The organism is Flavobacterium sp. 90, from assembly GCF_004339525.1.
GTDB lineage: Bacteria > Bacteroidota > Bacteroidia > Flavobacteriales > Flavobacteriaceae > Flavobacterium.
In genome coordinates, this window is sequence record NZ_SMGE01000001.1 from 6458815 (window position 1) to 6574157 (window position 115343).

Here is a 115343-nt window from a genome sequence, read left to right on the forward strand (position 1 = left end):
ATTAAAAAATCTTGAAATCGGATACACATTAGACCCTAAGATAATTGGCGACAGATATTTAAGATTATATATCTCCGGTCAAAACCTATTGACTTTTACAAAATATACAGGTTTAGATCCGGAATCAACCTCTTTAATAGATCAGGGAACTTACCCACAATCTACTTCAATACTAATGGGTTTAAAATTTAAAATCTAATCAACTAACCATGAAAAACATATATATAACAGCGATTATGATTTCGCTACTAACATTCACAAGTTGTCAGGATGAACTAACGACAGATCCTGTAGGCGGACAGACTTTTGAACAGGCAAATTCTAAACCAACATTAAAATCTATAGAAACATCTGTAACTTCATCTTACGATATGTTATCCAATAAGTTAAATCAATTGGCAAATTGGGACTGGAATGCAGGTTTAGTATTTCAAAATGATATTATAATAGAAGATATTGCATCTGATGATATGGAAAAAAAATGGTCTCCTGATGGAGATCAGCCATGGATGGATGAAATCAATAATTTTACTTTTACTTCTACAAACGGAGGTCCAAACGGATTATGGAAATACAATTATGAAGGCATAATAAGAACAAACATAGCTTTAGGTTTTCTATTAAACCCGGATATTGAATCTATTACAGGAATAACTACGGAAAGAAAAAATCAATTACTAGGTGAAACTTATTTTTTACGTTCTTATTATTATTTTTCACTGGTAACAAATTTTGGTGATGTTCCTTTAATTCTGTCTTCAATAAAAACATATCAGGAAGCTTTTGACAAAGCCGTAAGAGCTCCTAAAGAAGAAATATGGAAACAAATTAAAACCGACTTGGAAACGGCAAAAACATTGCTGCCAAACTCAAAATATTCATCGGATAAAGAACCTTGGAGAGTTTCAAAAGGAGCTGTTATTGCACTTCTTGCAAAAACTGCTTTGTACAACAAAGATTGGGCAAGTGTAATATCATCAGTATCAGAATTGCAAACAACTGGTTTTTATAATTTAGATACCAATTATTTTGATAACTTTAGTATGAACACTGAATATACAGATGACGAAGTTATTTTTTCTTACAACCACGTTAAACAAGCTGATCCAAGACGAGGAAATGGAATTTGTGCACCTCTTGGATGGGGATTTTTTGCACCAAGTACTGATTTTTTAGCATCATTTGAACCAAATGATCCAAGAAAATTATATACCGTAAATGTCCCGGAACAATGGGTTAATAAACTTTTAGGAACTACAAATGGAGGAAATAAAGGCGATGATGATGCACCAAACAATAAAGTATTGATTCGTTATGCCGACGTTTTACTTTGGAAAGCAGAAGCACTTAATGAAACGGACAATTATTCAGAGGCAATTAGCCTTATAAATCAAGTTAGAACTAGAGCCAGAAATACAGTAACAACCGTTACGATTAAAAGTCAAGATCCTAACTTTCCAGACGATCCGACCAAAATAATTTCGGTTACTTCTGTTGGACCACCACCTCCTGCCGGAACATTGCCGGACAGACCAATTTCTGGAGATAAAGCTGTTGTAAAAGGATGGTTAATCTCTGAAAGAAGAGCCGAACTTGGTTTTGAAAGCCATAGAATGGGCGATCTTAAAAGATGGGGAATTGCGAAACAAGTAATGACTGCTCATGGAAAAAATTTCCAGGACAAACATATGCTATATCCAATTCCGCAATCAGAAATAGATGCTTCTGCGGGGCTTTTAACTCAAAACCCCGGATATTAATTTTTAAAATATCAGTCCTAACAGGTTTTAAAAACCTGTTAGGTTTCGATTCATAATAATATAGAACTAAAAATCATGAAAGATATAGCAAAACGTTTTACAGAAAATCCGTTATTATCACCTAAAGATATTCCTGCAAGCCGAGAAGGATTAGAAATCACCTGTTTATTGAATCCGGGTGTATTTCAATACCAAAACAAAACCTGGTTAGTCGTGCGTGTAGCAGAAAGACCTAAACAGAAAGATGATGTTATTTCTTTTCCGATATTAACAGAAACGGGGGAAATTACTATTATCGAAATTCCGAATAATGATCCTGATTTAATTGCAACAGATGCAAGAGTAATTAATTATAAAGGAAATGATTATTTAACTACGCTATCACATTTACGTTTATTATGCAGCGAAAATGGGCGTGATTTTTACGAACCTGAAAATTATCCATCTCTAGTTGGTGAAGGCATTTTAGAAACATTCGGGATTGAAGATTGCCGAGTTGCCTTAATCGAGGGAACGTATTATTTGACCTTTACTTCAGTATCTGATAATGGCGTTGGTGTAGGTTTACGTACTACAACAGATTGGAAAAACTTCCAAAAACACGGTATGATATTACCAGCCCATAATAAAGATTGCGCCCTTTTTGAAGAAAAAATAAACGGTTTATTCTATGCTTTACACCGCCCGAGTAGTGTAGATATAGGTGGAAATTATATCTGGATTGCTTCGTCTCCGGATGGTATTCATTGGGGAAATCATCATTGTATTCTTAAAACACGAAAAGGACTTTGGGACAGTAAAAGAATTGGCGCCGGAGCTGCTCCTATAAAAACAGCTAAAGGTTGGTTAGAAATTTATCATGGTGCCAATGAAAATCATCAATATTGTTTAGGAGCATTTTTAATGGATTTAAACGATCCTACAAAAGTAATCGCAAGAACCGAAGAACCAATTATGATCCCTACAACAAGTTATGAACTAAGCGGATTTTTTGGAAACGTAGTATTTACAAATGGTCATATTATTGAACCTGATGGAGATACTGTTACAATTTATTATGGCGCTTCTGACGAATTTGTATGCGGAGCACAATTTTCGATCAAAGAGATTCTTTTACTTCTAAAAACCAACTAATGTTTAAAAAACTTATATCAGAAATTGACCATTTTAAAAGCCAAACCCATAATTTTCGCATACTAATTTTCACAAATCTGGTCTATGCACTGGTATTACCTGTAATCGATATTTTTGTTGCCGCTTATATTATGAGGAATTCAAATGATACCTCAAAAGTTGTCATTTATCAATTAGCAATTTATACCGGAATTCCGCTTACCTTTTTGTTAAATGGATTCTTATTGAAACATTTAAACATCAAAAAATTATATTCAATTGGAATGATGCTTAGTGGTGTTTCGATGATTATCATGATGTCTTTAAAAACACTTGACCTTACCGGAATTGGTATCGCAGGTATTACTATGGGGCTTTCATTTGGTTTGTATTGGGCAAATAGAGATTATCTTGCTTTGGCAATTACAAACGATGAAAACCGAAATTATTATTACGGTTTAGAAACCTTTATTTATACCATAATCGCTATTGCTATTCCTGCAACAATTGGCTGGTTTATACAGTCAAAAACAGGCGAAGATCAAAAACATGAAGCCTACGTGATTATTACCGGAATAGTTTTTCTGATTACTATCGCCGCTTCAATAGTTTGTTACAGAGGTAAATTTGAAAATCCGACACAAAAAAAGTACATCTTTTTCAAATTTCATCCCTTATGGTATAAACTATTGTCGCTTGCTACATTCAAAGGTTTAGCCCAAGGATTTCTGGTTACGGCTCCTGCAATGCTTATTTTTAAAATATTAGGCGAAGAAGGCGATTTAGGAAAAGCACAATCTATAGGTGCCGTACTTGCTGCCATTATTATTTATTTTATCGGACGTTTTTCAAAACCCTCAGATCGAATCAAAATTTTTTCTGCAGGACTAATTCTATTTGCTCTAGGAGCTTGCATAAACGGATTATTCTTTGATAAAACCGGCGTAATACTCTTTTTATTACTACTGCTAATCGCAAAACCTTTGATGGATTTAGCCTACTTCCCTATTCAACTTAAAGTAATTGATATTGTTTCCCGAATCGAAAAAAGAGGCGAGTTTACATACATCCTAAATCATGAAGCTGGTTTATATGTTGGAAGACTTTTTGGAGCCGGAACTTTCCTGACTTTATACTATGCAGTTTCAGAAGATTTTGCTTTAAGATACGCCATAGGAATCATCGCGCTATTACAATTGTGCTCGATTTTTATCAGCAAAAAAATCATAAAACAAGGACTGAAACTTTCTCCGGAAATTGAAACAAACAAAAAAGTACTAGATAAAGTAGCAGTAGATCTGCTTTAAAATAAAAACATAATATGAATACATTTATAAAAATTATTGTCTGTTGTTTGTTTACTTTAAGCCTTACAGCTCAGGTAAAACAACAAAAAATTCCTCGTGTAGATCAAATGCCCAATCTGCCACAGCCTTTAAAAATAATTGATTATAAAAAACTGGCTTTAGATTTTGATAAAACCGTTTATGATTTTAATGCCAAAGGTAAATTTTGGCCAATGGTTTGGATGGATGAAACTCAAAAAAACTTCCCGCAAAAAGTTGTAGGATTATATACGGCTGTTGCCGATGTAAGACAAGGACCTGACAAAAACAACGGAATGTTTCATGAAGCGCTTGCAACAATGGGAGCAACTTTAGGAGCAACATTAGTTGGAATCGATAAAAACCAGCCCAACCTAAACTATGTTGGAATGCTTAAAAACTATTTCAATAAAGAAACCAACTGGAATATTATGATGAATAATACCTGTCCGGAAGTTGCACTTTTGGGTGGTGGTTACGGTCGTGACTGGTGGTATGATGTATATCCGAATCTTTTATTTTTTGCCGTTTATGATAAGTATCCTAACGAACCCGGATTTACCGAAATAGCAAGAACTATTGCAGATAAGTTTTATGAAGCCGATGTAATTCTAAATGGCAATTATGACTATTCGTATTTTGATTATAATAAAATGACGCCAATGACAAATCATATTTGTACACAACCTGACGCAGCTGCCGGGCATGCATGGGTTTTGTATATGGCGTATAAAAAGTTTGGTGATGCTAAATATTTAAAAGGAGCAAAAAGTGCTTTGGCAGCTTTAGAATCACAATCAAAAAATCCAACTTATGAGGTTTTAATGCCTTTTGGAGCTTATTTAGCCGCCAGAATTAATGCAGAAGAAGGCACAAAATACGACACAAACAAAATGCTCGACTGGACATTTGACGGAACACCAATTTGTCGTGAAGGTTGGGGAGCTTTAGTTGGAAACTGGAACGGATTTGATATTTCAGGTACTTTTGGGAGTACTGTAGATCATGGCGGTTACGGTTTTCTTATGAATACTTATGATGCAGCCTGGCCATTGGTACCAATGGTTAGATACGATCAATCGCATGCAACCGCAATTGGAAAATGGATGCTAAATGCAGCAAATGCATCACGCCTTTTTTACCCGCAATACATGCCAAAAGAACATCAGACTATTCCTGAACTTGCCGAAGTTACTAAAGGAGTAATTGGTTACGAAGGTATTATCAAGCAATCAAGTTATAAAGAATATGAAAATTTAAAGGGTCCGGTGGCACAAGGTGACGGTCCCCTTTGGGTATTGGGCAAAAATCCTAAAGAATCTCAATTTAGCGTTTACGGAAGTGGTCATGTTGGTATATTTGGAAGCATTATTAAAGCAACAAATGTTACAGGAATATTACAACTTGATTTATTAGCAACAGACTTTTTTAGTGATAAAGCTTACCCTTCATACTTATACTACAATCCATATACAGCAAGTAAAACAGTTACTATAAAAACTGAAAAAGGCAAAAAAGTCGATTTTTATAATACTGTTTCAGGAAGTTTTATTGCTCGAAATGTTACTTCGTCTGCTAAAATAAAAATTGATCCATTAAGCTCAGCTGTAATTGTTTGTGTTCCGTCAAGCGGAAAAATAACATATGAAGGTGAAAAAATGCTGGTTGATGGAATAGTTGTGGATTACAAATCGCAACAAAAAAAATAAAATCAACTTGCTGGATTTAGTATTAATATCCTAACAGGTTTTTAAAACCTGTTAGGTATTTTGCTCATTTAGAAATACAATTATCTATTTCAAAACAATGTATTTACTTTTTTCACGAATTACACAACGAGTTTATAGTCTCAAATTTTATGAAATATAACCTTTTCAATTGTACTTTCTTTTTTTTGCTAATGTTAAATATAAACACAATTAGCGCTCAAAAAAAAGCAGACCAAAAATGGTGGAAGGAAGCTGTTTTTTATCAAATCTATATGCCAAGTTATGCCGATAGTAATGGCGACGGATATGGTGATTTTAAAGGAATGACACAAAAACTGGATTATTTACAAAATCTGGGTATAAAAGGTATTTGGCTTACTCCTTTTCTCAAATCTCCAAAAGTGGATAATGGTTATGATGTTGCTGATTATTATGAAGTTGATCCTACTTACGGAAATAAAGCAGATTTTGATACTTTCATGAATGAAGCACACAAACGAGACATTAAAGTTATTATAGATATGGTTTTTAATCATACATCTACAGATAGTAAATGGTTTCAGGAATCCAGAAAATCAAAAGACAATCCGTATCGTGATTATTATATCTGGAAAGATGAACCAAACAATTGGGAATCTTTTTTTGGAGGAACGGCATGGGAAAAAGACACTTTAACCAATCAATATTACTATCATAAATTTGATAAAAGAATGGCTGATCTTAATTGGTCAAATGCAAAAGTAGTTACTGAAATCCAGAATGTTTTGCGTTTTTGGCTGGATGCCGGTGTTGATGGTTTCCGATTAGATGTAATTAACTTTTTGACCACAAACGGAATCACACAAGATAATCCGATGAAAGACGGAAAACAAGATCACATCAACGATATTGATCAGAAAGGTGTAAAAGATGCGATGAAAATTATAAAATCTACCGTTAGCGAATATGACAATCGTTTTATTGTAGGCGAAATAGGAAGTGACAAAATCGAAGTTTTAAAGCAATATCAATCGCAGGATTTGTTAGATGTCGTTTTTAATTTCAACTTTGGAAGTATTAAAGAATTTTCTACACAATGCATTTTTGATGAATTGCAAAGTATGGAGAAAAATATGAGCAATTATCCCACTTTATTTTTTGGAAGTCACGATATGCCAAGAATGATTGATCGATTAGCAAACGGAAATATTGAGAAAGCAACAGCATTAACCGCCTTGATACTTACTGCAAAAGGAGTTCCGTTTATTTATTATGGTGAAGAGATTGGGATGCATAATATTACTGCCCAAAACATTGACGAAATGGTCGATATTCAAGGAAGAACACATTATAAACTGGCGGTCGAAAATGGCAAAAATGATAAAGAAGCACTTCTGGAAGGCAATGAACATAATCGCGATAAATCACGTAGTCCAATGCAATGGAATGCAAATACTTTTGCCGGATTTTCAAAAGGAAAAACCTGGATTAAGATTAATTCCGATTATAAAAAAACAAATGTTGCCGTTTTAGAAACTCAAAAGAATTCTATTCTTAACAACTATAAAAAACTCATAGCTTTAAGAAATGAGGAAAAAGTTTTGCAATATGGAACTTATGAAAACCTTGAATCTTCAAAAGATCAAATTTCATTTACAAGATCTTTCGAAGGTGAAAAAATTACTGTTATAATTAACTTTGGTTTAAAAAAGGAAGTACATATACCAAAGAATGCCAAGGTTTTAATGGGGAATAAACTTCTAAAATCAAACAGCTTTATTGTTTATAAAAATTAAATTCTCTTTTTATAAGACTTTCAAAATCTTATAAAAAGAGAACTATTAAAACAAAAACCTGTTAGGTTAACTATTTCACGTCATAAATAAATGATTCCGAAGGCGCTATTTCAACGATGACAGTTCCTTCTCCATTCTTTACAACCAAAACATTTTTCTTATTCAAATACAATTGATCTGTAAGTACGTATTCACCATCTTTTAAATTCCATTTTAGAATAACATCAGATGGAATTTTCAAATTAAAGGCACTTGTTTTTTCAGAAGAAAAATTAGCAACAATTACTAGTTTTTGGCTTTCAGACCAACGAACATAAGAATAAATTGATTCGTCGTAACCTTGATTATTCTCACGGTTTACAGATTGAATCTCTTGAAAATCTCCCATTAAAGCTGAACTATTAATCGAAAAATTCAGCAATCTTTTGTAAAAATCTCGAAGATTTTTTTCTGAATCTGATAATTTTCCTCAGTCAAATTTTCCTTCATTCATCCAACGCTGATGATTTGGAACTCCAATATAATCGAAAATAGAAGTTCTCGAATGCGTTCCAAAACCTGCATCTTCGTTCCCCGCCTCACCTACTTCCTGTCCAAAATAAACCATTGTTGGCGAAGTACTAATTGTCGTAGAAACTATCATTAATGGTTTTCCTCTTTCCGGAGTTCCTGCAAACTCAGGACTTGCTAAACGCTGTTCATCGTGATTGTCTAAAAAATGAAGCATATGATGTTCAATATCAGACATTCTTTTTTGAATATCTGATAATCCATCAGGATTCGATTTTCCGCGAATAACATCTTTTAGTTTATCATACGTTTCAACTTTATCATACAAATAATCCATTTTTCCTAAACGGATATAATTGCGATATTCATTCGGATTATAAACTTCTGCTAATAAAAATGCATTTGGATTTTTCATTTTGATCGCCGAATTCATATAACTCCAAAATTCATACGGAACCATTTCGGCCATATCATATCGGAAGCCATCGACACCTTTTGCCGTCCAGTACAAAGCAATCGATTTAAACTTTTTCCAGGAATCCGGAACGTCTTTATCCTGCCAAAAAGCAAAATGTTCCTGATAAGACTTTTGATCAAATCCAGCAGGAAGTTCCGGAAAATCTTTGGAACCATCAGGACGAATTCCGTAATTTACTTTTACGGTTTCGTACCAATCATTCTGATCTGGTTTTACTTTTCGCGAACCATTTCCAGTCCATTTTGCGGGATTTTCATCAAAATAACCATCAATCATTGGATTTTTTTCTCCGTTTAACGGAATATCTCCATCCGGAATTTCAAAATGAACCTTCGGAATATAATAGAAATTATTATTTCTATCGTATTCAACATTTACATTATCATCGGCACCAAAATCTTTTACACCTTCGGGATTATTTTTTCCTTCATATTTACGAGCAATATGATTCGGTACAATATCAATAATTAATTTTAAACCTGCTTTATGAGTTCTGGCAATAAGAGCTTCAAATTCCTGCAATCTGTTCGCAGGGTTTACAGCCAAATCAGGATTCACATTATAATAATCTTTTACTGCATATGGCGAACCTGCACGGCCTTTTACAACCTCAGGATCATCATTTGAAATTCCGTAAGCGGTATAATCATGAACCAAAGCGTGATGTGGAACTCCGGTATACCAAATATAAGTAACGCCTAAATCTTTAATTTCATGAAGTGCTTTATCTGTAAAATCATTAAACTTTCCTACACCATTTTCTTCAATTGTTCCCCAAGGTTTGTTGGTTGTATTTTTATTTCCAAACAAACGGGTAAAAACTTGGTAAACTACAATTTTCTTCTCGGCAGGAACATCTTCTTTGATAGCATTCATTTTTATATCTTTTGTTTTGCATGATGAAAACAGCATTGTTACAGCCATTCCTGCAACTACAATTCTTTTATTTATCATATCTTTTAATAATCTGAACTTTTGGTCTAGTTAGTAAATCTGGTATTTTAAACCATTTTCTAAATTTAAACTAAATTTTAAAATTGAAATGAACCCAACTCTTATTTGTTCTGATTTCATTTAAAAAGAGGCAACTACAACGAGAGAGTACTGTATTTTGTTGATAATTTAAAATAAGGTTCATGGGGACAAAGGTTTTTTGAAATGAATTAAAGATTTAAAAATCTAAAAGAACCATAATAACCGCATAAGTATATTTTTGTGCCATTAGGCACTAAATATTGGTAGTAAATGAATTCAGGATTGATTTTACGTGCCGTAGGTACGTGACATTTATCAATTTGTTGCGTACCTAACGGCACGCTTGGGTAATCATTGAAATTATTACTACCAATATTTAATGCCTAACGGCACAATTCAAGCTACAATTTAAACTCCTACGTGTCCTCTATCTACAAACCTTTATCTCTTTGAATCTTTGACTTTGAACCTGCAACGCTATGTTAGACGCACTACTGTGCGTCTCTACGATATAAATTACGAATAAAATTCATTTACAAAAAACGCAAACAAAGCTTTGGACCTTTGCTACTCTGAACCTTTGAACCTAATAAAAAAACCTTTGCGCCTAAAAAGAAACATTTAAATTAATCCTAATAACATTATAAGGTTGTAACCTTTTTCATAAATTTGACAAAAATTTAATCAATTGAAGAAATCACTCTTTTTCATATCCTATTGTTTGCTTTTGTTAAGCGTACAATCCATTTTTGCACAAGCGCCAAAAAAAATTATCGTTGAAAACGCTGATCTTTCTGAAGTTAATGAAGTTTTAATACCTGGAGCATTATTATTAAGTGGGAATGTAAAAATTGACCATGATGGTGTTATACTGACTTGTAATAAAGCCTATTTCTTTCAAAAAGAGAACTACATCAAAGCTTTTGGAAACGTGCAATTAGTGCAAGGTGATACTTTGTTTCTAAATAGTAAATATGCAGAATATAGTGGGAATCTAAAAAAAGCTTTCGCAACCGGTGATGCCGTTATGAGTTCGCCTGATGCAACTTTGCAAACCGATACGATTAATTTTGACCGAAATGTTCAGCAGGTTTTTTACAATACAAAAGGTACAATTGTCAACAAAGACAATACTTTAGTAAGTAAATCAGGTAGATATTATGTTGCAGAAAAGAAATTTCAGTTCTTAACAGAAGTTACCATAACAAACCCTAAATATGTAATAAAATCTAATCATTTAGATTATTACAGCAATTCAGGTCACACCTATCTATTTGGACCATCGACGATTACCAGCAAAACCAATTATATTTACACGGAAAAAGGCTTTTATGATACCAAGAAAAATCTCGCCCACTTTTTACGGAGATCTTATATAAAATATGACGACAGACTTATAGAAGGCGATAGTTTATATTATAATCGGAATATTGAATTTGCATCGGCAACGCGAAATGTAAAAATTACAGATTCTATAAATCGCGGAATTGTAAAAGGTCATTATGCCGAGATTTATAAACTAAAAGATTCCATGTTTGTAACCAAAAGAGCGGTTGCAATTAACCTTGTCGAAAATGACTCCGTTTATATTCACGGAAAAAAATTAATGGTAACCGGCAAAGAAGGAGAACGCATTATTAGAGCTTTTAACAATGTTCGTTTTTTCAAAATCGACATGAGCGGAAAATGTGATTCATTGCATTCAGATACTAAAATTGCCTTGACAAAACTAATTGGAAACCCAATTATATGGAACGGCGAAAATCAAATTACCGGTGAAGTTATTCATTTAATTGGTGACCAGAATACCCGAAAATTAGATTCTATGAAAGTACTCAACAACACCTTTCTCGTCTCCAAGGACACACTCGGAACCGGTTATAATCAGGTCAAGGGAATCAATTTATTTGGAAAATTTAAAGACGGAAAACTCCATGATGTAGATGTTATTAAAAACACCGAAGTCATTTATTTCATGCGAAATGATCAGCATGAACTTATAGGAATCAATAAAAATGTAAGTAGTAAAATCAATCTGCTTCTGGAGAATAATGCCGTAGAAACCATTAGCTTTTTTAATAAAGTCGATGGCGATATTTACCCTGAAGCCGATTTGCCAGAAAATGCCAGAAAATTAAGAGGTTTGGTCTGGCGTGGCGATGAACGAATAAAGTCTAAAGATGATATTTTTACCGCAGAAGACAATGAACTCAATGACAAATTAATACAAGAAGGAAAAGACGAAGAAGCGAAGAACAAAGACGTTCCGATGAAAATCAGGAAAGAAACTTTAGATTACGACAAAAAGAAACCAGCTGTAAAAGCAGCAGCAAAACCTTCGGCTAAAGCCAAAACTAAAGCAGTAAAATAATTCTCAGTTTTTAGTATTCAGTCGCAGTTTTCAGTTTACAAAGCCTTGTGATCTTTGCATTTTAATAATGTAAACTTGATTGCAGCTTTGCAAACTTTGCGTAAATCTTTGCGATCTTTGCGGTTAAATTCAGCCTCAATATCAGTTTACAGCAACTTGAAACAAAAAACTCAGAACCTCAGATGCTTAGTAACTTAGAACCTTAAAAAAGAAATGAATCCAGATTTTATAAAATACCAGGCGCAAACCTCTCCTTATCCTTTAGGAATGGAGGTTTCGCACGCCATTGGTTCTTACATTTACGACACCAACGATAAAAAATATTTAGATTTCGTAGCCGGAGTTTCGGCTTGTACACTTGGACATCAACACCCAAGAGTCAATCAAGCCATAAAAGATCAGTTAGACAAATATTCGCACGTAATGGTTTATGGTGAATATTCGCAAAGTCCTGCTGTACAATATTGCAAATTACTAGCTTCGCTCCTACCGGAATCTTTAAATAAAACCTATTTAGTAAATTCAGGTACAGAAGCAATTGAAGGCGCATTAAAATTAGCAAAACGAACAACAGGTCGTAGTCAGCTTATTTCATGCCACAACGCTTATCACGGCAACACAATGGGTTCTATGAGCGTTATGGGATTTGAAGAACGCAAACAAGCCTTTCGTCCTTTGCTTCCGGATGTTGATTTTATCACATTCAATAATGAAGCCGATTTAGAAAAAATAACCACCAGAACAGCCGCAATACTTTTAGAAACTATTCAGGGAGGTGCAGGATTTATTCAGCCTCACGATAATTTTTTACAAAAAGTTCGTAAACGTTGCGACGAAGTTGGAGCGATGATGATTGTTGACGAAATTCAGCCTGGATTTGGTAGAACCGGAAAACTTTTTGGCTTCCAAAACTACGATGTCATTCCGGATATCGTCGTTATGGGAAAAGGAATGGGTGGCGGAATGCCGGTTGGCGCTTTTACAGCTTCGGCAGAAAAAATGGATCTTTTAACCGAAAATCCTAAACTGGGACACATTACGACTTTTGGTGGTCATCCTGTCATTGCGTCAGCATGTCTGGCTACTTTGCAGGAATTAACTGAAACAAACCTTATGACAGAAGCTTTAGAAAAGGAAAATCTCTTTAGATCGCTTTTGGTACATCCTTTGATAAAGGAAGTTAGAGGAAAAGGATTAATGCTCGCAGCAATGACTGAGACAGCCGAAATAACCAACGAAGTTATTTTGAACTGTCAGGACAAAGGTCTCATTTTATTCTGGTTACTATTCGAAGGATGCGCCATTAGAATAACACCACCATTAACCATTTCTGAAGAAGAAATAAAAGAAGGTTGTACCATAATCCTAAGTGTTATGGATGAAATCGTAAAAAAAGGGCTAAAAGCATAATTTGGAGCTATTTCCTGCTATCCGCTTTATTTTTTATCCGCCGCGGCGGAACAAAAGGATATCGCTTCTATCAGGGCTAAGACTCTCGGTTAAAAATAAAATATAATAATAACTAGTAATCTCTTTTTAAAATAAGAAGATTATGACTAAAAACAGAATAGGAATTCTGTCCATATTGTTAATTAAATTGTTCAAAACAATTAATTTCCTTTCCCCACAACAATAATATGGTTGCCTAAATTTATAACAGGCTAATTTCAAATAAACAAAGTATGCAATTAAGCAACGAAGAAGAAGATTATAACCTATCCCTATCCAAATTTGAGTCCATGTTAAAAACTAACAAAGTACTCTTTTTTGATTCTGAAGAATTTGAAGAAATCATTCTTCATTATTTAGATATAGGTAAGGCTAATTTAGCAAAAAAGGCCTTGAAACTTGCATTAGACCAACACCCAAAATCTACGGGCTTAAAATTAGTACAAGTAGAAATGTTGGTTTACGACGACAAACTGGAAATCGCCGAAAAACTCCTGAATGAGTTATATGCAATCGAACCTAACAACGAGGAAATTTACATCCAAAAAGCTAATATTTGTTCTAAAAGAGATCAACACGAAAAAGCGGTAGAATTGCTTAAAATTGCCTTGCAATATACAGACGACTACGCTGATGTGTACAACTTGATTGGAATGGAATATCTGTTTATGGATAACCTTGAGATGGCAAAAGACAGTTTTATCAAATGTCTTGAAGAAGATTTAGAAGATCAGTCTGCCTTGTATAATGTGGTTTATTGTTTTGAATTTTTAGATCAAAATCAGGAAGCCATTTTATATCTTAACGATTATATCAATAAAAACCCATATAGCGAAATCGCCTGGCACCAGCTTGGACGTTTGCATTATGGGGTAAAAGAATACGAAAATGCTATTCGTGCTTTTGATTATGCAACACTTATTGACGATGAGTTTTTGGGCGCTTTCATGGAAAAAGCAAAAGCCTATGAACGTCTTAAAAAATACAGTGAAGCAATCGAAAGCTACAACAGAACTATCGAGTTAGACGATGCAACTTCTTATGCGTTATTGCGTATTGGAAAATGCTATGAAAAACTAGGTAATTCAGCGAAAGCGTTACAATATTACAACCAAACTGTGCATGAAGATCCGCTTTTAGACAAAGGCTGGATTGCAATTACAGACTTTTATGTTCGTCAAAAAAACTTTCAAAAAGCATTGTTTTTTGTGAATAAAGCTTTAGCAATCGATAATCAAAATCGTTTGTACTGGAAACGTTATGCGACGATCAATAAACAAATGAACTTTTTTGAAGAAGCTGAATTTGGATACAGAAAAGCAGTAGAATTTGGAGATTATGCTCTTGACACTTGGTTATTTTGGGTAGATATACTTCAATTTTTAGGTGAATTCGAAAGCGCAATTCAAACCTTATTACAAGCTTCAGAATATTTTCCGGAAGAAAACGAAATCGAATATCGTTTGGCGGGATTGTATTTTATGATTCAGGACAACACAAAAGCAAAATTTCATTTAAGTAATGGTTTGCGTCTAAACTTCGAAAATTATATCTTAATCGAAGATTTATTTCCGGTAGTTTGGTCAAAAAAAATGGTTAAAAATTATATTGAAAAACATAGAAAAGAATAATGATTGATATTTTAAGAAGACGTTTTGGCTTGTTGGGCCGTAATATTAGTTACTCATTTTCAAAAGGATATTTTACAGAAAAATTCAGTGAAGAAGTTTTTGCTGGCAACAGCTACGAAAATTTCGATATTTCAGAAATTAATTATTTCACTGAATTAGTAAAAAACAATCCCGATTTAAAAGGATTAAATGTTACAATTCCATACAAAGAACAAGTTATTCCGTTCTTGCATAAACTATCAAAAAAAGCTGCCTTAATTGGTGCTGTAAATACCATTAAATTCACCAAAAACGGAGAATTAAAAGGCTACAATACCGATTATTATGGTTTCAAGAAATCATTAAAACCATTATTAGAGCCGCATCACAAAAAAGCACTGATTCTGGGAACTGGAGGCGCATCAAAAGGTGTAGCTTTTGCTCTCGATGAATTAGATATTCCGTATACTTTTGTATCGAGAGAATCAAAAGAAAATATCATTGATTACAGCTTAATCAACGCCACTACTTTTGACAATTTTCAGATTATAATTAATTGTACACCAGTAGGAACAAGTCCAAATATTGAAGCTTGTCCTGATCTTCCGTATGAGTTTTTCACAGAGAAACACATTGCTTATGATTTAATCTATAATCCCGAAGAAACTCAGTTTTTAAAAAATGCTAAAGAAAAAGGTGCTACAATAAAGAATGGTTATGATATGCTAATTTTTCAGGCAGAAAAAGCATGGAAAATCTGGAATAAATAAAAACAGAACTACAAATAAAACGGTAAAGTTATTTTTGTAACTTAGTCTATTCATTAATAGATGGTTATGAGAAAAATTCTACCGTTTTTTTTACTACTTTTTCCATTTTACAATTCAATTCTGGCTCAGGATACTATTAGTGAGCAGAAAAAAAACATTTATGAAGAAGCACGTTATCATTATTTTCTAAAAACGATATTACTTTTTAATGAGTATTTAGACACTGATACAGGCTCCTTCAATACCACACAACTTCGATTCTTGCACCCTATTGCAAATAACGCGTGGAACCTGCGAGTTGATTTACCATTAGTTTCTACAAACACCTCTTCTATAAACAAAACCGGTATTGGCGATATTGGAGTTGGTATTAGTTATATACCGTATCTAAAATACAATGGCGAAGGAATAGCTTTTCGCGCCAGAGTAATCTCAAACTCCGCTGTCGATCCTGCCCTTGGATCAGGAAAATGGGTGTTTGCTCCAGCTGTTTTTTACGGAAAATATATAAAGAAAGATCATCTCTTATGGATTGTTTCTTTAGAAAATCAAATGAGTTTTGCTGGTTCCGACAACAGAAACGATGTAAATCTAACTGCATTTGAGAACTACTTTATGTTTATATTGGGAAAAAACTGGATTGCAGCTGATGTCGCCTTTCGATACAACAACACCAATAAAGGTTATCCAAATAATGCTTTTGTAGAATTTGGAAGAAGAATTACCAAAAACGATATGGCTTATGTTCATCCGAGTGTTGCTTTTGGAGGACATAAAACCTATAACTATGGTATCGAAGTTGGAATGCTTATTTTATTCTGAATCGTTTCTGATAATAGAAAACGGAACTAAATACAACTTTTGAGAACTCTGAGATTTTAAAAGAAAACAAATCATTTTAGATTAAAATATAGACTTGCCACTAATTTTCTTAAAAGTGTATAAATTACCCATTTAATTAAACTTCAAAAAAAATAGTAAAAAAACAGATATCACATTACTAAATTACTTCATTAAATAGGAATTTCATCGTAAAATCATGTATAAACAAACGATTTATTTTGTATTTAGAAACTCCTTTACTATCTTTCGCTCTGTTTAAAATAAAAACCTTATACATTTAAAATGTTAGAAGAAAAGAATGATAACCTGCAAGAAGCAGACGGAAAATTAGAAATCGAAATTAACGATTCTACACAAGATAATGCAATTGAAACTACTGGTTCTGAAACAGCAACTGAAAACACAATTTCTGATGAAGAAGTTGTAGTAGAAAACACTGTTGAAACTGAAGTAACAGAAACAGAACATCAAACTGCATTAGATGCTATAACAAATTCGAACGCCGAAGAAAGTGAAGATGAAACGCTAAAAGAGCGCCATGATATTCCTATGCAGGATTACAACACTTTCTCTCTTGACGCACTTGTTGATGAATTGAAAAAATTGATCAACGACGATAAAGTGATGTCTGTAAAAGAGCATATCGAAGAGATTAAGAAAGCATTTTTACTACAATACAACCATCTTATAGAGGAGAAAAAAGAAGAATTCAACGCTTCTAAAGAAGATCCTAACGAAGAATTCGAATATCATTCTCCATTAAAATCTAAGTTTGACGAATATTATAATGTTTTCAGAGAGAAAAGAAATGCTCATTTTAAACATTTACAAACAAACCTTAAATCTAATTTAGACAATCGACTTGCAATAGTTGAGGAACTAAAAGAACTTATAAATCCGCAGGAAAACATCAAAGACACGCTTAAACATTTTAATGATTTAAGAGAAAGATGGAAAAATGCCGGAGCAATTCCAAAAGACAAATACAATCACGTTTGGAATAACTACCATTTTCACGTAGAGAATTTTTACGATTATCTGCATTTAGATCGTGAAGCAAGAGATTTAGATTTCAAATACAATCTGGAACAAAAGCAAAAAATCATTGCTCGCGTTGAAGAATTAGTAAACGAAACTGATATTAGCAAAGCTTTCCGTGAATTACAAGACTTACACAGAATTTGGAAAGAAGATATTGGTCCGGTTTCAAAAGAACACCGTGATAGTATCTGGAATAAATTCAGTGAATTGACTAAAAAAATTCATGACAAAAGAGAAATTTTATTCGAAAGCCAAAGAGCAAACGAACAAAATAATCTTGAAGTTAAGAAAGAAATCATTGGAAAAATTGAGGTTTTAGGAACTGAAAAAGTAAATTCTCACTCACAATGGTTAGTACAAATTCAGAAAGTAGAAGCACTTAGAAATGAGTTTTTTGCCGCCGGAAAAGTACCATCAGAAGTAAATGAAGAAACTTGGGCTGCTTTTAAAACTGCCGTTAGAAACTTTAATTCTTTTAAAAATTCGTTTTACAAAGACATTAAAAAGGATCAAAACGACAATTTAAATAAAAAAATGGCTCTTGTTGCAAAAGCAAAAGAACTGCAAGAAAGTACAGATTTTGGTGCTACAACTCCTGTAATGAAACAAATTCAGGAAGAGTGGAAACAAATTGGTCACGTTCCGAAAAAATATTCAGATAAAATCTGGAAAGAATTTAAAGATGCTTGTAATCATTATTTTGATAAATTAAAAGAGCACAAATCAGAAGAAAACGTTGATGAAGTTGCTGCTTTTGACAATAAAAAAGCTTACTTAGATATCCTAAGAGCTTACCAACTTACCGGTGATCACAAAACGGATCTTGATGCTATAAAAGCACATATCGAAATCTGGAAAGGTTACGGAAAAGTTCCTTTTGCAAGACGTCATATCGAAGGAAAATTCAATAAAATTCTTGATGCCCTTTTTGAAAAATTAAGTTTGAGTAAAAAAGAAACTGAAATGATGCGTTTTGCCAACAGAATTGATTCTTTATCTGACAGCAATGATACACGTAAATTAGACAACGAGAAGATATTCTTAATGCGTAAAATTGAAGAAGTTCAAAATGAAATCTTCCAATTAGAGAATAATATTCAGTTTTTCACAAACACGAAAAATGCTAAGAAAGAAAACTCAATTGTTCTTGAAGTTCGTAAAAACATCGCTATCCACAAAGAAAGCCTTGAAGTTTGGAAAGACAAATTAAAACAATTACGAAATTTAGGTCAGGAATAAGACGCTAAGTTTCTACAATAATTAAAAAAGGTGTAATGATATTTTCGTTACGCCTTTTTTGTTGGGGTCATTTTACCGCAAAGATGCAAAGGTTTTCGCAAAGTTCACAAAGCTAATTCAACACAACGCTTTGGGAACTTTGCGTTTACTAAGCGCAATCTTAAATAGAAAAACCTTTGCATCTTTGCGGTAAAATTTTATCCCATTTTTAAGATTGCCGACAATTCAACAACACAAAACTTTGCGAACTTTGCGTTTACTAAGCGTAATCCTGAACAGAAAACTTTGCGCCTTTGCGGTAAAATTCATCCCAACATTTACTTCATTTCAACCCCAAACTTAACACTCTAATTAAATTTCATAAAACTATTCTTTAAAATATTGATTATATTTGAGAATCAAAAGATTATAAACCTAAATTAATATAAAATGAAATTTACAAGAAAAGCAAATGCCAACTGGAAAGGAACCGGTATGGAAGGAACAGGAACTATCAGTACACAAAGTACAACATTAGATAATGCGCAATTGTCATTTAAGACAAGATTTGCAGACGGAGTAGGAACAAATCCCGAAGAACTTGTTGCAGCAGCACATTCTGGCTGTTTTACAATGCAATTAAGCTTTTTGCTAAACGAAGGAGGTTTTACTGCAGATGATTTAAATACAGAAGCGACAGTAACTTTTGAGGATGGAACAATAACATTAATCCATTTAGATTTAAAAGGAAAAGTTTCTGGAATTTCTGCCGAAGAATTTGAAAAGACAGCTGCAAAAGCAAAAGAAATCTGTCCGATTTCAAAACTTTTAAATACAACAATTACTCTATCAGCTGCTTTAGTTTAGTCAATACAGTAATCTATAAACAAAAAAATATCCCGCTTTTGACGGGATATTTTTTTATTCAAAAAGAATTAAAATTCTTAGTTCATTGTAGCTTTTAATGCTTTTGCTTCAGCAGTCATTTCTAAAGCTTTATAAACTCCTAATAATGTTTTAGAAACATCTTCATTTTTAGGATCTAATTCGTTTGCTTTTTTAAGGTAAGGAATAACTCCTCTAAAAACATTTTCTCTTTGTGCTTTTAACACATCGTAACGCTTCATATCTTTTGCAGAAGTACCCAATTTATTCATTTCATCAATGATTGGTTTCTCAGCCTCTAATTTTAATGCTGCAAGATTAAGATAAGCATTAGTATAGTTTGGATTGATTTCAATAGCCTTCAAGTAATATTTTTCAGCATCAGCGCTATTTTTTGCATTACCACTGATTACACCTAAATTAAAAACAAGATCAGCATTGTTTGGTTCTTTTTCCAAAGCCTGAGTAACTAATGTCTTGTAAGTATCATAGTCTTTAGTTTCAAGATATAAGTTAGCTTCAGAAAGAATCAAAGAAGAATCATCAGGATTTGCTTTTCTTGCATCAGCGATAGCTTTTTTAGCGTCTTCAGTACGTCCTTTTTGAACTAAGATCAAAGCTAAATTTTTGTAGATCTCACCTCTTTTAGAAGGAATAACTTCTGTTTTTGGTTTTTCGTGAGTTCCCAATTTTAAAGCTAAATCTCTTTCTTTTGCAGTATTAAAACCATCTTCATTACCTGAAGCTTTATTTACAGCTGTATAAGAAGTACCTTTTCCAGAATAATTCAATTTTTTCAATTCTTCATACATTGGCAAAGCGCTATCATAATCCTGAGCGTTTACTGCTGTTGAAGCTGCGTAATACAAGTTGATTGTATCTTTTTTGTCTAACAAATAAGCATCATACAATTTTTGAGCACCTTCTTTAACTTTTTTAGCTTGTGTATCTGCAATAGCTGAGTTAATAAGCTTTCCTTTAATTTCAGTAATTGAAGCAGCAGCCTGAACTGAATACTTTTGTTTACCTGAAGTTTTCTCAATCTCAATTAACTTTTTATAGCTTTCAGCCGCAAGAGATAAATTTGCGCCTTCTTCAACTTTTTTATTAGCTAAATCCAAATAAGCATTTCCTTGTACAAAATAGTATTGCGCTTGTTCAACGTCTTTGGCATTCACTACCAAGTTTTCAGCGTCTTTCAATATTGTAATTGCTCCTTGAGCATCGCCGCCTTTTAACGCTTTTTCAGCACTCTTAATTTGATCTTTCTGAGCAAAAGTAGCTACAGAAATCAATAATGCTGATGCTAGTATTACATACTTACTTTTCATAATATTCAATTTGTGTATTTAATTTTAATTATTCCTGGGTTAAATTTATTATTCTTCAGATTCCTCTTCTTCAGAGTCGTCTTCATCTTCTGTTTCTTCTTCAGAATCGTCATCATCGTCATCTTCTACGGTTCCGTCGTCTTCAAGAACTTCTAAATCCGGCTTAACTCTTTCGATAGCAGATTCAATAACATTTCCATCTTCATCAAGAACAACTTCTGCAACATCATCTTTCATAACTTTTGTTACAGCAGCGATAGAATCTTTACCTTTTAAGTTAATCAATCGAACTCCTTGTGTTGCACGACCCATTACACGTAAATCTTCGATAGCCATTCTAATTGTTAATCCTGATTTGTTGATAATCATTAAATCATCAGCATCAGTTACATTACTAATAGAAATTAATTTTCCGGTTTTCTCCGTGATATTAAGTGTTTTTACACCTTTACCTCCACGGTTTGTAATTCTGTAAACATCTTCTCCATCGTCATCAACTAATTTAGTACGTTTACCGTATCCGTTTTCAGTTACAACCAAAATCTGCGTATCATTTACATTCTCTTTATCAACTGTAACCATACCAATCACTTCATCAGTATCGTCTTTTAAGGTAATTCCACGAACTCCAGAAGCTGTTCTTCCCATCGGACGTGTTTTGGTTTCCTCAAAACGAACTAATTTACCAGACTTAACTGCTAAGATAATTTGGCTTTCTCCGTTTGTTAATTTTGCTTCAAGTAACTCATCACCTTCTTTAATTGTAATTGCAGCAACACCATTTACCCTTGGTTTAGAATATTTCTCTAAAGAAGTTTTCTTAACCTGACCTTGTTTTGTTACCATTACAAGATTATGACTATTGATATAATCTTTGTCTTTTAAATCTTGTGTACAAATGAAAGCTTTTACTTTATCATCGCTTTCAATATTTACTAAATTCTGAATTGCTCTACCTTTTGCAGTTTTGCTTCCTTCCGGAATTTCGTAAACACGCATCCAGAAACATTTTCCTTTTTGCGTAAAGAACATCATATATTGGTGATTGGTCGCAACGAACATATGCTCAAGGAAATCCTGATCTCTTGTTCCTGCGCTTTTTTGTCCTACTCCACCTCTATTTTGAGTTTTATACTCTGTTAAGTTAGTACGTTTGATGTAACCTGCGTGAGAAATTGTAATAACTACATTTTCATCAGCAATTAAATCTTCGATACTTACATCTCCACCAGAATATTCGATTGTAGAACGACGTTCATCTCCGTATTTCTCGCGGATTTCTTCAAGTTCTTCTTTAATTAAGTTTGTTCTTAAATCTACATCTGCCAATAATGCTTTCAAATGCTCGATTAACTTCATTAATTCATCATATTCAGCTCTTAACTTGTCTTGTTCCAGACCTGTTAACTGACGCAAACGCATTTCAACAATTGCACGTGCCTGAATATCTGACAGATTAAATCTTTCGATTAATTTCTCACGAGCTTCTTCAGTGTTTTTAGAACCTCTGATGATCGCAATTACTTCATCAATATTATCAGAAGCAATAATTAAACCTTCTAAAATGTGAGCTCTTTCTTCAGCTTTACGCAATTCAAAACGAGTTCTGCGAACTACTACATCATGACGGTGCTCGATAAAATAGTGAATCATATCTTTTAGATTCAACATTTGTGGGCGACCTTTTACTAATGCAATATTGTTTACACTAAAAGAAGATTGTAATGATGTAAACTTATATAAGGTATTCAAAACTACGTTTGGCGTAGCATCGCGTTTCAGGATATAAACGATACGCATACCGTTTCTATCAGATTCGTCACGAATATTGGCAATACCTTCAATTTTTTTATCGTTAACTAAATCAGCCGTACGTTTGATCATTTCGGCTTTATTAACCTGATATGGAATCTCAGTAACGATGATACATTCTCTTCCGTCAACTTCTTCAAAACCAACTTTAGCACGCATTACAATACGTCCTCTACCGGTTTTAAAAGCTTCTCGAACACCTTCATAACCATATATTACACCACCGGTTGGAAAATCCGGAGCTTTAATATGTGTCATTAATTCGTCAACTTCAATATCATTATTATCAAGATAAGCTAATGTACCGTTGATAACTTCAGTTAAATTGTGTGGAGGCATATTTGTCGCCATACCAACTGCAATACCTGTTGCTCCGTTTACTAATAAAGTAGGAACTCTTGTAGGCATTACTTTTGGCTCATATAATGTATCGTCAAAGTTCAATTGAAAGTCAACTGTTTCTTTTTCGATATCTGCCATAATATCTTCAGAGATTTTACGCATTCTGGCCTCAGTATAACGCATTGCTGCAGGACTGTCACCATCGACAGAACCAAAGTTACCCTGACCGTCCACTAATAAATATCGCATACTCCACTCCTGAGCCATACGCACCATTGCATCATAAACAGAGGTATCTCCGTGTGGGTGATACTTACCCAGAACCTCCCCTACGATTCTCGCAGACTTTTTGTGGGCAGATCTTGATGTTACTCCTAAATCATACATTCCGTAAAGAACTCTTCGATGCACTGGTTTCAAGCCATCTCTAACATCAGGAAGCGCTCTCGATACGATTACTGACATCGAATAATCAATGTAAGCTGATTTCATTTCATCTTCTATGTTAATAGGAATTAACTTTTCTCCTTCAGACATAAGTTGTTATGTTTAAATAATTATATTAGTTTCAAAGCGTGCCAAGATACGTTTTTTTGGAATTTTTTCAGCTATTTACTTACACTAATTTCAATGATTTATTAACAACTTTATTTTAGCTTTTAGTTAATAAATTAAGCGTCTTTTAACGCTTTTATTGCTATTTTTTTTGTCTCTTAGCTGTCAGGAGATCTGAAGGGTACGGTTTTTGTTTTTCAAACTGTAATTCACTAAATTTACAATACCAATTATATATTATGGATGATAATTTTTCACCAAGAGTAAAAGATGTTATTACATACAGTAAAGAAGAAGCCCTTCGTTTAGGACACGACTTTATTGGTACTGAACATCTAATGCTAGGCATTTTAAGGGATGGAAACGGAAAAGCTATTCATATACTTAATAACCTAGCAGTCGATTTAGACCATTTACGCAGGAAGGTAGAAATACTGAGTCCAGCCAACCAGAGCGTTGAAGTAAATGCCGAAAAGAAAAACCTTCATCTTACCCGACAGGCAGAAAGAGCCCTGAAGACCACTTTTCTTGAAGCTAAAGTATTTCAAAGCTCGTCGATTAGCACAGCTCATTTGCTTCTATGCATCTTACGAAACGAAAACGATCCAACAACCAAGCTGTTGAATAAACTAAAAATAGATTATGACATAGCTAAAGAACAATATTTAAATATGACTCCAAACGAAGAAGAATTCTTAGAAAACTTGCCAAGAAACGAATCGTATAATGACGATTCAGGACAAGATGACAGTCTTAAAGAAAGTAGTTTTAATAATCCCGCCAATAAGTCAAACAAAAAATCTAAAACTCCGGTGTTAGATAATTTTGGGAGAGATTTAACAGAAATGGCTGAGGAAGGAAAACTAGATCCGGTTGTAGGACGCGAAAAAGAAATTGAACGTGTTTCGCAAATCTTAAGCCGTAGAAAAAAGAACAACCCACTTCTTATTGGAGAACCTGGAGTTGGTAAATCTGCTATTGCAGAAGGACTGGCGCTACGTATTATCCAAAAGAAAGTATCTCGTATTCTTTTCCACAAACGTGTAGTAACTCTTGATCTTGCCAGCTTAGTTGCCGGAACAAAATACAGAGGACAGTTTGAAGAAAGAATGAAAGCCGTAATGAACGAGCTTGAGAAAAATGATGATATTATCCTTTTCATTGACGAAATTCATACTATCGTAGGCGCTGGTGGAGCAACAGGATCTCTTGATGCTTCAAACATGTTCAAACCTGCTTTAGCAAGAGGAGAAATTCAATGTATTGGCGCTACTACTCTTGATGAGTACAGACAATATATTGAGAAAGACGGAGCTCTTGAAAGACGTTTCCAAAAAGTAATTGTTGAACCAACTTCTGTTGAAGAAACGATTGCGATTTTGAACAATGTAAAAGACAAATACGAAGATCACCACAATGTAACTTATACTCAGGAAGCAATTGAAGCTTGTGTAAAATTAACAAACAGATATATGTCTGAGCGTTTCTTACCAGACAAAGCTATTGATGCTCTTGACGAAGCCGGATCTCGCGTACATATTACTAACATTGATGTTCCTAAACAAATTTTGGATTTAGAACGTCAGTTAGAAGAAGTTCGTGAAAACAAAAATATGGTTGTTAAAAAACAAAAATATGAAGAAGCAGCCAAACTTCGTGATGATGAAAAACGTATAGAAAAAGACCTTGCCGTTGCACAAGAACAATGGGAAGAAGATTCTAAAAACAACAGAATTGAAGTTACAGAAGATAATGTAGCCGATGTTGTTTCTATGATGACTGGAATTCCTGTAAACAGAATTGCACAAACAGAAAGTAATAAACTGGCGAAATTACCTGAATTAATTCAGAATAAAGTAATTGGTCAAAACGAAGCTGTTCTTAAAATTGCACGTTCTATTCAACGCAACAGAGCCGGACTTAAAGATCCAAACAAACCAATTGGTTCGTTTATTTTCTTAGGTCAGACTGGGGTTGGTAAAACACAATTAGCAAAAGTTCTTGCAAAAGAATTATTCGATTCAGAAGATGCGTTAGTTCGTATTGATATGAGTGAATACATGGAAAAATTTGCAATTTCTCGTTTAGTTGGAGCGCCTCCGGGATATGTTGGTTACGAAGAAGGTGGACAATTGACTGAAAAAGTTCGCAGAAAACCTTATTGTGTTGTTCTTTTAGACGAGATCGAAAAAGCGCATCCGGATGTATTCAATATGATGCTTCAGGTTCTTGATGATGGATATTTGACAGATAGTTTAGGTCGTAAAATTGACTTTAAAAACACTATCATTATCATGACTTCTAACGTTGGAGCACGTCAGTTAAAAGATTTTGGACAAGGTGTAGGATTCGGAACTGCAGCAAAAGTGGCTCAAGCCGATGATAACTCAAAAAGCATTATCGAAAATGCATTGAAAAAAACTTTCGCACCAGAATTCTTAAACAGAATTGATGACGTAATCGTTTTCAACGCTTTAGAAAAAGGTGACATTGATTTAATTATCGATATCGAACTTGCAAAACTTTATTCTCGTATTGCTGAATTAGGCTACAAGCTAAATCTTACTGACAAAGCAAAAGCATTTATTGCAGAAAAAGGCTTTGACAGACAATTTGGAGCAAGACCTCTAAAAAGAGCGATTCAGAAATATGTTGAAGATTTGTTAGCAGAAGAAATCATAACTTCAAAAATACATTCAGGTGACGAAATCTTAATGGATTTAAAAGATGATTCTCAAGAACTTTCAGTAGAAATCCACAAAGCTGAAGAACCAACAAATCAATAAGATAGTTAAGTTTTATAACAGAAATAACAAACCCGTTACGTTTTCATAACATAACGGGTATTTTTTTTAGATAATTTACTATCTTTAGTAAAAGCAAATAGCTATTTTTGGCTATTAAATTCTATAATAAAAAATAACGTATGCTTCAAAACAAAGTCATTTTAGGTAGCGAAGAATGGTGCTCATTTCCAGAACTAGGAATTCCAACGATCAAAGCTCGTGTGGACTCTGGTGCCAAAACTTCGGCAATGCACGCCATCAACATAGCTCCTTTTATTAAAAATGATACCAATTGGGTAAAATTTGATATTAATCCTATTCAGAATAACATCAAAACCATTATTCATTGTGAAGCTCCGCTGGTTGATAAACGAATTGTAAAAAGCTCAAGCGGATTCAGAGAACATCGTTACGTAATTCAGACACACATTAAACTTGGCGATATCAAATGGCCAATAGAAATGACATTGACCAATAGAGATTCAATGGGTTTCCGTATGCTTTTAGGTCGTGAAGCCATGAGTGGACGCGTTTTGGTTGATCCAGAAGAGAAATATTTATTAGGACAACCAACTCCTGAATCTTTAAAGGAATTATACCAAAATTCAGAAAAAGCGACTTCCGGATTGCGAATTGGTCTTCTTGCCAGTAATCCTGAATTATATAGCAATAAAAGAATCATGGAAGCGGGCGAAATGCGCGGTCATGAAATGCATTTCCTTAATATCAAGGAATGCTATATGAAATTGGATGCAAAGACACCAGAAATTCATTATCGAGGCGGAAAAATACTAAATCAATTCGACGCCATTATTCCAAGAATTCGACCAAGCATTACTTTTTATGGTTGTGCTTTAACGCGTCAGTTTGAAGCTTTGAAGGTTTTCGTTTTAAATTCGGCTACAGCCATAACGCAATCACGAGATAAATTATATTCGCTTCAATTGCTTTTGAATAGCGGAATTGACATTCCGACAACTGGTTTTGCCAATTCTCCTTTGGATACTGACAATTTGATTAAAATGGTTGGAGGTTCGCCTTTAATCGTAAAATTATTAGAAGGAACACAAGGAAAAGGTGTCGTTCTTGCAGAAACTAAAAAAGCAGCAGAAAGTGTTATCAACGCTTTCAAAAGCTTAAATGCAAATATCTTAGTTCAGGAATTTATTAAAGAAGCCAACGGAAAAGACATTCGTTGTTTTGTAATCGATGGAAAAGTCGTTGCAGCAATTCAGCGTGAAGCAATGCCTGGCGAATTTAGAGCTAATATTCACCTTGGCGGAACTGCTTCTGTAATCAAAGTTACTCCTGAAGAAAAAAAGATCGCGATTAAAGCCGCAAAAGCAATGGACTTAAAAGTAGCCGGCGTCGACATTATTCGTTCTTCAAAAGGACCATTATTACTTGAAGTAAACTCTTCTCCAGGTCTTGAAGGAATCGAAGGCGCAACAAACAAAGATATTGCCGGCGAAATGATTAGAGCGATTGAAAAAAACTTTAAGCTGATATAAAGCAGCACAAACATTAAAGTAAAAAATTTAAATGAAGAAAATTTCGATCTTTCTAATGCTACTTCTAGTGAGCTGCAATAAAAATAATTGCACTACTAATGAAAAAATTAGAAAAATTGAAACTGATAAAATAATAGAAACTTTTTTCGAGGATAAATATTTTAAAAACAATAAAGATGCTTACGCAGTTTGTATAGATTTTAAAAAACTCAAAATTAACACAGAGAGCATATATGCAGAACCAACAAAAAAAGTACAAATTATAAAGCTTCCACCTCGTTCACCAAGAATTCTTCAAAACACTGAAGTTTATATTGAAAGGCTTTTGAATGCAAATTTAAAGGGCAAAAAAATATTTAAATCTAAAGATTCGATAAACTTTGTAGAACAAAACAATTGCTTTTTTAAATATACCATTCCTAAAAAAATAGTAGGAAAGATAAAAACAATACCGGTATCAAAAATAGAAAACGCTACAGATTATATGATATTCTCAATTCCTATTTTTTCTGAAGACAACAAAAAAGCCTATATGGAAATTGATTGTTATTCAAAAGAATTACCATATGGAGAATCAGTATACTTAGAAAAAAAAGATAATATTTGGAAAGTAATCGATACTAAAACTATCTGGGTCAAATGTCAAGGCTAAAATAGCAATATCCATTAATCGACAAAGCTTTGTCAAAGTTTAAAACTTTGACAAAGCTTTTTTATTTAACTTTAATAAAAATAAAAAAAATATGCTTTACTCCTATTTAGACATTATTTTAAGAAGTCTTGCTGTCTATTTTTTCATGACAATTGCTTTGCGAATTTTTGGAAAAAAAGAACTTTCGCAACTAAATACTGCCGATATTATTCTGATATTATTAATTAGTAATTCCGTTCAAAATGCAATGGTTGGTCCGGACACAAGTCTTACAGGAGGATTAATTGCGGCTTTAGCTTTATTTGTAATTAATTTTATTATCAAAAAGCTAACACACAAATACAAAGTGATAAACAATTTACTTTTAGACAAACCTGAGATTTTAATCCATGACGGAAAGCTGGACTTTACAGCATTAAGCAAATTAGACATCTCACACGAAGAACTAAAAGAAGCAATGCGAGAACACGGAATCGAATATTTTGGCGATGTAAAGCTTGCTATGCTAGAAATTGACGGTACAATAAGCATTATTTCTGAAGATAAAAAGAATCTGAAACAAACGCATTACAAACGAAAACACAATCGCAAGAATTTACAGAAACAATCTTAAAATAAAAATTCCAATCTTTTTAAATTCCAAATTCCAACCCTGAACGTTGCCATTGGAATTTGGAATTTCAAACAAAAAAGCTGGTTTCAAATTGAAACCAGCTTTTTTTATACATACCGATATCGGATTTTATAAAATACAACGTTTGCAAAGCTAAATCAACACAAAGCTTTGCGAACTTTGTGTTTTTAAACATACTATTAGATAAAAATCTTAGCGTGCTTTGCGTTTAAAATGATTAATCTACATAAAATATTTCATGTTTCTTCACAAGTTTTTTCCCTTTAATCCCTTGGAATTTGGAACTTCAAAAAGATTGGAATTTCAAACAAAAAAGCTGATTTCAAATTGAAACCAGCTTTTTTTTATGTTGACAAAATGCGATTTTAAATCTCACATTTCACAATAATCATTTTATTAAATAAATACACTTAAGATAAAATAAACCAATCCTGCCAATAAAGCCGAAATAGGAATAGTCAAGATCCAAGCCCAAATTAAACTTACGGTTACTCCCCAACGAACTGCAGATACACGTTTTGTTAATCCAACTCCGATGATAGAACCAGTAATTGTATGTGTTGTACTTACCGGAATTTTTAAGTGCTCAGTAAAGTAAAGTGTCAAAGCTCCGGCAGTTTCAGCAGCTACACCTTCAAACGAAGTTACTTTTGTGATTTTTGAACCCATTGTTTTCACAATTTTCCAACCACCACTTAAAGTTCCTGCAGCAATAGCAGAATAACATGCTAATGGAATCCAACCTGGCATTATTCCTTTTACACCTAAATCATCATTTGGCAAAACAACATCTAACCAAGAATCCATATGAACACCTGGATTAGTATGAATATATACCGCTACAGCAGCAGCAATAATACCCATTACTTTTTGAGAATCATTTCCTCCGTGTCCTAAACTAAAGGCTGCAGAAGATAATAATTGCATTTTCTTTAAAGCAGCATCTGCCTGATGAAGATTTAAACTACTGAATATTAAGCAAAAAGCACTTACCGTTAAGATAATAAAAGCAACTAAAAACCATTTAATATTGTGCGGATCAAAAGCAACACTCCAAAAATGAGATTCAAATCTAGGCTTTTCAATATCAGCGTAAGGAACCATTAAACTACTAACAACCCAAACGGTAGCAATCATTAAAGCTACTGTAAATATTTTAGGTCCAATAATTTTACGAGAAGCATTTAACAACCAAATCGAAATTAAATAAGAAGCAAGTGCTCCCAATAATGGTGCTAAAACAATGAAAGCAATAATGATAATAACTCCTGAAGGCATTCCTCCATCTTTTCCGGCTTTATACCAGCTTACGATTTCGTACCAATAATGAGTAACTCCATCTTCGCCAACGTAACCAGAAAAACCATGTACAGCGATTGCGTGAGCAACTGCAGCTCCTGCAAAACCTCCAATTAATGTATGCGATGAACTTGAAGGTATTCCCAACCACCAAGTCAATAAATTCCAACAAATTGCTGCGATAACCCCAGCCAGAATAACAACAAGGTTAATCTCCATAGTGTGCGCTGTTTTTGCAACAGTATCCGCAACACCAAATCCGAAAACCCAATAGGCCAAAAAGTTAAAAAATGCTGCCCAAAGAACGGCCTGAAAAGGCGTTAATACCTTTGTAGCAACAACGGTAGCTATAGCATTTGCCGCATCATGAAAACCATTGATGTAATCAAAAATTAAAGCTAATACTATAATAATTATAAGTAGCGTCATAAAATTATAACTTCAGAATGAAATAAATTGAATTAAGAATGTTTTACAGAAATAGATTCCAGTATGTTCGCAACACTCTTACATTTGTCTGTTGCTGATTCTAAAACAGATAACACTTCTTTATATTTAATAATATTTTTAGCGTCTGTTTCGTTTTCAAAAATTTCAAAAACTGCTTTGTTATAAACGTTATCAGACTTGTTTTCAAGTTTATTAATTCTTGCACAAGCTTCTTTAATAACATTCATGTTTTTTAAATTGCTCAACTCTTTTACTGCACTGTCAATGTTTTGACAAGCTTCAAGGTTGATTTCTGTCATCTTTCTGATAGATTTTGTAATCTTATCAACCTGATACAATCTCATTCTGCTTGCTGCACCGTGAAGGTAATCTGCAACGTTATCAATTGAAGTAATTAATGTATGAATATCTTCTCTATCAAATGGAGTAATGAAGTTTCTGCTCAATTCAAGATTGGTCTGACGTGTAATGTCTTCTCCTTTTTGCTCTAACTCATCAATCTTTTGAAAAAGAACTTCTCTTTCTTTCAATGGAAGGTTTACAGCTTCGTGTAAGTTAGAAGCTAATTCAATTAAATTGCTTGAAGCCTCTTCAAAAAGTGGAAAGAATTTCTTGTCTTTCGGAACTAAAAATTGGAAAATACTGTTTATTGACATTTTTTTATTTTTGATAGTGCAAAATTACTTCAATATTATTTTGTCATGTTAAGCCATTGTTAACAAATCGTTTTCAATTTGGAAACTATTCAGGAATGCAACGGTTTTTTCAATATCATAATGTAAGATTCTATCCTCCTTTACCAAAGGCACAACCTCTCTGTAACTACTCAAAAACATTTCGATAAAATCACTTGATTTCAAAGGTTCTCTGTAAGCAATTGCCTGCGAAGCATTCATTAATTCGATTGCCAAAATACGCTCTAAATTATCCATAACACGCAAAGCTTTTGTAGCTCCATTCGCTCCCATACTTACGTGATCTTCTTGTCCGTTGCTTGAAACAATACTATCAATACTTGACGGAGTTGCCAATTGTTTGTTTTGACTCGCAATACTTGCCGCAGTATATTGCGGAATCATAAATCCTGAATTCAAGCCCGGATTGTCAACCAAAAATGCCGGAAGATTACGCAAACCTGAAATTAATTGATAGGTTCTTCTTTCAGAAATACTTCCTAATTCTGCCAAAGCAATTGCCATAAAATCTAAAGCTAAAGCCAAAGGCTGACCGTGGAAATTTCCACCAGAGATAATTTGATCTGATTCAATAAATATATTTGGATTATCTGTAACCGAATTAATTTCGGTCTTGAATACTTTTCGAACATAATCAATCGCATCTTTTGAAGCTCCGTGAACCTGAGGAATACAACGGAAAGAATATGGATCCTGAACGTGTTTTTTCTCCTGAGCAATGATTTCGCTTCCTTCAAGAAACTCATTGACGCGTTGTGCAGTAACGATTTGCCCTTTGTGAGGACGAATAAAATGAATCAATTCGTTAAAAGGTTCGATTCTTCCATCAAAACCTTCTAAAGAGATTGTTCCGATTAAATCTGCTAAATAAGAATATTTATAAGCCTTCAATAAAATGTGAGCTCCGTAAGCACTCATAAACTGAGTTCCGTTTAATAAAGCCAAACCTTCTTTGGATTGTAAAACGATTGGTTCCCATTTAAAACGCTTTAGAACTTCAGCAGAAGCTACTTTTTTACCTTCAAAAAGCACTTCTCCTTCTCCTAATAATGGCAAAGATAAATGTGCCAATGGCGCTAAATCTCCCGAAGCTCCAAGTGAACCCTGAGTATAAATTATAGGCAGAATATCATTATTATAGAAATCAACCAAACGTTGTAATGTTTGCAATTGAATCCCTGAATGACCGTAGCTCAAAGATTGAATTTTAAGCAACAACATCATTTTTACAATCTCAGCCGGAACTTCTTCTCCAGTTCCACATGCGTGAGATTTTACCAGGTTTTCCTGAAGTTGTGACAAGTTTTCATTCGAAATTTTCACACTATAAAGTGACCCAAAACCAGTATTTATACCATAAATAGGTTCAGAATGTGATGCCATTTTTTTATCTAAATAATCGCGGCATTTTTGCACATTTACTTTAGCTTCTTCTGATAATTCAAGTGTTTTTTGATTAACAATAATTTCTTGTAAAGCTTCTAAACCTAAAGTTTCAGTACTTATATAATGGATTTCATTCATGATGTTTATAATTTTAGACCCCAAAATTCAACAAATCAATATTAAAAAGCAACATTTGTTCATAATAATTAAAATTAGACGAATACAATTTCTTCGCTTTTATCTATTTGACAATACTAATCACACAAAATCAACTCCTTATTTAGGCTTAGGAATTTAAACTATCAGAATTTTGCATCAAAAGGATAAAAAATTTAATTCCTAGTTACCATATAGATTAAATTACATTTATTTTGCAATGTTTTTATTAAAAATCAAGCTATTAACTCTTGTCAATCTCAGCAAAAACAAGCCTAATTATACGAATCCATCAATTTATCATATTTTATCTTAACAAAAGCTCAATATTAATTTGATGAGATTTGAATTATTAAAATATTCGTAAAAAGACAATTAGAGTTTTTCGCTTTTATAAAAAACTGTACTTTTGAAAAATCAAAATGAAAAGTAACAGCGCAAAATATCAATCTACAATGACAACTCAAACTAGAGTTGCAATTGCTGCTACAATTATTTCTACTACAACAACTACTACCCCTTAGGGGTATACATTTTACATATAATCCAGGTTATCTATACTTTTCTCTTGAAAGAAGAAAGGCAATGGGTACATAAAAAACATTTACAACGAAAAAAAATAGTCGCAGTTTTTAGTTTCAGTTCACAGTTGATAACCATTCAACCTTTGTTACTCAAAATCTTTGCACCTTATTAAAAAACATCAAAATGAAAGTATTAAAATTTGGCGGAACTTCGGTTGCCAATGCACAAAATATAAAGCTAGTTCTCGAAATAATAAAACAAAATTCTCAACACGATAAAGTCGCAATTGTTGTTTCTGCTTTAAGCAAAGTCACAGATTTACTACAATTAGCGGCATCAAAAGCGGCTGCAAACGACGAAACTTTTAGAGATATCGTTCTTGAAATTGAGAAAAAACATCTTGATACCTTAAAAGAATTAATTCCGGTAAGCGAGCAAAGCAGTTTGTTAAGCCACGTAAAAAGAATCATCAATCATTTAGAAACTTTATTGGATGGTTGTTTCTTATTAGGCGAATTATCTCCAAGAACTGCCGACACTATTCTGAGTTTTGGAGAATTGTTATCGTCTTACATAATCGCTCAGGCATATCAGCAAATTGAGAAAAATGTAGTTTACAAAGACAGCCGCGAATTAATCAAAACTGACAGCAACTTTAGTAAAGCAGCTGTGAATTTTGAAATTTCAAACAAATTAATTCAGGAATATTTTGGTGGAAATCATTCACAAATAAATATTTTGCCTGGTTTTATCTCGCAAACTCTTGACGGAATTACTACAACTTTAGGTCGTGGAGGTTCTGATTATACTGCCGCAATTATTGCCGGAGCACTGAATGCATCGCAACTTGAAATTTGGACTGATGTAAACGGAATGTTTACTGCAAACCCAAAAATCGTAAAACAAGCGCAACCAATTGCAACAATCTCTTATCAGGAAGCGATGGAATTGTCTCATTTTGGTGCAAAAGTTTTATATCCGCCAACAATTCAGCCAGTTTTAAGAAAAAATATTCCAATTTTAATCAAAAATACTTTTGAGCCGGAAGCTGTTGGAACTTTAATTTCGAATCAGATTTCATCAAAAGATACAGTTGTAAAAGGAATCAGTCATATCGATCATATTTCGCTTGTAACACTTGAAGGTCCGGGAATGATTGGAGTTTCGGGTTCGTCAAAACGTTTATTCGAAGTATTATCTCAGGAAAAAATCAACGTAATATTTATTACTCAAGCTTCTTCTGAGCATTCGATTTGTATCGGAATTTTAAATTCGGATGCTGAAAATGCCGAAGCTGCAATTAACAAAGCGTTTGACGTTGAGATTTTACAAAACAAAATCGATCCTGCAATTGTAGAAAAAGATCTTTGCATTATTGCTTTGGTTGGTGAAAACATGAAAAATCACCAAGGTTTAAGCGGAAGAATGTTCAGCACTTTAGGAAAAAACAACGTAAATATCCGTGCCATTGCACAAGGTGCTTCTGAGCGTAATATCTCTACTGTAATCAACGAAAGAGACGTTAAGAAAGCACTGAATACTTTGCACGAAAACTTCTTTGAAGAAAACACAAAACAGCTGAATCTATTTGTAATGGGAGTTGGAAATGTGGGTGAAAAATTCATCGAACAAATTCACAATCAAAGAAAGTTCTTAAAAGAAAATCTAAAGATTAATGTTCGCGTAATTGCATTATCAAACTCAAGAAAAATGCTTTTTGACGAAGACGGAATTTCTTTAAAAGACTGGCAGGCAACTTTAGACAAAGGAGAAGAAGCTATTCCAACAGAATTCATCGCACGTGCCAGAGAATTGAATTTACGTAACAGTATTTTCGTTGATATTACAGCAAATGCAAGCGTTTCTGAAATGTATGAGAAGTTCTTAAAAGAAAGTATTGCCGTTGTAACTTGTAATAAAATTGCTTGTTCGTCTGCTTATGACAATTATAAAAAATTAAAAAGTTTATCTCGTCAATATAATGCACCATTCTTGTTTGAAACGAATGTTGGTGCGGGATTACCAATTATTGATACCGTAAAAAACTTAATTGCTTCTGGCGATAAAGTGCATAAAATTCAGGCGGTTTTATCTGGAAGTTTAAACTTCATTTTCAACAATTTCGATAAGAATAATTCTTTTCACGATGTTGTAAAAGAAGCCGGAGTTCAGGGATTCACAGAACCAGATCCAAAAATTGACTTAAGCGGAATCGACGTTGCGCGTAAAATTCTGATTCTTATTCGCGAAAGCGGTTATGAAATGGATATTGACGCCATCGCAAACGAATCATTCCTGCCTGCAGATTGTTTGGCAACAGCAAACAACGAAGACTTTTTTGCATCGTTAATTAAACATGCTGATCATTTCGGAAAAATCTACGAAGAAGCTTTAGCCAAAGATTCACGTTTGAAATATGTAGCACAATTCGAAAACGGAAAAGCAAGCGTTGGTCTTCAATTCATTCCAAAAGATCATCCTTTTTACAATCTGGAAGGAAAAGACAATATCGTACTTTTCTACACAGATCGTTACGTTGATCAGCCTTTATTGATAAAAGGTGCCGGAGCCGGAGCAGCAGTTACAGCGTCCGGGATTTTTGCTGACGTAATTCGAATAGGTAATGTATAAAGGTGCTAAGGTTCTAAGTTGCTAAGGTTCTGAGTTTTTTTTCAAAACCTAATCTTAGCCTCTTAGAATCTCCGAACCTTAGAAAATAAAAAATCATGTGGTAAAAATTTGCTAAGCAAAAACCTTAGAACCTTAGCAACTTAGAACCTCAGAACCTTAACAAAATGACACAAATAAAACTATTTTGTCCCGCTACAATTGCAAATCTCTCCTGCGGATTTGACGTACTTGGACTTTGCTTAGACAATGCGGGCGATGAAATGATTGTTCGAAAAGTAGATCAAAAAGGAATTCGAATCACAAAAATTGTGGGTGCCGATTTACCTTTAGAAACCGAGAAAAATGTTTCGGGAGTTGCGGCTCTTGCAATGCTTGAAGCTTACGAAAGAGATTTTGAAGCAATAACTTTCGGATTCGAAATCGAAATCTACAAACATATCAAAGCCGGAAGCGGAATTGGAAGCAGCGCTGCAAGTTCTGCCGGAGCCGTTTTTGGAATTAATGAATTATTAGGAAAACCATATTCTCGCAAAGATTTGGTTCAATTTGCTATGCAAGGCGAGAAATTAGCCAGCGGAAACGCTCACGCTGACAACGTTGCTCCTGCCCTTTTGGGAGGTTTTACTTTGGTAAGAAGTTATGCTCCGCTTGATATTATCCGAATTGATAGTCCGGAAGAATTGTTTGCAACCGTGGTTCATCCGCAAATTGAATTGAAAACTTCGGATGCGCGTTCGGTATTAAAACAAAATGTTTCCCTGAAAAGTGCCATTATGCAATGGGGAAATGTGGGCGGATTAATCGCAGGTTTATACACCAAAGATTACGATTTGATTGGAAGATCGCTTCATGATGAAATCGTTGAACCTTTAAGAAGTGTTTTGATTCCGGGTTTTGATCAAATCAAACAAACGGCATTAGAAAACGGCGCTTTAGGTTCGGGAATCTCAGGTTCTGGTCCGTCGATTTTTGCTTTAAGCAGAGGAAAAAATACCGCAAACCAAATCGCAAAAGCCATGAGCGAGGTTTACGAAAACATGAATTTGCCGTATGAAATTCACGTTTCGAAAATTAATCCGGATGGTGTTAGGATATTGTAAGCTGGAGAGAATTAAAAATTAAAAATTTAGAATTAAAAATTGTTTCTGTCGTTTGTCAGACTGAGCGATTCCGAGGCTTCGGGAGAAGTCCCGCAAAGTATAGCAATAAAGTTTGTCATTTCGAGGAACGAGAAATCTTCACGAGAAGCTCAACAAAGTATAGACACAAAATGTAACCATACAGTTTGTCATTTCGATCCCGAAGCTTCGGGAGAGAAATCTTCACGAGAAGCTCGACAAAGATTGGCGATTTAGTTTGCGGAGTTACTTGCGAAGATTTCTCCTCCGTCGAAATGACAAAAAATGCGCTTAATTAACTAGTAAAATATAAAACAATATTTAAATCACCACAAAGCTTTGCGAACTCTACGTTTTCAAAAGAAACAATTTCCTTGCGCTCTTTGCGGTTAAATAATAACAACCATTGGAATTTAGAATTTTAAAATTTTGGAATTTATGTTTCAGAAATCTAAAATCTAAAGTCTAAAATCTAAAATAAACCATGAAATACTATAGTTTAAACCATAATGCCCCAAAAGTTTCTTTTCAGGAAGCTGTAATACAAGGATTAGCGAGTGATAAAGGATTATATTTCCCCGAAAACATCACCGCTTTAGATCCGTCATTTTTTGATAAAATCGAAAGTTTAAGCCACGAAGAAATCGCTTTTGAAGTGATCAAACAATTTGTAGGCGATGAAATTCCTGCAGAAAAACTAAAAGAAATTATTGCCGATACTTTAGTTTTTGATTTTCCGGTTGTGAAAGTTGAAGAAGGCATTTATTCCTTAGAATTATTTCACGGACCAACAATGGCTTTCAAAGATGTTGGAGCGCGATTTATGTCACGTTGTCTTGGCTATTTCAATAAAGACAAAAAAGACAGTAAAAACACCGTTTTGGTAGCAACTTCGGGAGATACCGGCGGCGCTGTTGCAAGCGGATTTCTGGGTGTTGACGGCGTTGATGTTGTGATTTTATATCCGTCAGGAAAAGTAAGCGATATTCAGGAAAAACAATTGACGACTTTAGGGCAAAATATTAAAGCTCTTGAAGTTGATGGCGTTTTTGATGATTGTCAGGATATGGTAAAAAAAGCGTTTTTGGATGAAACTTTGGCGCATAAAAACCTAACCTCAGCAAACTCTATAAATATTGCACGTTGGCTGCCACAAATGTTCTATTTTTTCTTTGCTTACAAAGCTTTGAAAAGCCAAAACAAACCGTTGGTTTTCTCTTGTCCAAGTGGGAATTTCGGGAATATATGTGCCGGAATTATGGCAAAGAAATTAGGTTTACCAATCGAACATTTTGTAGCTTCTACAAACGTAAATGATACTGTACCAAGATTCTTAGAAAGCGGAAAATACGATCCAAAACCTTCTAAAGCTACAATTTCTAACGCAATGGACGTTGGAAACCCAAGTAACTTTATTAGAATTCAGGAATTATATAATAATGATTTAAAAGCTTTCGAAAAAGACTTTTCTTCTTATAGTTATACTGATGAAGAAACGCTTGTTGCCTTAAAAAACATCTACAAAGTCGACGGTTATATTGCAGAACCACACGGCGCAGTTGGATATTTAGGTTTAAAGAAAGAATTGCAAAAACATGAAAACGCAATTGGTGTTTTCTTAGAAACGGCACATCCTATCAAGTTTCTTGACGTTGTTGAACCTGCTTTAGGAATTACACTTCCGATTCCAGAACAAATTAAAAGTGTTATTAATGAGGAGAAAGTGAGTGTGAAGATTGGGACTTATGAGGAATTGAAAGATTTCTTGGGGTAAACTATTTTTATTAAACAATATTATTAAAACGGCTGAAATTAATTTCAGCCATTTTTTTTTAATGCATTCCAATAAAATTATTTTAAGTTAGCAATAAAAAATATCAAGTACGGAAATCCGTAAAAATTGGCAAGAAAAAATACATATATTTGAAAAGCAAGAAAACAAAATAAACCTTTCTTTTTCTAAATTAATTTAGATACAATTTTTTGTTTCCTCTGCAAATCAGTTATTGAAAAATCAACTTTAAATTATAATATATGGCAAGTGTTAATAGTCCAAATGGTGCAAATACGACGAATGGCAACCCTGATCAGTGTCCTTATTGTCATAACAAAATAACCCCTGTAAATATTTACAGTTTTCACAATCCAAAAACTCGTTTATTGGATGTATTGCAAAAATGTCCAAATGAACAATGCTCGCTGACTTTTATTGCATATTACTCACATATTGGAGGTGCTTCTTTTGTTTATACTGGAAAAACCACACAGGGAAGTTTGATAGGAAAAGTCTTTTCACAAACCATTATTGATATTTCCCTTGCTTTTAATATCATTTATAATCAAGCTTTTACTGCTGAACAACAAGGTTTAGATGAAATATGTGGTGTTGGTTATCGTAAAGCTTTAGAATTTCTAATTAAGGAATATGCAATTAAAAATAACCCCGAAAAGAAAGATGCAATTGAAAAGAAACTCCTTGGTTCTTGTATTGCAGAACATGTCGACGACACAAGAATCAAAGCAGTTGCAAAAAGAGCTGTTTGGTTAGGAAATGATGAAACACATTATATAAAAAAATGGGAAGGAAAAAATCTTGAAGATTTGAAAAAACTAATTGAATTAACTGTTCATTGGATTGAAATGGAAGTATTATCCAAAAGCTTTGAAGAAGAAATGCCTGAATAATCATTCGGATTTGTTAGCTTAATGCAAAGCTTTTGTTTTCAAAAATTCAAATAATAGTCTTAATTAATTAGTACTAGAACATTGACATTAATACAAACATCTTATTTAAAATGAAACAATTAGAATTCTCACATATTTTTGTAATAGAGAGCTTACGTCCAGAAGACGAACTTACAGGCACAAGATTATTTAATCGTGCAATATATCCTGGAATGGTAGATAAGAATTTGGAGTCTAATTGTGATCATATAAATGTGATTTCTAAACAAGATTTTTTTAATGCATTATTGAACATAAAACATAAAATTATCTCAGAAAACATTTCTCCAATAATACATTTAGAAATGCACGGCAGTAAAAATGGACTACAGCTTACAAGTCATGAAAGAATAACTTGGGAAGAATTACAACCAATATTGATTGATTTAAACATATTATGTAAAAACAATTTATTTTTGACTATGGCAACATGTTTTGGTGGATATATTTATAATGCAATATCCCCAAGGCTTCAATCTCCATTTTGGGGCTTTGTTGGGCCTTTTGAAGAAGTTGATGAAGATGAAGTTTTAGCAGACTTTACAAATTTTTACTTTGAATTACTAAATTCTTTAGACTTGAATGCAGCTGAAATAGCTTTACATCGACAAAATGCTCCAAATGCTTCAAAATTCAAATTCCAAAATATTGAATTTGTTTTTAAAAAGGTATACGAAAACTACGAGTTAAAGCACTTAACTCCTGAACGCATTAAAGAGAGACTTCAACAAATAGAGGAAGAATTTAGAAAAGCAGGAGAATATCCTGATTGGACATCAGAGAGAATACATACAGTTGCAAGAAATATTATCGTAGACCAAAATGACAAAATTAAAGAAAACTTAATGACAAAATTCTTTATGCGGGACATCTATCCAGAGCTAAGGAACTAATTAAAATCCCTTTCACCCGCTAACGCGAGCATAGGAATTATGCTATGTAACTTCCATCTTCAGCAATGTTAAGCGAATCAGCTAACACATGGATAAAAGAATCTTTATCATTTTGACTTTCAAACTTACAATTTATTGCTAAACCAAAATATCCATCTTCTATTTCAAAATCAATTTTAGGGCTAAATCCTTTTATAAATTCAGCAACTTTTTTTGTTGCGCTATTTGAACTAGATTGAAAAGCATATTCTATCATGACGTAATTTTTTTGTTAATACATATAACAAAAATAGTAATTATTTATTAAATGAAAATTATTAATAATTTTTAACTATCAAAAAAAAAAAGAAGCTTAAAAATTTTGAAAACTTGAAAAACGTAGATAAATAAGTGAATAGCCATAACATAACAGCCCCTGTTAGCGTGAGTGTCCCGCTCATGAACACAAAGTTGAACATAAATAAAAAAAAGAGACCTCATCAAAGGTCTCTTCTCATTTTAATATATATTCAAAAAACATTATTTCCCGTTCAATAACTTCTCCAAATACTCAACTTTATCTTTTTCAGCTTGCACCAAACGTTCGTAAAGTTCTACAACTTTATCTAAAGGATTAAAAGTGCAATTAAAATTACCTGTCGTAGTCGAAAGCGTACCATTATCTTGAATGGTATTTCCAATAATATTAAAAACCGCTTCTTCCGAAAAGCTCTTAATTGCTTCAGCAGAAACTCCAAGAACTTTTGCTATCTCAATTAATCTTTGTTCGTCTACAGTTTCACTGTTTTCAATAGCCGAAATCGTCTGCTGACTTATTCCTAAAGCCTGCGCCAGAGCTTCCTGTTTCATATCTTTAAGCTCTCTGATACGGCTTATATTTCTGCCGATATGTTTTGGTTTTATTGCTGTACTCATAATTCAAAGATATTTAAAATTCTTAGACGAAAATAAGTTTAAGTAAAAAACAAACTGTTTTTGTAAGATACGCTTTTCATAATTTATATAAATTGACAAATTCGGCTTTAGCCAAAAAATACCAAAGATTCGGCTAAAATTATTTCCTAATGTAATTCTGTTTCTTCAGCTAAAGCTCAATGTCATTAAGTTAAGCTTTAAAGAGTAAATTTATTACAAATTAAATCCGTTTTTATCCGCGTTTTTACGGAGTAAATCTGTTTTATCCGCGTCAAAATTAGCCGCTGATTTTACCGATTCGCTAAAGCGAAAACGCTGATAAAAACGGATTTTTCTATATTTTTTTAACCAAATTACTACAAATTAAGACAGATAATATTCCTTAAATATTATTGCATCTTTTACGGCTTCCCGTAAAAAAATAATGGAAATAAAATCGACATTTGTCTACAATAAATCAAGGTTGAGAATTACTCAGAAATCAAAATAAACCAAAATCCAAAAACTACAAATGAAGAAAATTATTCTAAAAACACTTCTCGCTTTTACTGCGCTATTATTTGTTAATTGCCAAAGTAACGACGATTCTACTAAAACAGAAGCGATTGATCCGAGATTGCCAAATCAGGAAGTTTTTAAACCAGCGATACAATTAGTTCCAAAAAAACAAACTGCAAAAAGTACTGGAAAATTAGCTCCGACAACTAAACATCTTGTTAAAATGTATAGTTTTAGATTGGCAAAAGATCAGGCAGGAAATGAAACTCAAACTAACATTACTGATAATCGTTATACATATGATTCAAAAGGTCGCTTGAATTCAGTTGATAGATATAAAAATAACGAATTATATAAAAACATCACAAAATTTAATTTTAATGATGCAAATCAGGTTACAAGCACTTATTATGCTGATATTGTAGCAGAAATTAATAGCGGAGGTTTTATTTCGAAAGTGACTTCTCCTGACGGAACTGTAACTGATATTTTCTATGATGAAATTGGACGTGATATCAAAGAAGTTGCAAACGGAACTTATATTCAGGAAATTGAAACATTGGAAGATAACGGTGAAATCACTTATACTGAAGTTGAAAATCCGTTAACGGCAACTTACATCTATACTTATGAAGGGAATAAAGTATACGTTAATATCGTTCAGACTGAAAAGAATTTTGGAACTCTAAAACCGGGAACTACAACTAGCGAATATGAGTATAAAGACAAGATCACAAACATAACTTATGAGCTTACAGTAGATTATACTAAAGCGGGAATTTATTCTAGTGAACCAATCTTTAGATGTTATATTTATGATTGGATGCATATTATCGATTGGAAAATCAAAGCGGTATCTAATGGTGAAACTGAATATGAGCAAAGATACGATTACGAATATGTTTATGACGCCGATGGTTATCTAACCGAATCAAAACGTACAACAACTAATATCGCTAATCCGCTTGCTCCTCCATATGTATTAAAAACTTTATATACATACGAATAACAAATCATGCAAAAAGCTACAAACTCAAAACTTGTAGCTTTTTGTATATTTCAATTTATTATGTTTGACTAGTCCTTTTGAAAAAAACTAAGCATGATTTTTTACATTTTTGTTGCACTTTTATCATTAATTCTTATTTTTCTTCTTTGCAATAAAAGAATCCAATCTTCAATTGAATATGTAAAAAAACAAAGAGCAATTGAATTTAAAAAAAGAACCAATTTAGATTTATATACATTAACGAGATTATCAGCTCCTGCTCCATTTAATTGGGGTTTAGAAACATTCTTATTCAAAAGAAATGTTTTTTATTTTGATAATGATAATCTCTATATTACAAAATCAAATGATCCTGTGACTAAATATCCACTTTCAATAATTACGGAAGTAAGAAGAACTAATGTTATGATCAATGATAGAAGAGTTTGGAAAATAATCATCAATAATTCTGGGAAACAAATTATTTATAAGATAAGAAGTTATCGCAATTTTGGTGTTTTTTTAGAGAAAATAAAAGAAAATCCAAATGCAAGTGTAGATGATCAATACATTTGGGGAATATTTGAATAAGAATTAATTTTTAAGTAAATTATGAAAACAACCTCGATACTAATTCTATTCCTTTTTATAATTATCTCTTGCGCGCCAAAAGATACACCAACTTGTCACTATAAAATTAAAATAAAGAATAATACCAATAAAATACTTTTTATAGGTAAGCCATCAGATAATTCTATTTCTATTTTGGATATTAGAGAACATCCTATCGAAGAATCAGTAAAAGCATTTGCAGGTAATAATGGAAATGAAATAGGATCAATTCATTTTATAGGAAGCGGCAAACCAATGTGCGTTGAAAATATTCTTAGCAAAAAAGACACAATGCGCATTTTTTTATGTGATTCGGTTGCAATTGCTAATAAAAAATGGAATGAAGTCAGAGAGAAACATCTTGTGGCTAAAAGTTATAAAATCACTTTAGAAGAATTGCAAAAAACTAATTTTACAATAGAATATAATGGCAAATAATTACCAGAACTAAAAACATATATTTACCAAAAAATGAAACACAAGTTCCCTTTTCTTCCTATTACCTTACTCCTATTTTTTGTATCAAATCAAACTATTTTTGCTCAAAAAGATAATTATAGCGCCAAAATAGACAGTTTGATTAAAACAAGTTCGGTTCGACCTTTTAACGGAGCTATTCTGGTATCTCAAAAAGAAAAAATCAAATATTCTAAAGCTTACGGTTATTCAGATTTCACAAAGAAAACACCTTTGAAACTAGATGATCCTTTTGTCATTTTATCAAATAGCAAGCAAATTACCGCTGTTTTAATTCTTCAGGAAGTCGAAAAAGGGAAAATAGTTTTAATTACTCCTATAAAGAAATATTTACCAAACTTAAAACAACCCTGGACAAGTACTGTAACTGTCGAAAATTTGTTAAATCATACTTCGGGGATTGCTGATCTTGACAAACCAACGATTTTTCCTGCCGGAACTCAATTTAAATACTCTGATTTAAATTATATTTTATTGGCACAAATTATAGAAAGGGTAACTAACAAAACTTACGAAAATGTTGTAACCGAATTGTTCAAAAAGAACAATATGAGAGATAGTTTTTTTCCGAATGACTCTAACAAAGATGAAGTTGTAAACGGTCGCCAATTTTCAAAAGACAATACAACCAAAGAAATAAAAGGTGTTATTGTTCCCCGAGAAAGAATTCCTGCTGCAGGACTTGTCAGCACGGTTGAAGATTTAGCTATTTGGAACAATTTATTGCATAATGCCAAACTTTTGAACGTAGGAACTTATGGCAGAATGACTTCTTATACGATCACAAATCAACATTCGGTTTTTGGCGATAAAGAAATTGGTTATGGATATGGAATCCGAATAAACGATGAATCAAAAATCAAAGAATTTGGTCATACCGGAATTGTGCCCGACCAAGGATTTACATCGGTAAATTTATATTATCCAAAAACTCAAACAAGCATCATTATTCTGGAAAACCAAGCTTTTGACAATTTAGATATCTCTTATTATTTTGAATCCGAAATAAGAAAGATTGTATTGAATAGTGGATTGTTGGATTAAAATTAATTTGTTGAAGAACATCAAACAATGAACAGAAAATACAATTTTGAAAAATTTGAATTAGTTAAAAGTTTACTGAGAATTGCATCAAAGTTTTTAATTTTAATTCTCTCGTTTGCCATAATTATTACTCTATTTGCCGGCGCGATGGAAAGTTTCTTTATAAATTATTTCATCGTTTTTTTATCGCTTTTCATTTTGTTTTTATCCGGTTTAACTTTATTAGTTATTTCGTTTTGTTATAAATTAAAGAAAGAAAAAGTCTTCTATAATATTAAAAAAGAGCTAATTCTTTTTCTGATATCACTTGCAAGTCTGCTGATTTTAAGCGCAATTATAAATTTTAAAATGTAAATTAATATTTTCTTTTTATTACAAAATCAAATTAGCTTTTTGTAAGCATAATCATTATGTTTGGTAACGTAAAAACTACTTATGAAGAGACGAAATTTTATTAAATCAACATTGCTTTTTGTTACTTCTGTACAAATGTTTCCTAATACGATATTGAGCTTTGCAACAGAAGTTCATAGTAATTTCAAATACATTTACACCAATTCTAAGCTTAAAAATCAGTTCTTTTTGTTTTTGAAAAACGTCTTTAATTTATATCCGGAAACTGAATTCCATAAATTAATTTACGACAATACCATTTCAAAAACTACAGATAAAGAAATTTATATTGCAACACAATCAAAACTAGACGACATTACGCCTATTTTGTCAGGTCTTCGGTATCAACTTCCGGCTTTGATGCATCAAAAAAATGAAATGTCTGTAGAAACCGTTGCTTTACTTGGCGAAGGAACTTCTTATAATGGTTATCTAGAAATTGGTTCTTCGGGCAGATATCTGGATTATCTTGAAGAAAGTATTTCCATTAAAGGAAAAAGATATTATGCTGATGGTCGAAAACCAAAATATTCTTTTACCGAAATGGTCGAGCGCGGTCAAATTGCCGTTGGAGCAGAATATATTCAGTTTACTAATTACGAAACTAAATTTGCAGATCATGTACCCAAAAATAGTTTAGATCTTGTCACGGTATATATAGGTTTTCATCATTGTCCAATAGATTTACGCACGCAATACATTTCGTCTATCAGAGATACAATGCGAGTTGGCGGAAAACTTATTTTAAGAGATCATAATTGCGATACCGAAGATCAAAAAGTCTTAGTCGCACTTGCGCATGATGTTTTTAATCTGGGTGTAAATGAAACTTGGGAATACAATGCCAAAGAGGTCAGAAACTTTTATTCGTTAGACTTTATTTGTGATTTTGTAGAAAAAATTGGATTCAAATTCACTAAAAAAACATTGTATCAAAAAGGAGATCCTACCAAAAATGCTTTGATGGTTTTCACAAAAATCTAATTATTTTTCTACACATTTTTATGAAGAAAATCTATCGCTTTATTCTATTTATAGTTACTTATTTGCTAAAAATAATAAAACTGATTTGGTCAGGAATTAAAAGCGCTATTCGGTTTATTAATAGAAAAAAGCGCAGAGCAATTCCGTTTTATGGTTTTCTATTATTTGTTTTATACATTTTCTTACTGATACAATTTTCAGGAGATTCAAAATTCAATACCGTTATTGAGGATAAAACGCTGAATGATATTACCCAAATAAATCCAATTCAGGCTAATAAAATTATAAGACCAAAAACGGAAAATGAAATTATCGATGCTATAAAAAATACAACAGGACCAATTTCTATAGGCGGAGGAAAATACAGTATGGGCGGACAAACTGCTTTTGAAAACAGTTTGCATATCGATATGAGATCTTTCAATAAAATTGTAAAGATTGATACAACCAAAAAGCAAATTACGGTTCAAGCAGGAATTCGCTGGAGAGACATTCAAAAAGTAATCGATCCGTTGAATTTATCGATAAAAATAATGCAAACCTACTCTAATTTTACCGTTGGCGGCGCTATATCAGTGAATTGCCACGGAAGATATATTGGTCATGGTCCAATTATTTCATCGGTTTTAGAATTAAAAATAATTACTGCAAAAGGTGATATTATAATTGCCAATCGAGAAGTAAATCAAGAGGTTTTTAATGCTGCAATTGGCGGTTATGGCGGAATTGGTGTTATTGCCGAAGCTACTTTGCAATTGGTTGATAATGAAAAAGTAGAACGTTTTCATCAAGTAATGGATATTGAAGATTATAAAGCCTATTTCGATAAAAACATTCGGAATAATACCAATGTTGTTTTTCAAAATGGTAATTTATATCCGCCGAAATACGATAAAATAATGAGTATTTCCTGGGAAAAAACTACAAAACCATTAACAGATACAGAACGATTAATACCCGAAGATGAAAATTATTTACTGGAATCAAGAGTTTCGGGAATGGTTTCCTGGGGAAATTCAGGAAAATGGATTCGGGAATATACGATTGATCCATTGTTTTATTTTCCGGAAATAGTACGATGGAGAAATAAGGAAGCTAGTTATGATGTTAAGGAATTGGAACCTGCTTCTCGCGAAAAGGAAACATATGTTTTGCAAGAATATTTTATTCCGGTTGAAAACATAAAATCATTTATCCCGAAAATGAGTGCCATTTTTCAAAATAATAAGGTAAATGTCATCAATGTTTCCCTAAGACATGCTTTGCCGGATCATGAAAGTTATCTTTCGTGGGCAAACAAAGAGGTTTTTGCCTTTGTAATTTATTATAAGCAAGGAACAAATCAGGAAGCAAAAGACGAAGTAAAGAAATGGACTCTTGAAATGACTGACGCAATTTTGAGCGAAAACGGAACCTGGTACCTTCCTTATCAGCCTCATGCAACTATTGAACAGTTTCAAAAAGGATATCCAAATAGTGCTAAATATTTCGAAATAAAAAACAAACTCGATCCGGATCAACGCTTTACAAATAAATTACTGGACAAATATAATCCTTATGCCAAAAACAATTTGTCGGTCGAAAAAAAGAAAATAAAAGATTATTTCCGAGCCGAAGAACAAACAATTCTCACGGTTCCGGAATGGTATTTAGTTTATAACCCGAAAGAATATGCTGATTATCTAAAAAGCGGTAAAAACCCGTCTGATTTTCCATTCTATAAATCAATTGATGAATATTGGAAACTTTATGATCGTTCGCTGAAATTAACTTCAAAAGCATATCCAGAAAACAGTGAATACAAAACAATGTTGCAAGTCATTGGCGCAAGTATGACAATGGAATATGGCGCAAAAATTATCTATGAAAATACAACGGGACGTTTCTTTTCGTTATTTGCCGAAAAACAAATATCAAAACAAGAACAAACAATAATTGAAGCTCAAAGCGCTTACAGTGATTTTATATATCAAACTGCTTGGTATGAATTTAATTTTCTTGATTGGATTAAAAAAGTGTGGAATGTCTCTGATAATTCGAATTGCAGTACTTTAAGAAAATGGGAAAGAACATTACTTTTTACATTTGAGTTTTCGTTTAAAGCTTTTTATTCGCAACTTATTCAATGGGCTGCGCAATCAACATACGAAACGCCTTCGAATCTTATCTATTTAATAGTTTCAAATACTGACGCCATTAAAGAAAATAAAGACTTGAAAATCATTAAAAAAGGAAACGATAAAATGATTATTGCCGTGACGCGATGGGGAGCTTTTACAACTGAAATGATTAAACTTTCGAATCAGGATGTGAAAATTTATGAAATTTCCGGAAATGATGAAATTGCAGTTTCTACAATAATGGACAATTCGAAAAATATAAATCTCGCAAATACAAAATTATTGTATCAATCAGGAATTGTTACAGATGACAAACTAAAAAGAAATGTTTATTTTTTGCCTGTCGATAAATTATTGCCTTTTATAAAAAAAGCCAAAAACGAAAGCGTTACGATCGAACACGTTTATGATTATTAAAATAATTTAAAACTATAGAGAAATTTTTTCTGATAATATTGATCATTCAAATGCTATGTTATGGATTGGTTGATCATTTTAAAATCAAATATGGTCGTCTCATAATTCTATCAATATTTCTATTACTTTTTTTAATTGTCTTTCCTATTTATTTTCGGGTTGATGATGAACCTAAAGATTCTTTATATTGCTTTTATAATGCATTTGCTTACTTTGAAATTTATTGGAATATTGGAATAACTGTTGTTTTGTTGACTCATTTTACTTATTGTTATTTACTTAATCGAAAAGCAAGAAAATAATTAAACCATTTTGGCTAAAGCCATTCCGCAAATAGTATATTTAACTCCTCCAGCTAAAGCAGGAGGCAATTCAAACTTCAAAATTATAACTATAGAACTATGCTAAAAAAAATCATTTTCTTGTCACTAATCATCTTGACATCTTGTCGGGATAATGAAACTACTCAAAGAAATTCTGAGGAACCAAAAGCATTCGAAGAAAAAAGTATTGATATCGGAAGATTTAGAAAAGGTAATGATTTAGTCGAAGATTTATATCAGGAACTTGTAGACAAATCTCCAGAATTGACATCTTTAGAAAATGAGTTAAGTCAGTTAAATAAGAGAGATACAGTAAACATTTTTTATAATTATAATCAAAAATCTAATGATTACTACAGAGACGCAAAAAACCAAATAAATAATATAACGGATAGCGTAATGAAACAGAAGATTTTAAATTTAATTACGAAAAGTAACGATAAATATGTCTCTCAAAAAGCTGATCTGAAAAATTTAATGAATACTATCAATGAAAAACGAAACGAGATAAATAATTATCATAGTGCTTTGAAAATTATTCTAACGATTCCGCTTATTGAGCAATATCAAAAGCAACATTTACCAAATAAAGCTCCTTATGAAAAAGTAATTAAAAAAGAAGACCTATTATTTGAAAAAATAAAAAACATTACTCCAAAATATTAATTGGAAAGAAATATTATTACCATGATTACAAAAGCAACATTACAAGACATTCCGGCATTAAACCTATTAATCAACTCCGCTTACAGAGGTGAAACTTCTAAAAAAGGCTGGACTACAGAAGCCAATTTATTGGAAGGAAAAAGAACAAACGAAGAAGAATTGACAGAAACGATTCTGGATCCTAAAAATACTATTCTAAAATACACCGAAAATAATCAGATTATTGGGTCGGTTTTATTGGTAGAGAAAGAACATCAATTGTATTTGGGAATGCTAACTGTTTCTCCTGAATTACAAAATAGCGGAATTGGCAAAAAAATGTTGGCTGAAGCCGAAAATCATGCTAAATCTTTAGGATTGTCAAGTATTATTATGACCGTAATTTCGGTTCGCGAGGAACTTATTGCGTGGTACAAACGTCACGGTTATGTTGATACTGGTAAAAGGGAAGCTTTTCCTGAAAGTGAAATTCATGTTACGATTTCTGAAAAACCTTTGGAGTTTATTTATTTTGAAAAGAAAATTTAAGCGTTTAGAAAGCAATCCGTTTTACTTTTGATTTCTTATTAAAAATAAAAAAATGAACATAAACCTTTTCCCTAAAAAAGATTGTAAAGCTTCTATTTGGAGTGGCGGATTGACATATGAATATATGATATATCCGAAAACAGCAAACTATGCCGATAGAGATTTTGTATTCAGAATAAGCAGCGCTACAATAGAGGAAGTACCTTCTAAGTTTACCAAATTTAAAGGCTTTTACCGATATTTGGTTATGCTTGATAACTCCTTACATATTGAAATTAACAAAGAAAAAAAGATATATGAGAAATATGAAATCATGGAATTTAATTCGGATGATGAAGTAACTTCTTATACAAAAGGCATTGATTTTAATTGGATGGTTTCTGAAAAAATACGCCATCACAAATTGAAAATAACGAATATAAATCAAAATTATAATGCTGAAATAATAGTTCTATTTTCTTTAGATACAACAACTATTACAGTTAATGAGAAACAATACGATCTGGAACCTTATGATTTATTAGTCATTGAAAACCCAGAAAAAGAAAATGTAATGCTCCATTTTTCTACTGAATGTCTCACTGGAATATTAGATTTTTAATTAGATTAGACACGAGACTATCTAAAATATTTAATAAATGAAAAGAAATACAATTTTAGGTTTTGTACTATTTATTCTTTTTTCCTGTACCAATCACAAGAACGAAATTAAAAATGTCACACCAAATAAAGTGACTAAATCTGAACATAAAAAAACTACTGAACCTGAAAACATTTCGAAACTGGTTAAATCAGAAATAGAACCTTATGATTTTGATACAATTTTAAAAAATGGTTATCATTTATCTTATCGTGTTTACAAAGACAATGTTGAAGGTGATTCTTTGCAAAGTTTAACTTTGGTCAAAGGAAATCGTGACATTAAAACACTTAGCGAAACCAGCTATCCAATGCTTCATAAAAACCTTGGACATATTGCAGCTGATTTTGGAGATTCCTTTCTTTTTGTACAATCGTATGGTTCCGGAAATCCTGATGAAATGCAATTAATAAAAAAAGAAAATGGTATATCGCTAAAAGAAGGAGTTATAGTTGATTTAAAAGAAGATCAAAAAGTGCTGCTCTATATTGAAAACCTTCATGAGGCAAATGAAGAACTTAGATTATTAGATCTAAAAAACAATACTGAAAAACTTATTACAGATTTTAATAATTTGTCATGCACGAATGCTGGAGGCTTACGAAATTGTGTAAAAATTGATACTGTAACACAAAAGGAAATAGTTATAAAAACAGATTCTGAAGAAGATCATATTTTAAAAAGATACACTCGTTAATCGAATTAACATTTTGCCACGAAAGCAAAAAGCGCGCAAGTTTTTTTAATCTCACAAAGTCGTAGAGTCGCAAAGAAAAATAAAACTTTGCGTCTTCGCGACTTTGCGAGATTTTTTAATCATAGCCAAGACGCACTGCTGTGCGCCTCTACAGAAAAACCTTTGTCGCTTTGTACCTCAGCACCTTTTCCACTCAGCACCTTTTCCACTCAGCACCTTTTCCACTCAGCACCTTTTCTTAATCTTTGACAAAAACTCATGTGAAACACCTAAATAAGATGATAAATTCCTGTTATTGATCTTATCGGCTTTTTGCGAATATCTCTCGATAAACTCCAAATATCTCTGTTTCGAAGTTTTGTTTAATACATCCAAAAGCCGCTGCTGAATGGCAATGTTAGCTCTTTCGACCATAAGAATATGAAACTGAATTAGCTTTGGCACTTGTTCAAACAAGAGCACTTTATTGGCTTTGCTTATCACTAAAATCTCGCTGTCTTCAATTGCCTTGATGTTGTAGGTTGTAGGCTTTTGATGATAGAAACTTTCGAGATCGCACATCCATTCATTTTCGAAAGAGAAAAAAATAACACTTTCGTTTCCATTATCATTCAAAATGTAGGTTTTGAATGATCCTTTCAAAATAAATCCTTCATATGAACTATTTGAATCCTGAATCTGCAGGAACTCATTCTTTTTGAGCTTTATAAACTCCGTTTTCTCAACTACTAGTTTCCATTCTTCGTCAGTTAGTGGTATTTTACGTTCAATATTTAATCTTAGGGCTTTGTACATGTTTTTTATTTTATTCTTACTCAGGGGCGTAAGTAGGTGAATGAATCAAAAATAATGTAATCGATTGCGCAAAAATATAATATTTTGTAATGTAATTGGTGTTAAAAATACAATTAATAGTAAAATATTTTCAAAACATTGAACTTGTTCAACTTTTTTAATACTATTTATAAGCAGATTTGCACTGTTAATAATTTATACCCAAACTTAATATTATGAAATCCAAATCTACAATTTCAGTGTTTTTATTGACACTAATTTTCGGTTTTACAGCTTGTAACACTGAAGAAATTGCAACTCCTGAAAACAATCAGAACGCAATTATCGAAACTTCAACAACTCCTCAAAGCGGCTTAACTGCAAAAGTTGGGAACTGCGCTCAGGTTCCAGGTTGGGCATCTCAAAACGGGAGTACAACCGGTGGTGGAACTTCACCAGAAACCGTCGTAAACACTTACGCACTACTTAAATCGGCTATAGAAAATAGTGCCGTAAAAGTGATTAAAGTAACTGGTACAATTACCGTTACAACAAGATTATCATTACAAGATCAAAGCGGAAAAACCATTTATGGAGCAAGTGGAGCAAAACTTGTTTCGACAAACCAGACTAAAGATGGTTCCGGTATTATCAACATCAAAAGATGTACGAATTTAATCATCAGAAATTTAATTTTTGAAGGTCCTGGTGCTTATGATACTGATGGTTGGGACAATGCAATTCTTGACGATTGCCAAAACGTATGGGTTGATCACTGCGAATTTAGAGACGGTGTTGACGGAAACTTTGACATCAAAAACAAATCAGATTATGTGACGGTTTCTTATTGTAAATTCGGTTATTTGAAAGCGCCAAAAGCTGGAGGTCCAGGAGGTTCAGACGATCACAGATATTCAAACTTAATTGGTTCAAGCGACGGAGCAACTGCCGATCGTGGAAAATTGAGAATTACTTTTGCTCGTTGCTGGTGGGCTCAAGGCTGTAAAGAAAGAATGCCAAGAGTTCGTTTTGGAAAAGTACATTTAATCAACAATTATTTTAATAGTACTGTAAGTAATAAATGTATCGCAGCTGGTTTTGAAGCTAGTCTTCGTGTAGAAAACAATGTATTTGAGGGTGTGAAAACTCCAATAGATTTAATGACTGGTTATACTGCCGTTACCGCAGTTGGAAACTCATTTGTAAATACTACAGGAAATACCGCAGGAAGCAACACTGCTTTTACTCCACCCTATTCTATCGTAACGCTTGCTGCTTCTGCTGTTAAAGCTGATGTTACTGGTGGAGCCGGTGCAACATTTACAGGTAATACCTGCGGATCGTTTTAATAAAAATTGAGTTAGTTTTTTTTTTATTTAAACCATATAAGTTATTTAAGTTAATTTAAGTCTTGTGACTTATGATTTCTTGAATTACTTATATGGTTATTTTTAATCTCGCAAAGTCGCGGAGTCGCCAAGAAAAATAAAACTTTGCGACTCCGCGACTTTGCGAAATTTTTAAATTGTTAGGTTAGACGCACTGCTGTGCGCCTCTACGGAAAAACTTTGTCCCTTTGCACCTTCCTTAAAGCTGTCCGCCTCTACAGAAAAACCTTAGAACCTTTGTAACTTAGAACCTCAGAACCTTCCTCTAAAGCACTAATTCTTCAAACAATCTCTGAATCGTTTTTTCTAAATCCTGAGACAATCCTGAATGTGGTCTTGAAGTCTGAATTGCTGAACTTCTAATCGCTGTTAACCAACGGAAACGTTCCGGAATTTCCATTGCTCCAATTGGACCGCCATCTTTAGCTCCGTTTGCGATTTTTTCTAATGCGGTTATATTGCAATGCAATTGCTCGATATCAAAATCGTTTGATAATGCTTCGATTTTTGTATCGTTTATGTGGTGTAATACTTTTATAAATTTAGCTTTTTTGCAAAATAAAATGATTCCGATATTTAGGAATTCTTCGCGCTCCACTCTTGGTACTACGCGAATTACGGCATACTCATATAAGTGACTATCTTGCATTTTGGGCTTGATTTACAAAGATTTCTGAATTGTTTAATCTCGTTTGTAGAAACTGTAAGTATACGTTTCGCAAAGCTTCGGGTGTTTCATCAGTGTCTTCCCATTGCAGCCATTCTTCCGGAATTGTATTTACAATATCTACCAGAATTTCTGGTGTTAATAGCGCTTTATATTCGGCGTCAACTTCTTTTAAAAGTGAAGCTTGTGGCAATAAAACGTGGTCTTTTATCAATGCAAACGGACTCTTGGCGTGTTGTTCCCAATTGTTCCAGGAATGATGAAAATACAAACACGCGCCATGATCAATCAGCCATAATTCTTTGTGCCAAATCAACATATTGGTGTTTCTAAACGTACGGTCTACATTGGTAATATAAGCGTCAAGCCAAACAATTTGCGATGCTAATTTGGCATCAACTGTCGTTACAACGGGATCGAATGTAATGGCGCCCGACAAAAAATGAAGTGCCAGATTTAATCCCTGACTTCCTTGTAGTAAATCCTGAATTTCTTCGTCGCCTTCGCTTCTTCCAAAGGCTTCGTCAAGATGAGCAAAAACCAATTCCGGCAATTGCAATTTTAAAGCTTTGGCAATTTGTCCCCCAACTAATTCGGCGATTAGGGCTTTTACGCCGTGACCGGCTCCTTTGAATTTCAGGACGTATTTAAAATCGTCATCGGCTTCTGCCAAAGCGGGTAAAGAACCGCCTTCGCGTAATGGCGTGATGTAACGGGTGACATTTACCGTTCTTAGATCGAAATTGTTTTTCATAAGCAGTATTTACTGGAATACAAACTTACTAATTTAGATTGTTAGATTTTTAGACTAGCTTAGACTTCTTAGATTTTTGTTTGTTTAGCTGTCATGCAGATAGCTGGGAGCAAAGTTTATGTTGTGGGAGGATTGTAACAAAGTACGCGGATAAAACGGATTCGCTAAAGCGAAGACGCAGATTGACGCGGATTTTTTTATTATTTGTGTGTTTTTTATTTCGCCAAAATGACAAAAACTTTGCGACCCTTTGCGTATCCCTTTGCGAACTTTGCGGTTAAATTACGCCCCAACAAAACTTGAAACTCAAGAAACTTTTTCTAATTCTAAAAAAGCTTTTCCAAGATTCTCAATAATATCTGAGGCTATAAACGATTGATACCCTGTTTGTGGTAAAGCAATATCTGCGGTTAGTCCGTGGAGAAAGACGCCTAGTTTTGCGGCATATTTGGGTTCATAGCCTTGAGCCAGAAAACTTGTGATGATTCCGGTTAGGGTGTCGCCGCTTCCTGCGGTTGCGAGTGCAGCGTTTCCCGTCGTGTTTTCGTAGATTTCATTTCTAATTATAATGTATGTTGGCGCGCCTTTCATCACGATTATGACTTTGTATTTTTCTGAAAAGGCAATTGTTTTTTGAAACTTTTCTGAATCTGAATTCCACTTTCCTATTAGGCGTTCGAGTTCTTTTGGATGTGGTGTCAGAATTGTGTTTTCGGGAACTAATTCGAGCCAGGATAGGTTTTGGGATAATATATTCAAGGCATCAGCATCGAGAACTAATGGTGTATTGTTGATTCTTAAAAATTCGAATAGTGCTTTTTGTGTGCCTAACTCCTGCCCTATTCCGGGACCGATTCCGATTGCTTGTGGCGTTAACGGAAGATGAATATTAGTGATAAAATTGGCGTTTTCATCGGTTACAACCATGACTTCGGGGATTGAAATTTGAAGGATTTGATAACCACATTTTGGTGTAAAAGTCGTTACGAGTCCGCAGCCTGATTTTAAGCAGGATTTTGAGGCTAAAACGGCTGCTCCAATTTTGCCGTAGCTTCCGGCAATAATCACAGCGTGTCCCTGAATTCCTTTGTGTGTTAGAGGATTTACGGGTTTATAGTATTTTAGAATATCTTCTTTTGTGATTAGAAACGGATCTTTCATTGGATTTTATATCTATTGTATTGATGATTTTTGGGATTGATGTTATTTATGACGCGGATGAAACGGATTTACTTCGTAAAGACGCGGATAAAAACTGATTTTTAAATAACGGATTCTTTTATATTTTGTGTTCTGATTGCTGTTTTTATGACGCGGATGAAACGGATTTACTTTGTAAAGACACGGATGAAAACGTATTTTTTAATTATTGGAATCTTTTATGTTTTGTGTTCAGATTGCTGTTTTTGTGACGCGGATGAAACGGATTTACTTCGTAAAGACGCGGATGAAAACGTATTTTTTAATTATTGGAATCTTTTATGTTTTGTGTTCAGATTGCTGTTTTTGTGACGCGGATGAAACGGATTTACTTCGTAAAGACGCGGATAAAAACTGATTTTTAATTAATGATTTTCTTTGTTTTGTGTTGATTTTAATACTCAATTTAGGTTCTTAAAGTTACGTAAAAAATAAAGATCAAAATGGTTCTCGTTATCCTAGAGTTTTAGCCCTGATAGTAGCGGCATCCTTTTTGTTTTTTCTTTAAAAACAAAAAGATATAGCGAATAGCAGGAAATAGCTCCTAATCTTTACGAAATTTATAATTTAGAGTGCATCATTTTGATATTTTTTGAATAAATTTGCGACACAATTTTTTAAAACAACACAATGAAAAACACTGCGCTTACGCACATACACGAGGGTTTGGGAGCGAAAATGCTACCTTTTGCCGGTTACAATATGCCTATTACATACGAAGGGGTAAATGCTGAACATGAAACGGTTCGAAACAGTGTGGGGGTCTTTGACGTTTCGCATATGGGAGAATTTTTGTTGACTGGACCAAATGCTTTGGCTTTGATTCAGAAGGTGACTTCAAATGATGCATCGACTTTAACGATTGGAAGAGCGCAATATTCTTGCTTGCCTAACAATGAAGGCGGAATCGTGGATGATTTGATTGTGTATAAAATGAAAGAGGAACAGTATTTACTGGTTGTAAATGCTTCGAATATCGATAAAGACTGGAACTGGATTTCTTCGCACAATGATTTGGGTGTTGACATGAAAAACCTTTCGGATGATTATTCGTTATTGGCAATTCAAGGACCAAAAGCTGTTGAGGCAATGCAGGCTTTATCGTCTATCGATTTGGCTGCAATACCTTATTATCATTTTGAAGTTGGTGATTTTGCAGGAATCGAACATGTAATCATCTCGGCTACAGGATATACTGGTTCTGGAGGTTTTGAGATTTATTGCAAAAACAGTGAGGCTGAACAAGTTTGGAATAAGGTTTTTGAAGCTGGTGCTGCTTTCGGAATTAAACCTATTGGTTTGGCTGCGCGTGATACTTTGCGTCTTGAAATGGGTTTCTGTTTGTACGGAAATGATATTAATGATACTACTTCTCCGCTTGAAGCAGGATTGGGATGGATTACTAAATTCACCAAAGACTTTACCAATTCTGAGAGTTTGAAAAAACAAAAAGAAGCTGGTGTTACTAAAAAATTAGTTGCTTTTGAAATGCAGGAACGTGCGGTACCAAGACACGATTATGAAATTGTTGATGCTTCTGGTGAAGTAATTGGTATTGTAACTTCTGGAACTATGTCACCTTCTATGAATAAAGGGATTGGTTTAGGATATGTTACGGTAAATAATAGTGCTGTTGACAGTGATATCTTTATCAGAATTAGAAAAAATGATGTTGCTGCAAAAGTGGTTAAATTGCCTTTTTACAAAAAATAGTTTTTAACTCTATATAGTTTAAGAATGCGTTACTCAAAAAGTAACGCATTTTTTTTTGCCACGACCCGAGCGATAGCGAACAGGCGAAGCAATTCATGAATTATTGTTTTTCATCAACTTACAATAATTCGTGAATTCTTGGCTTTTTATCTGGTTTTATATTTTAAAAACTTAATTTGAATGTGTTAAAATAAATTGCTTTGCTGTAAGAAATTTTAGAAAATAATATAACCTTTTCTGAAAAATTAAATGTAACTTTAGTCTAAACGATAGATTTTCTATTTATGAAAAAAATTTGGCTGGTATTTTTATTGACTACTACTGTTCTATTTAGTCAAAATAGCGCTGAAACGTGCGAATTGGTAAACAAAATAAATGCGCTTATTCAGGCAGAACATATTAGACCAAAACCTGTGGACGATAGTTTGTCTATTTATGTTTTTGATAATCTAATCAATGGTTTAGATCCTTCAAGAAACATTTTTTACAAGACTGAATACGACGAAATGGCGGATAAATACCGACTGAATTTGGACGATTTAATCTTAAGTGACGATTGTAGTTTTCTGGCTGATATTACAGATAAATATAAAACCGGTCTTTTGAGAACGAAAGCTGTTTTAGAAAAAATTCAAGCTGGCCCAATTGATTATTCTAAGAAAGATACAATTCGATTTTATAAAAAATCATTTCCGTTTTATCTCAAAAAAGAAGATTTAGAGAAGGTTTGGCTTAAAAAACTTCGTTATCAAATTTTGGATGAAATCTCGGAAACGAGTGAAAATCTGGATTCGATTAAAGCCAATTTTAAATCAATTGAACTTACTGCCAGAAAAATGATTCTGACAAATGAAATCTGCAGAATTAATACGCTTCTGGAAACTAAACTGAAACAAGAAGAGAATTTCTACAATTTTTTCTGTACTTATTTTGATCCGCATACGGCTTATTTTAGTGATGATTCTAAAACGAGTTTTGTAGCATCATTGTCTAAAGAGCATTTGTCACTGGGAATGACGGTGAATCTAAACGAGAAAAATGAAATTATTGTTGAAGAAATCGATCCAAATGGTCCCGCTTATAAAACGGGACAAATAAAAAAAGGTGATCAGATTGTTTCGATTTCGAATCAAAAAGAGATGTTACAGGTTTCCTGTGCTTCATTAGAATCTATTTCGACGATGATTTTGTCTGAATCGAATAAAAGTATCACGCTTACGCTAAAGCGAAATTCAGGTAAAAGCTTTGATGTTTACATTGAAAAGCAAGTGATGAAAGACGAAGAAAATTCGGTTTTTAGTTTTATTGTTGGAAAGGAAAGCAAAATTGGATACATTAAGATTCCGAGTTTTTATGCCGACTTAGACGGAACCAGCCGAAAAGGTTGTGCCGATGATGTTGCGCGCGAAGTAATAAAACTTGAAAGAGATAATATAAAAGGTCTTGTAATTGATTTGATCGATAACGGCGGCGGATCTATGGAAGAAGCTATAAAAATGGCGGGAATGTTTGTCGATTATGGTCCGCTATCGATTGTTATTGATAATAAGCATGAGAAATCTGTAATCAACGATCCGTATAAAGGATTAATTTATAAAGGTCCAATTGTGGTTTTAGTGAATAGCAATACTGCATCTGCAAGTGAGTTTTTCTCATCGATATTGCAAGATTATAATCGGGCATTATTGTTAGGAAGTAACACTTTGGGAAAAGCTACAATGCAGACTATTCTTTCGCTTGACGAAAGTAAAAATACTGACTTTTTAAAAATTACAATCAACAAATTCTATAGAGTTACAGGCAAAAGTCATCAATATATTGGAGTCAAACCTGATGTTGTTCTTCCGGAATTCTACGAAGGAGTCTATCAAAAAGAAAGTGATTTTCCAACCGCAATTAAAAATGATAGTATTCAGCCATTTTTAAAATTTAGACCTTATGTAAAAAGAAGCCTTATCGATAAACTGGCTAAAAATAGTACAGCAAGATTGGCGGATAATTACTTTTTTAATAACATAAAAAAAATCAATCTAAAAATTGATCAATTGGTAAATACTCCTAAAGCAGAAATTCCGATGACATTAGATGCGGTTTTTCAGCAGAAGAAAAGCGTAAATTCTCTTTGGACAGAAATCAACACTTTTAATGACGAAAATAATCCGTTGGATGTTTACAACTCAACTGTAAATCAATTTTTATTAGGCGCTTATCCTACCGAAAAAACTATAAATCAATATCAAATTGATAATCTGAAAACAAATCCGTATTTGAATGAAGCTGTAAATGTTATTAATGAATTTAATGCGATGAAGTAGATTTTAGATTTTAGATTTTTTCAAAGTCTTCGTCTTTGAAAAAATATTTCTGACAAATCGCTTTGCGAGCTTCTTAATCAAATTAATCATTATCAAGAGAGAAAAACTACGCAAAAAGCCTCGCGAGCTTTGGGTAAAACTTTGCGAACTTTGCGGTTAAACTATTCCTAACAACATAATTTAAAAAAGAATAGAATTGATTTTGGAAAAATAAGGAATAACCGTATTTTTGCATCACAAAATAAAAAATTAGTAATGGGAAGAGCGTTCGAATTTAGAAAAGGAAGAAAAATGAAACGTTGGTCAGCAATGGCTAAAACATTTACCAGAATTGGTAAAGATATCGTTATGGCTGTTAAGGAAGGCGGTCCTAACCCAGATGCCAATTCTAGATTAAGAGCTGTAATACAAAATGCAAAAGCCGCTAACATGCCTAAGGACAATGTGGAGCGCGCTATAAAAAATGCAAGTAATAAAGATACTGCCAATTATAAAGAAATTTTGTTTGAAGGATATGCTCCTCACGGAATTGCAATTTTAATTGAAACTGCATCTGACAACAATAATAGAACTGTAGCAAACATTCGCAGTTACTTCAACAAATGTAACGGTACAATGGGAACGCAAGGTTCTGTTGAGTTTATGTTTGATCATACTTGTAATTTCAGAATTGCAAAAGGGAATCTTGATCCTGAAGAATTAGAACTTGAACTAATTGATTTTGGTGCCGAAGAAGTTTTTGAAGACGAAGACGGAATCTTAATCTATGCTCCTTTTGGAAGTTTTGGTGCTTTGCAAAAAGAATTAGAAAACAGAGGTCTTGAAATTTTATCTTCTGGTTTTGAACGTATTCCTCAAATCACAAAAGAACTTACTGAAGCTCAGATCGCTGACGTTGAAAAACTAATCGAAAAAATTGAAGAAGATGATGACGTTATGAACGTTTATCACACAATGAAAGAAGAATAATATTCTCTTTTTTATAAACTAAAAAAAACTCCAGAGCAATCTGGAGTTTTTTTTTACAAAAATGTGGAAACCCGTAAGGAATACACTTTTTAATTTTTTAGATTTGGCAAAAAATTAACATTTACATTTTTTAAGTTTTAGAAGTCAATAGTACGACTAAATTCTATTCATAGAAGAGATTGATTTTCAAGCTATTTACAAATTGACTTGTTATAAAAAGTTCTTTTCTTATTAAAAATAATACGCATTTATTACAAGTACCTCAAACCCAAAAACCTACTATAAAATTGAAAAAAATTACTTTTAAGTTTCCTTCTTTCATATTAAGTTTAGTTTTATTTCTTTTAAGTTTTAATAGTTTCGCTTCTGCAGCAGATACTATAAATAATCCTAAAAAACCATTATCCTTAAAAAATAGTATTGCTCCAAATACTATTATTCCTTCGGTAAATTCATTTATTTATAAGCAAGATTCTGAAAGCGAGTTTACAGATGCTTACATAAAAAAGAATTACCCTGTATCACAGGATATCAATAAGAATTTAGAATTGGCATTGTCTACATTTGAGACTATTGCAAAAAATGGTAACCTTACTGACGTTCTCGAGCCAAAGAAACTATCGATGCTGCCTCTTGGTATTTCGAAAACTGTTGGAGGCATTCAATACATACTGGGAATCAGCAATGCCAAATTTACACCAACATATACTGAATTAACTGCGTTTGTAAAAATTGTACTACCGCAAATTGATTCATTAGGAAATAGAAAACAACTTTTTTTTGGAGCTAACAACATTAAACTATCTCATAAGGGAGGTTTAGTTGGTCCTACCAATTTGGTTCTGTTAGGTGATGTTCCTCTTAATATTTTAGGACAAAAAACATTATTAGTTTTAAAAGGTGGCATGGATATGGCCACCGGAGAAGTTAAAAACAAAACTTATGTAACCATTGATTGTAATGGTTTTAAAGAATTAGGTATTGAGGCAGATGTATTGTTCTCCAGAACAATGCTTGAACCTGTTGATGCATCATACAATGTCATTGGCGGTAATAGTCGAGTCACAGCTAGTTTTAAAGCTGTTATTGGCAATTGGAATGATCTTTTAGTAGACATTAATTTACCTACTTTTCAATTAACAAAGCATCCTGGTTATTGTTTTGAACTAAACAATGCAGTCATTGACATGAGTGACACACGAAACTCATCCAATGTTGTATGGCCAAAAGATTATGAAAAAGATTATTTAGTTCCCGGAAACGAAAAACTATGGAGAGGATTTTATGTTCAATCCTTAAAGTTGGTTTTACCTTCGCAATTTAAAAAGAAGGGCACTAATGATCGAATTACATTTCAGGCAACTAATTTGTTAATTGACAGAATGGGGGTTTCCGGAACTTTCACCGGAGATAATATCTTAAATATTGGACAAGGAAGTGCTTCCGGATGGCAATTTTCTGTTGATCATATCGAACTGGGTTTTAGAGCTAACTCGCTTGTTTCTGCCGGATTTAACGGAGGAATTGTATTGCCGGTTTCGAGTGGTCAATGTGCCGAAGGAGGCAGAGGAGAACTTGGGTACAAAGCCATTTTTAATACTATTGATAATGAATATCTATTAAAAGCTGAAATTAAGAATGATATCTGCTTTCAGGCTTTCAAAGGAAATGCTACTTTAGAAAAAAACTCTTATGTTGAGTTAAAAGTAAAAGAAGGTAAGTTTTTACCAAAAGCAGTTTTATACGGAACTTTATCACTTAGTGCCAGTAACAAACCTGTAACAGCTGCTGATGCAGTAGCCGGGGAGAAATATGTAACGGTCTATGATGATAAAGGGAATGTCATAGTTCCAACAAAGAAAGAAACGATAGCATTTAAAGGTATTATTTTTCAAAATTTAACCTTACAAACTGTAGTTCCTTACATAACAGCGGACTATTTTGGGTATAAAAATAATCCTGAAAAAGACGCAACGGTTAGTAATTTCCCTGTAACAATTAATGAAATTGCTTTAACCGCAGATACAGAGTCTGCCAGTTTAAAAGTTGATCTAGCCATTAATTTAATGGAAAATCAATTTAACGGTCAGACAAAATTCTATGTAATTGGAAAATTTGCACCGGAAGAAGGAATTCAAAAATGGAAATTCGAGCGTCTTAAATTTGAAGAAATAAAACTTGCTGCCGATCTGGGTGGTGTCAAATTTAAAGGAAGTATTACCATATTAGACAATGATCCAATTTATGGAAATGGTTTCAAAGGAATGCTTGGTGCTGATTTTACCGGAGGTATTTCTGTTGAAGCAAATGCCATTTTTGGTTCTACAAGCTTTAGATACTGGTATGTCGATGCAATGGTCGACAACTTAAATATTCCAGCTGGAGCTATTACCTTTAAAGGTTTTGGGGGCGGTGCTTATTACAAAATGAAAAAGGACGGATTTAGCAATAGCTTTGTCGCGTCCGGATCTAACTATGTACCTGATGTAGATTCTGGTCTTGGTGTTAAAGCCATGCTTAAATTTGCTGGAACTGCAACTGCCGACGCTTTTTGGGGTGGTGCAGGATTTGAAATTGCGTTCAATACACACGGTGGTATAAACAGAATTAGTATCTATGGAGAAGGTCACGTAATGCAGACTTTTGAAATCCCTGGTGCTTCAGAATTAACCGATGCTTTAAAGGCTGTGACTGAAAATGAGTCGTTAATGTCGAAAGTTGCATTGGAAGCTTTAAAAACTTCAAATCTATCAAAAGCTGCAGAAGATTTATATCCAACCGATGTTAAACAGCGAATGGGAATTAATGCTTTTGCTGCAATTGAGTATGACTTTAGATCTAAAACGCTACATGGAACATTTGATTTGTACATAGATACTCCAGGAGGTTTTATCAAAGGTCGTGCGTCTGGTAATAGAGCGGGTTGGGCTGTACTGCATTTTGCGCCTGATAAATGGTATATAAGAATGGGTACACCAACAGATCGTTTAGGAATAAAACTAGCAATTGGCTCTTTTGAAGTCGAAGCTGGAGGTTACTTTATGATTGGAGATGATATTCCTGGCAGTCCTCCTCCTCCGGATATTGTTGCTCAAATATTAGGAGTTAGCGCTGAGTCTCTTAATTACATGAGAGATGAAAACAAAGTTGCTTCAGGTAAAGGTTTTGCTTTTGGATCTGATTTTAGCTTAAAAACAGGAGACTTAACTTTCTTAATCTTTTACGCAAATTTCCAATGCGGATTTGGATTTGACATCATGGTAAAAGATTATGGTGAGGCTCAATGCAAAGGTTCTGGACAAATTGGTCTAAATGGCTGGTATGCCAATGGACAGTCTTATGCTTATCTGCAAGGAGAACTTGGTATCAAGATTAAATTATTCATGATTAAAAAGAAAATATCGATTATAAAAGGTGGTGGAGCTGTTCTTTTACAGGCCAAATTACCTAATCCTGTCTGGATTCGGGGATACTTAGGAGGGTATTTTAGTTTATTAGGTGGTGCTGTTAAAGGAAGTTTTAGATTTAAATTAGAATTTGGAAAACAATGCGAATTCGTTAATGACGCTCCATTAGGCGGATTAAAAACAATAGCAGACATTACTCCTGCCGAAGGTGCAAAAGATGTTAGTGTATTTGCTGTTCCGCAGGTTGGATTTAATTTGCCAATTGAAAAAAGTTTTACATTGGAAGAAGATTCCGGTGTCAAAACATACAAGCTAAAACTAGAAGAATACACTATTAAAAAAGACGGTGTGGTTATTCCCGGAGATATTACATGGAATCAAACAAAAGATTTATTAAGCTTTACTCCTTTTGAAGTATTGCCGCAAAATTCGAATCTTACATCGACTGTAAAAATAAGCTTTCAGGAATATGTAAATGGAACTTGGAAAACCATTTATGATAATGGACAAATAGCAACCGAAACTGAAGTGAGAAATTTCACGTCAGGACTTGCACCAAATTATATTCCGGTAACCAATATTGCTTACTGCTATCCTGTAATAGATCAAAAATATGTTTATCAAAATGAATCAAAACAAGCTTATGTGGTATTGAAGCAAGGGCAGACTTATTTGTTTGAATTAAAAGAAGGACAATCGCAAAAGGCATTTTATAAAACGAGTACAAACTCAAATAGCACAGCTATTACTTATAACACTTCACTTAAAAAAGTAAGCATCGATTTACCTGTTTTACAAACATCTAAACCGTATAATATTTCATTGATGACACTTGAAACGAAAAATGATGCCAACACTAATTTAAAAGAAGGTTATACAAAACAAACATTAGATCAAGAAACAAGTGTTGACGTAAAAGACAATAAACTGGGAGAAGTTATTACTGGCGGACAGGGAGTGGAATTATTACAGTATAATTTCAACACTAGCCAGTACAATAGTTTCTCAGAAAAAATGGCAGCAAAAAAACCAAAACAAACTTTGGTAGAAATTATTTACTCTGATGTTCATGCTTTACAATCATTGAATAGTTCAACTGAGCCTTTTGATGAAATCGAAATTATTGGTAGCGCAAAAACATTAAATATTCCTTTAATAAATGCTGAGGCAATATTAGATGATAGTTATTATAAGAATGAGATTTTTCCATTAGTTTATAATGGATATCCATTAGAAGCCGATTTACAATTTGACAGAAATACAGCAATTCTTGGTGTTCCTCCAACAAAAGGAGTAGAAACACTGGCTTGGTATCAGGATTATATAATTAATAATCCAACAAGCTATATGCTTAAAGAGTATCTGCCATATCGATATAATCTTCCATATTACTATAAAACAGATTTTGTTAATCTGCGATACAAAGTTGTAAACAAGTATTTAAATACTCTAAATCAGCAAATGGTTAATAAATATGATTATATCATAAATGGTAGGTTCCCATACATTAAACAAGGTCAATATAACATAAAACTGAATTACACTCTTCCAGGAGGACAATTAGGAAGCAGTTCTATATTCACATTCAATAAATCAATTTAATAATGAAGTTCAAATTTTTCTTTATCCTTTTTTTAATTTTTACATTTTCCGGAATTGCTCAAAACAAGTCTAAGGAGAATAACAACGTAGAAAAAAAGAACGAAATTCAGGTAATAGCAAGAGTTCAAAAAGACCGCATATTACTGCGTTGGGCAGTAAACACTCCTATAGCCTGGAAGAAACTAAATAAATACGGTTATTTAATTGAAAGATTCACTGTTACAAGAGACAATAAAACATTAACAAAACCGGAGCGTGTAGTTTTAGAAGCAGCGTACAAACCACAACCAGTTGAAACATGGGAAAAATTAATTGATGAAAATGATAATGCTGCAATTATTGCTCAGGCAATTTTTGGAGAAAGTTTCAGCGTAACAGGAGCTGATAATTTAGAATCGATTGTTAACCTTTCTGAAGAGGCTGAACAGCGATTTACTTTTGCATTATTTACAGCAGATAAAGATTTTGAAATTGCCAAAAAAGCAGGTTTAGGTTTTGAAGATAAAAATGTAAAAGATAACGAAAAATATGCTTACCGAATCTCTTCAAATGTTCCTGAACAGGAATTAAGCATCGTTTATGGAGGTGTTTTTGTAAGTTTAAAAGAATATGAGCCTTTACCTAAACCAATGGATCTTAGCGCTCATTTTACTGATAACAGCACCATGTTAAGCTGGAATTTTAAAATACTAGCTCATATTTACGGAAGCTATTACGTTGAACGTTCTACAGATAAGGTCAATTATAAAAGAATTACAGACAAACCGTATACCAGTTTAAGTCAGGAAAACACGAATAATAATAGAATTTTTTATGTTGATTCTATTGCAAACAATACTTCTTACAGTTATCGTATTCAAGGTCTGTCTCCGTTTGGCGAATTAGGTCCATATTCTGAAGTTGTTTCAGGAAAAGGAAAATCTCTTTTAAAATTTGTTCCTCATTTAACGGTAAAGGATTTCAAAGATGATTCGACTGTTACATTAACCTGGGAATTTCCAGAAGAAGGCAATAGTGAAATTTCTGGCTTTGAATTGAATCGTTCTGATTATGACGATGACAAATATACCAAAGTAGTCAAAAATATTCCTGCAAAGGATCGTTCAGTTACTTACACCAAATTAACTGCAACGAATTATTTTACAATAACAGCAGTCGGCAAAAATGGAAATAGCAGAACCTCCTTCCCTATGCTGGTGCAACCTGTTGATTCTATTCCTCCTGCAAAACCTATTGGTTTAAAAGCAACTATTGATACTTTAGGAGTTGTAAAATTATCCTGGACACCAAATAAAGAAAAAGATCTTTTAGGATATCGTATTTATAAAGGAAATACAGCTGAAGAAGAATTTAGTCAATTAACGGTTAGTCCGCATGAAAAAAACACTTATGAAGATAAGGTTATTCTTAAAAATTTAAATAGCAAGGTTTATTATAGAATCATTGCGGTCGATTACCGTTATAATATGTCTCCTTTCTCTGAAACATTAATTGTCAAAAAACCTGATGTTGTACCTCCTGCTTCTCCTGTTTTTACAAAATATGAAATTAAAGACGGCGCCGTATTTTTAGAATGGGCCAACAGTCAAAGCGAAGATGTAAAATCACATCAGCTTTACCGAAAAGAAGATGGCCAGGAGAAATGGGAATTAATATGGGACGTTTTAGATAAATCTGAGACTTACCAAGATAAAAAAACGATAGAAGGATCAACTTACAGGTACGCCATTTTTGCTAAAGACGAAAGCGGATTAGTTTCTATTCCTACACCAGAAATTGCATTGTTTGTTCCAAAATATACAGTAAAACCAGCTGTAAAAGGCTTTTATGCACAAGCCAATACTACTACAAAAAGTATTGATTTGTCCTGGAGTTACGACGAAACCGGTGTAGATAGCTTTGAAATTTATAAAGCAACCAATACGGAACCAATTCAATTGATTCAAATGGTAAAAGCTGAAACCAGAAAACTATCCGACCCGACCCTTACTATTAATACAACATATAAATACGGAATACGAGCTTTATTTAAAGACGGAAGAATCTCTAAAATGGATTTTTACACGGTTAAATTTTAACTAAAACAAAGAAATAAAAACCCCAATAAAAACAAGATCAAATACCTACGATGACTGCTTTAAAAAGATATAAAACACTACTATTACTTCTGCTTATAATTTTTTTTACAAAAAGTTATAGTCAGACTTATAAGTATAAAGTAAAGTGGGATTTAAAGCGATCAATGGGTTCAAGTGAACTGTTTTTCTATCTAAACACAGGAGATTCCTATCCATATAATGGAACTTATGCAAATGCAGCTACTAATTCATCTGGAAATTTTGTATACATTCTCAATAACTCTGATGCATCACCATTAGATGGAGTAGTCGTTTCTAATTCGCCTCTGCGTTTAACCCAAGCTCTTAAAGAGCCTTCAGGAAGTTTTACACAAAGAAGCGGCGTTTATGTTACTGCTCCGGAATCCGGATATTGGCAAAATACTTTTGGTTCTCCTCTTGGCGGTAATATGGTAACGAACAATTCTCCTTTCGAATTTTATTATTTATACACGTTAGCACAATTAAATAATTACAATGCATTAAAAACAGATTTAGAGTCTTGTAAGCCTTTTATTTTTTCGGCATCGATGGTTGGTGAGGGAGGAAATATAACCTGTGCTATTGAATATTTTCATAGTAACAGCGGAGGCTGGAAAGAATTATTACCATATCAAAGAAGATATGGTGATGCAATATCAATTCAATTTTCGCAAATTCCAAATTTACAATTAGATCAGAATTTTCAATTGCGAGTTCGATATTCCAGAACAGGAGCTAAAGCAGCGGATTATTCAGATATTTTAACTTATAAATTCATTCCCTGCCCTCCTGCTATTCTTGGCGAACCAGCAAAAGACAAGCCTTCTTGTTTTAGTGGAAATGACGGAAAAGCTACTTTTACATTCGATCGTGATATAGCTTCAAATGAATACTTTTTAGTAAATCTTATTAAAGTTGAGAACGGAAACAATATCAATCTTCCAGATAAAAAAATAGTTCAGGCTGATTTTACAGATCGCAAAATTACTTTTGACTCTTTACCTGCAGGAAGTTATTTTCTGCACTATCAAACATTCCTGAATAATGGTTCAACACCAACTGCTGATAAACTTAGTGACCTTTTTCTAATCGAAAATCCTGATGCTTTGAGCTTTAGTATTTTGGAAACACAACCAAATTGCCCGGGTGAAATAGGGAAAATACAAATAAAAGCAACTGGCGGAAAATCTCCATATTATTATACTATCGATTCAGGATCTGAAGTTGAATTCGAATCTACAACAAATTTTATAGACATTTCTGGAGGAACCCATAATATTAAAGTTAGAGACACCAATAATTGTATTGATTTACAAGCTAATGACACTATATGAAAATAAGTAATTTTTAAAGTTACTGATGTTAGTAACCGTATCGATAAAAAACACAAACAAATAAAAGAGGAAGATAAAATTACTTAGCGTATCGTAAATAATGAATCAAAATTCAATAAAATATTTTATACCAAAAATCTTAGTTTTTATAACGTTGTTTTTGTGTGCAATTAATACTGCTCAAGCACAATCAAAATTATATATAATGAGTTATGGCGGCCCATTTTCGGCCTCTGACTGTAATTGCACCTATTTTTCTTTCAGGGTAGAATCTAATGGCGTGCCGATAAGTCCTATTAGTGTGGTGCAGGGTTTTTTAATTTACGATAAAAGACCAACTTTTTATGATATTGTACTATTTAGGCCAGATTCAGAATTGTGCAGTGGTTATTGTCATGACGGAATTAATGAACATTATGGAGGTAATATAAATGCTGACTGTACCGCTACTTTATACGATGCAATAGGTTTAATCAGTAATTATGTCTTAACTGATCCGGGTGCCGATAATAGCTTCTGTGACAAAATAAACTTAAAAGCTACAGGATGTACAACTCCTGAAAAGTTTTATTGGGAGTATAGAATCGAAGGCGGTACTTTTCAGCCAACCAATGTAAGTACGACTTTTAATGAGACATTTCAATTTAATAAATCAGCTTATTTACCGGAAACATACATTGGAAATATAGATTTTAGAGTTCTTATAGATTCAGATGCAGCAGTAACAGGAGAAGAAGTTTATTCGAATATTACTTCTTATAATGTAATTCCTTGTCCTCCATTTTTAACAACGAATCCAGTTGACTCCAAAACCAGCTGTATTTATAAAAATGATGGAAAAGTTACTTTATCATTTAATAGAACTTTAGTAAATAACGAACGCTTTGTATTTAATTTTTATAACAAGGACAACGCGCTTCTGCCAACTCCTGCTTATACTATTGATTCAACAAATAAGATATATACATTTTTAGATTTCGCTCAGGGAGATTATTATATAAAATATCAAACATTTATAGGAGCTCAGCAAACAAGTACAAATGCATTGCCTAATCCTACATTCAATATTTCTTCTGAAACAGCTTTAAGCTTTGAAATTATTGATGTACAACCGCAATGTAATAATGGACAAGGGAAAATAAAATTAATCGCATCCGGAGGATCAACACCATATTATTACACTATCGATTCAGGTCCCGAAGTTCAATTTACATCACCAACCGACGAAATAGATGTTTCTGCCGGTCAGCACTCCATAAAAGTAAGAGATGCGAAATCTTGTATTGATATAACTGGAATACAATAGCTTATGAAGAAACTTTACTTTACTTTTTTTATTATTTTGTTTGTGACCAGCAAAGTTTGCTCGCAAACTTATATAATGCGCACAAATACTGGCGACTCTGGTGGCTATAGGCTTTCATATTTTCCAAATGGAAATTATTTTTACCAATACTGGATCAAAGCCAACGGAAATTTACTTAATCCTATAAAAGCAGCAGGAGAATATTTAATTTTTGATCAAAAACCTACTACCTATCATTTTTCTGCTTATAGACCAGAATCATATTCCTGCAGTGGTCCCTGTGGTGAAGAATGGAGTTCTGGATTAGAAGTAAATAATTTTAATGTTAATTGTTACAATGCATCAGGAGGAGCCACTGGTTATGGTCCTGTTGAAATTGTTCCGGAATTTAGCATCATTAGCAATCAAGTATTAGCATTTCCAAATGGAGAAACTGGTTTCTGCGATAAAGTAAATTTACAAACCACAGGCTGCACAGGTACACAACGTTTTTATTGGGAGTATAGAATCGAAGGCGGTACTTTTCAGCCAACCAATGTAAGTACGGCTTTTAATGAGACATTTCAATTTAATAAATTAACTTATTTACCAGAAACATACATTGGAAATATAGATTTTAGAGTTCTTATAGATTCAGATGCAACAGTAACAGGAGAAGAAGTTTATTCGAATATTATTTATTATAATATAATTCCTTGTCCTCCATTTTTAACAACGACTCCAGTTGAATCCAAAACTACTTGTATTTATAAAAATGATGGAAAAGTTACTTTATCATTTGATAGAAAGTTAGTAGATAACGAAAGCTTTTTATTTAGTTTTTATACCAAAGACAACGTGCTTCTGCCAACTCCTGCTTATACTATTGATTCAACAAATAAGATATATACATTTTTAGATTTATCTCAGGGGGATTATTATATAAAATATCAAACATTTATTGGAGCTCAGCAAACAAGTATAAACGCATTGCCTAATCCTACATTCAATATTTCTTCTGAAACAGCTTTAAGTTTTGAAATTATTGAAGTACAGCCTAGCTGTAATAATAAACCAGGTACAATACAAATAAAAGCTTCAGGCGGAACCAGTCCATATTATTATTCTATAAACTCAGGCACCGAGGTAGAATTTACATCTATTACAAATGAAATTTCTGCTCCGGCAGGAGATTATTATATAAAAGTTACAGATAAAAAAAGCTGCATAGATACCAGCGGAATAGATATACAGATATGAAATTAACATCCTTACTCTATACAATCAACTCTTTATTCAGTTATCAAACGTTTATTAAAGATTCAAATTCAGAAGCCTTATTCACTTCCGCAATAAGTTTGGATGCAATAAATGGAGACCATTTAATTAAAGTTAGAGATAAAAACAACTGTATTGATACAAATGCAAACGATTAAAAATATGAAGAAAATTATACTTTTTTGTTTACTACTTACGTCCTTAATTAGTTATTCTCAAACTGGGATTAAGAAAGTAACTATTAAAAATCCGAATGCAATTGTCATTAATGGTACACCTGTAGATGCTTCAGGAAAAGGTCTGTCAAATGGTTCAATTACAATATCATCAATAACGGGTGGAATTACCAGTGGTGCTGGGCCCTATACTTATGCTTGGACAAAAGTTGAGGATGGTAATTTCTCTGCTTCAACACGTGATATAACCGGATTAACAGCCGGAAATTATGTTATTACTGTCACTGAAGATGGCAAATGTACTCAAACCCAACAGTTCCCTGTTGGAGAACCCTTAGAAAAATTAACCGTAAGCAATACCAAAGTCGTAAATAATATATGTTTTGGGGGAACTAGTACGTTAACAGCTACCGCCGCTGGCGGAACTTTAGCAACTAATGGAGTATATTCATACACCTGGACAATAACTTATGATGATGGTACTACAGAAACTAAATATGGAAATGTTGTAACCGGTAAAGCAGGTCAATATCAATTAACGGTATCTGATAATGCATCTCCAACAAACTACGAATATGCTACTATTCCTGTAGTTCATAACTCGAAAATAAACGTTACCGCTACCGTAACAGATGTAAACTGTTTAAATGGTGATGATGGTAAAATTACATTTGCAATTTCAGGAGGAACACCTCAATCAAGTGGTGATCCCTATTCTATTATTGTAACTGATGATAGTAACCCAAGAAATGTAATAGCTGATCCTACAAAATTAAAAAAGGGTGCCTATTATTATGCAGTTGCAGATGCTCTTGGGTGCCAGTTTGCAACTAATCCTACCTATTTTTATGTAGATAGTCCAACAACAAAAGTATCCGTTGATCCTGTTATAGTTCAAACTCAACCAACAAATTCTACTGCAGCTGATGGAAAAATTAAAATAAAAGGAATTGGAGGAACTCCCAACTATACTTATACTTGGTATAAAGGTATTACATTAATAAATCCTGATCCTGATAACGATGGCGAAGCTGTAGGTCTTGATAATGGAACTTATCATGTGGTTGTTACAGATAGTAAAGGCTGCTTCGCAACAAGTGATGACATGGTACTTGATGCCTTGACAGTAAAAATAGAAAACTACACAGACATAAAATGTTACAATGAAGCAACTGGAACAATAACAGCTAAAGCTTCGGGTGGTAAAGGTTCTGGATATAATTATGCCTGGTTTAAAATGGATGGTTCTAATGAAACGCCATTAGGAATAGCAACTCCTGAAATTAATACCCTTGTACTAGGGACTTATAGAGTAAAAGTCTGGGATGGTGTCAATCCTACTGTATTTATTGATCAGGAGCTTATACAACCAAATGCGCCAATAGACGTGAGTTATACCACAAAAGACCCAAGTTGTTTTGGCGGCAATAATGGTACAGCAACCCTTACCGTTTCCGGAGGAACTGTAGGAAGTGACTACACCTATTCATGGAGTAATGGAAGTACAACAAAAGACCAAAATAATCTGATTGCCGGAACTTATACTGTAACTATAAAAGATGATAATCTATGCTCAAAAACTATCAACGACATTATAATTGGTCAGCCTGGAGCTATAATTATTCCACAACCTGACATAATAAATGTCGCTGTTTTTGGACAAAATACAGGATCTATTACTCTGAACCCAATCACCGGAGGAACTCCTGATAACGGAACTTATTCATATAATTGGACATACGATAAAGACAATTTATTCCTTAAAAATACAAAGGACATTTCCGGACTTAAAGCTGGTAAATATACATTAGTAGTAACTGACAATAAATCATGTACTGCAACCAAAGTATACGATGTTACAGAGAATCCAGAATTATTAGTAACATTGGCAAAAACCAAATTCATAAAATGTAACGGCGACAACAATGGCGAAATAACTGCCACTGTATTAGGCGGTGTTTCTAATTACACATATGAATGGTATAAAAATGATATCATAATTAATGGTGCTGTTTTAAATTTTATCGAAAACATAGGAGTTGGTGAGTATTCTGTAAAAGTAAAAGATGCCGTTGGAGCAATTAAAGAATCTGCTAAAGTTGATTTAGGCCAGCCAAACCAACTAATAGTTTCGGTAAAAGATAAAACCAATGTATTATGTTATGGTAATGCAACAGGCGCGATTAACATAGACATTACAGGAGGATCTACTCCATACACTTACCAATGGAAAAAAGACAATATTGATTATGCTACCACAAAAGATCTTGTAGACCTTACAATAGGTACATATAATGTTGTCGTTACAGATGCTTTAGGGCATGAATGTACTGCAACTCTTGCTCAGCCGGTAGAAATTACACAACCTGCTGCACCATTACAAATTACAAGTCCTGGCCCAATTAACTTAACTGGTTTTGAGACTAATAACGGAAGCATAGCTGTAACAGTCTCTGGAGGAAAACCTAATTATACTTATGAATGGCGTAAAGATAATATTGCCACGGTGATTGCATCAACTCCATCAATAGACAATTTAAGCGCTGCCATTTATCATTTAATTGTAAAAGACGATAATGGTTGTACGCTTCCGCAAATTGATTATGAAGTAACACAACCTGCTAAATTAGAAGTGCTGAGTTTAACTCAAACTCCAAATACAAATATTGCTTGTAACGGTGATTTATCCGGAGAATATAGTATGGTAGTTACAGGAGGTGTAAAAGAATATACATTTGAATGGCTAAATACTACAACGGGAATCAAATATACTTCTGTTGAAAATATTACAACGACCTCAACGACTTCAAAAGCATCAAATTTGGGAGCAGGAAGTTACGTTGTTTCCGTAAAAGATGTAAATAGTAATATTCTCTATGGCACTAATACTTTTACCATTTCACAACCTGATATATTAGCATTTACCTACACAGTAGAAGATGTTTCTTGTTATGGCGGAAATAATGGTAAAATAACTTTAAATATCACGGGCGGAACTAAAAATGCAGACCTTACAAAACCTTATAGTATTATTTCAAGTGGTGTAATTAACAACCAGGACGGAACAATTTCAGGTCTAACAAAAGGTACATATAAAGTGAGAGTAATTGATGCTAATGGCTGTCAGGCTCCTGAGCAGTCTATTGAAATTAAGGAACCTCTAATTTCGCTACATATTGCAAGTGAAACCATCACTCCTACTACAGGTTTTGGTCTCTCAACAGGAAAAGTCGTTATCACTGCTGCAGGAGGAACTACAGGATATACTTATTTGTGGAAAAATAGTTTAGGAATTACTGTTGGAACAAATAATCCAACTTTAGATAATGTTCCTGCCGATACTTATACACTATTAATAACTGATGCGAAAGGATGTACAACAGGAAATACTTATAAGTTAGAACAACCAACAGAACCAGCATTAACAGAAACCCATTTGCAGGCAAAATGTAATGGATTATTTGGTTCGTTACAAGCCACTGCAACTGGAGGTGCTTCTTACAATCAAATTCAATCAGACAGAACTTATACTTATAAATTGCGAAATAAGGCTACAGGGAATACGATAACAATTACCAAAAATATCGGAGATTTTTCAAACATAGCCGATGGAGATTATACACTGACTGCAACAGATATTGGAGGAATTGATTCAAATAGTATCGATGTAACATTTCAACAGCCAACACCAGTTGTGGTTAGTCTGGATTCAAAATTAAATGTAAGCTGCTATGGAGGTCAGGATGGTGTAATTGCCATTAATGTTGTGGGAGGAACACCTTTCATAACAAACGGTGCTCCAGTTTATACTTATATATGGAAAAAGAAAAACACAGTAACTAATCTTTACGAGAATTTTACTCCATCGTCATTAACCGAGTTAACAGAAGGAACATATGCAGTTGAAGTTCGCGATGCAAATTACAATACAAATGATGCCAGCCATTGTGTAGGAACTCTAAATGATATTGTAATAACACAACCAGCAGATTTTGGATTTGAGATTGATAAAATCACTTATAAAAACCCTACTGCCGCAAGCGGAAATGATGGTGCTCTGCATTTTGAAATTAAAGGAGGAAAAACAAATTACGAATACAAAATTTATACTAAAAATGCTCTTGGAGTAGAAACTGTTCTAAAAACAATTTCAAATACTTCTTCAAAAATGGTAGATTTTACAGACCTTATCAAAGACCATTATTACGTTTCTGTTCAGGATGACACAGGTTGTATCAAATATACTGATTTTGATTTTACTGATAATCCGCTAATCGTAAGCATCAGTCAATCTCAAGTTATCAGCTGTTTTGATGCCAATAACGGGATCTTAAAAGCAACTGTAGGAGGAGGTTTTGGTATTAAAACAATTTCGTGGTATAGAAATAATGTTTTATTGCCAAACGAACACAATCCCGAATTATTAAATGTAAAAATTGGAAACTATTATGCCGTTGTAAAAGATTCTAAAGCAATCGAAGTTACCACTGCTCCACTTACAATTATACAACCAAATCTTGTAACTTTTACTACTACTCAGGAACCTGTAAAATGTTTAGGCGACAATAATGGAACAATTACAATTAATGCTGCTGGAGGAAATGGAACTTTTAGATATCGCTACTTTAGCAACGGAACATTGATTAAAGATTGGGGCAATTTCACCAATACAGCATCAACAATTGTTTCTGGTTTAGCTGCTGGCGAATATACCCTTCAGGTACAAGACACCCAACAATGTACTAGTACAGATGCTGTGCTAAAAATCACATCTCCAACTGCTTTAACAATCAATAATATTATAGCTATTCCTGCGACCGGAAAAAATTTAAGCAACGGATCTATCGCTATAACGGCTCAAGGTGCAAATGGAACATATACATACAATTGGTTCAAGGCTGCTGGTACAGCTATTAACCAAACAACGGATAAAGCAACAAATTTAGCTGCCGGAAAATATTATGTTATTGTTACAGACGCAAAAGGCTGTAATCTAACATCTCCCCTAATAGAAGTAACCGAGCCGCCTTTGCTGCAAACTTCTATAAGCATTCAAAATATTGTTTTATGTAATGGTGACAAAAACGGAAGTTTAAATCCAACGACAATTGGAGGATTCTTAAAACCGGGAGAGAATTATACTTATCAATGGTATGAAAATGGAAATCCGAAAGTATTAGCAACAACAACTATTTTGAGCGGTATCGGAAAAGGATCTTATTACGTAATAGCAAAAGATTCAAACGGAAATCAGGCAACAAGCCAAACTCTAATTGTAACCGAGCCAAACGTTCTTGATAATGTATTAACAGCAGACTATACACGTTGTGGTGATTTTAATGACTGGACAATCAACGCAACGCCTTCAGGAGGAACGCAGCCTTACAGTTATTCTTGGAATACAGGTGCAAAAACTGCAAGCATCCAAAATGCAACTCCTGGAAATTATACTGTTGTCGTTACAGATGGTCACGGCTGTAGTGTTAGAAAAGCAATTACGTTAACAGCTCCGGCTCATTTAGATGCAGCAGAAAAAATAAAAATACCAACTTGTTACGAAGGTTCTGATGCCACTATTGTTGTAACTCCTATTGCTGGAACTGCACCTTATAAATATTTATGGAACACTGGCGAGACAACAAACATCTTAAGTAATGCATCAGCAGGAGAATATTCAGTAGAAATTACTGATTCGAGAGGTTGTATCATTTTAAGAAATTATACGATTATAGATCCTCCCAAAGATGTTATTAATTTAGGTGAAGACGTGACCTTGTGTTTTGATCAGACTTTGACTATCAATGCAACTATCAACGATGATAAAGCCACTTATTTCTGGACATCTGATAAAGGATTTACAAGCAATAAAGCTACGATTACGGTTTCTGAACCTGCAAATTATACTGTTGTAGTTACAAATAAATTAGGCTGTACGGCAACAGATACTATCAAAATTTCAAGGCAGGAAACTGCAATTAGTGCTGAATTTGCGGTTTCAAGTCAGGTATTTAAAAACGAAAAAATCATAATTGTAGACATTAGTAATCCTGCGCCTGATACTGTAGAATGGGTAATTCCTGCAAATGCAACGATCGTTTCTAAAGACAAGGATTATGCTGAAATTAGTTTTAGCGAAGCAGGAGAATACGATATTACATTAAACACTACTAAAGGAAATTGTACCGCTTATCAAACAAAAACTGTTTTGGTTACTGAAGGTGAATACGAGGAAAACAATCCGGAAGAAACAGCGAAAAATTTCGATTTAAAGATTTATCCAAATCCGTCTTCAGGAAATTTCACGGTAGATATAACACTGGATAAAATTATGCCTGCAAACGTAAAAGTATATAGTTTGAACAATAATGTTCTTATAGATTCTAAAACTGATACTGGTAAGACTAATTATCTATTCAACTTTAGTTTAAACGGGCTTCCATCAGGAATATATTTTGTTCTTTTTGAGTCACAACAAGGAAGTAAATTGAGAAAAATCATTATTCAATAATACTTAATTATAAAATATCAATTCAAATAATAATGAAAATCCGCAAACAAAACTGATTTTCATAGAAGATAAATAATGATTTTAAATAAACTCAAATTTAGTATAATAGCGCTTCTCTTTAGCACATTAGGTTTTTCACAAAACTTTAATGTACAGGAATTGGGAAAAGCAAAATTGATAAATGTATCCGGAGGAGTTTCTGCCAATAGCATATTCTACTCTGGAAATGCAACCAGAGATCCTTTCAGCTATTTTTTAAATGGAAACGTTAATTTCAATGTAGCCGGACTTTACAATATTCCATTTTCATTTTCATATACCAATCAAAAATTCGGGTATGGAAAACCTGTTTTAATGAATCGTTTAAGTATTCATCCATCTTATAAATGGGCGACTGCACATATTGGAGACGTGAGCATGACTTTTTCACCTTATACTTTGGCTGGACATCAATTCACCGGTTTTGGTGTGGATTTAACGCCGCAGGGAAAATTCAAAATAAGTGCCATGTACGGACGATTATTAAAAAGCAACGAATACAACAATGCTTATCCGGATATTCTTCCGGTTTATAAAAGATTTGGTTACGGATTTAAAACAAACTATGCATTAGAAAAAATTAATCTTGGATTAACTTTCTTTAAAGCAAAAGACGTCATCAGTTCTATATCCAATCCTGTCCCTTTTGAATTGGGAATTTCTCCAAAAGAAAACGCTGCAATCAGTTTAGAAACAAACTTTAAACTGTTTGATAAATTAATGGTTTCGACCGAAATTGCAAACAGCAGTATTACCGAAGATACCAGAACAACAGACGGAACTAAAGCAAAAGGAGTTGCTGCATTGTTCTTAAGTCCAAACAATACAACGGCAAGTTACAATGCTTTTAAAGGTCAGTTGGTTTACCCAGCCGGAAAAGGTAGTCTTGGCTTAGGATATGAAAGAATCGACCCAAATTACAGAACATTAGGAGGCTATTATTTCAATAATGACTTAGAAAATATTACGGTAAATGCAACACAGTCTTTATATAAAGACAAAGTTTCTGTTGCAGTAAATCTTGGTCTTCAAAAAGACAATTTAGACAAACAGAAAGAAAGCCAGATGAAACGTTTGGTATCTGCTTTAACAATTGATTATCGTGCTAATGACAAGTTAAATTTCAACATCAATTATTCTAATTTCCAATCTTACACGAATAGCCGTAATCAATTTGATTATATCAATCAGGTTTCTAATTATGATTATCTTGATACTTTAAACTTTAGACAGGTCAATCAAAATGCGACTCTTGCAGTAAATTATTTATTGAAGAACGAGAAAACATTAAAAAAATCGATCAATGTTAATTTTTCAATGCAGGATGCCATAAATCAACAACAAGGAAGGACAATCGAAGGCGGTGCAAGTACTTATTATAATTCAGGGCTTTCATACAGCATTGGTTATCCTATGAAAGATTTAAACCTGATCGCATCGCTAAACAATACTTACGGAAAAACAGATTCTGGTAAAAACCTTATTATTGGACCAACAATTGGCGCAACAAAATTGTTTTTTGATAAAAAATTCACGACTTCTGCCGCTACGAGTTATAATACAAGTTATAACGATGGTATAAAGCAAAATGATATTTTTAATTTCAGAGTAAACGGATCTTACATCTACCAACAGAAACATAATTTTAGTGCCGGAATTATAGCATTATTTAGTAATTCTCAAACACACAAAAATAACGATCTAACAGCAACAATTACCTACACCTACTCTTTTGACAAAATAAAACTGCGTCCGAAAAGAGAGCCAAAAACTGAAGATGAAAAAGTTCAAAAATTAGAACCAATTCTAAAAATAAACCTCAACGGAAAAACTTTTGAAGGAACACGTGATGAAATCAGTGCACAATTAAAAGAAATGCAACTTGCTTTACAGCCATTACCAGCAGAAGAAACAACCAAATTAGAGGAATTATTAGAGGCAACAACTCTTGCAAAAGACGAGAAAGAATTTAAAGAAAAAGCTTTAGATTATCTGGAAGCTTATTATGCTGAAGCTGAAACTTTAGAAAAATACAATGATTATTTTGTAGAATCAGTACAGAAACTTGAAAAAGACATGGTCCGTAAAGACGAAAGTCTTGAAAACGATTATTCAACTGCAATTGGAAGAGTAAACAGTCACGCGCTGCATAATGTCAATAATCCCGATATCAATTCAACAAGTTATAAATCGTACCTGAGATTGGTTGAAAGAGCCGAAAAAAGTCGCAAACAGTTGATAAATCACAGATGGATGCTCAAGGAGATTGGAGCTTTAGCAAAAGTACCAGCTTCCCAAATACAGCAAAACCAATACGCTTCGGATTTTATTAAACAAGAAATTGGCGAAGCTTTTCAACTAATCAATAGTAAAAAAGCATCAACAGAAATTACCGATGCTATAGAACTCAAAATGATTCCATTCTATCATGAACTTGCTTTAAAAAATGCTGTAAATGATGAAATCGAATTAAAGTACATTCAAAAATAAAGACGTAAAATAAGATATCTGCTCAAATAATGGATAAATCCCAATTACCCAAAATGATAAAAAAACTACACTTTTACCTGTTATTATTCTGTTCCCTTGTAGGATTAGGAGGTTATGCACAAACCTTTCCGATAAGGATAACAACACAGCTAACGCAACCCTCGCCTATTTATTTAAGCAATTATGCAGATGCTAATACTGTAAACAGCCCAATAAAAATACAATTGGTGCTGAACGATTTGACTATTTCGAATCGTCAGGTAAGACTGAAAATATATTTTCAGGGCAACGGAATCGCATTTAATACGAACGATTTTGTTGCAGGTGCAAAACCTTTATACCTTGAAGGAGGTTTTCCGCTACAGCTAACAAATGCCGATTTAGCGCCTTATTTTGAGTATCAAAATTTATTAGGTCTTACGCCAAACCAATATGCACAGCCTTTACCAGAAGGTCTTTATAATATTTATGTTGAGGTTTATGACTTTGCAACCGGCAAAAAACTATCTAATAAAACGGGGTCATCAACAATTATTTTTCAAAATGAGCCACCATTTTTAAATCTGCCTTTAAACAATGCTTCCATTATGCAGCAAAACATCCAAAACATTGTTTTTGGATGGACACCAAGAAGCATAAATGTCAGCAATGTTGAGTACGAATTTTCATTAGTTGAAATATGGGATAAATATACTCCTGTTCAAAATGCATTTGCTTATTCACCGCCTTTATACACAACCACTACCAGAACAACTTCTCTTCAATATGGCATAAACGAACCACAGCTTATTCCGGGTAAAAAATATGCGTGGCGTATAAAAGCCAAAGCACTACTTGGCGCCGAAGAAATTGGAGTTTTTAAAAATAATGGTTACAGCGAAATTTACTCTTTTACCTACGAAGTATTCTGTACAGCGCCATTAGCCATTAATACAGAGGGAATCAGCGAAAATCAGGCAAAAATTACCTGGAGCGGCAGTATTGATAATTTCGATTATCAGGTAAAATACAGAGAGAAAAATGCCAACTCAGAATGGTATGATCTTGTAACACCTAGAGAAAATGTTACAATCAGTAATTTAAAACCAAAAACTACTTACGAATATACCGTTGGTGCATCTTGCGATGTTGGCAAATACACTCCTAGCAATGTAAAAGAATTTACAACTCTTGAGAGAGACGAAATAGCTTTTCAGGGTTGTGGTATAAAACCAGATCCAGCTGATTTAGCCAATAAAAATCCATTACCAGAACTTTTTCCAAATGATGTCATTGCTGCCGGTGATTTCCCAATTGTGGTTATACACTCAACCGGAAGTAACGGAAATTTTTCAGGAGATGGATATGTAACACTTCCTTTCCTTGAAAAATTCAGAAAGCTAATCGATGCTGCTGATGCCTTAGGAGGAGATAAAATCAATATTGGTCAATTCTCCCGTATTAGAATTACGTTTAACAACATTGGTGTAAATACCGATTTCAAATTGATTTCCGGGGAAATTATTGCTTCTTATGACCCAAATTGGGGTGGTATTCTCGATGGTGATAAAGTCCTTACCGATATTTTGGGCAGCGACGGTAAACCTATTGAAGGGAAAGTTGATTATGAAGTAAAATCGGCTACATTAAATCCAGACGGAAGTACCACAATTACAGGTCCAAACGGGCAGACGACAACAATTCCAAAATCTTCTTATAATCAGGTTTATACAGATAGTAAAGGAAATACTGTTACGATACCTGCAAACGGAAAAGGAGAACCTACTATTTCATCAGGTGCTGAAGGAGGAAAAGCTCTTGCCGCAAACACTAACGGTGTGTCTAACAGTGGTGAAGTTACACAAATATCTTCTCCTGATGTTAAAATCACTTTCTATGACAGTCCAAATAGCTTATACGCTTTTGACTCACAACCTGAAAAAGGTTCTCAAAAACTTTTGGCTACTTACGAAACAATTGCCACACAATCTGGCGATAAGTATAAGGTAAATTACAAAGCCGTTTCAGACTTAAATGGTCCTGATAAAATAATTGCTAAGGCTGAATTTAAAAACGGAAAAACGCAAAAAGATATTGTATTTAAAACCAATACCGGAGCAGCTGTAAATGCTGAATGGAAATCTAATACCGAAGCTGAAATCAAGCTTACCAAAAAACTAGATTTTGCCAAACAAAGTATTATTGCTACTGTAAAAGGTGCGAAAGAGAAGAATCCAGCAGATTCAACTAAAACTGTTGAAGGTAAATCTCAAATTGCAGGTAAAATAAATGTTTGGGACCTGACTAAAAAATCAGCCATAAGCATAACTTTATTAAGCATTAACAAAGCGATCGCTCCAAGTGCCGGTGAAGCAAAAAAATTCCTTAATGATGTTTATAACAAAGTTGGAGTTACGTTTGATGTTACTTCTCAAAGTGTAAATATCGAAACATTACCAAACCAAATCGAATGTGGTGATAGTGACCTTTTAAACGTATATACCGGAGGCCAAAACGATATCATTAGCCAGATAGAATCTAGCCCCGATTTTAAATACAATGAGAAAACATATTATGTTTTATACACCGGAAAAATTGGTCAAAACGGATATGATGGTTTTATGCCACTTGGAGGTCAATATGCTTTTGTATTTGACAACACTCTAAAAACGGCTGCCCACGAATTAGGCCACGGTATATTTGGTTTAAAACATCCATTCTCATCTAACGCAGAATCTGGAAAAACCGATCTTTTAATGGATTATGGAACCGGTACTGTATTATCTCATAACGATTGGGATATTATTCACAGTGGCGGATGGAAATTCTATGGTTTCCAAAAGAGTTCATCCGGAGCTTTGGCTGGTGGATTTGGATTAACACCAAATTGGGGATTTGTAAAAACTAATGAAAATACTGTAATAACCGGTGAGGGAGTTCCAATAGTAGGTGAAGGAATGCTTGGAGGTTTTGAAAGTACCGAAAATAATGTTAGTGTAAATTATATTTGGAATACTACAAGTAAGACCTATAAGGTAAACGGTACCGGAGCCGATTATCCCGCTTCAAACTATGTAAAAGTATCAGATGATAAAGCTATTATTTGGTTAATATATAAGAATAATGAAGTTTGTAATAATAGAAAATATATTAGAACAAATTATGGTGCAATTAAAAATTATCTTCCTAAAGAAAATCAAGCAGGCTTAAAAACTTATATTGATAAAATTGATAAAATAGCCAAAGCAGATAAATTAACAATATACTCTAACACTTTAGGCTGCGTTGAAAGTAGTAACACTTCGGGAAATAATTCTGGTGGTTATGTTTATGCAGAATATAAATTGGATGGAGAAACAATAAATATTTCAAGTGATAATAAATCAAAATTAGATAACTTTTTTAGCGCATTATCTGAAGTTTATGGTAAGGGCGTCAAGGTTATTACATATCCAAAGGGTTCTTCTAAAAAAGCAGATGCAGATGCAGCCTATAAAGCGGAAATAAGTGCGGGTAGAGCAGCTGTTGAACTTGAGGTTGATTCTAATGGCGGAGTTACTAAAGCAGTATTTAATATAGAATCAATAATAGGAGTTGGTAATGTTTGTATAGCTAACCTTGTTGAAGCCAAAATAGCTCAGAAGAAAAAAGACAACCCTGATTTTGATACTGAAGGGATAGAAAGTGTCATTTTTAAAGTTTATTATTCCCTTCAATCATTTGTCGAATGTAGTTTAGGAGAAGAAAATAATAAAGACAGTTTTTTAGCTGGATTTTTATATGAGTTTTGTCAAACATTAGATGTACCTCAATTAGTAGGAGGTCTAAAGCAGTTAGGCGTAGGAATTCTAAAATATTCGTTGATAGAAACCCCAAAAGGTTATCTGCAACAAATGAAGAATATTTTTGAGGTTTCTAAAAAATTAGCAGCCCATGAGGTTATTACGCAACAAGATATGATATCTGTTATAATAAACCCAGCTGCTTATGAAAAGTATAAACAAGTAAAAGAAGCAGCACATAACTTCTACGGTATATTTATAACCAAAGGTAACCCTTGGCGCTATGGCAGATTGACTATGATGGTCGTGCCAGTTGTGCTAACATTAGGAGAATATTCGGCTGTTGTAGCAGCACGTTTGGGGATAGATGCAGCAAAATTTGCAAGAATATGTCAAACCTTAAATAGGGCTACAAATTTAGGTTTTGAAATAGCTGTGTTTGGAGCAGGAAAAATAATTAAACCATTTGTAAAAGGACTTTCTACAATTGAAAGAACAAGTAATGTAGTAACTAGTAATGTAGATGAAATTGTAGCATTAACTGATGATGTTGCTACAAATGAAACAATAATAGCAAGCGTAGTCGACGATGTAGAACAACTCCCTAAAAATGTAGTATCATTAGGTGCAGAAGACATAACCAAAGCCCAAAAATACCTTTCAAAAATAGGGAATGCAGGAGACAAAGTCTACTTAATTGTACACGGTAGTGGAGAAACATTTAGTGTAGTAAGAAATGGCATGTCTGATGTCGTTATGAACCACAAGGCGCTAGCTTATTGGCTCATAAAAAACAATTTGAAAAACAAGAATATTGTTTTACTTTCGTGTAGTGATTTAAATTCCGCTCAGAATCTAGTCAACAAGCTAGGCGGTACCAGCAAGGTTACCGCATGGGAAGGTGCCGTAACAGTTTTTGAAAATGGTGCTATCAGAGGAGAAGGCGTTTGTAAAGAGTTTTCTCCAGGTAATATAAGTAAAACCCTTTCTGAGTCAGAGATTCCTAAAGGAACTGCTGGGGTTGAAAGTGGTGAGAAAGTCGTTTTAGGAGCTAATACAGCTGGGAATCTTGTACCAAATAGCTTAATTGCAAAGCTTACACAAAGTGGAGCAAATAAATTAAAGGCTTGGACAAGTAGTAAAAGTTTAAATTTTGTAGATGAAGCTGGAAATGTTCTAACTAATACGAATGCAGAAGCGAAGATTTTTAGCAAAATTGATGATGCAATTGGTAATAAAAAAGTACTCGAAACTTTTGAAGATACGGAAGGTCGAATGTCTGTATTGCTAGAAACTGATGGTGTTACTCATGATTTAATTACAATTGAGAAAAATGTAGATGGAAAATACTGTATGCACAAATATAATAGGGCTTACAATCCTGATGCTAATTTAAATTATCCAGTTAATGCAAGTACAAATAGACTAGTTCCTGATTTTGATGGAACTAAATATCTAGATATTGATTGTCAAGATGTAATTAATTTAATTAAAAAAGAAAAAGGAAGTGGAAGTGGAATTAAAATCAAGATGACTAGAGGTAATAGAAATGCAGATTACTCTGCTGCAAATAAAATTGTACAAAAATATATTCCAGGTTTTACCAAACCTGAGAAGTACACTTGGCATCATATGGATGATCTAATAGTTGATGCAAATGGTGATGCTTGGTGTACCATGCAGTTGGTTGAGACAACGGCTCATGCAGCTGCCGGAATGAGACACTCTGGTGCAGTAGCTCAATTAGAAAAATATTATTCAAAATTTAGTGATTAAAATATGAGAAAGTTAACATTAAGCGATAGGTTTTTGCCACATCAATATACTAGAATTGAAAATGAAGTTGGTATCAAAATACCTCAGACCATTAAAGATTTTATTTCAGAATATGCTGATTTGTCAGTAAAGGAAAATAAGTTTATAAATAATGATGGGAAATTATTTGAGATTTCACAATTTATAACTTATAGGATGATGTACGATTTTACCAAAGAATTCAAGGAAGAAGGCTTAGGGAAAAAACTGCCCTTTGCTATAGATAATGGAGGTTGGGTATTTTGTATATCATTTGATGAAGAGTCTATGGATAAAATTGTGTTATATCAAATGGAAATGGAGTGGAAAACAAAAAATGATGCTTTTGAATTAGTAGCCAATAGCTTTGACGAATTTATAAACGGTTTACAAGAAGAAACTGCTGACGATCTCTAGAACAATGAAAGAAGAATAATATTCTCTTTTTTATAAAGCTCAAAAGCCCTGAAAAATTTTCAGGGCTTTTTTATTTTTAAGTCTTTGAGTAACTTTTCTTATTCCTATTTTTCTTCAACAAAATTGGCGCGTATACCTCCTAGTTGATATACTTTATTGATAGTTTCACTTTCGATAATTATGTCTTGGTAAAAAAAATTCTTTTTTACTGATTTGGCATCAAATGGTATCACTTTAGACAAATAATAACCACTGCCGGCAATATCAATAATTAATACTTTATCATCTTTTGAAAGAGTAACCGGAATAGAAAATTCACCTGTTTTTGGATTTACTTTCACCGGAGTTGGTTCATTATTAATATTAAGCGTCAATTCTGGATATGTCACTTCGTCTAAAGGTTTATGGGTTTTGTCATCTAATAATTTCCCTTTAACTATTATAGAAATTTTCATTTTTACAGATTGGTTAACGGCAATTTTACCAACGAGATGATGAGTTGGTTCTACAGATATCTCGGTTACAACAGGTTCTTTTTCTTGCGCTACAACACTCGATGTTAGTAAAACCGAAGCAGCAATTGCCGCATATTTAAGATTATTCATCCTGGAAGTTTCACTATAAACAAATTCGCTTTCTAATTGCGTTGCTTTAACTCTTGCGCAGATATTTTTATCTTTATTCTCTACCATAAATCTGGCGATTTCAGCATTTGTTTTTCTACTTAAATCAATCACATTTTTGGCACATAAATCACAAAATGAACCTTTTGAATTTGGAATCATTTTATCAAAATTTTCAGAACAAGGACTTGCTATTTCTAAGGTGAATTTCTTTTTCATATGCTGTTTTATTACGTTAAAATCATTTCGAGACGATTATTACTTATATAGAGCATATTTTGAACAGAAAGGTTGGGATGATCTTAAAATTATTATTTTTTTTACGATTATTCTTATTTTAATACCTTCTTAAGAGCTATAAATCAAATTAACTATTATATTTGCCGATCTCAAATCTAGATTAATTTTTAAACAAACATTTATGCAAACATCTAAATACACCAAATTTGCTGTAATTGCCTTGGTGATTTTATTTATAGTGATTAGCGTTATAAGCTAGAAACACTTTAAAGTCAAACAATAAAAGCTCTGAAAATTTTCAGAGCTTTTATTGTTTGTAACGGTTTTAAACTAGCTGCACAAATTATAAAAAATCATATAAACTAGTATATTTGAAGTACTCCAAATTATTAAAACCAATTTATGAAAACACTTAAATGCAATAAAATTACCGTTATTATTATGGCAATTTTATTTGTTACTATTAGCACAATGAGCTGTAGTACACATACCCACACACCTACTGCCGGGAATTCAGGCAAAATTCCGCCTGGACAAGCAAAAAAAATGTCAGGAAGTAAAAGCGCAAAAGCTTACGCACCGGGACAACAAAAGAAAAAATAATAGACACTAAAAAGTCTTCTGAATAATCTTTAGAAGACTTTTTTATTTTTTCTAAATATAAAACAAACTATTTTCCGCATTAGCTGAAATCTTATTCTGAATTTAGATATCTTTCCCTAATATTTTCTATATAAAATAAATGGAACAAGAAAAAAATCGCCTAAGAATATTCACAAATCACGAAACCATATTAAGAGATTCTATAAAATGGTACAATGCAACTTACAATACAGACTTTGTTTTTGTAGAATACATTGGTGATGAAGTCAACTTTGCTATTGTAGAATTTAAAAATGCTAATTTTAATCAGGTTTTTGATTTAGGCAGAATACATGGCGGTTCAGTAGAAGCAGTTGACAAAAATATATCAAATCCCAGATCTAGTTTTATGTAAAGATTTTTTTCTAAGAAAGTTAAACCTTGCCTGAACTTTACTTGTTTCTTAATTTACAAAAAGATGAAATATAAATTTGAACAGCATAATTATTTTGATGAAAATGACAACCTTAATAAGTCATCATCAATATTAATAATTAAGAATCAAGAGAATTATGGTGAATATTTTTCTACTGAAATATTAAATTTAAAATTAGATTATTTAAAGGAAATTGTCCAATCACTAGAAAAAGTTTTATCTGGTGAATTACAGTATTATGATTTTGGTTATGAAGTTTATTCTATTGAATGTAAAAAAGAAATATCTCAGGTTATTGATACTTATAATTATTGGAAATGTATTGCCGAAATCCCCACTCAGGAAGTATATGAGTTACTAAAAGATTGGAAAGATTATTTGATTAATAATTCTAAAATAGAAAAAGATATTAATGATTTAGATAATCAGATTACTTATGACTTATTTGATGGAATAACCTTATTTGAGGCAACTAACTCCTATGATAATTGGCTAAGTTCTGAAGATTATTCTGTTTATAGCAATTCATATATAGAAATACAGAACGAAAGAATTTACTTCTTTAAAGAAAATTTAAAACCATTATCTACTTTTAGATATTTTAACAAGCAGCAACTTGAGTTACTAACTGAAAAATACAATCTAAAAATAAAAGAAGAGGATAATGTTTTTTATGCTTACGCCGAGAATCATCTTTCAAGAAGATTAGAAATTTCTCAAAATGACAAACTAACTGTTATTTACGCTCTTACAGGACAATATGGCCCTGAAGGCATTTTCATTTATGGAGTTTACAAAAATTAAAGAATACCTTTTGGTTTGAAATCTTCTATCATAATTCCATAAGTTTTCCCGAGGTAAAAGGCATCTTCTTTACTTAATTTATCCGATTCTATAGTTGCGAAAAAAGTGCCATCGTGATTCTCAAAAGCTACAATCTTAATATCAAGATTATTGCTTTTATTGTATGAATCTATCAGATTTTGCAAATCTTCAGGATCATCCCAAGTAGCTATATTTATTTTCATCTTAACTACTATTTTGAATTCTACATTAGTAATCATAGAAATGAAGGTGCATAAAATACAAATTTTGTATTTCATTGAAAAAAGCAGTAAGTACAAAAAACCTTCTGAAAGGAGGATCTTTAGAAGGTCTTTTTCACTATTCCAAAAAATTTAACTTTACTAATAAACAACATAAAAAACTAACTAACTATTTAAAAATTATCCTTAACCTTATTTTGAAGTGATTTTTTTAGATGGAGCATTTGTTATTTTTAGCAAATAAGTTCCTTCCGGCAAATCGTTTATGCTCATCGAATTATTACCTATTATTTTTTGTCCTTGCGAGAAAACCTCAACATTTTTTGAAACTCCGTTCACATCGCTTGAAGCAATAATAGTTGTATTTGGTGATGCTGCTTTTACAGTAGTTTTTCCTTTTGTATTTGTCGTAGTCGCTTTTGCAGCAACTACAGGCTCCACAATATTTATCACAGGTTTAGAATTATCATAAAGTTCTGTAACCTGACTATCTGTTAGCGCAACATCATAAATTTTTAAATCATCTACATCAGCATTAATTCCAACAGTTGTATTTATTTCTCCTAATCTAAAAATGTTTCCTTTAGTAGAACGACTGATTCCATTAGCAGATTTAAGCAATTGTCCATTTCTATAAATCTTCGAAACCCTGCCATCATACGTTATGGTATAATTGTACCAAGTATCTTTTACCAGCGGCGTCGAAACAATAACATCATTTGTAGCTCCCCAACCAGCCAAACTTAAGTCTGAGTTTGACGAAGCTGTTCCTTGCTGCAATAATCCGCAATATTGAGCACTATAAGCCGTTCCGTATCCCCAAATATAGTTCGCTGAAGAAATATCATTTAGCTTAACCCAGATACTTACCGTTCTTGCACTATTTTCCTGAGGAAGATTATCAATTACAGCTTCTAGAGCTTTATTGCTTAGTCGCTGTGCTCCTTTTGCAACTCCTGCTCTATCGTTTACGAAATTATTCGTTCCCATAAATGAAGTTGTGTTCGCGGTATTATTTAAAGTACCATTGAAATTAAATTCCTGAATCGGATTTTGTGCATTAACATTCAAATAACTTACAAACATTAATGTGAGTAGCAATTTTTTCATAATAGTAGATTTAGGGTATTAAAAAACTCTGTGTCATTTTAACACTGCTAAACTATATTATTATGCATTTGAGCGAAAATTTTTTCGATAACTAACCTAAATAATCGTTAAAATAACCAAAATCGATGATTTCACACGCTTAATTACATTTACTTATACTTTTTTTAATAATAATATTAAAATAATAATTTTACTTCAATCAAAACCAAATAATCTTACGTATAAATACGTTATTTATAATTAAATCAGAAAAATTAACATTCGCTCAAAATCAAAAATATCTGAATATTAAATACATATCAATTCTGTAGAAGTTCTGGAATACTTCAAAAAAAAACTCCATTCGCAGAAACGAATGGAGTTATATATTTTAGAAAGCAATACTTATTATCAGTACCTCATCCTTGGCAATTCTTAGTTTTGACCATTTGTTATTTTCAACAAATAAGTACCTTCAGGTAAGTCACTAATATTAGTAGTATTGTTTCTGATTATTTTTTTTCCTTGCGAAAAAACCTCAACTTTTTTTGCAATCACGTTACCTTCTGATGCGTTTTTACCGTCAGTTTTTACGTTTGCCGTTCCTTTTTTTACTGTTAATGAGTTTTCCCCCTCGGTTGTTGCAGGTTTTGAACTGTTATAAGATTCCATAACCTGCTCGTCTGTCATAGCAACATTATAAATTTTAAGATCGTCTACATCAGCATTAATCCCAAGTGCTGTATTCATTTGTCCTAATTTAAGAATATAACCTTTTGTTGCCCGTACAATTGCATCTGATGATTTTAACAATTCACCATTACGATAAATTTTAGATGTAGTCCCATCGTAAGTAACACTATATTGATACCAAACACCTTTGGCAAGCGGCGTTGCAACTATTACATTATTAGTAGTTCCCCAACCTGCTAAACTTAAATCAGACGTTGATCCAGTTGCAGCTTGTTGCACCAAACCAAAATATTGTGTATTTATCGGGCTTCCATAACCAAAAATATAATTTACCGAAGTAATTGCATTAAATTTCACCCAAACTGAAATTGTTCTTGGTTTATTATCCTGTGGAAGATCTCCAACAACGGTCTGCAAAAATTTATTTGTAAGTCGGATAGCGCCATTAGCAACTCCATTTCTGTCATTAGCAAAAGTCGAAGATCCTAAAAAGGAAATTGTCTTATCGCTATTACTTGTATTTCCGTCGAAATTAAATTGCTGAACGGGATTTTGAGCATTTACATTAAAGAAACTTACAAACATTAATGTCAGTAATAATTTATTCATATTGACAGATTTTAGAGGTATTTAAAAAGGCGTTTATCTAATAATACTAGTATTATAATATATCTAGTCGAATTTATTCCGCAACGAACTCAAATAATCAAAATTGATGCGCTAAAATTTTCGATTAAATTTACTTATACAGTTGTAAATTTTGTTAAAACTATAAATTTTATTCAACTTACCAAACGATATTCAAGTTTAAATACAGTATTCTCATAAAAATAAAATTTTGTGGCAATAAAATACAATTTACACCACTTTTTTGTAAAAATGTTTTTACAAAAAAAACTCCATTTGTGAAAACAAATGGAGTTCTATATTTTTAAAGTTTTTTTCTACTTTACGAATTCAATTTTTTGAACTTCTTCTTCATTGATACTATCAAAGAATCCTTGTTCATTCATCCAGTCATCACTAAATACTTTACTCATATAGCGTGATCCGTGATCCGGGAAGATTGCAATAATATTACTGTCTTTTGTAAACTCTCCTTCTTCTGCATATTGTCTGATTGCCTGCATTACTGCTCCAGAAGTATATCCAACAAATAAACCTTCTTTTCTAGTGATCTCTCTGGCTGAGTGAGCACTTTCTTCATCGGTTACTTTTATGAATTTATCTATAATATCAAAATCCGTAGCCGATGGTATCAGGTTTTTACCTAAACCTTCTATACGGTAAGGATAAATTTCTTTGTTATCGAATTCTTTTGTTTCGTGGTATTTCTTCAATACTGACCCAAAAGCATCTACTCCTAAAATTCTAATATTTGGATTTTGCTCTTTTAAGAATTTTGCAGTTCCTGAGATAGTTCCTCCTGTTCCGCTACAAGCAACAAGGTGTGTAATTTGCCCTTTAGTCTGTTCCCAAATTTCAGGACCTGTAGTGTTGTAATGAGCATCAATATTTAGTTGATTAAAATATTGATTGATGTAAACAGAACCTTTTGTTTCTTCGTGTAGGCGTTTGGCGACATTATAATATGACCTTTCATCATCTGCTGAAACGTGTGCAGGGCAAACATATACTTTTGCTCCCAAACTTCTCAACATGTCAATCTTGTCTTTCGATGATTTTGAACTTACTGCCAAAATACAATTGTAACCTTTAATAATGCTTACCATTGCTAGACTAAAACCTGTATTACCAGATGTTGTTTCTATAATGGTGTCTCCCGGTGACAGAATTCCCTTTTTCTCGGCTTCTTCAATAATATATAACGCTATTCTATCTTTTGAGGAATGTCCTGGATTAAAAGCTTCCACCTTTGCGTAGAAATTTCCTTCTAAGTCGTCGGTAATTTTATTTAGCTTAATAAGTGGGGTGTTACCTATTAATTCTAAAACATTATTATAAGCGTTTATTTCTTCTTTCATAAAAAAATAGTTAATCAAAGGCATTTTAAAATAACCTTGATAGGTTGCAAATTTAACAAAAAATTTCTAATTAGCTTTTAATTTTTTCTAAATCTAATAAAAAACTAAATTCTTTTGCTAAGTCTTTTAAAGCCTCAAAACGTCCTGAAGCTCCGCCGTGTCCCGCATCCATATTGGTATCTAAAAACAAAAGATTATTATTTGTTTTCACATTTCTCAATTTGGCTACCCACTTGGCTGGCTCCCAATATTGTACCTGCGAATCGTGCAATCCGGTTGATACATACATATTTGGATAATCTTGCGCTTTTACGTTATCGTAAGGTGAATACGACAACATATAATCATAATATTCTTTCTTGTTTGGGTTTCCCCATTCGTCATACTCTCCGGTTGTCAATGGAATGCTATCATCTAACATTGTTGTAATAACATCGACAAAAGGCACCTGAGCAATAACTCCGTTGTATAATTCCGGGGCTTCATTTATGATAACTCCCATTAAAAGTCCTCCTGCTGATCCTCCTTCTGCATACAAATGTTTAGAGGATGTATATTTTTCGTTAATTACAAATTTAGAGCAATCGATGAAATCTGTAAAGGTATTTTTCTTTTTTAACAGTTTTCCGTCTTCATACCATTGTCTTCCCAAATCTTCTCCTCCTCTGATATGAGCAATTGCATAAACAAATCCGCGGTCTAACAAAGAAAGTCTTGTTGATGAAAAATAAGTATCCATTGTGATTCCGTATGATCCATATGCGTAAAGTAATAACGGATTTTTACCGTCTTTATTTAATCCTTTGCGATAAATCATCGAAATTGGCACTTTTACTCCATCTCTGGCAGTTGCCCAAACACGTTCTTCGACGTAATTTTCTTTATCAAATTTACCACCTAAAACCTGTTGCTCTTTTAAGATTTCTTTGGTTTTAGTCTTCATATTAAAATCAATTACAGACGATGGCGTTGCAAGAGATTGATAACTATATCTCAAAACATCTGTATCAAAATCAATATTTGAAGTTGTAAAGGCGTTATAAGTTTCGCTGCCAAATGGAAGATAATAATCAGGCTCACCATTCCAAGGCATTATACGAATATGATTTAAACCGTTTGAGCGCTCTTCTACAACTAAATAGTTTTTAAAGATTTCTATGTCTTCTAATAAAACATCTTCGCGATGCGGAATCAGATCTACCCAATTTTTCTTTCCTGTTTTATTCTCAGGCGTTTTCATCAATTTAAAATTGGTCGCCTCATCTTTATTAGTCAGAACATAAAACGAGTCTTCAAAATGCGAAATACTATATTCTAAACCACGAACACGCTTTTGAAATACTTCAAATTCTCCATCAGGATTATCTGAGTTCAAAATTCTATATTCAGTCGTTAAAGTACTTCCTGAACTAATAACGATATATTTTCTAGATTTTTCTTTACCTACAGAAACATTAAAAGTATCATCAGTTTCATTAAAAACCAAAACATCATCTACTGAATCTGTATTTAATTTATGTTTGAAAATTTTATCAGCTCTTAAAGTAACTTCGTCTTGTTTGGTATAAAAAACTGTTTTATTATCATTTGCCCAAACAGATCCGCCTGTAGCATTTTCGATTTTATCAGACAGAATTTCTCCTGTTTCTAAGTTTTTAAACTGAATCGTATAAATTCTTCTTCCAACAATATCAACTCCAAAACTGGCAAATTTGTTATCTGGACTTATACTTAAACCGCCTAATTTAAAATAAGCATGTCCTACTGATAATTCATTACAGTTGAACAAAATTTCTTCTTCCGCCGAAAGGCTTCCTTTTTTTCTGGCGAAAATTGGGTAATCCTTTCCGGTTTCGAAACGGGTAATATAAAAATATCCATTATAAAAATAAGGAACAGACGAATCGTCTTCTTTAATTCTGCCTTTCATTTCTTCATACAAACTATCCTGAAGACCTTTTGTATGCGCTGTCATGCTTTGGTAGAATGCATTTTCCTGATTTAAATAATCGATAACCTCAGGATTTTCGCGATCGTTTAGCCAAAAATAATTATCAATTCGGGCTTCTTTATGTTTTTTTAATGTTTTGGGAATTTCTTTGGCCTTTGGAGCCATTATATCGTTTTGCATTGATTAAGCATTGGTTTGTAAATTCGGAGTTGCAAAAATACTACAATCACAATAGAACGGAATTAATTTTTTCATAAAATATTCTATTGATATAATACAGCAATATACTAATTTTGTATGAAATAATTTAAAAATCAACAAAAAATGGATTTAATGGGAATGATGGGTAAACTTAAAGAAACCCAACAAAAAATTGAAGATACAAAAAAGCGTCTGGATACAGTTTTAATTGACGAACAAAGCGCTGATGGATTATTAAAAGTAACGCTTACCGCAAATAGAAAAGTAAAATCAATCTCTATCGACGACTCTTTACTGGAAGATAAAGAACAACTGGAAGATTACCTTGTAGTAACGCTAAACAAAGCAATAGAAAGAGCTACAAGCGTTAATGAGCAAGAACTTGATGCTGTTGCAAAAATGGATATGCCAATGATTCCAGGGATGGATAATTTGTTTAAATAAGGTTCAAAGGCTTAAAAAAGGTTTAGAGGGACAAAGGTTTTTTCGCTTAACGCATAAACTTTGAATTCTTCTCAATCAAAACAAAAAAAAAGAAAGACGCATTAAAAAAATGCGTCTTTCTTTTTTAAACTTTATAGCCTTGGACTTTTTTTTCAAAAACCTTTGTCCCTCTGAACCTTTGAACCTTCTTAAAACCTTCTTCCTAAAACTTCTGAAGCGTTTCAATTACATACGTATGCATTACTTCTTTATAATCTAAATGCGTTACGATTCTCAATTTATTATGTCCCATTGAACTTATTAAAATGTTCTTTAGTTTTAATTTTTCAATCAAAAGCTGATCGCTATAACCTTCGGCCAATGAGAAAATCAAAATATTGGTTTCAACTGGCTCAATATGAGACACCCAAGGTTTTGTGCTTAAAATTGCTGCAATTTCTTTGGCTCTTCTGTGATCTTCTGCAAGTCTTTCGATATTATTAGCCAAAGCAAACAATCCGGCTGCTGCCAAATATCCAACCTGACGCATTCCCCCACCTAATATCTTTCTGATTCTCAACGCTCTACGGATATCAGCTTTAGTTCCAAGTAAAATAGAACCAATTGGAGCACCTAATCCTTTTGACAAACAAACCGAAATTGTATCGAAAATCGCTCCAAATTCCTTCGGGTTTTGTCTCTTGGCAACCAATGCATTCCAAATTCTGGCTCCATCAAGATGAAACTTCAGATTATTTGCATCACAAACCTTCTTTATCTCTTTTAAATCATCTAATTCATAACAAGCTCCACCACCTTTATTTGTTGTATTTTCTACACATACTAAACTCGTTAAAGGACTGTGGTAAAACTCGGGATCATTAATCGCTGCTGCAACCTGAGCTGCATTTATCATTCCGCGATGTCCGTCTAACAAACAGCATGAAACGCCACTATTAAAAGAAACTCCTCCTCCTTCATAATGATAAACGTGTGCATATTTATCGGCAATTAATTGCTCTCCTGGCTGTGTATGTAATTTAATAGCGGTTTGGTTTGCCATAGTTCCTGACGGAAAAAAAAGTCCGGCTTCCATTCCAAAAAATTCAGCAACTTTAGTCTCCAATTCAATAACTGTAGGATCTTGCCTGTATACGTCATCGCCAACATGAGCGTTAAACATATACTGCAACATTTCGTATGTTGGTTTGGTAATGGTATCGCTAATTAAATTTATTTCCATATTCTAAAAAGTGTATCTTTTTTGTGCAGCAAAATTACGTATTACAAACAGTTATTCTTGGTAAGTTTTACTAAAATTTAACTTGTTACATACTATAAAACCAAATTAACGTAATATTTGCAAAAAACATATAAAACTAATATAATATTCTAAATCTGACTTATAATTTTAGAAACTATTTTACTTATTAAAATAATAAATCTATTTCACACATACACAATACTATAAACAATCATTGTCCGTGATAATTTTATAAGCAACATAATAACTTCTGATATTCTTAAACTAAATAACCTCTACACAAGTTGAATTTGCCTATGAAATCTATCCTATTATTCATCACTTAAACTTTTGAATATACTTTCTTATTCTGTTAAAATATTTTCAATATTCTGAAAACTATATCTTATTTTTGTACAACAAAATTACGTATTTACAAATCGTTCATTTTGATGAAGTTTGATCAAAATCCAGTTTTTAAACAATTACGTAATATTTACAAAAAACCTATAAAACCATTATTAATTTATGACAACTACCGAGCAAATAAAAGGTATTGTGGAGCGCCTTGGTGCGTTGAGGAGGTATCTTTGACGTTGATGCCAAGCTAATCGAAATTGCCAACGAAGAAGAAAAAACCTTCGCACCCGACTTTTGGAACAATGCAAAAGAAGCCGAAGTCATTGTAAAAAACCTTCGAAACAAGAAAAAATGGATCGAAGATTACAACAAAGCCATCGAACTTACAGATGAATTGCAACTGGCGTATGATTTCTATAAAGAAGGAGAACTTTCTGCAGAAGAATTAGACGAACATTACAACATTACACAAACTCATATCGAAAACATTGAGTTCAAAAACATGCTTTCTGACGAAGGTGACAGTTTAAGTGCCGTAGTGCAAATTACCGCCGGCGCCGGAGGAACTGAAAGTTGTGATTGGGCAGGAATGCTGATGCGTATGTATATGATGTGGGGCGAAAGTTATGGTTACAAAATAAAAGAACTGAACTTTCAGGCTGGCGAGGTTGCCGGAATCAAAACCGTTACACTCGAGTTTGAAGGTGATTATTCTTTTGGATATTTAAAAGGAGAAAATGGTGTACATCGTTTAGTCAGAATTTCTCCTTTTGATAGTAATGCCAAACGTCACACTTCATTTGCTTCTGTTTATGTTTATCCGCTTGTTGATGATAGTATCGAAATCGACATTAATCCTGCCGATATCGAAATTACAACTTCTCGTTCTAGTGGAGCCGGAGGACAAAACGTAAATAAGGTAGAGACCAAAGTACAATTAGTACACAAACCTACCGGAATTCAGATTCAGTGTTCTGAAACCAGATCCCAGCAAGACAACAGACAGCGTGCCATGCAAATGTTACGTTCACAATTGTATGAAATCGAATTGAAAAAACAACAAGCACAACGTGCCGATATTGAAGCCGGAAAAATGAAAATCGAATGGGGTTCGCAAATACGTAATTATGTAATGCAACCTTATAAATTAGTAAAAGACGTTCGCACAGGTTATGAAACCAGCGATGTTGATGGCGTTATGAACGGAAATATTGACCCATTTCTGAAAGCATTCCTGATGATGATGGGACAAAAAGAGGAAGAATAGTTATTAGTATTCAGTATTCGGTCGCAGTTTTCAGTAAACTGAGACTCAATACTGAGACTGTAAACCGTAAACTAAATAAAAAAGCTATGATCAAGTGGGCAGACATAATTCGTTATACAAATAAAGGAAATCCGGTTCCGGAGAAAAGAGTCGAGAAAACACCGGAAGAATGGAAACAGATCTTAACGCCTGAAGAATTTCAGGTAACACGCTTAAAAGGTACCGAAAGATCTTTTAGTTCTGAACTTTGCAGTTTGTTTGATCCGGGAATCTATGAATGTAAATGTTGTGGAACTTTGCTTTTTGATGCTTCAGAAAAGTTTGAATCAGGAACAGGCTGGCCCTCTTTTACACAACCTCTAAAAGAAAATGCAATCGCATATCATGCCGATAAATCATACGGAATGATTCGCGTTGAAGTTGTTTGCAATACTTGTGATGCGCATCTGGGACACGTTTTTCCTGATGGACCCGAGCCAAGTGGTTTGCGATATTGTATTAATGCTATTTCGTTATCCAAAATAACAGAATAAATATTTTAAAAGCGATTCCTTTTTTCAAAAGTGAATCGCTTTTTACATTTTAACCTAAGCTCAAAAAATAATGCAAACCTATATTGCTTTTCTGCGTGGCATAAATGTCAGTGGACAAAAACTTATTAAAATGGAAACTTTAAGATCCATATTAACAGAGCTTCCCATTGAAAAAATAAGCACTTATATTCAGAGCGGAAATATTATTTTTACTAGTAATCTTACTAATATTTCCGATTTAGAAAATCAGATCGCAAATAGTATCGAAAAACATTTTGGCTATCAGGTTCCTGTGTTAATTTTAACTCTTAAAGAATTACAAAAATGCGCTGAACAAAATCCATATTCTGATCATAATATAAATGATCCTGCACAGCCATATGTTACTTTTTTATCAAAAGAACCAGCAATTACAGATCTTGAGCTTTTTAAATCAATCGATTTCAGAGAAGATAAACACATAACAATCAACAAAGTAATGTATATCATCTATCCCAATCCAACAGGAAATTCAAAACTTACAAATAGCATAATCGAGAGCAAACTAAAAGTAAAAGCAACGACCAGAAACTGGAAAACAATTAATAAATTGATAGAATTAATGTTAATTTTGTAATATTAGGAGCATTATTTTAAACACTTTTTAACAAACACAAAAAAAATATTAGGTAATTAGAATCTAATTGATTTTATTTGGCAAAAATTAACCCTAAGTCAATTAAATTTACTCAATGAAATCCTATTCAATTCAAGAAATCAATGAAGTTATAAATGGCGTAATTTACGGCAATACTTCACAAAGCATTACTGCAACAGAGCAATTAGAAAAAGCTACAACTTCAGAAATTTCATTTATAGGAAACAAAAAATACGAAAAATTTTGGTCTGCTTCAAATGCAGCTGTTGCAGTAGTTAACGAAGATATTTCGATAGAACCAGGAGAAAATCGCGCTTTTATAAAAGTAAAAAATGCCGATTTAGCAATGTCTCAGATTTTGGCTCTTTTTGCCCCTCCTACTCCTTTATTTCACAATGACATTCACAGAACAGCTGTTGTAGATGAAACCGCAATTATTGGCGAAGGCGCAAGAATTGGTGCTGGTTGCTACATTGGACCAAAAGTTGAAATTGGTGCTTACACTACTATTTATCCAAACGTAACAATTCTGGACGAATGTACTATTGGTAAAAACACGATTATTTGGTCAGGAACAGTAGTTCGCGAACGTTGTCATATTGGTAACGATTGTATTATTCACCCTAATGCAACAATTGGAGCTGACGGTTTTGGATTTCGTCCTTGCAGCGAAAAAGGTTTGGTGAAAATTCCACAAATCGGAAATGTAATTATCGGAAACGGAGTTGAAATTGGTGCAAACACTTGTGTTGACCGAGGTAAATTTAGCTCAACAGTTCTGGGAGATGGTTGCAAAATTGATAATTTAGTTCAAATTGGACATAATAGTAAATTAGGTAAATTTTGTATTATGGCCGGAAACAGCGGTTTAGCAGGTTCTGTAACTTTAGGAAACGGAGTTATCATTGGCGGAAGCGCTTCTATAAAAGACCACACCACTATTGGCGACGGAGCTATTGTAGGTGCAGGTTCTGGTGTAGTTGGTGATGTTGCTGCTGGAAAAACAATGTTAGGATATCCTGCTGTTGAAGCTCGTGATGCTCTAAAACAATGGGCAATTCTAAAAAGAATGGTTTGCGATTCTAAAAAATAACAAAAGACCTTTAGATATATAAAAAAAACAGAAGCTAAGCTTCTGTTTTTTTTGTTTTATAACGCTTCACATTCAAAGCCAATCACTTTCATAAAGAAGATAACCTTCTCGATGATATTATCTTTACACTCAAATCGTAAAATATTATCACAATCTTCAAGATCAAAATTCCATTTCGAATTCGGAAACAACTGATCTAGTTTAGGTGTAATTTTCTTTATTTTCGATTCACTATCAACGTTTGTTTTAAATACTAAAACCATTATTTAATTCTTTATATTCATTTAACAATCCTAAATTATTTAACCGCAAAGCGCGCTAAGATTTTACATAATATACATAACAGAAAACACAAAGTTCGCAAAGCTTCATCGACACAAAGCTTTGCGAACTTTGTGTTTTTTATAAAACCCAGTAGGTTAAGAAAAACTTAGCGCACTTTGCGGTTAAAAAATCGCTGCTACAGATTTTAATTAATCTTTATCTGACCTCAATTTTACTTAAAATTCGGCGATCGATATAAAAAGTCCCAAACGGAATTATACACGCCAAAAGCACTTTCCATGTTGTGTCTTTAAATTTCCAGTTTTGCTCTACGCCTACACTTAAAGTATTAAAAACAAAAAGTAAAAACAGCGCACCATGAATCGTACCAACTGGTCTGGTTAAAAAAGGCTGTTCAAAAATATATTTTAAAGGCATTGCTATAAAAAGTAAAATCAATAAGGAGGTTCCTTCTAAAAAGCCAATAATTCGTAATCTTCCGGTATTTGTTTGCAGTAAATTTTTCATGATTTTTATCTATAATAAGGTCTGTTTGCTAAAGGTGAAAAAGGCCACGGAATGGCAATAAAAATAATCAGTAAGGCGATCGAAAACCAAAGTAACATAGTTTTAAACTTATCCTCATCAGCGGCTTTTCTTTTGGCTAAAGCTGAACCAATTGTGATTAAAACTATAGAAATCAGCATCAGGAAAATATGAAGTAATCCAAAAAAGGCAAATTCTTTATTCTGAATTCCTTCTTTGAAGTTTTTCCAAAAATATTTCACAATCGGATTTTGAACATAAATTAAAATCCAAAAAATTAATTGAATATGAGCGATGGTTGCAGTCCAATGTCTGACGGAATTGTCGGTTTTGGAGAAAGGTAAATGTAAAGAATAGCCTTTGTAAGCTCTAAAAATCGAGTATAACAAGCTTCCTAATACAAACCATCTGAGGATAGAATGGCAAAATAATAGCATATAATACATTGTTTTTTGATTATGACAATGCAAATATATCTAAAAACATACTAAGTAGTATGTTTTTGAAATGTAATTTTATTTTAAACTGTTGAGGTAATTCTTAAACTCCTTTAAATAACCAAAATAGCACGAATTATCATCTTGAAGTTTTCCAAAATTTCGAATTCCCCAATAGCCTGACATAATAAAATATGAGACTTGTTTTCCATTCACATCTTTCCTGATTAATCCGGATTTTTGTGCTTCAGAAACTGCTTTTTCTATCGTTTCCATCCATTGATTAACAAGAGAAGACAAAGCCTGACTAAATTGATTATTCCAAGGTGTCATTTCTTGTGTTAAATTTCCAACAGGACAACCATATTTTACCTGCAAAAAAGGATCTTCAAGAAGTAAATACGAAATCATATTATAAAAATCTTCCACTGGATTTCCTGAATTTTCAATTGGTCCTATAAAATTCTGAAGCATTGTAGGTTTCAAAATCTCTTCGATAATTGCAACTCCCATTTCGTCTTTCGTTTTAAAATGGTAATAAAACGCACCTTTTGTAACTTGTGTAGTCGCAATTATATCATCAATACTCGTTGTTTGATATCCTCTTGAATAAATTAATTCAAATGCTTTCTGCAAAATTGTAAGTCTTGTATTCGCCGCTTTTGACATAAAAAACACTAATTAGTATGAAAAAGCAAATTTAAGATAAAAAAAATGACATAATTCACTTTAGCCAATTAACATAGTAATCGCACTTTTTCAATTTATAAAATTATGTGGGTTTCAATTGATTTTGTAAATTAGCCAACACTATTTTGTAAAAACATCAATTTCTTATGGATTTAAACTTCAATAAAAACGAAGATCACAATAAACTATTACTTTCAGATTTAAAGCAAAAATTCGCTAAAGTAAAATTAGGCGGTGGCGAAAAACGTATTCAAAAACTACATGCCGAAGGTAAAATGACGGCGCGTGAGCGTATTGATTATTTATTGGATGAAAATTCAAAAAGCATAGAAATTGGAGGTTTCGTTGGCGAAGGAATGTATGCTGAACATGGCGGTTGTCCGTCAGGCGGAGTTGTTATCAAAATAGGTTACATAAAAGGAAAGCAATGTATTGTTGTTGCTAATGATGCAACCGTAAAAGCCGGAGCATGGTTTCCTATTACAGGAAAGAAAAACCTGCGTGCACAGGAAATTGCAATGGAAAACAGATTGCCAATTATCTATTTAGTCGATAGTGCCGGGGTTTATTTACCATTACAAGATGAAATTTTCCCTGATAAAGAACACTTCGGACGCATTTTCAGAAATAATGCCCAAATGAGCAGTATGGGAATTACTCAAATTGCAGCCGTTATGGGAAGTTGTGTTGCAGGTGGTGCCTATTTACCAATTATGAGCGATGAGGCTCTAATTGTAGATAAAACCGGAAGTATTTTCCTTGCCGGAAGTTATTTGGTAAAAGCTGCAATTGGAGAAACAATTGACAATGAAACATTAGGCGGAGCAACAACGCATTGTGAGATTTCAGGTGTAACTGATTATAAAGCAAAAGACGATAAAGATGCTTTAGATAAAATAAAAAATATTGTTGATAAAATTGGTGATTTTGATAAAGCTGGCTATAGCCGAATCAAGGCCGAAAAACCTGCTTTGGAACCAAAAGATATTTACGGAATCCTGCCAAAAGCCAGAAACGAGCAATATGATATGATGGAAATCATCAATCGTTTGGTTGATAATTCAGAATTTGAGGCTTATAAAGATGGTTATGGACAAACTATAATTACCGGTTATGCCAGAATCGATGGTTGGGCAGTTGGAATTGTTGCTAATCAACGAAAAGTAGTAAAAACCAAAAAAGGCGAAATGCAATTTGGTGGTGTAATCTACTCTGATAGCGCCGACAAAGCGACTCGTTTTATTGCGAATTGTAACCAAAAGAAAATTCCATTAGTATTTCTACAAGACGTTACAGGTTTCATGGTTGGATCTAAATCTGAACAAGGCGGAATCATTAAAGACGGCGCCAAAATGGTAAATGCCGTAAGTAATTCGGTTGTACCAAAATTTACTGTAATCGTGGGAAATTCATACGGAGCAGGAAACTACGCGATGTGTGGTAAAGCCTACGATCCAAGATTAATTTTTGCGTGGCCAAGTGCAGAACTTGCCGTTATGGGCGGAACTCAGGCTGCTAAAGTTTTGGCACAAATCGAAGCTTCATCGCTTAAAGCAAAAGGAGAAATCGTTGACGAAGCCAAAGAAACTGAGCTTTTCAACAAAATTAAAGCACGCTATGATGAGCAAACTTCACCGTATTATGCGGCTTCAAGATTATGGACAGATGCAATTATTGATCCTTTAGATACCAGAACATGGATTTCTATGGGAATTGAGGCTGCAAACCACGCTCCTATTCAAAAACCGTTTAATTTAGGTGTTATTCAAGTTTAGAATTCCGAAATATATCAAAATACGTTAAATAAAAAGCAAAAAACTTATTTTCAGGTACTTAAAAATAAATATATCATTAAAAATTAGTAACTTTATTTATAATTTTTAATCACGTAGTATCATGGAAAATGTAAAAAGTTTGAATAAATGGGCAAATGCGCACACTTATTTACCTGTAGATTTAGTACGTATTGTATTGGGTGTTTTTTTATTTATGAAAGGAGTTTCATTTGTAACAAACGTTCAATATCTGCATGATTTAATTTCTCCAATTGATAAATTCGGAGGCGGAATGTTTTTATTACATTATATCGCGCCGGCCCACATGATTGGAGGTATTATGATTGTTTTTGGGCTACTCACCCGATGGGCAATTGCAGCTCAACTACCAATACTTTTTGGGGCAATCCTAATAAATTTCATGGGACATATGCACTCCGAAAACCTAATGCTGGCAATTGTTGTTTTGTTAGTTTGTGTGTTTTTCTTGTTCTATGGAAGTGGAAAACGTTCAGCTGATTATTATTTCAAAATGCAACAATAACCTTATTTTATCCTCAATGGTATTAGTAAAATCTTGAGGATAAAATAATAACCTTACTTTTAAAGTTAATTAATTCTTTAAAATTTCTTTAATTGTCATTTATGAGTTAAATTCGCCAGCATGAATTGGATTCGTAAAACCGTTATTTTTGTATCACTTTTGATCATTGCCTTCTTTGCTTGTCAAGCAAACGAGTTGCCTGTGCAAAAAAGTGACTATCAAGAAACCGAAAATCAAAAAACGGACTCCAATTTCTCTATTGATTACTCAGATTCTTTGGCTTTTATTCAGCCGCAAACCAGTTATCAATTTGCAGCAAACTTAAAAACAAATCCATCTATTTTAAATAAATGGTTTGATACTGTATTAATGGTGATTCCACAGCATAAAGCGGTGAAATCGACATCAAACTTTGCAAATCAATTTCTGACTCAGAGCAAGAAAGTCTTACTTATGCTCTATCCTTTCCATTTTTTTTGGTAGACAAATACATGAAATTCTGACCAGAAGAATCTATTTCTTCTAAACTAAGTAAATTATTTTCTTTCTGAAAACAATTTATTATTTCATATTATTTATCAAATTTTAAAACAAAAATGGAAACAAGTGTAACCATAATTGGTCTCGTGATTGCTATCATAGTAGCCGTACCCGTTTATTTTTCTGCTCGATCGAGCGCTGCAAACAAATCAAAGATTTTAAATATAAAAAAGAAGTTTAATTCAACTCATCCTGAAGATTTTGATTTAACAGAATCTCAAAGCAACAAAACGCTTACAATAGATCAAAAAAACAGAAGATTTATTTTAATGAACTTCAATCCTAATCAGCAGGAATCAACTTATTTAGATTTAAAAAGTGTCTCTTCCTGTAAACTAATTTTAACTCATGATGGAAATTCAGATACAATTCTAAAAATTGATTTTGAATTTCAGGAAAAAGAAACCTCTAAAAAAATTACAATTCCATTCTATGATTTTGATGATGATCGCATCAAACAAATAAGCGCTTATCAGGATCATATGTTTGCTAAAAAATGGCTTAAAATCATCCAAGATTCTATTTCACGTTAGTTATTTAATTCAGAAAAGAGGCTCATTATGAGTCTCTTTTTTTTGTTAATTATATGACATTTGTCATTTTATGTCTTGCTCCTAAGCTCTAATTTTGAAAGACACAAAATCCGTCTTTTATGAAAATCTCACTGACCCAAAAATACAATGTTCCAGGTCCCAGATATACAAGCTATCCAACTGTTCCTTATTGGAATGAAACTAGTTTTACAACAGAAAAATGGATAGAATCTTTTCAAAAAGCATTCACAGAAAGTAATTCACAAAGCGGAATAAGTTTGTACATTCATTTACCATTCTGCGAAAGCATGTGTACTTTTTGCGGTTGCAATAAACGAATTACAAAAAATCATTCTGTAGAAGAAGAATATATAAAAGCTCTGCTTAAAGAATGGCGTTTATATTGCAATCTTTTACCCGAAAAACCAATTATAAAAGAAATACATTTAGGCGGTGGAACTCCAACTTTCTTTTCTACAAAGAACTTAGAACATCTTATAAACGGTATTTTTAGCCTGGCAAATAAGGCAGAAAACTACGAATTCAGTTTTGAAGGTCATCCAAATAATACTACTTACGAACAACTCAGAAAATTATACGATTTAGGCTTTCGCCGAGTAAGTTTTGGTGTTCAGGATTATTCCGAAAAAGTTCAGAAAGCAATACATAGAATTCAACCTTTTCATAATGTTGCTAAAGTAACTTTTTGGGCAAAAGAAATAGGTTATACTTCTATTGGACATGATATAATTTTTGGTTTACCTTTTCAAACCATTGAAGATGTTATCGATACAATCGAAAAAACAAACTCTCTTAAACCAGATCGTTTGGCATTTTACAGCTACGCTCATGTGCCATGGATAAAAGGAAATGGACAACGTGGTTTCAATGACGAAAACCTTCCAAAAGATGCCGAAAAGAGACAGCTTTATGAAGTTGGAAAACAATTGCTTTCTAAAAACGGCTATGACGAAATCGGAATGGATCATTTTGCCTTAGAATCAGATAGTCTACATAAAGCGACACAAAACAAAAAACTGCATAGAAACTTTATGGGCTATAGTGCTTCAAAAACACAACTAATGATTGGTTTAGGTGTTTCTTCTATAAGTGACAGTTGGTATAGTTTTGCTCAAAACACAAAAAATCTTGAAGATTATTATCAGTTATTAGAATGGGATAAACTTTCAATTGTTAAAGGTCATATTTTAGATAATGAAGATTTGATTATTCGAAAACATATCCTAAACTTAACTTGTGAGTTCGAAACTTCCTGGTCAGATGAAACACTTTATTTTGAAGAACTTCCAAGTGTTTTAATGGATTTAAGAGAAATAGAAAACGATCAATTAATAATAATCGAAGAAGGAAAAATTAAAATAACAGAAGCAGGGAAACCATTCGTTCGAAATATTTGTATGGCTTTTGATTTACATCTAAAAAGGAAATCACCGGAAACTAATTTGTTCTCAATGACGGTTTAATGACAATTAGGAGTTCCTTGTACAAACAAACTCATATTTGATGGGGAAATATAAGGAATTCCTAAACCTAGTCCTCTAAGGATAAATAACACTCCAATAATAACAGCAACGTAAGGGATTGCTTTTTGTATTTTGTTTCTAAACGGAAGTTTTATCAACGAATTAACATACACTACAATTGTCATCAATGGCATTGTTCCCAAACCAAATAATATCATATACAAAACTCCAAAACTGGCACTTTGCATCGCAATAGCGCCAAACAAAGCAACATATACCATTCCGCAAGGTAAAAAACCATTTAATAATCCAATTGTGAAAAAAGATTTATAAGTTTTCTTTTTAAATTGACTTCCTAAGCTTGATTTAATTTTTGAAATGATTTTATAAACTGGTTTTGAAAAATTATACTTCGCAAAAACTTTCTCTGGAATTAAAACCACAATTATCATTGCGACACCAATAAAAATTGACATTTTCTGCTGTACTCCAGCCAGAAAAAAGCCTCTTCCTAATAAACCAAAAATCAAACCTATTGTTGCATAAGCAGTCAAACGACCTAAATGATAGGTTATAATTTGAGTTACTCTCTTAGCTTCATTTTGTCTATCTACCGGTAACATCATAGCAATTGGTCCACACATTCCAATACAGTGCAAACTACTAATTAAACCTAATATAAAAGCTGAGTATAACATTTTCTATATTTTTTTTCTTTTTGCCACAGATTAATTGGATTAAAAATGATTGTTTTTTTATTCCAATTAAATATCAAATTATACGGTGTAATCCCTACGGGACATTTTTTTTATGCAATTTTTTTTCTACCGATATACAACTCCTAACGGAGTATATTCTCCAGAGATTAAAACATTTTAAAGAATTGCTCCATTTATAAACGTTAACATAGTATATCTCGTAGAGATTACAGGTCGGTAAAAAAGAATCATAAAATGGGCTTTTGTCCCGTAGGGACAATACAATCCAATGCAACATTAAACGCTTCTCTATAAAAATCTGTGCAAATCATTTAATCTGTGGCAAAAAAAATATAATTATCCTTCATTAATTCACATAAATCACTTCTTTCGAAAGATATTTTGTTCCATTATATTCCCATTCCATATTAACATCCCAACGACCTTTAATCAACTTCTTTTGCGGAATAAGCAAAGCTGAATTGGTCAAAGCAATTTGGGTATCAAAATCAAACTTCTTGTTTGATGGTCTGTACAATAAAACATTTCCTTTTACTTTATCATTTTCAAAAGTTGCAGGAAAAGCTATTTTGATACCATTTTCAGTATAAGTAATAGATGGTTTCTGCTGTAAATCGTGAGCATTTTGAATTCGCGCCATTTCATCCTGAAAATGAGAATCATGTTTGTAATATTCTTCAACAACTAAGTCGTTGTCGTACTTACTATTTGATTGTACTTCAAAAACAAAATATAAAATAAAAGTCATAAACAATGCAAATGCAATGACAATACCGGTTCCCCAATTTATTTTCATCTTCGTATATTTTTAATTAAAACTTCGTGGCCCTAAAAAATTAGTTGTGGTAGTTTCGATCAATTCTTTCCCGTTGTAAACTCCAATTTCAACTTTGGTTTTATCACTTTCTAAAAGAGCCTCATCTATTTCTATAAATAAGGTTCCTTGCGAAATTCCTTCTTTTAAAACTTTAAAATGTTGGTTTCCCACATTTTTAATAGTTCCTCTTTGATTAATTAACTCAAAATGAATATCATGATAATCACTCATTGTCTTATTTACAATCTTATAGGTGTATACATTGCTAATCTTATCTCCTTTGTGCTGAAATAACTGCCCTGGCAAGCGCAAAACAATCGCCTGAACGTCTGTTCTTAAAAATAACATTCCAACAAAAACACTTAACAAAATAAACAAAACAGCTGTATAGCCTTTCATTCTTGCTGTAAATTTGAAAGGCGCTTTTTTTACAATTTCATCTTCAGATGCATATCGAATAAGTCCTTTAGGCAAACCAACGCTTTCCATAATTGTATCACATTCATCAATACAAGCCGTACAATTAGTACATTCTAATTGTGTTCCATTTCTGATATCAATTCCCATTGGGCAAACGTGTACACATTGATGACAATCTATGCAATCACCTTTTCCGGTTGCAACTCTATCTTCTTTTTTATTGAATTTTGCGCGACCAACCTCCTTTTCTCCTCGTACAAAATCATAAGCCACATTAATTGATTTATCATCTAAAAGTACACCTTGTAATCTTCCGTAGGGACAAGCAATAATACATACCTGCTCGCGAAACCAAACAAAAACAAAGTAGAAGACTCCTGTAAAAATCAACAGCGCAATAAAATTACTTGCTTGTTTAATTGGCCCCTCTTTAACCATCAAAAATAGTTGATCACTTCCTACAAGATAAGCCAGAAAAACATTGGCAATACCAAATGAAATCAGAAAAAAAACAAACCACTTTATTGATCTCTTTCTTATTTTTTCTGCATTCCATTCTTGTCGTGACAATCGTAATTGAGCACCACGATCACCATCTATCCAATATTCTATTCGGCGAAAAACCATTTCAAGAAAAATAGTCTGTGGACAAATCCAACCACAAAATATTCTACCAAATACAACCGTAAACAAGATAATAAATACAATACCTACAAGCATTGAAATTACAAAGAGATAAAAATCCTGTGGCCAAAACGGAAATCCAAAAATATTAAAACGACGTTCCATAACATTGAACATCATAAATTGGTTTCCATTTACTTTTATAAAAGGATTGGCAACTAAAATAGCCAACAAAACATAGCTAACTATTTTCCTGTATTCATAGAATTTACCAGACGGTTTTTTAGGGAAAATAAATTTTCGATTACCCCCTTCATCAATAGTTCCGATGGTATCTCTAAAAGCTTCGTCTGGTAAATTTGACATGATCTATTATAATTATTTTTTAACTTCTGTACTATCCTTAGCTGTACTTGCTGCGGTATCTTTTGCTGGTGCACTTTCATCAACCCAAACTTCTCCTTCCGGTTCTTTCGGATCTTTTGGATTACTTCCTTGCAAGGAAAGAATGTAACTTGCTACTTTTTGAATTTCCTTAGGTTTTAAGGTTCCCTTCCAGGCAATCATTCCTTTACCATCACGACCTCCGTTAGTTATCGTATGAAAAAGATTTTTAATTCCTCCACCTAAAATCCAACGATCATCTGTTAAGTTTGGTCCAATTTGCCCTCCGGCATCGGCACGATGACAAGCAGCACAATTGGTTGTAAATATTTCTTTTCCAATGGCTAAATTTTCTGGATCGGTAAGTAAAACAACCGTTTTTTCATCCATTAAATCCGGAGCTGTTTTAAGATATTCGTCTACATCTATTTTTGCCTGAGCCATTTCTTTTTTAAGCTCCATTTCCTGATCGTCTCCACCAAAAATTTCATAACGGGCAAAATAAACTACTCCAAAAACAATACAGATATAAAATAAATACACCCACCACGGCGGTAAATTATTATCTAATTCTTTGATTCCATCATAATCATGATCCATCAATAAGTCACCTTCTTTTTCTATAGGTTCTGTTTTAGTAAGCTTGTGCATTAAGTCCTTGTACCAAGTACTTTCTGTTAGACTCAAACTATTTTCGTATTCTAATTTTGCCTTTTCTTCCGGTGACATCAATTGATACATCACACGATTAACTGCACTTAATGTAATCTCGATTGCAATCAGAATAAATAAAAAGACAAGCAAAAAGACCGAAACCATTGGGTATTTTATAAAAGCCGGTTTATCGCCTGAATCTATAAAGTATTCCATCAACCCGAAAACGATGAAGAAAATCAGCGGTACTCTTACATATACTGGGAAAAATTTTTTCATATTAAATATCTTTTGAAATTATACCATGACCTTCATCTAAAGGTATTTCACTCATTTCCTGTATTTTTTCTTTTTTATAGGAGAAAACCCAAAAGCCTAAGCCAACAAAAAAGAAAAAAAATATCAAGAGAGAAAGTATCGGGTAAATTTCGATACCCGATATAGTCTCCATATTGTGTTTAATTTGTTCAAACATAATGCTGTTATTTAGAAGTCTCTTTTACTTTAATATCAGTTCCAAGTCTTTGTATATAAGCAATCATTGCAACGATTTCTCTCTCATTCATAGGAATGAATTTTTCGCCTTTTGCAGCTGCTTTTTTCTTACTATCCTCGTAACTTTTTACATAGTCAGGATCGTTTTCCAGACTTTTTTCTATTGCAAGCGCCTGAGTTCTTAATGTTTTTTGTGCATTTGCAATCTCTGCTTCCGTATATGGAACACCCAAAGTAACCATGGCTTGCATTTTCTTTTGAGTTAATGAAATATCCATTGGCTCATTATCAAACAGCCATTTATAACCCGGCATAATTGAACCTGCCGAAATACTTTGTGGATTCCAAAAGTGATTAAAATGCCAATTATCATTATATTTACCTCCAACTCTTAACAAATCAGGACCTGTACGTTTTGATCCCCAAAGGAATGGATGATCATATACAAACTCTCCTGCTTTTGATTGTGGTCCATATCGCTCTACTTCACTTCTAAAAGGACGAACAGATTGTGAGTGACAACCCACGCAACCTTCTCTGATATAGAGATCACGACCTTCAAGTTCTAACGGCGAATATGGCTTAACACTTGAAATTGTCGGAATATTAGATTTAACCATAATTGTTGGCACAATCTGAATAATACCACCTATTAAAATTGCAATTGTTGCCAAAATCGTCAACTGAATTGGTTTTCTTTCTAACCAGGTATGGAATTTTTCTCCACTAAGTCTATTATTACTAATTCTTTGTAAAGCTGGAGCCTGAGCTAGTTCATCTTCAATAGTTTCTCCTGCTTTAAGAGTCATTATAATATTATAAACCAACGTTAGCATACCAATCAAGTACAAACTTCCTCCAATTGCTCTCATCCAATACAATGGCATAATAGCGGTAACTGTTTCAAGGAAATTACCGTAAGTCAATGTACCATCAGGATTAAATTGTTTCCACATTGATGCTTGTTGAAAACCGGCAACGTACATTGGTAAAGCGTATAAAATAATTCCCAAAGTCCCAATCCAGAAATGGAAATTGGCCAATTTCTTAGAAAACAACGTGCTTTTCGTCATTCTTGGAATCAACCAGTAAATGATACCAAATGACATGAATCCATTCCATGCTAATGCTCCTACGTGAACGTGTGCAATAATCCAATCTGTATAATGCGCGATAGCATTTACATTTTTTAAAGAAAGCATTGGTCCTTCAAAAGTTGCCATTCCGTAACCTGTAATCGCAACTACGAAGAATTTCAAAACAGGTTCTTCACGAACTTTATCCCAGGCTCCTCTCAATGTTAATAAACCGTTGATCATTCCTCCCCAAGAAGGAGCAATTAACATTACTGAAAATGCAACTCCTAAATTCTGAGCCCAGTTTGGTAAAGCCGAGTATAATAAGTGGTGTG

At 33.2% G+C, this 115343-nt stretch carries 87 protein-coding genes and 1 pseudogene (2 of these 88 only partly in view); 59 read left to right on the forward strand and 29 right to left on the reverse strand.

Annotated elements, in window-relative coordinates; all coding sequences use genetic code 11:
- The 6 genes from C8C83_RS26330 to C8C83_RS26355 all read left to right on the forward strand — a co-directional run.
- On the forward strand, window positions 1-199 hold the final stretch of the coding sequence (locus C8C83_RS26330; protein ID WP_132011972.1) for a TonB-dependent receptor. It extends 2888 nt beyond the left edge of the window; 199 of the gene's 3087 nt are visible here — the last part of the coding sequence; its start codon lies beyond the left edge, outside the window; it ends in the stop codon at window positions 197-199.
- A 10-nt stretch (window positions 200-209) separates the two neighbouring features.
- On the forward strand, window positions 210-1760 hold the full coding sequence (locus C8C83_RS26335; RefSeq protein ID WP_121325721.1) for a RagB/SusD family nutrient uptake outer membrane protein: 1551 nt from the start codon (window positions 210-212) through the stop codon (window positions 1758-1760).
- Window positions 1761-1835: 75 nt separating this feature from the next.
- The gene (locus C8C83_RS26340; protein WP_121325722.1) at window positions 1836-2894 is read left to right on the forward strand and encodes a glycoside hydrolase family 130 protein; all 1059 of its coding nucleotides are present in this window, start codon (window positions 1836-1838) and stop codon (window positions 2892-2894) included.
- Window positions 2894-4180, forward strand: a complete 1287-nt coding sequence (locus C8C83_RS26345; RefSeq protein WP_121325723.1) for an MFS transporter — start codon at window positions 2894-2896, stop codon at window positions 4178-4180. The genes C8C83_RS26340 and C8C83_RS26345 overlap by 1 nt, the downstream gene beginning before the upstream one ends.
- Window positions 4181-4194: 14 nt before the next feature.
- Complete coding sequence (locus tag C8C83_RS26350; protein ID WP_121325724.1) at window positions 4195-5907, forward strand: hypothetical protein; 1713 nt, start codon at window positions 4195-4197, stop codon at window positions 5905-5907.
- A gap of 149 nt (window positions 5908-6056) precedes the next feature.
- Window positions 6057-7682 carry an alpha-glucosidase gene (locus C8C83_RS26355; RefSeq protein ID WP_121325725.1) on the forward strand — a complete coding sequence of 542 codons (1626 nt, stop codon included), beginning with the start codon at window positions 6057-6059 and terminating at the stop codon, window positions 7680-7682.
- A 70-nt stretch (window positions 7683-7752) separates the two neighbouring features.
- On the opposite strand, the pseudogene C8C83_RS26360 reads toward C8C83_RS26355, so the two are convergent.
- Window positions 7753-9624, reverse strand: a pseudogene (locus C8C83_RS26360) (alpha-amylase family glycosyl hydrolase).
- Between the two features lie 742 nt (window positions 9625-10366).
- Between C8C83_RS26360 and C8C83_RS26365 the strand changes: the two are divergent.
- The 7 genes from C8C83_RS26365 to C8C83_RS26395 all read left to right on the forward strand — a co-directional run bounded on the left by C8C83_RS26365 (window position 10367) and on the right by C8C83_RS26395 (window position 19814).
- Complete coding sequence (locus C8C83_RS26365; protein ID WP_121325726.1) at window positions 10367-12016, forward strand: OstA-like protein; 1650 nt, start codon at window positions 10367-10369, stop codon at window positions 12014-12016.
- 213 nt (window positions 12017-12229) lie between these two features.
- Window positions 12230-13426 carry an aspartate aminotransferase family protein gene (locus C8C83_RS26370; protein WP_121325727.1) on the forward strand — a complete coding sequence of 399 codons (1197 nt, stop codon included), beginning with the start codon at window positions 12230-12232 and terminating at the stop codon, window positions 13424-13426.
- Window positions 13427-13698: 272 nt separating this feature from the next.
- Window positions 13699-15096 carry a tetratricopeptide repeat protein gene (locus tag C8C83_RS26375; RefSeq protein WP_132011973.1) on the forward strand — a complete coding sequence of 466 codons (1398 nt, stop codon included), beginning with the start codon at window positions 13699-13701 and terminating at the stop codon, window positions 15094-15096.
- A complete protein-coding gene (locus C8C83_RS26380) occupies window positions 15096-15845 on the forward strand; it encodes a shikimate dehydrogenase (protein ID WP_121325728.1) in 750 nt (249 codons plus the stop codon). The genes C8C83_RS26375 and C8C83_RS26380 overlap by 1 nt, the downstream gene beginning before the upstream one ends.
- 66 nt (window positions 15846-15911) lie before the next feature.
- Entirely contained in the window at window positions 15912-16667 is a 756-nt protein-coding gene (locus tag C8C83_RS26385) for a lipid A phosphoethanolamine transferase (RefSeq protein ID WP_121329884.1), read from the forward strand.
- 303 nt (window positions 16668-16970) lie between these two features.
- Window positions 16971-18968: a DUF349 domain-containing protein gene (locus C8C83_RS26390; protein WP_121325729.1), complete on the forward strand. Its 1998-nt coding sequence runs from the start codon at window positions 16971-16973 to the stop codon at window positions 18966-18968.
- 429 nt (window positions 18969-19397) lie between these two features.
- Entirely contained in the window at window positions 19398-19814 is a 417-nt protein-coding gene (locus C8C83_RS26395; RefSeq protein ID WP_121325730.1) for an OsmC family protein, read from the forward strand.
- Between the two features lie 77 nt (window positions 19815-19891).
- Here C8C83_RS26395 and C8C83_RS26400 read toward each other — a convergent pair whose 3' ends face one another.
- Both C8C83_RS26400 and gyrA read right to left on the reverse strand, forming a co-directional pair.
- Window positions 19892-21163 carry a tetratricopeptide repeat protein gene (locus C8C83_RS26400; protein ID WP_121325731.1) on the reverse strand — a complete coding sequence of 424 codons (1272 nt, stop codon included), beginning with the start codon at window positions 21161-21163 and terminating at the stop codon, window positions 19892-19894.
- Window positions 21164-21211: 48 nt separating this feature from the next.
- Window positions 21212-23854 (reverse strand): DNA gyrase subunit A, encoded by a 2643-nt coding sequence (gene gyrA, locus C8C83_RS26405; protein ID WP_121325732.1) that lies wholly within the window; start codon window positions 23852-23854, stop codon window positions 21212-21214.
- A gap of 257 nt (window positions 23855-24111) precedes the next feature.
- Here gyrA and C8C83_RS26410 point away from each other — a divergent pair, with 257 nt between their 5' ends.
- From C8C83_RS26410 to C8C83_RS26425, 4 genes are all read left to right on the forward strand, one after another.
- Window positions 24112-26658 (forward strand): ATP-dependent Clp protease ATP-binding subunit, encoded by a 2547-nt coding sequence (locus C8C83_RS26410; RefSeq protein WP_121325733.1) that lies wholly within the window; start codon window positions 24112-24114, stop codon window positions 26656-26658.
- A gap of 140 nt (window positions 26659-26798) precedes the next feature.
- Window positions 26799-28169 (forward strand): 30S ribosomal protein S6--L-glutamate ligase, encoded by a 1371-nt coding sequence (gene rimK, locus C8C83_RS26415; protein WP_121325734.1) that lies wholly within the window; start codon window positions 26799-26801, stop codon window positions 28167-28169.
- 31 nt (window positions 28170-28200) lie between these two features.
- Entirely contained in the window at window positions 28201-28821 is a 621-nt protein-coding gene (locus C8C83_RS26420) for a hypothetical protein (protein WP_132011974.1), read from the forward strand.
- Between the two features lie 91 nt (window positions 28822-28912).
- Entirely contained in the window at window positions 28913-29434 is a 522-nt protein-coding gene (locus C8C83_RS26425; protein WP_121325736.1) for a YetF domain-containing protein, read from the forward strand.
- A gap of 417 nt (window positions 29435-29851) precedes the next feature.
- On the opposite strand, the gene C8C83_RS26430 is transcribed toward C8C83_RS26425, so the two are convergent.
- The 3 genes from C8C83_RS26430 to hutH are packed head-to-tail and all read right to left on the reverse strand — an operon-like array spanning window position 29852 to window position 33423.
- Entirely contained in the window at window positions 29852-31183 is a 1332-nt protein-coding gene (locus C8C83_RS26430; protein WP_121325737.1) for an inorganic phosphate transporter, read from the reverse strand.
- Window positions 31184-31215: 32 nt separating this feature from the next.
- Window positions 31216-31860, reverse strand: a complete 645-nt coding sequence (locus C8C83_RS26435; RefSeq protein ID WP_121325738.1) for a DUF47 family protein — start codon at window positions 31858-31860, stop codon at window positions 31216-31218.
- A gap of 48 nt (window positions 31861-31908) precedes the next feature.
- Window positions 31909-33423 carry a histidine ammonia-lyase gene (gene hutH / locus C8C83_RS26440; RefSeq protein ID WP_121325739.1) on the reverse strand — a complete coding sequence of 505 codons (1515 nt, stop codon included), beginning with the start codon at window positions 33421-33423 and terminating at the stop codon, window positions 31909-31911.
- Window positions 33424-34149: 726 nt separating this feature from the next.
- On the opposite strand from hutH, the gene thrA reads away from it, so the two are divergent.
- From thrA to C8C83_RS26465, 5 genes are all read left to right on the forward strand, one after another.
- Window positions 34150-36597, forward strand: coding sequence for a bifunctional aspartate kinase/homoserine dehydrogenase I (gene thrA, locus C8C83_RS26445; protein ID WP_121325740.1), 2448 nt, complete (start codon window positions 34150-34152; stop codon window positions 36595-36597).
- A gap of 164 nt (window positions 36598-36761) precedes the next feature.
- Entirely contained in the window at window positions 36762-37697 is a 936-nt protein-coding gene (locus tag C8C83_RS26450) for a homoserine kinase (RefSeq protein WP_121325741.1), read from the forward strand.
- Between the two features lie 502 nt (window positions 37698-38199).
- On the forward strand, window positions 38200-39489 hold the full coding sequence (thrC, locus tag C8C83_RS26455; RefSeq protein ID WP_121325742.1) for a threonine synthase: 1290 nt from the start codon (window positions 38200-38202) through the stop codon (window positions 39487-39489).
- Between the two features lie 260 nt (window positions 39490-39749).
- Window positions 39750-40400: a DUF4145 domain-containing protein gene (locus C8C83_RS26460; RefSeq protein ID WP_132011975.1), complete on the forward strand. Its 651-nt coding sequence runs from the start codon at window positions 39750-39752 to the stop codon at window positions 40398-40400.
- 110 nt (window positions 40401-40510) lie between these two features.
- Window positions 40511-41332, forward strand: coding sequence for a hypothetical protein (locus tag C8C83_RS26465; RefSeq protein WP_121325744.1), 822 nt, complete (start codon window positions 40511-40513; stop codon window positions 41330-41332).
- Between the two features lie 37 nt (window positions 41333-41369).
- Here C8C83_RS26465 and C8C83_RS26470 read toward each other — a convergent pair whose 3' ends face one another.
- Window positions 41370-41588, reverse strand: coding sequence for a hypothetical protein (locus C8C83_RS26470; RefSeq protein WP_121325745.1), 219 nt, complete (start codon window positions 41586-41588; stop codon window positions 41370-41372).
- Between the two features lie 263 nt (window positions 41589-41851).
- Complete coding sequence (locus C8C83_RS26475) at window positions 41852-42247, reverse strand: helix-turn-helix transcriptional regulator (RefSeq protein ID WP_121325746.1); 396 nt, start codon at window positions 42245-42247, stop codon at window positions 41852-41854.
- Between the two features lie 511 nt (window positions 42248-42758).
- On the opposite strand from C8C83_RS26475, the gene C8C83_RS26480 reads away from it, so the two are divergent.
- From C8C83_RS26480 to C8C83_RS26525, 10 genes are all read left to right on the forward strand, one after another.
- The gene (locus C8C83_RS26480; protein WP_132011976.1) at window positions 42759-43754 is read left to right on the forward strand and encodes a hypothetical protein; all 996 of its coding nucleotides are present in this window, start codon (window positions 42759-42761) and stop codon (window positions 43752-43754) included.
- A 93-nt stretch (window positions 43755-43847) separates the two neighbouring features.
- Window positions 43848-44324: a hypothetical protein gene (locus C8C83_RS26485; RefSeq protein WP_121325748.1), complete on the forward strand. Its 477-nt coding sequence runs from the start codon at window positions 43848-43850 to the stop codon at window positions 44322-44324.
- A 21-nt stretch (window positions 44325-44345) separates the two neighbouring features.
- Window positions 44346-44783, forward strand: coding sequence for a hypothetical protein (locus C8C83_RS26490; RefSeq protein ID WP_121325749.1), 438 nt, complete (start codon window positions 44346-44348; stop codon window positions 44781-44783).
- Between the two features lie 33 nt (window positions 44784-44816).
- Entirely contained in the window at window positions 44817-45866 is a 1050-nt protein-coding gene (locus C8C83_RS26495) for a serine hydrolase domain-containing protein (RefSeq protein WP_121325750.1), read from the forward strand.
- Between the two features lie 435 nt (window positions 45867-46301).
- Entirely contained in the window at window positions 46302-47243 is a 942-nt protein-coding gene (locus C8C83_RS26500) for a methyltransferase domain-containing protein (protein ID WP_121325752.1), read from the forward strand.
- A gap of 20 nt (window positions 47244-47263) precedes the next feature.
- Complete coding sequence (locus C8C83_RS26505; RefSeq protein WP_199735275.1) at window positions 47264-49780, forward strand: FAD-dependent oxidoreductase; 2517 nt, start codon at window positions 47264-47266, stop codon at window positions 49778-49780.
- Between the two features lie 401 nt (window positions 49781-50181).
- Window positions 50182-50769, forward strand: a complete 588-nt coding sequence (locus tag C8C83_RS26510; protein WP_132011977.1) for a hypothetical protein — start codon at window positions 50182-50184, stop codon at window positions 50767-50769.
- Window positions 50770-50790: 21 nt separating this feature from the next.
- Window positions 50791-51297: a GNAT family N-acetyltransferase gene (locus C8C83_RS26515; protein WP_121329886.1), complete on the forward strand. Its 507-nt coding sequence runs from the start codon at window positions 50791-50793 to the stop codon at window positions 51295-51297.
- A 52-nt stretch (window positions 51298-51349) separates the two neighbouring features.
- Window positions 51350-51898 carry a HutD family protein gene (locus C8C83_RS26520; RefSeq protein WP_121325755.1) on the forward strand — a complete coding sequence of 183 codons (549 nt, stop codon included), beginning with the start codon at window positions 51350-51352 and terminating at the stop codon, window positions 51896-51898.
- A gap of 37 nt (window positions 51899-51935) precedes the next feature.
- The gene (locus C8C83_RS26525; protein ID WP_121325756.1) at window positions 51936-52634 is read left to right on the forward strand and encodes a hypothetical protein; all 699 of its coding nucleotides are present in this window, start codon (window positions 51936-51938) and stop codon (window positions 52632-52634) included.
- 225 nt (window positions 52635-52859) lie between these two features.
- Here C8C83_RS26525 and C8C83_RS26530 read toward each other — a convergent pair whose 3' ends face one another.
- Window positions 52860-53429 (reverse strand): Crp/Fnr family transcriptional regulator, encoded by a 570-nt coding sequence (locus C8C83_RS26530; protein WP_121325757.1) that lies wholly within the window; start codon window positions 53427-53429, stop codon window positions 52860-52862.
- Window positions 53430-53644: 215 nt separating this feature from the next.
- On the opposite strand from C8C83_RS26530, the gene C8C83_RS26535 reads away from it, so the two are divergent.
- Window positions 53645-54757 carry a pectate lyase gene (locus C8C83_RS26535; protein ID WP_121325758.1) on the forward strand — a complete coding sequence of 371 codons (1113 nt, stop codon included), beginning with the start codon at window positions 53645-53647 and terminating at the stop codon, window positions 54755-54757.
- A 304-nt stretch (window positions 54758-55061) separates the two neighbouring features.
- Here C8C83_RS26535 and C8C83_RS26540 read toward each other — a convergent pair whose 3' ends face one another.
- From C8C83_RS26540 to C8C83_RS26550, 3 genes are all read right to left on the reverse strand, one after another.
- On the reverse strand, window positions 55062-55445 hold the full coding sequence (locus C8C83_RS26540) for a DUF3037 domain-containing protein (protein WP_121325759.1): 384 nt from the start codon (window positions 55443-55445) through the stop codon (window positions 55062-55064).
- Entirely contained in the window at window positions 55435-56217 is a 783-nt protein-coding gene (locus C8C83_RS26545) for a HipA family kinase (RefSeq protein WP_121325760.1), read from the reverse strand. Before C8C83_RS26545 ends, C8C83_RS26540 begins: the two co-directional genes overlap by 11 nt.
- Before the next feature lie 306 nt (window positions 56218-56523).
- On the reverse strand, window positions 56524-57378 hold the full coding sequence (locus C8C83_RS26550) for an NAD(P)H-hydrate dehydratase (RefSeq protein WP_121325761.1): 855 nt from the start codon (window positions 57376-57378) through the stop codon (window positions 56524-56526).
- Window positions 57379-58047: 669 nt separating this feature from the next.
- On the opposite strand from C8C83_RS26550, the gene gcvT reads away from it, so the two are divergent.
- From gcvT to C8C83_RS26615, 13 genes are all read left to right on the forward strand, one after another.
- Window positions 58048-59130: a glycine cleavage system aminomethyltransferase GcvT gene (gene gcvT, locus C8C83_RS26555; RefSeq protein ID WP_121325762.1), complete on the forward strand. Its 1083-nt coding sequence runs from the start codon at window positions 58048-58050 to the stop codon at window positions 59128-59130.
- Between the two features lie 284 nt (window positions 59131-59414).
- Entirely contained in the window at window positions 59415-61445 is a 2031-nt protein-coding gene (locus C8C83_RS26560; protein WP_121325763.1) for a S41 family peptidase, read from the forward strand.
- Between the two features lie 255 nt (window positions 61446-61700).
- The gene (locus C8C83_RS26565) at window positions 61701-62414 is read left to right on the forward strand and encodes a YebC/PmpR family DNA-binding transcriptional regulator (protein ID WP_007811539.1); all 714 of its coding nucleotides are present in this window, start codon (window positions 61701-61703) and stop codon (window positions 62412-62414) included.
- Between the two features lie 287 nt (window positions 62415-62701).
- On the forward strand, window positions 62702-67423 hold the full coding sequence (locus C8C83_RS26570) for a hypothetical protein (RefSeq protein WP_121325764.1): 4722 nt from the start codon (window positions 62702-62704) through the stop codon (window positions 67421-67423).
- Between the two features lie 2 nt (window positions 67424-67425).
- The gene (locus C8C83_RS26575; RefSeq protein WP_121325765.1) at window positions 67426-69501 is read left to right on the forward strand and encodes a hypothetical protein; all 2076 of its coding nucleotides are present in this window, start codon (window positions 67426-67428) and stop codon (window positions 69499-69501) included.
- A gap of 164 nt (window positions 69502-69665) precedes the next feature.
- Window positions 69666-70856: a hypothetical protein gene (locus C8C83_RS26580; RefSeq protein WP_121325766.1), complete on the forward strand. Its 1191-nt coding sequence runs from the start codon at window positions 69666-69668 to the stop codon at window positions 70854-70856.
- A 100-nt stretch (window positions 70857-70956) separates the two neighbouring features.
- The gene (locus C8C83_RS26585) at window positions 70957-72162 is read left to right on the forward strand and encodes a hypothetical protein (protein WP_121325767.1); all 1206 of its coding nucleotides are present in this window, start codon (window positions 70957-70959) and stop codon (window positions 72160-72162) included.
- A gap of 75 nt (window positions 72163-72237) precedes the next feature.
- Window positions 72238-73401: a hypothetical protein gene (locus tag C8C83_RS26590; RefSeq protein ID WP_158598123.1), complete on the forward strand. Its 1164-nt coding sequence runs from the start codon at window positions 72238-72240 to the stop codon at window positions 73399-73401.
- Window positions 73398-73577, forward strand: coding sequence for a hypothetical protein (locus tag C8C83_RS26595; RefSeq protein WP_121325769.1), 180 nt, complete (start codon window positions 73398-73400; stop codon window positions 73575-73577). The genes C8C83_RS26590 and C8C83_RS26595 overlap by 4 nt, the downstream gene beginning before the upstream one ends.
- 4 nt (window positions 73578-73581) lie before the next feature.
- Window positions 73582-80103, forward strand: a complete 6522-nt coding sequence (locus tag C8C83_RS26600; protein ID WP_158598124.1) for a T9SS type A sorting domain-containing protein — start codon at window positions 73582-73584, stop codon at window positions 80101-80103.
- Between the two features lie 75 nt (window positions 80104-80178).
- Window positions 80179-82632, forward strand: a complete 2454-nt coding sequence (locus C8C83_RS26605; RefSeq protein ID WP_121325771.1) for a hypothetical protein — start codon at window positions 80179-80181, stop codon at window positions 82630-82632.
- Between the two features lie 53 nt (window positions 82633-82685).
- Complete coding sequence (locus C8C83_RS26610; protein ID WP_165877257.1) at window positions 82686-88169, forward strand: HNH endonuclease; 5484 nt, start codon at window positions 82686-82688, stop codon at window positions 88167-88169.
- A 3-nt stretch (window positions 88170-88172) separates the two neighbouring features.
- Window positions 88173-88604 (forward strand): SMI1/KNR4 family protein, encoded by a 432-nt coding sequence (locus C8C83_RS26615; RefSeq protein WP_121325774.1) that lies wholly within the window; start codon window positions 88173-88175, stop codon window positions 88602-88604.
- 104 nt (window positions 88605-88708) lie between these two features.
- Here C8C83_RS26615 and C8C83_RS26620 read toward each other — a convergent pair whose 3' ends face one another.
- Window positions 88709-89446: a hypothetical protein gene (locus tag C8C83_RS26620; protein ID WP_121325775.1), complete on the reverse strand. Its 738-nt coding sequence runs from the start codon at window positions 89444-89446 to the stop codon at window positions 88709-88711.
- A gap of 423 nt (window positions 89447-89869) precedes the next feature.
- On the opposite strand from C8C83_RS26620, the gene C8C83_RS26625 reads away from it, so the two are divergent.
- The 3 genes from C8C83_RS26625 (at window position 89870) to C8C83_RS26635 (ending at window position 91289) form a co-directional block, all read left to right on the forward strand.
- The gene (locus C8C83_RS26625; protein WP_121325776.1) at window positions 89870-90070 is read left to right on the forward strand and encodes a hypothetical protein; all 201 of its coding nucleotides are present in this window, start codon (window positions 89870-89872) and stop codon (window positions 90068-90070) included.
- A 139-nt stretch (window positions 90071-90209) separates the two neighbouring features.
- Window positions 90210-90464 carry a hypothetical protein gene (locus tag C8C83_RS26630; RefSeq protein ID WP_121325777.1) on the forward strand — a complete coding sequence of 85 codons (255 nt, stop codon included), beginning with the start codon at window positions 90210-90212 and terminating at the stop codon, window positions 90462-90464.
- Window positions 90465-90527: 63 nt separating this feature from the next.
- Window positions 90528-91289, forward strand: coding sequence for a hypothetical protein (locus C8C83_RS26635; protein ID WP_121325778.1), 762 nt, complete (start codon window positions 90528-90530; stop codon window positions 91287-91289).
- On the opposite strand, the gene C8C83_RS26640 is transcribed toward C8C83_RS26635, so the two are convergent.
- The 5 genes from C8C83_RS26640 to C8C83_RS26660 all read right to left on the reverse strand — a co-directional run bounded on the left by C8C83_RS26640 (window position 91286) and on the right by C8C83_RS26660 (window position 97429).
- Window positions 91286-91513 carry a hypothetical protein gene (locus C8C83_RS26640; RefSeq protein ID WP_132011979.1) on the reverse strand — a complete coding sequence of 76 codons (228 nt, stop codon included), beginning with the start codon at window positions 91511-91513 and terminating at the stop codon, window positions 91286-91288. The genes C8C83_RS26635 and C8C83_RS26640 overlap by 4 nt on opposite strands.
- A 210-nt stretch (window positions 91514-91723) precedes the next feature.
- Complete coding sequence (locus C8C83_RS26645) at window positions 91724-92641, reverse strand: LamG domain-containing protein (protein WP_121325780.1); 918 nt, start codon at window positions 92639-92641, stop codon at window positions 91724-91726.
- A 414-nt stretch (window positions 92642-93055) separates the two neighbouring features.
- Entirely contained in the window at window positions 93056-93922 is an 867-nt protein-coding gene (locus tag C8C83_RS26650; protein WP_121325781.1) for a LamG domain-containing protein, read from the reverse strand.
- 335 nt (window positions 93923-94257) lie between these two features.
- Entirely contained in the window at window positions 94258-95298 is a 1041-nt protein-coding gene (locus tag C8C83_RS26655) for a cysteine synthase family protein (RefSeq protein WP_121329887.1), read from the reverse strand.
- A gap of 70 nt (window positions 95299-95368) precedes the next feature.
- The gene (locus C8C83_RS26660) at window positions 95369-97429 is read right to left on the reverse strand and encodes a S9 family peptidase (RefSeq protein WP_121325782.1); all 2061 of its coding nucleotides are present in this window, start codon (window positions 97427-97429) and stop codon (window positions 95369-95371) included.
- Window positions 97430-97573: 144 nt separating this feature from the next.
- On the opposite strand from C8C83_RS26660, the gene C8C83_RS26665 reads away from it, so the two are divergent.
- A complete protein-coding gene (locus tag C8C83_RS26665; protein ID WP_065447922.1) occupies window positions 97574-97894 on the forward strand; it encodes a YbaB/EbfC family nucleoid-associated protein in 321 nt (106 codons plus the stop codon).
- Between the two features lie 202 nt (window positions 97895-98096).
- Here C8C83_RS26665 and C8C83_RS26670 read toward each other — a convergent pair whose 3' ends face one another.
- Window positions 98097-99116 carry a GntG family PLP-dependent aldolase gene (locus C8C83_RS26670; RefSeq protein WP_121325783.1) on the reverse strand — a complete coding sequence of 340 codons (1020 nt, stop codon included), beginning with the start codon at window positions 99114-99116 and terminating at the stop codon, window positions 98097-98099.
- Window positions 99117-99644: 528 nt separating this feature from the next.
- Between C8C83_RS26670 and prfB the strand changes: the two genes are divergently transcribed.
- From prfB to lpxD, 4 genes are all read left to right on the forward strand, one after another.
- Window positions 99645-100743 (forward strand): peptide chain release factor 2 gene (gene prfB, locus C8C83_RS26675; RefSeq protein ID WP_121325784.1). Its coding sequence is split into 2 segments (ribosomal slippage): window positions 99645-99707 and window positions 99709-100743, totalling 1098 coding nucleotides; the frame shifts between segments, so codons are not numbered across the junction.
- A gap of 86 nt (window positions 100744-100829) precedes the next feature.
- A complete protein-coding gene (gene msrB / locus C8C83_RS26680) occupies window positions 100830-101276 on the forward strand; it encodes a peptide-methionine (R)-S-oxide reductase MsrB (RefSeq protein WP_099711666.1) in 447 nt (148 codons plus the stop codon).
- Between the two features lie 70 nt (window positions 101277-101346).
- Window positions 101347-101892, forward strand: a complete 546-nt coding sequence (locus C8C83_RS26685; RefSeq protein ID WP_121325785.1) for a DUF1697 domain-containing protein — start codon at window positions 101347-101349, stop codon at window positions 101890-101892.
- Between the two features lie 115 nt (window positions 101893-102007).
- Window positions 102008-103006, forward strand: a complete 999-nt coding sequence (gene lpxD / locus C8C83_RS26690; RefSeq protein ID WP_121325786.1) for a UDP-3-O-(3-hydroxymyristoyl)glucosamine N-acyltransferase — start codon at window positions 102008-102010, stop codon at window positions 103004-103006.
- A gap of 56 nt (window positions 103007-103062) precedes the next feature.
- On the opposite strand, the gene C8C83_RS26695 is transcribed toward lpxD, so the two are convergent.
- The 4 genes from C8C83_RS26695 to C8C83_RS26710 form a co-directional block, all read right to left on the reverse strand.
- The gene (locus tag C8C83_RS26695; RefSeq protein WP_121325787.1) at window positions 103063-103269 is read right to left on the reverse strand and encodes a hypothetical protein; all 207 of its coding nucleotides are present in this window, start codon (window positions 103267-103269) and stop codon (window positions 103063-103065) included.
- A 217-nt stretch (window positions 103270-103486) separates the two neighbouring features.
- The gene (locus C8C83_RS26700; RefSeq protein WP_121325788.1) at window positions 103487-103798 is read right to left on the reverse strand and encodes a DUF3817 domain-containing protein; all 312 of its coding nucleotides are present in this window, start codon (window positions 103796-103798) and stop codon (window positions 103487-103489) included.
- 5 nt (window positions 103799-103803) lie between these two features.
- Window positions 103804-104058, reverse strand: a complete 255-nt coding sequence (locus C8C83_RS27435; protein WP_233565959.1) for a hypothetical protein — start codon at window positions 104056-104058, stop codon at window positions 103804-103806.
- A gap of 273 nt (window positions 104059-104331) precedes the next feature.
- Entirely contained in the window at window positions 104332-104922 is a 591-nt protein-coding gene (locus C8C83_RS26710) for a TetR/AcrR family transcriptional regulator (protein WP_121325790.1), read from the reverse strand.
- 167 nt (window positions 104923-105089) lie between these two features.
- On the opposite strand from C8C83_RS26710, the gene C8C83_RS26715 reads away from it, so the two are divergent.
- The 5 genes from C8C83_RS26715 to hemN all read left to right on the forward strand — a co-directional run bounded on the left by C8C83_RS26715 (window position 105090) and on the right by hemN (window position 109819).
- A complete protein-coding gene (locus tag C8C83_RS26715; RefSeq protein ID WP_121325791.1) occupies window positions 105090-106718 on the forward strand; it encodes a carboxyl transferase domain-containing protein in 1629 nt (542 codons plus the stop codon).
- Window positions 106719-106839: 121 nt separating this feature from the next.
- The gene (locus C8C83_RS26720) at window positions 106840-107262 is read left to right on the forward strand and encodes a DoxX family protein (protein WP_121325792.1); all 423 of its coding nucleotides are present in this window, start codon (window positions 106840-106842) and stop codon (window positions 107260-107262) included.
- A gap of 120 nt (window positions 107263-107382) precedes the next feature.
- Window positions 107383-107745, forward strand: coding sequence for a hypothetical protein (locus C8C83_RS26725; protein ID WP_121325793.1), 363 nt, complete (start codon window positions 107383-107385; stop codon window positions 107743-107745).
- 113 nt (window positions 107746-107858) lie between these two features.
- Window positions 107859-108335, forward strand: coding sequence for a hypothetical protein (locus C8C83_RS26730; protein WP_121325794.1), 477 nt, complete (start codon window positions 107859-107861; stop codon window positions 108333-108335).
- 119 nt (window positions 108336-108454) lie between these two features.
- A complete protein-coding gene (gene hemN, locus C8C83_RS26735; RefSeq protein WP_121325795.1) occupies window positions 108455-109819 on the forward strand; it encodes an oxygen-independent coproporphyrinogen III oxidase in 1365 nt (454 codons plus the stop codon).
- Here the strand turns inward: hemN and C8C83_RS26740 are convergent.
- From C8C83_RS26740 to ccoN, 6 genes are all read right to left on the reverse strand, one after another.
- A complete protein-coding gene (locus tag C8C83_RS26740) occupies window positions 109816-110517 on the reverse strand; it encodes a sulfite exporter TauE/SafE family protein (RefSeq protein WP_121325796.1) in 702 nt (233 codons plus the stop codon). The genes hemN and C8C83_RS26740 overlap by 4 nt on opposite strands.
- A 367-nt stretch (window positions 110518-110884) precedes the next feature.
- Entirely contained in the window at window positions 110885-111334 is a 450-nt protein-coding gene (locus C8C83_RS26745; RefSeq protein WP_121325797.1) for a FixH family protein, read from the reverse strand.
- Window positions 111335-111346: 12 nt separating this feature from the next.
- Window positions 111347-112765: a cytochrome c oxidase accessory protein CcoG gene (ccoG, locus tag C8C83_RS26750; RefSeq protein WP_121325798.1), complete on the reverse strand. Its 1419-nt coding sequence runs from the start codon at window positions 112763-112765 to the stop codon at window positions 111347-111349.
- Between the two features lie 12 nt (window positions 112766-112777).
- Entirely contained in the window at window positions 112778-113716 is a 939-nt protein-coding gene (locus C8C83_RS26755) for a cbb3-type cytochrome c oxidase N-terminal domain-containing protein (RefSeq protein ID WP_121325799.1), read from the reverse strand.
- Window position 113717: 1 nt separating this feature from the next.
- Window positions 113718-113912, reverse strand: coding sequence for a CcoQ/FixQ family Cbb3-type cytochrome c oxidase assembly chaperone (locus tag C8C83_RS26760; protein ID WP_121325800.1), 195 nt, complete (start codon window positions 113910-113912; stop codon window positions 113718-113720).
- A gap of 7 nt (window positions 113913-113919) precedes the next feature.
- Window positions 113920-115343, reverse strand: the 3' portion of a protein-coding gene (gene ccoN, locus C8C83_RS26765) for a cytochrome-c oxidase, cbb3-type subunit I (RefSeq protein WP_121325801.1). Its footprint extends 763 nt past the window's final position; only the last 1424 of its 2187 coding nucleotides appear in the window; its start codon lies beyond the right edge, outside the window — the gene reads right to left on this strand; its stop codon occupies window positions 113920-113922.

Excerpts from the sequence above, each read along its gene's own strand:
- C8C83_RS26645 (WP_121325780.1), bottom strand. The coding sequence starts at position 92,641 with ATGAAAAAATTGCTACTCACATTAATGTTTGTAAGTTATTTGAATGTT.
- C8C83_RS26425 (WP_121325736.1), top strand. The coding sequence starts at position 28,913 with ATGCTTTACTCCTATTTAGACATTATTTTAAGAAGTCTTGCTGTCTAT.
- C8C83_RS26335 (WP_121325721.1), top strand. The coding sequence starts at position 210 with ATGAAAAACATATATATAACAGCGATTATGATTTCGCTACTAACATTC.
- C8C83_RS26725 (WP_121325793.1), top strand. The coding sequence starts at position 107,383 with ATGAATTGGATTCGTAAAACCGTTATTTTTGTATCACTTTTGATCATT.
- thrA (WP_121325740.1), top strand. The coding sequence starts at position 34,150 with ATGAAAGTATTAAAATTTGGCGGAACTTCGGTTGCCAATGCACAAAAT.
- C8C83_RS26600 (WP_158598124.1), top strand. The coding sequence starts at position 73,582 with ATGAAGAAAATTATACTTTTTTGTTTACTACTTACGTCCTTAATTAGT.
- C8C83_RS26720 (WP_121325792.1), top strand. The coding sequence starts at position 106,840 with ATGGAAAATGTAAAAAGTTTGAATAAATGGGCAAATGCGCACACTTAT.
- C8C83_RS26470 (WP_121325745.1), bottom strand. The coding sequence starts at position 41,588 with ATGATAGAATATGCTTTTCAATCTAGTTCAAATAGCGCAACAAAAAAA.
- C8C83_RS26660 (WP_121325782.1), bottom strand. The coding sequence starts at position 97,429 with ATGCAAAACGATATAATGGCTCCAAAGGCCAAAGAAATTCCCAAAACA.
- C8C83_RS26755 (WP_121325799.1), bottom strand. The coding sequence starts at position 113,716 with ATGAAAAAATTTTTCCCAGTATATGTAAGAGTACCGCTGATTTTCTTC.
- C8C83_RS26630 (WP_121325777.1), top strand. The coding sequence starts at position 90,210 with ATGGAACAAGAAAAAAATCGCCTAAGAATATTCACAAATCACGAAACC.
- C8C83_RS26605 (WP_121325771.1), top strand. The coding sequence starts at position 80,179 with ATGATTTTAAATAAACTCAAATTTAGTATAATAGCGCTTCTCTTTAGC.
- C8C83_RS26400 (WP_121325731.1), bottom strand. The coding sequence starts at position 21,163 with ATGAAAAGTAAGTATGTAATACTAGCATCAGCATTATTGATTTCTGTA.
- C8C83_RS26500 (WP_121325752.1), top strand. The coding sequence starts at position 46,302 with ATGAAGAGACGAAATTTTATTAAATCAACATTGCTTTTTGTTACTTCT.
- C8C83_RS26745 (WP_121325797.1), bottom strand. The coding sequence starts at position 111,334 with ATGAAAATAAATTGGGGAACCGGTATTGTCATTGCATTTGCATTGTTT.
- C8C83_RS26635 (WP_121325778.1), top strand. The coding sequence starts at position 90,528 with ATGAAATATAAATTTGAACAGCATAATTATTTTGATGAAAATGACAAC.
- rimK (WP_121325734.1), top strand. The coding sequence starts at position 26,799 with ATGCTTCAAAACAAAGTCATTTTAGGTAGCGAAGAATGGTGCTCATTT.
- C8C83_RS26385 (WP_121329884.1), top strand. The coding sequence starts at position 15,912 with ATGAGAAAAATTCTACCGTTTTTTTTACTACTTTTTCCATTTTACAAT.
- C8C83_RS26450 (WP_121325741.1), top strand. The coding sequence starts at position 36,762 with ATGACACAAATAAAACTATTTTGTCCCGCTACAATTGCAAATCTCTCC.
- C8C83_RS26625 (WP_121325776.1), top strand. The coding sequence starts at position 89,870 with ATGAAAACACTTAAATGCAATAAAATTACCGTTATTATTATGGCAATT.
- C8C83_RS26560 (WP_121325763.1), top strand. The coding sequence starts at position 59,415 with ATGAAAAAAATTTGGCTGGTATTTTTATTGACTACTACTGTTCTATTT.
- C8C83_RS26475 (WP_121325746.1), bottom strand. The coding sequence starts at position 42,247 with ATGAGTACAGCAATAAAACCAAAACATATCGGCAGAAATATAAGCCGT.
- C8C83_RS26700 (WP_121325788.1), bottom strand. The coding sequence starts at position 103,798 with ATGAAAAATTTACTGCAAACAAATACCGGAAGATTACGAATTATTGGC.
- C8C83_RS26730 (WP_121325794.1), top strand. The coding sequence starts at position 107,859 with ATGGAAACAAGTGTAACCATAATTGGTCTCGTGATTGCTATCATAGTA.
- C8C83_RS26345 (WP_121325723.1), top strand. The coding sequence starts at position 2,894 with ATGTTTAAAAAACTTATATCAGAAATTGACCATTTTAAAAGCCAAACC.
- C8C83_RS26420 (WP_132011974.1), top strand. The coding sequence starts at position 28,201 with ATGAAGAAAATTTCGATCTTTCTAATGCTACTTCTAGTGAGCTGCAAT.
- C8C83_RS26370 (WP_121325727.1), top strand. The coding sequence starts at position 12,230 with ATGAATCCAGATTTTATAAAATACCAGGCGCAAACCTCTCCTTATCCT.
- C8C83_RS26350 (WP_121325724.1), top strand. The coding sequence starts at position 4,195 with ATGAATACATTTATAAAAATTATTGTCTGTTGTTTGTTTACTTTAAGC.
- C8C83_RS26580 (WP_121325766.1), top strand. The coding sequence starts at position 69,666 with ATGGGTTCAAGTGAACTGTTTTTCTATCTAAACACAGGAGATTCCTAT.
- C8C83_RS26340 (WP_121325722.1), top strand. The coding sequence starts at position 1,836 with ATGAAAGATATAGCAAAACGTTTTACAGAAAATCCGTTATTATCACCT.
- C8C83_RS26760 (WP_121325800.1), bottom strand. The coding sequence starts at position 113,912 with ATGTTTGAACAAATTAAACACAATATGGAGACTATATCGGGTATCGAA.
- C8C83_RS26465 (WP_121325744.1), top strand. The coding sequence starts at position 40,511 with ATGAAACAATTAGAATTCTCACATATTTTTGTAATAGAGAGCTTACGT.
- C8C83_RS26485 (WP_121325748.1), top strand. The coding sequence starts at position 43,848 with ATGATTTTTTACATTTTTGTTGCACTTTTATCATTAATTCTTATTTTT.
- C8C83_RS26670 (WP_121325783.1), bottom strand. The coding sequence starts at position 99,116 with ATGGAAATAAATTTAATTAGCGATACCATTACCAAACCAACATACGAA.
- C8C83_RS26355 (WP_121325725.1), top strand. The coding sequence starts at position 6,057 with ATGAAATATAACCTTTTCAATTGTACTTTCTTTTTTTTGCTAATGTTA.
- C8C83_RS26395 (WP_121325730.1), top strand. The coding sequence starts at position 19,398 with ATGAAATTTACAAGAAAAGCAAATGCCAACTGGAAAGGAACCGGTATG.
- C8C83_RS26595 (WP_121325769.1), top strand. The coding sequence starts at position 73,398 with ATGAAATTAACATCCTTACTCTATACAATCAACTCTTTATTCAGTTAT.
- C8C83_RS26685 (WP_121325785.1), top strand. The coding sequence starts at position 101,347 with ATGCAAACCTATATTGCTTTTCTGCGTGGCATAAATGTCAGTGGACAA.
- hutH (WP_121325739.1), bottom strand. The coding sequence starts at position 33,423 with ATGAATGAAATCCATTATATAAGTACTGAAACTTTAGGTTTAGAAGCT.
- C8C83_RS26435 (WP_121325738.1), bottom strand. The coding sequence starts at position 31,860 with ATGTCAATAAACAGTATTTTCCAATTTTTAGTTCCGAAAGACAAGAAA.
- C8C83_RS26410 (WP_121325733.1), top strand. The coding sequence starts at position 24,112 with ATGGATGATAATTTTTCACCAAGAGTAAAAGATGTTATTACATACAGT.
- C8C83_RS26390 (WP_121325729.1), top strand. The coding sequence starts at position 16,971 with ATGTTAGAAGAAAAGAATGATAACCTGCAAGAAGCAGACGGAAAATTA.
- C8C83_RS26505 (WP_199735275.1), top strand. The coding sequence starts at position 47,264 with ATGAAGAAAATCTATCGCTTTATTCTATTTATAGTTACTTATTTGCTA.
- C8C83_RS26490 (WP_121325749.1), top strand. The coding sequence starts at position 44,346 with ATGAAAACAACCTCGATACTAATTCTATTCCTTTTTATAATTATCTCT.
- C8C83_RS26695 (WP_121325787.1), bottom strand. The coding sequence starts at position 103,269 with ATGGTTTTAGTATTTAAAACAAACGTTGATAGTGAATCGAAAATAAAG.
- C8C83_RS26510 (WP_132011977.1), top strand. The coding sequence starts at position 50,182 with ATGCTAAAAAAAATCATTTTCTTGTCACTAATCATCTTGACATCTTGT.
- hemN (WP_121325795.1), top strand. The coding sequence starts at position 108,455 with ATGAAAATCTCACTGACCCAAAAATACAATGTTCCAGGTCCCAGATAT.
- C8C83_RS26530 (WP_121325757.1), bottom strand. The coding sequence starts at position 53,429 with ATGTACAAAGCCCTAAGATTAAATATTGAACGTAAAATACCACTAACT.
- C8C83_RS26620 (WP_121325775.1), bottom strand. The coding sequence starts at position 89,446 with ATGAAAAAGAAATTCACCTTAGAAATAGCAAGTCCTTGTTCTGAAAAT.
- C8C83_RS26540 (WP_121325759.1), bottom strand. The coding sequence starts at position 55,445 with ATGCAAGATAGTCACTTATATGAGTATGCCGTAATTCGCGTAGTACCA.
- C8C83_RS26430 (WP_121325737.1), bottom strand. The coding sequence starts at position 31,183 with ATGACGCTACTTATAATTATTATAGTATTAGCTTTAATTTTTGATTAC.
- C8C83_RS26460 (WP_132011975.1), top strand. The coding sequence starts at position 39,750 with ATGGCAAGTGTTAATAGTCCAAATGGTGCAAATACGACGAATGGCAAC.
- C8C83_RS26545 (WP_121325760.1), bottom strand. The coding sequence starts at position 56,217 with ATGAAAAACAATTTCGATCTAAGAACGGTAAATGTCACCCGTTACATC.
- C8C83_RS26640 (WP_132011979.1), bottom strand. The coding sequence starts at position 91,513 with ATGAAAATAAATATAGCTACTTGGGATGATCCTGAAGATTTGCAAAAT.
- lpxD (WP_121325786.1), top strand. The coding sequence starts at position 102,008 with ATGAAATCCTATTCAATTCAAGAAATCAATGAAGTTATAAATGGCGTA.
- C8C83_RS26710 (WP_121325790.1), bottom strand. The coding sequence starts at position 104,922 with ATGTCAAAAGCGGCGAATACAAGACTTACAATTTTGCAGAAAGCATTT.
- gcvT (WP_121325762.1), top strand. The coding sequence starts at position 58,048 with ATGAAAAACACTGCGCTTACGCACATACACGAGGGTTTGGGAGCGAAA.
- C8C83_RS26565 (WP_007811539.1), top strand. The coding sequence starts at position 61,701 with ATGGGAAGAGCGTTCGAATTTAGAAAAGGAAGAAAAATGAAACGTTGG.
- gyrA (WP_121325732.1), bottom strand. The coding sequence starts at position 23,854 with ATGTCTGAAGGAGAAAAGTTAATTCCTATTAACATAGAAGATGAAATG.
- C8C83_RS26590 (WP_158598123.1), top strand. The coding sequence starts at position 72,238 with ATGCGCACAAATACTGGCGACTCTGGTGGCTATAGGCTTTCATATTTT.
- C8C83_RS26535 (WP_121325758.1), top strand. The coding sequence starts at position 53,645 with ATGAAATCCAAATCTACAATTTCAGTGTTTTTATTGACACTAATTTTC.
- C8C83_RS26495 (WP_121325750.1), top strand. The coding sequence starts at position 44,817 with ATGAAACACAAGTTCCCTTTTCTTCCTATTACCTTACTCCTATTTTTT.
- msrB (WP_099711666.1), top strand. The coding sequence starts at position 100,830 with ATGATCAAGTGGGCAGACATAATTCGTTATACAAATAAAGGAAATCCG.
- C8C83_RS26610 (WP_165877257.1), top strand. The coding sequence starts at position 82,686 with ATGATAAAAAAACTACACTTTTACCTGTTATTATTCTGTTCCCTTGTA.
- C8C83_RS26740 (WP_121325796.1), bottom strand. The coding sequence starts at position 110,517 with ATGTTATACTCAGCTTTTATATTAGGTTTAATTAGTAGTTTGCACTGT.
- ccoG (WP_121325798.1), bottom strand. The coding sequence starts at position 112,765 with ATGTCAAATTTACCAGACGAAGCTTTTAGAGATACCATCGGAACTATT.
- C8C83_RS26655 (WP_121329887.1), bottom strand. The coding sequence starts at position 95,298 with ATGAAAGAAGAAATAAACGCTTATAATAATGTTTTAGAATTAATAGGT.
- C8C83_RS26585 (WP_121325767.1), top strand. The coding sequence starts at position 70,957 with ATGAATCAAAATTCAATAAAATATTTTATACCAAAAATCTTAGTTTTT.
- C8C83_RS26575 (WP_121325765.1), top strand. The coding sequence starts at position 67,426 with ATGAAGTTCAAATTTTTCTTTATCCTTTTTTTAATTTTTACATTTTCC.
- C8C83_RS26375 (WP_132011973.1), top strand. The coding sequence starts at position 13,699 with ATGCAATTAAGCAACGAAGAAGAAGATTATAACCTATCCCTATCCAAA.
- C8C83_RS26480 (WP_132011976.1), top strand. The coding sequence starts at position 42,759 with ATGAAGAAAATTATTCTAAAAACACTTCTCGCTTTTACTGCGCTATTA.
- C8C83_RS26650 (WP_121325781.1), bottom strand. The coding sequence starts at position 93,922 with ATGAATAAATTATTACTGACATTAATGTTTGTAAGTTTCTTTAATGTA.
- C8C83_RS26665 (WP_065447922.1), top strand. The coding sequence starts at position 97,574 with ATGGATTTAATGGGAATGATGGGTAAACTTAAAGAAACCCAACAAAAA.
- thrC (WP_121325742.1), top strand. The coding sequence starts at position 38,200 with ATGAAATACTATAGTTTAAACCATAATGCCCCAAAAGTTTCTTTTCAG.
- C8C83_RS26520 (WP_121325755.1), top strand. The coding sequence starts at position 51,350 with ATGAACATAAACCTTTTCCCTAAAAAAGATTGTAAAGCTTCTATTTGG.
- C8C83_RS26525 (WP_121325756.1), top strand. The coding sequence starts at position 51,936 with ATGAAAAGAAATACAATTTTAGGTTTTGTACTATTTATTCTTTTTTCC.
- C8C83_RS26715 (WP_121325791.1), top strand. The coding sequence starts at position 105,090 with ATGGATTTAAACTTCAATAAAAACGAAGATCACAATAAACTATTACTT.
- C8C83_RS26515 (WP_121329886.1), top strand. The coding sequence starts at position 50,791 with ATGATTACAAAAGCAACATTACAAGACATTCCGGCATTAAACCTATTA.
- C8C83_RS26380 (WP_121325728.1), top strand. The coding sequence starts at position 15,096 with ATGATTGATATTTTAAGAAGACGTTTTGGCTTGTTGGGCCGTAATATT.
- C8C83_RS26550 (WP_121325761.1), bottom strand. The coding sequence starts at position 57,378 with ATGAAAGATCCGTTTCTAATCACAAAAGAAGATATTCTAAAATACTAT.
- C8C83_RS26615 (WP_121325774.1), top strand. The coding sequence starts at position 88,173 with ATGAGAAAGTTAACATTAAGCGATAGGTTTTTGCCACATCAATATACT.